Annotated in this window: 107 protein-coding genes and 1 tRNA gene; 46 read left to right on the forward strand and 62 right to left on the reverse strand. The window is 48.9% G+C overall.

Annotation, left to right across the window (positions count from 1 at the left end; genetic code table 11):
- Positions 1-362 precede the first annotated feature (362 nt).
- The 5 genes from AC5FXQ_RS16175 to rpmH form a co-directional block, all read right to left on the reverse strand.
- Positions 363-875, reverse strand: coding sequence for a DUF2480 family protein (locus tag AC5FXQ_RS16175; RefSeq protein WP_493603460.1), 513 nt, complete (start codon positions 873-875; stop codon positions 363-365).
- Positions 876-884: 9 nt separating this feature from the next.
- A complete protein-coding gene (gene tsaB, locus AC5FXQ_RS16180; RefSeq protein WP_493603461.1) occupies positions 885-1,583 on the reverse strand; it encodes a tRNA (adenosine(37)-N6)-threonylcarbamoyltransferase complex dimerization subunit type 1 TsaB in 699 nt (232 codons plus the stop codon).
- A 106-nt stretch (positions 1,584-1,689) separates the two neighbouring features.
- Positions 1,690-3,339 carry a S41 family peptidase gene (locus AC5FXQ_RS16185; protein ID WP_493603462.1) on the reverse strand — a complete coding sequence of 550 codons (1,650 nt, stop codon included), beginning with the start codon at positions 3,337-3,339 and terminating at the stop codon, positions 1,690-1,692.
- Between the two features lie 28 nt (positions 3,340-3,367).
- Entirely contained in the window at positions 3,368-3,760 is a 393-nt protein-coding gene (gene rnpA / locus AC5FXQ_RS16190) for a ribonuclease P protein component (RefSeq protein WP_493603463.1), read from the reverse strand.
- Between the two features lie 57 nt (positions 3,761-3,817).
- On the reverse strand, positions 3,818-3,976 hold the full coding sequence (rpmH, locus tag AC5FXQ_RS16195) for a 50S ribosomal protein L34 (RefSeq protein ID WP_007659000.1): 159 nt from the start codon (positions 3,974-3,976) through the stop codon (positions 3,818-3,820).
- Positions 3,977-4,205: 229 nt separating this feature from the next.
- On the opposite strand from rpmH, the gene AC5FXQ_RS16200 reads away from it, so the two are divergent.
- On the forward strand, positions 4,206-5,930 hold the full coding sequence (locus tag AC5FXQ_RS16200) for a M61 family metallopeptidase (RefSeq protein ID WP_493603464.1): 1,725 nt from the start codon (positions 4,206-4,208) through the stop codon (positions 5,928-5,930).
- Here the strand turns inward: AC5FXQ_RS16200 and AC5FXQ_RS16205 are convergent.
- The 9 genes from AC5FXQ_RS16205 to AC5FXQ_RS16245 form a co-directional block, all read right to left on the reverse strand.
- On the reverse strand, positions 5,927-7,162 hold the full coding sequence (locus AC5FXQ_RS16205; protein WP_493603465.1) for an NAD(P)/FAD-dependent oxidoreductase: 1,236 nt from the start codon (positions 7,160-7,162) through the stop codon (positions 5,927-5,929). The genes AC5FXQ_RS16200 and AC5FXQ_RS16205 overlap by 4 nt on opposite strands.
- Positions 7,163-7,369: 207 nt before the next feature.
- Positions 7,370-7,588, reverse strand: a complete 219-nt coding sequence (locus AC5FXQ_RS16210) for a hypothetical protein (RefSeq protein ID WP_493603466.1) — start codon at positions 7,586-7,588, stop codon at positions 7,370-7,372.
- A 152-nt stretch (positions 7,589-7,740) separates the two neighbouring features.
- Entirely contained in the window at positions 7,741-8,664 is a 924-nt protein-coding gene (locus tag AC5FXQ_RS16215) for a PfkB family carbohydrate kinase (protein ID WP_493603467.1), read from the reverse strand.
- Between the two features lie 93 nt (positions 8,665-8,757).
- Positions 8,758-8,834, reverse strand: a tRNA-His gene (locus AC5FXQ_RS16220).
- A gap of 133 nt (positions 8,835-8,967) precedes the next feature.
- Positions 8,968-9,336 carry a DUF6980 family protein gene (locus tag AC5FXQ_RS16225; RefSeq protein ID WP_493603468.1) on the reverse strand — a complete coding sequence of 123 codons (369 nt, stop codon included), beginning with the start codon at positions 9,334-9,336 and terminating at the stop codon, positions 8,968-8,970.
- Between the two features lie 62 nt (positions 9,337-9,398).
- Positions 9,399-9,869, reverse strand: a complete 471-nt coding sequence (locus AC5FXQ_RS16230) for a DinB family protein (RefSeq protein ID WP_493603469.1) — start codon at positions 9,867-9,869, stop codon at positions 9,399-9,401.
- A gap of 29 nt (positions 9,870-9,898) precedes the next feature.
- The gene (locus tag AC5FXQ_RS16235) at positions 9,899-11,233 is read right to left on the reverse strand and encodes a dihydroorotase (protein WP_493603470.1); all 1,335 of its coding nucleotides are present in this window, start codon (positions 11,231-11,233) and stop codon (positions 9,899-9,901) included.
- 106 nt (positions 11,234-11,339) lie between these two features.
- Positions 11,340-12,569 (reverse strand): serpin family protein, encoded by a 1,230-nt coding sequence (locus AC5FXQ_RS16240; RefSeq protein WP_493603471.1) that lies wholly within the window; start codon positions 12,567-12,569, stop codon positions 11,340-11,342.
- Positions 12,570-12,657: 88 nt separating this feature from the next.
- A complete protein-coding gene (locus AC5FXQ_RS16245) occupies positions 12,658-13,272 on the reverse strand; it encodes a hypothetical protein (protein WP_493603472.1) in 615 nt (204 codons plus the stop codon).
- Between the two features lie 128 nt (positions 13,273-13,400).
- Between AC5FXQ_RS16245 and AC5FXQ_RS16250 the strand changes: the two genes are divergently transcribed.
- The gene (locus AC5FXQ_RS16250) at positions 13,401-14,741 is read left to right on the forward strand and encodes a DEAD/DEAH box helicase (RefSeq protein ID WP_493603473.1); all 1,341 of its coding nucleotides are present in this window, start codon (positions 13,401-13,403) and stop codon (positions 14,739-14,741) included.
- 37 nt (positions 14,742-14,778) lie between these two features.
- Here AC5FXQ_RS16250 and AC5FXQ_RS16255 read toward each other — a convergent pair whose 3' ends face one another.
- The 3 genes from AC5FXQ_RS16255 to upp are packed head-to-tail and all read right to left on the reverse strand — an operon-like array spanning position 14,779 to position 16,392.
- Positions 14,779-15,228, reverse strand: a complete 450-nt coding sequence (locus AC5FXQ_RS16255) for a small multi-drug export protein (RefSeq protein ID WP_493603474.1) — start codon at positions 15,226-15,228, stop codon at positions 14,779-14,781.
- Positions 15,229-15,270: 42 nt separating this feature from the next.
- Entirely contained in the window at positions 15,271-15,714 is a 444-nt protein-coding gene (locus tag AC5FXQ_RS16260; protein ID WP_493603475.1) for a GNAT family N-acetyltransferase, read from the reverse strand.
- A 15-nt stretch (positions 15,715-15,729) separates the two neighbouring features.
- Positions 15,730-16,392 (reverse strand): uracil phosphoribosyltransferase, encoded by a 663-nt coding sequence (upp, locus tag AC5FXQ_RS16265; RefSeq protein ID WP_493603476.1) that lies wholly within the window; start codon positions 16,390-16,392, stop codon positions 15,730-15,732.
- Positions 16,393-16,608: 216 nt separating this feature from the next.
- Between upp and AC5FXQ_RS16270 the strand changes: the two genes are divergently transcribed.
- From AC5FXQ_RS16270 to AC5FXQ_RS16305, 8 genes are all read left to right on the forward strand, one after another.
- Positions 16,609-18,288, forward strand: coding sequence for a hypothetical protein (locus tag AC5FXQ_RS16270; protein WP_493603477.1), 1,680 nt, complete (start codon positions 16,609-16,611; stop codon positions 18,286-18,288).
- A 258-nt stretch (positions 18,289-18,546) separates the two neighbouring features.
- Positions 18,547-20,385, forward strand: coding sequence for an ABC transporter ATP-binding protein (locus tag AC5FXQ_RS16275; protein ID WP_493603478.1), 1,839 nt, complete (start codon positions 18,547-18,549; stop codon positions 20,383-20,385).
- 128 nt (positions 20,386-20,513) lie between these two features.
- Complete coding sequence (locus AC5FXQ_RS16280) at positions 20,514-20,855, forward strand: hypothetical protein (RefSeq protein WP_493603479.1); 342 nt, start codon at positions 20,514-20,516, stop codon at positions 20,853-20,855.
- Between the two features lie 8 nt (positions 20,856-20,863).
- Entirely contained in the window at positions 20,864-21,439 is a 576-nt protein-coding gene (lpcA, locus tag AC5FXQ_RS16285) for a D-sedoheptulose 7-phosphate isomerase (RefSeq protein WP_493603480.1), read from the forward strand.
- Positions 21,440-21,787: 348 nt separating this feature from the next.
- On the forward strand, positions 21,788-23,326 hold the full coding sequence (locus AC5FXQ_RS16290; RefSeq protein ID WP_493603481.1) for a YifB family Mg chelatase-like AAA ATPase: 1,539 nt from the start codon (positions 21,788-21,790) through the stop codon (positions 23,324-23,326).
- Positions 23,327-23,570: 244 nt separating this feature from the next.
- Positions 23,571-24,155 carry a porin family protein gene (locus AC5FXQ_RS16295; protein ID WP_493603482.1) on the forward strand — a complete coding sequence of 195 codons (585 nt, stop codon included), beginning with the start codon at positions 23,571-23,573 and terminating at the stop codon, positions 24,153-24,155.
- Between the two features lie 368 nt (positions 24,156-24,523).
- Positions 24,524-25,189 (forward strand): porin family protein, encoded by a 666-nt coding sequence (locus tag AC5FXQ_RS16300; protein WP_493603483.1) that lies wholly within the window; start codon positions 24,524-24,526, stop codon positions 25,187-25,189.
- Positions 25,190-25,346: 157 nt separating this feature from the next.
- Positions 25,347-26,006 (forward strand): porin family protein, encoded by a 660-nt coding sequence (locus AC5FXQ_RS16305; protein ID WP_493603484.1) that lies wholly within the window; start codon positions 25,347-25,349, stop codon positions 26,004-26,006.
- Between the two features lie 96 nt (positions 26,007-26,102).
- Here AC5FXQ_RS16305 and AC5FXQ_RS16310 read toward each other — a convergent pair whose 3' ends face one another.
- From AC5FXQ_RS16310 to uvrA, 7 genes are all read right to left on the reverse strand, one after another.
- Positions 26,103-27,464 carry a dipeptidase gene (locus tag AC5FXQ_RS16310; RefSeq protein WP_493603485.1) on the reverse strand — a complete coding sequence of 454 codons (1,362 nt, stop codon included), beginning with the start codon at positions 27,462-27,464 and terminating at the stop codon, positions 26,103-26,105.
- A 90-nt stretch (positions 27,465-27,554) separates the two neighbouring features.
- Complete coding sequence (gene plsY / locus AC5FXQ_RS16315; RefSeq protein WP_493603486.1) at positions 27,555-28,199, reverse strand: glycerol-3-phosphate 1-O-acyltransferase PlsY; 645 nt, start codon at positions 28,197-28,199, stop codon at positions 27,555-27,557.
- A gap of 162 nt (positions 28,200-28,361) precedes the next feature.
- Positions 28,362-33,152 (reverse strand): hypothetical protein, encoded by a 4,791-nt coding sequence (locus AC5FXQ_RS16320; protein WP_493603487.1) that lies wholly within the window; start codon positions 33,150-33,152, stop codon positions 28,362-28,364.
- 18 nt (positions 33,153-33,170) lie between these two features.
- Entirely contained in the window at positions 33,171-34,001 is an 831-nt protein-coding gene (prmA, locus tag AC5FXQ_RS16325) for a 50S ribosomal protein L11 methyltransferase (RefSeq protein ID WP_493603488.1), read from the reverse strand.
- A gap of 9 nt (positions 34,002-34,010) precedes the next feature.
- Positions 34,011-34,382, reverse strand: a complete 372-nt coding sequence (locus tag AC5FXQ_RS16330; RefSeq protein ID WP_493603489.1) for a 7(1) septoil knot domain-containing protein — start codon at positions 34,380-34,382, stop codon at positions 34,011-34,013.
- 91 nt (positions 34,383-34,473) lie between these two features.
- Complete coding sequence (gene tpiA / locus AC5FXQ_RS16335) at positions 34,474-35,235, reverse strand: triose-phosphate isomerase (RefSeq protein ID WP_493603490.1); 762 nt, start codon at positions 35,233-35,235, stop codon at positions 34,474-34,476.
- 137 nt (positions 35,236-35,372) lie between these two features.
- Positions 35,373-38,180, reverse strand: coding sequence for an excinuclease ABC subunit UvrA (uvrA, locus tag AC5FXQ_RS16340; RefSeq protein WP_493603491.1), 2,808 nt, complete (start codon positions 38,178-38,180; stop codon positions 35,373-35,375).
- A 347-nt stretch (positions 38,181-38,527) separates the two neighbouring features.
- Between uvrA and AC5FXQ_RS16345 the strand changes: the two genes are divergently transcribed.
- The 6 genes from AC5FXQ_RS16345 (at position 38,528) to nth (ending at position 41,831) form a co-directional block, all read left to right on the forward strand.
- A complete protein-coding gene (locus tag AC5FXQ_RS16345) occupies positions 38,528-38,650 on the forward strand; it encodes a 30S ribosomal protein THX (protein WP_493603492.1) in 123 nt (40 codons plus the stop codon).
- A 401-nt stretch (positions 38,651-39,051) separates the two neighbouring features.
- A complete protein-coding gene (locus AC5FXQ_RS16350) occupies positions 39,052-39,387 on the forward strand; it encodes a hypothetical protein (RefSeq protein ID WP_493603493.1) in 336 nt (111 codons plus the stop codon).
- 159 nt (positions 39,388-39,546) lie between these two features.
- Entirely contained in the window at positions 39,547-39,936 is a 390-nt protein-coding gene (locus AC5FXQ_RS16355; RefSeq protein WP_493603494.1) for a group III truncated hemoglobin, read from the forward strand.
- A 381-nt stretch (positions 39,937-40,317) separates the two neighbouring features.
- Positions 40,318-40,920 (forward strand): RNA polymerase sigma factor, encoded by a 603-nt coding sequence (locus AC5FXQ_RS16360; RefSeq protein WP_007655595.1) that lies wholly within the window; start codon positions 40,318-40,320, stop codon positions 40,918-40,920.
- Positions 40,895-41,125: a hypothetical protein gene (locus AC5FXQ_RS16365; protein ID WP_493603495.1), complete on the forward strand. Its 231-nt coding sequence runs from the start codon at positions 40,895-40,897 to the stop codon at positions 41,123-41,125. Before AC5FXQ_RS16360 ends, AC5FXQ_RS16365 begins: the two co-directional genes overlap by 26 nt.
- A 19-nt stretch (positions 41,126-41,144) precedes the next feature.
- A complete protein-coding gene (gene nth / locus AC5FXQ_RS16370) occupies positions 41,145-41,831 on the forward strand; it encodes an endonuclease III (protein WP_493603496.1) in 687 nt (228 codons plus the stop codon).
- Positions 41,832-41,895: 64 nt separating this feature from the next.
- Here the strand turns inward: nth and AC5FXQ_RS16375 are convergent, their stop codons facing one another.
- Positions 41,896-42,420, reverse strand: a complete 525-nt coding sequence (locus AC5FXQ_RS16375; RefSeq protein WP_493603497.1) for a DUF4890 domain-containing protein — start codon at positions 42,418-42,420, stop codon at positions 41,896-41,898.
- A gap of 306 nt (positions 42,421-42,726) precedes the next feature.
- On the opposite strand from AC5FXQ_RS16375, the gene AC5FXQ_RS16380 reads away from it, so the two are divergent.
- Positions 42,727-43,260 (forward strand): hypothetical protein, encoded by a 534-nt coding sequence (locus AC5FXQ_RS16380; protein ID WP_493603498.1) that lies wholly within the window; start codon positions 42,727-42,729, stop codon positions 43,258-43,260.
- A gap of 3 nt (positions 43,261-43,263) precedes the next feature.
- On the opposite strand, the gene AC5FXQ_RS16385 is transcribed toward AC5FXQ_RS16380, so the two are convergent.
- On the reverse strand, positions 43,264-44,466 hold the full coding sequence (locus tag AC5FXQ_RS16385) for a glycosyltransferase family 4 protein (RefSeq protein ID WP_493603499.1): 1,203 nt from the start codon (positions 44,464-44,466) through the stop codon (positions 43,264-43,266).
- Positions 44,467-44,495: 29 nt separating this feature from the next.
- Positions 44,496-45,491: a gliding motility lipoprotein GldB gene (gene gldB / locus AC5FXQ_RS16390; RefSeq protein ID WP_493603500.1), complete on the reverse strand. Its 996-nt coding sequence runs from the start codon at positions 45,489-45,491 to the stop codon at positions 44,496-44,498.
- Between the two features lie 67 nt (positions 45,492-45,558).
- On the opposite strand from gldB, the gene AC5FXQ_RS16395 reads away from it, so the two are divergent.
- Positions 45,559-46,236, forward strand: a complete 678-nt coding sequence (locus AC5FXQ_RS16395; RefSeq protein ID WP_493603501.1) for a porin family protein — start codon at positions 45,559-45,561, stop codon at positions 46,234-46,236.
- A gap of 84 nt (positions 46,237-46,320) precedes the next feature.
- Here AC5FXQ_RS16395 and AC5FXQ_RS16400 read toward each other — a convergent pair whose 3' ends face one another.
- From AC5FXQ_RS16400 to AC5FXQ_RS16410, 3 genes are all read right to left on the reverse strand, one after another.
- Positions 46,321-47,907: an Rne/Rng family ribonuclease gene (locus AC5FXQ_RS16400; RefSeq protein ID WP_076423293.1), complete on the reverse strand. Its 1,587-nt coding sequence runs from the start codon at positions 47,905-47,907 to the stop codon at positions 46,321-46,323.
- A 208-nt stretch (positions 47,908-48,115) separates the two neighbouring features.
- Positions 48,116-48,976 (reverse strand): tetratricopeptide repeat protein, encoded by an 861-nt coding sequence (locus tag AC5FXQ_RS16405; protein WP_493603502.1) that lies wholly within the window; start codon positions 48,974-48,976, stop codon positions 48,116-48,118.
- A gap of 73 nt (positions 48,977-49,049) precedes the next feature.
- On the reverse strand, positions 49,050-49,355 hold the full coding sequence (locus tag AC5FXQ_RS16410) for an HU family DNA-binding protein (protein WP_007655567.1): 306 nt from the start codon (positions 49,353-49,355) through the stop codon (positions 49,050-49,052).
- A gap of 354 nt (positions 49,356-49,709) precedes the next feature.
- Between AC5FXQ_RS16410 and mutY the strand changes: the two genes are divergently transcribed.
- The 8 genes from mutY (at position 49,710) to AC5FXQ_RS16450 (ending at position 58,507) form a co-directional block, all read left to right on the forward strand.
- Complete coding sequence (mutY, locus tag AC5FXQ_RS16415) at positions 49,710-50,801, forward strand: A/G-specific adenine glycosylase (protein ID WP_493603503.1); 1,092 nt, start codon at positions 49,710-49,712, stop codon at positions 50,799-50,801.
- Between the two features lie 110 nt (positions 50,802-50,911).
- Positions 50,912-51,391: a single-stranded DNA-binding protein gene (locus AC5FXQ_RS16420; protein ID WP_493603504.1), complete on the forward strand. Its 480-nt coding sequence runs from the start codon at positions 50,912-50,914 to the stop codon at positions 51,389-51,391.
- 143 nt (positions 51,392-51,534) lie between these two features.
- The gene (gene gldE / locus AC5FXQ_RS16425; RefSeq protein WP_493603505.1) at positions 51,535-52,788 is read left to right on the forward strand and encodes a gliding motility-associated protein GldE; all 1,254 of its coding nucleotides are present in this window, start codon (positions 51,535-51,537) and stop codon (positions 52,786-52,788) included.
- Positions 52,789-52,813: 25 nt separating this feature from the next.
- Complete coding sequence (gene gldD / locus AC5FXQ_RS16430; RefSeq protein WP_493603598.1) at positions 52,814-53,368, forward strand: gliding motility lipoprotein GldD; 555 nt, start codon at positions 52,814-52,816, stop codon at positions 53,366-53,368.
- Positions 53,369-53,555: 187 nt separating this feature from the next.
- Positions 53,556-54,101, forward strand: a complete 546-nt coding sequence (locus AC5FXQ_RS16435; protein ID WP_493603506.1) for a Riean_0653 family protein — start codon at positions 53,556-53,558, stop codon at positions 54,099-54,101.
- Between the two features lie 49 nt (positions 54,102-54,150).
- Positions 54,151-54,639 (forward strand): Riean_0653 family protein, encoded by a 489-nt coding sequence (locus AC5FXQ_RS16440; RefSeq protein ID WP_493603507.1) that lies wholly within the window; start codon positions 54,151-54,153, stop codon positions 54,637-54,639.
- Positions 54,640-54,768: 129 nt separating this feature from the next.
- Positions 54,769-56,865: an ATP-dependent DNA helicase RecG gene (recG, locus tag AC5FXQ_RS16445; protein WP_493603508.1), complete on the forward strand. Its 2,097-nt coding sequence runs from the start codon at positions 54,769-54,771 to the stop codon at positions 56,863-56,865.
- 181 nt (positions 56,866-57,046) lie between these two features.
- Positions 57,047-58,507: a hypothetical protein gene (locus AC5FXQ_RS16450; RefSeq protein WP_493603509.1), complete on the forward strand. Its 1,461-nt coding sequence runs from the start codon at positions 57,047-57,049 to the stop codon at positions 58,505-58,507.
- Here the strand turns inward: AC5FXQ_RS16450 and AC5FXQ_RS16455 are convergent, their stop codons facing one another.
- From AC5FXQ_RS16455 to AC5FXQ_RS16480, 6 genes are all read right to left on the reverse strand, one after another.
- Positions 58,508-59,239 (reverse strand): glycosyltransferase family 2 protein, encoded by a 732-nt coding sequence (locus AC5FXQ_RS16455; protein ID WP_493603510.1) that lies wholly within the window; start codon positions 59,237-59,239, stop codon positions 58,508-58,510. It abuts the gene before it with no gap.
- A gap of 143 nt (positions 59,240-59,382) precedes the next feature.
- Positions 59,383-61,179 carry an acyl-CoA dehydrogenase FadE gene (locus AC5FXQ_RS16460; protein WP_493603511.1) on the reverse strand — a complete coding sequence of 599 codons (1,797 nt, stop codon included), beginning with the start codon at positions 61,177-61,179 and terminating at the stop codon, positions 59,383-59,385.
- A 37-nt stretch (positions 61,180-61,216) separates the two neighbouring features.
- On the reverse strand, positions 61,217-62,395 hold the full coding sequence (locus tag AC5FXQ_RS16465) for a thiolase family protein (RefSeq protein WP_493603512.1): 1,179 nt from the start codon (positions 62,393-62,395) through the stop codon (positions 61,217-61,219).
- A gap of 98 nt (positions 62,396-62,493) precedes the next feature.
- Complete coding sequence (locus AC5FXQ_RS16470; protein ID WP_493603513.1) at positions 62,494-64,896, reverse strand: 3-hydroxyacyl-CoA dehydrogenase/enoyl-CoA hydratase family protein; 2,403 nt, start codon at positions 64,894-64,896, stop codon at positions 62,494-62,496.
- A gap of 26 nt (positions 64,897-64,922) precedes the next feature.
- A complete protein-coding gene (locus AC5FXQ_RS16475) occupies positions 64,923-65,357 on the reverse strand; it encodes a MarR family winged helix-turn-helix transcriptional regulator (RefSeq protein WP_493603514.1) in 435 nt (144 codons plus the stop codon).
- Positions 65,358-65,587: 230 nt separating this feature from the next.
- Positions 65,588-67,345 carry an AMP-dependent synthetase/ligase gene (locus AC5FXQ_RS16480; RefSeq protein WP_493603515.1) on the reverse strand — a complete coding sequence of 586 codons (1,758 nt, stop codon included), beginning with the start codon at positions 67,343-67,345 and terminating at the stop codon, positions 65,588-65,590.
- Positions 67,346-67,587: 242 nt separating this feature from the next.
- On the opposite strand from AC5FXQ_RS16480, the gene AC5FXQ_RS16485 reads away from it, so the two are divergent.
- The 4 genes from AC5FXQ_RS16485 (at position 67,588) to murQ (ending at position 70,894) form a co-directional block, all read left to right on the forward strand.
- Positions 67,588-68,739, forward strand: coding sequence for a formimidoylglutamase (locus tag AC5FXQ_RS16485; RefSeq protein ID WP_493603516.1), 1,152 nt, complete (start codon positions 67,588-67,590; stop codon positions 68,737-68,739).
- A gap of 109 nt (positions 68,740-68,848) precedes the next feature.
- A complete protein-coding gene (locus AC5FXQ_RS16490) occupies positions 68,849-69,106 on the forward strand; it encodes a cytochrome b5 domain-containing protein (RefSeq protein ID WP_493598823.1) in 258 nt (85 codons plus the stop codon).
- 61 nt (positions 69,107-69,167) lie between these two features.
- Positions 69,168-70,028, forward strand: coding sequence for a hypothetical protein (locus tag AC5FXQ_RS16495; RefSeq protein ID WP_493603517.1), 861 nt, complete (start codon positions 69,168-69,170; stop codon positions 70,026-70,028).
- Between the two features lie 47 nt (positions 70,029-70,075).
- Positions 70,076-70,894 (forward strand): N-acetylmuramic acid 6-phosphate etherase, encoded by an 819-nt coding sequence (gene murQ / locus AC5FXQ_RS16500; protein WP_493603518.1) that lies wholly within the window; start codon positions 70,076-70,078, stop codon positions 70,892-70,894.
- 93 nt (positions 70,895-70,987) lie between these two features.
- On the opposite strand, the gene AC5FXQ_RS16505 is transcribed toward murQ, so the two are convergent.
- Entirely contained in the window at positions 70,988-72,070 is a 1,083-nt protein-coding gene (locus AC5FXQ_RS16505) for a P-loop NTPase fold protein (RefSeq protein ID WP_493603519.1), read from the reverse strand.
- 223 nt (positions 72,071-72,293) lie between these two features.
- On the opposite strand from AC5FXQ_RS16505, the gene AC5FXQ_RS16510 reads away from it, so the two are divergent.
- A complete protein-coding gene (locus AC5FXQ_RS16510) occupies positions 72,294-72,863 on the forward strand; it encodes a hypothetical protein (protein ID WP_493603520.1) in 570 nt (189 codons plus the stop codon).
- Between the two features lie 74 nt (positions 72,864-72,937).
- On the opposite strand, the gene AC5FXQ_RS16515 is transcribed toward AC5FXQ_RS16510, so the two are convergent.
- From AC5FXQ_RS16515 to era, 4 genes are all read right to left on the reverse strand, one after another.
- Positions 72,938-73,099, reverse strand: a complete 162-nt coding sequence (locus tag AC5FXQ_RS16515; RefSeq protein ID WP_493603521.1) for a hypothetical protein — start codon at positions 73,097-73,099, stop codon at positions 72,938-72,940.
- A gap of 166 nt (positions 73,100-73,265) precedes the next feature.
- On the reverse strand, positions 73,266-73,451 hold the full coding sequence (locus AC5FXQ_RS16520; protein ID WP_493603522.1) for a hypothetical protein: 186 nt from the start codon (positions 73,449-73,451) through the stop codon (positions 73,266-73,268).
- Between the two features lie 72 nt (positions 73,452-73,523).
- The gene (der, locus tag AC5FXQ_RS16525) at positions 73,524-74,837 is read right to left on the reverse strand and encodes a ribosome biogenesis GTPase Der (protein WP_493603523.1); all 1,314 of its coding nucleotides are present in this window, start codon (positions 74,835-74,837) and stop codon (positions 73,524-73,526) included.
- A 63-nt stretch (positions 74,838-74,900) separates the two neighbouring features.
- Entirely contained in the window at positions 74,901-75,788 is an 888-nt protein-coding gene (gene era, locus AC5FXQ_RS16530; RefSeq protein ID WP_493603524.1) for a GTPase Era, read from the reverse strand.
- Positions 75,789-76,020: 232 nt separating this feature from the next.
- On the opposite strand from era, the gene hemH reads away from it, so the two are divergent.
- Complete coding sequence (gene hemH / locus AC5FXQ_RS16535; RefSeq protein ID WP_493603525.1) at positions 76,021-77,049, forward strand: ferrochelatase; 1,029 nt, start codon at positions 76,021-76,023, stop codon at positions 77,047-77,049.
- A 295-nt stretch (positions 77,050-77,344) separates the two neighbouring features.
- Here the strand turns inward: hemH and AC5FXQ_RS16540 are convergent, their stop codons facing one another.
- The 3 genes from AC5FXQ_RS16540 to glmM form a co-directional block, all read right to left on the reverse strand.
- Entirely contained in the window at positions 77,345-77,926 is a 582-nt protein-coding gene (locus tag AC5FXQ_RS16540) for an LOG family protein (protein ID WP_493603526.1), read from the reverse strand.
- 98 nt (positions 77,927-78,024) lie between these two features.
- Positions 78,025-79,167, reverse strand: coding sequence for a cysteine desulfurase family protein (locus AC5FXQ_RS16545; RefSeq protein ID WP_493603527.1), 1,143 nt, complete (start codon positions 79,165-79,167; stop codon positions 78,025-78,027).
- Positions 79,168-79,302: 135 nt separating this feature from the next.
- Complete coding sequence (gene glmM / locus AC5FXQ_RS16550) at positions 79,303-80,694, reverse strand: phosphoglucosamine mutase (protein WP_493603528.1); 1,392 nt, start codon at positions 80,692-80,694, stop codon at positions 79,303-79,305.
- 169 nt (positions 80,695-80,863) lie between these two features.
- On the opposite strand from glmM, the gene mazG reads away from it, so the two are divergent.
- The 9 genes from mazG to AC5FXQ_RS16595 all read left to right on the forward strand — a co-directional run bounded on the left by mazG (position 80,864) and on the right by AC5FXQ_RS16595 (position 89,128).
- Positions 80,864-81,676 (forward strand): nucleoside triphosphate pyrophosphohydrolase, encoded by an 813-nt coding sequence (gene mazG / locus AC5FXQ_RS16555; protein ID WP_493603529.1) that lies wholly within the window; start codon positions 80,864-80,866, stop codon positions 81,674-81,676.
- A 562-nt stretch (positions 81,677-82,238) separates the two neighbouring features.
- The gene (locus AC5FXQ_RS16560; RefSeq protein WP_076423275.1) at positions 82,239-83,114 is read left to right on the forward strand and encodes a MotA/TolQ/ExbB proton channel family protein; all 876 of its coding nucleotides are present in this window, start codon (positions 82,239-82,241) and stop codon (positions 83,112-83,114) included.
- Between the two features lie 18 nt (positions 83,115-83,132).
- Positions 83,133-83,738, forward strand: coding sequence for an ExbD/TolR family protein (locus tag AC5FXQ_RS16565; RefSeq protein ID WP_493603530.1), 606 nt, complete (start codon positions 83,133-83,135; stop codon positions 83,736-83,738).
- A gap of 77 nt (positions 83,739-83,815) precedes the next feature.
- Positions 83,816-84,283, forward strand: coding sequence for an ExbD/TolR family protein (locus tag AC5FXQ_RS16570; RefSeq protein ID WP_493603531.1), 468 nt, complete (start codon positions 83,816-83,818; stop codon positions 84,281-84,283).
- 3 nt (positions 84,284-84,286) lie between these two features.
- Positions 84,287-85,111, forward strand: coding sequence for an energy transducer TonB (locus AC5FXQ_RS16575; RefSeq protein ID WP_493603532.1), 825 nt, complete (start codon positions 84,287-84,289; stop codon positions 85,109-85,111).
- A gap of 197 nt (positions 85,112-85,308) precedes the next feature.
- On the forward strand, positions 85,309-86,151 hold the full coding sequence (locus tag AC5FXQ_RS16580; protein ID WP_493603533.1) for an energy transducer TonB: 843 nt from the start codon (positions 85,309-85,311) through the stop codon (positions 86,149-86,151).
- A gap of 112 nt (positions 86,152-86,263) precedes the next feature.
- Positions 86,264-86,518, forward strand: coding sequence for a hypothetical protein (locus AC5FXQ_RS16585; RefSeq protein WP_299991173.1), 255 nt, complete (start codon positions 86,264-86,266; stop codon positions 86,516-86,518).
- Between the two features lies 1 nt (position 86,519).
- Complete coding sequence (locus AC5FXQ_RS16590) at positions 86,520-87,482, forward strand: PstS family phosphate ABC transporter substrate-binding protein (RefSeq protein WP_493603534.1); 963 nt, start codon at positions 86,520-86,522, stop codon at positions 87,480-87,482.
- A 41-nt stretch (positions 87,483-87,523) separates the two neighbouring features.
- Positions 87,524-89,128, forward strand: a complete 1,605-nt coding sequence (locus AC5FXQ_RS16595; protein ID WP_493603535.1) for a tetratricopeptide repeat protein — start codon at positions 87,524-87,526, stop codon at positions 89,126-89,128.
- 94 nt (positions 89,129-89,222) lie between these two features.
- On the opposite strand, the gene AC5FXQ_RS16600 is transcribed toward AC5FXQ_RS16595, so the two are convergent.
- The 14 genes from AC5FXQ_RS16600 to AC5FXQ_RS16665 form a co-directional block, all read right to left on the reverse strand.
- Positions 89,223-90,308, reverse strand: coding sequence for an RluA family pseudouridine synthase (locus AC5FXQ_RS16600; RefSeq protein WP_493603599.1), 1,086 nt, complete (start codon positions 90,306-90,308; stop codon positions 89,223-89,225).
- 31 nt (positions 90,309-90,339) lie between these two features.
- Entirely contained in the window at positions 90,340-90,948 is a 609-nt protein-coding gene (locus AC5FXQ_RS16605) for an OmpH/Skp family outer membrane protein (protein ID WP_007657235.1), read from the reverse strand.
- A 31-nt stretch (positions 90,949-90,979) separates the two neighbouring features.
- Positions 90,980-91,642 carry an OmpH/Skp family outer membrane protein gene (locus AC5FXQ_RS16610; RefSeq protein WP_493603536.1) on the reverse strand — a complete coding sequence of 221 codons (663 nt, stop codon included), beginning with the start codon at positions 91,640-91,642 and terminating at the stop codon, positions 90,980-90,982.
- A gap of 9 nt (positions 91,643-91,651) precedes the next feature.
- Positions 91,652-94,129 carry an outer membrane protein assembly factor BamA gene (gene bamA, locus AC5FXQ_RS16615; protein WP_493603537.1) on the reverse strand — a complete coding sequence of 826 codons (2,478 nt, stop codon included), beginning with the start codon at positions 94,127-94,129 and terminating at the stop codon, positions 91,652-91,654.
- 8 nt (positions 94,130-94,137) lie between these two features.
- Positions 94,138-94,881, reverse strand: coding sequence for an undecaprenyl pyrophosphate synthase (uppS, locus tag AC5FXQ_RS16620; RefSeq protein WP_493603538.1), 744 nt, complete (start codon positions 94,879-94,881; stop codon positions 94,138-94,140).
- A gap of 60 nt (positions 94,882-94,941) precedes the next feature.
- Positions 94,942-95,748, reverse strand: a complete 807-nt coding sequence (gene porG / locus AC5FXQ_RS16625) for a type IX secretion system protein PorG (protein WP_493603539.1) — start codon at positions 95,746-95,748, stop codon at positions 94,942-94,944.
- A gap of 47 nt (positions 95,749-95,795) precedes the next feature.
- Positions 95,796-96,797 carry a DUF6089 family protein gene (locus AC5FXQ_RS16630; RefSeq protein ID WP_493603540.1) on the reverse strand — a complete coding sequence of 334 codons (1,002 nt, stop codon included), beginning with the start codon at positions 96,795-96,797 and terminating at the stop codon, positions 95,796-95,798.
- 122 nt (positions 96,798-96,919) lie between these two features.
- The gene (locus tag AC5FXQ_RS16635; protein WP_493603541.1) at positions 96,920-97,807 is read right to left on the reverse strand and encodes an NAD kinase; all 888 of its coding nucleotides are present in this window, start codon (positions 97,805-97,807) and stop codon (positions 96,920-96,922) included.
- 14 nt (positions 97,808-97,821) lie between these two features.
- Positions 97,822-99,210, reverse strand: a complete 1,389-nt coding sequence (locus AC5FXQ_RS16640; RefSeq protein ID WP_493603542.1) for a POTRA domain-containing protein — start codon at positions 99,208-99,210, stop codon at positions 97,822-97,824.
- 14 nt (positions 99,211-99,224) lie between these two features.
- Positions 99,225-99,890: a CBS domain-containing protein gene (locus AC5FXQ_RS16645; protein WP_493603543.1), complete on the reverse strand. Its 666-nt coding sequence runs from the start codon at positions 99,888-99,890 to the stop codon at positions 99,225-99,227.
- Positions 99,887-100,663, reverse strand: a complete 777-nt coding sequence (locus tag AC5FXQ_RS16650) for an alpha/beta fold hydrolase (RefSeq protein ID WP_493603544.1) — start codon at positions 100,661-100,663, stop codon at positions 99,887-99,889. Before AC5FXQ_RS16650 ends, AC5FXQ_RS16645 begins: the two co-directional genes overlap by 4 nt.
- A gap of 43 nt (positions 100,664-100,706) precedes the next feature.
- Positions 100,707-101,279 carry an anthranilate synthase component II gene (locus AC5FXQ_RS16655; protein WP_493603545.1) on the reverse strand — a complete coding sequence of 191 codons (573 nt, stop codon included), beginning with the start codon at positions 101,277-101,279 and terminating at the stop codon, positions 100,707-100,709.
- A 5-nt stretch (positions 101,280-101,284) separates the two neighbouring features.
- A complete protein-coding gene (locus tag AC5FXQ_RS16660; RefSeq protein ID WP_493603546.1) occupies positions 101,285-101,803 on the reverse strand; it encodes a CvpA family protein in 519 nt (172 codons plus the stop codon).
- Positions 101,804-101,909: 106 nt separating this feature from the next.
- A complete protein-coding gene (locus AC5FXQ_RS16665; RefSeq protein ID WP_493603547.1) occupies positions 101,910-102,371 on the reverse strand; it encodes a GatB/YqeY domain-containing protein in 462 nt (153 codons plus the stop codon).
- A gap of 166 nt (positions 102,372-102,537) precedes the next feature.
- Between AC5FXQ_RS16665 and AC5FXQ_RS16670 the strand changes: the two genes are divergently transcribed.
- From AC5FXQ_RS16670 to AC5FXQ_RS16690, 5 genes are all read left to right on the forward strand, one after another.
- The gene (locus tag AC5FXQ_RS16670; protein WP_493603548.1) at positions 102,538-103,251 is read left to right on the forward strand and encodes a pyridoxine 5'-phosphate synthase; all 714 of its coding nucleotides are present in this window, start codon (positions 102,538-102,540) and stop codon (positions 103,249-103,251) included.
- Between the two features lie 2 nt (positions 103,252-103,253).
- Positions 103,254-104,282, forward strand: coding sequence for a tRNA 2-selenouridine(34) synthase MnmH (mnmH, locus tag AC5FXQ_RS16675; protein ID WP_493603549.1), 1,029 nt, complete (start codon positions 103,254-103,256; stop codon positions 104,280-104,282).
- Positions 104,283-104,286: 4 nt separating this feature from the next.
- Complete coding sequence (selD, locus tag AC5FXQ_RS16680) at positions 104,287-105,342, forward strand: selenide, water dikinase SelD (protein WP_493603550.1); 1,056 nt, start codon at positions 104,287-104,289, stop codon at positions 105,340-105,342.
- Positions 105,343-105,399: 57 nt separating this feature from the next.
- Positions 105,400-106,170 (forward strand): alpha/beta fold hydrolase, encoded by a 771-nt coding sequence (locus AC5FXQ_RS16685; RefSeq protein ID WP_493603551.1) that lies wholly within the window; start codon positions 105,400-105,402, stop codon positions 106,168-106,170.
- Between the two features lie 131 nt (positions 106,171-106,301).
- The gene (locus AC5FXQ_RS16690; protein ID WP_493603552.1) at positions 106,302-107,018 is read left to right on the forward strand and encodes an SAM-dependent methyltransferase; all 717 of its coding nucleotides are present in this window, start codon (positions 106,302-106,304) and stop codon (positions 107,016-107,018) included.
- A gap of 69 nt (positions 107,019-107,087) precedes the next feature.
- Here AC5FXQ_RS16690 and AC5FXQ_RS16695 read toward each other — a convergent pair whose 3' ends face one another.
- The 4 genes from AC5FXQ_RS16695 to AC5FXQ_RS16710 form a co-directional block, all read right to left on the reverse strand.
- The gene (locus AC5FXQ_RS16695) at positions 107,088-108,119 is read right to left on the reverse strand and encodes a DUF4249 domain-containing protein (RefSeq protein WP_493603553.1); all 1,032 of its coding nucleotides are present in this window, start codon (positions 108,117-108,119) and stop codon (positions 107,088-107,090) included.
- A 5-nt stretch (positions 108,120-108,124) separates the two neighbouring features.
- Entirely contained in the window at positions 108,125-110,482 is a 2,358-nt protein-coding gene (locus tag AC5FXQ_RS16700; RefSeq protein WP_493603600.1) for a TonB-dependent receptor, read from the reverse strand.
- A 172-nt stretch (positions 110,483-110,654) separates the two neighbouring features.
- Positions 110,655-112,094: a SusD/RagB family nutrient-binding outer membrane lipoprotein gene (locus AC5FXQ_RS16705; protein ID WP_493603554.1), complete on the reverse strand. Its 1,440-nt coding sequence runs from the start codon at positions 112,092-112,094 to the stop codon at positions 110,655-110,657.
- An 11-nt stretch (positions 112,095-112,105) separates the two neighbouring features.
- On the reverse strand, positions 112,106-115,318 hold the full coding sequence (locus AC5FXQ_RS16710) for a SusC/RagA family TonB-linked outer membrane protein (protein ID WP_493603555.1): 3,213 nt from the start codon (positions 115,316-115,318) through the stop codon (positions 112,106-112,108).
- Positions 115,319-115,343 lie beyond the last annotated feature (25 nt).

Consider the following 115,343-nt stretch of genomic DNA (forward strand, 5'->3'; position numbering starts at 1 on the left):
TCTTAACAATACAGGCTGTTATTACCTGCATTGCTAAGAGTATGTTTGTTTTCAGAGCTCTTTATCACTCCAAAAAAATAGGTTGTTTAGTCGGTAACACATAAGAAGACTGCTTCTGCAATCTGTGGATATGCCCTATGCTACTTGCGTCAGTTCCCTGCGCGCTAGAGCGTAACAGCATTTGCCTTCCTTGAAGTTCCATACCTGATTATTTTTTCTCTTCGTTCTCTCTTTCACTTGCACTACGCTACACCCTAATTACTTTTTAGTCCTCTATTATCTACACTTTACCTACATCTATAAAACAGCAGGGCCCTTTCTTTTGGAAAGGGCCCTGCTGTTTGTCTTATGCTAAAATCAGTCTATGCTGTTTTTGGCTTCTTATATAATGGAACTGTGCTACATGGTTCGCCATACATCAGGCTACTTACCACTGGCAAGAGTTTTCGCATAATCTCTACATAAGCATAAGTTGGAACAGGTATACTGCCGCATCCTTTGATGACAACCTTGCCATTCCGATAGTCTTCCGGATCTATTTTGGCAATTGCTTCTTGCATCAGGGCTTGCTCCAATGCTTCCAGGTCTCCAAAAACATAATAGTTAGCATGCGCCTGAAGCTTTGTCGCGAGCAGCATATAGGCCCAGGTCGGCACGATGGCATCAACTGAGCAGATGATGGCCACGTTCTTTCCAGCATACATGGACCAGTCATGCTCTTTCACGAAGGCTCTGAAATCCTTCTCCCGAAGAATCAAACCCTGAAACAGGTTATCTTTAATATCATACACTACCCGCTCACCTGGATGAAGCAGCTCTTCCAGGTTTAGCGTCACGAGTGCGCTTTGTGCTACTTTGTTTATTATATCTGACATTGCTATAGCTTATTTAATCGTGTTCTTAGTAGGACTTGTTATATAAACATCCTTCAGATAGAAGGGTTCATAATAGGCCACGTCTTCGAATGCCTGTTGCTCGTACTTCGCCATCGCCAGCTGACCGATCGGTTTTGCAGATGGCTGTATACTATCAATGAACAGCGCATGCTTATTTCCCTCTACCAAGTTTTTGAACTTGCCTGCACCGTTTCCGAAGAAAATGATCGGTTGTCCGGCCAGCTGTTCCTCAAAGCTTTGCCCGTCCAAGACCACAGGTGTAACCGGCATCAGCTCCTCCAGGTTGGAGTTGAGCAGACAGGTATAGACTTCCATACGTCGTGCATCGATCATGGGACAAAACAAGTAGCCCTGTGCATTAGGTACGCTATCGATCGCCTGCTTTGCCAATCCATATAAAGTAGATATCTCCAGCAGGGGAATTTCCAGCGAGTAGCAAAGGCCTTTGGCAGTAGAGCTGCCTATACGCAAACCGGTATAAGACCCTGGTCCTCCTGAAACAGCCACAGCGCTTAGGTTGTGCAGGGTATAGCCACAGTTCTCGACAAGCTGCGAAATCATGACCGTAATATGGGAAGAGTGGGACTTTTCAATCTGCAGCTCAGATGCCCCAAGCAGGTCCGCTCCTTTATATAAGGCAACAGAACATACAGTAGAAGAGGTTTCGAGCGCAAGCAGTAGTGGCATAATTGAACTTATAATGAATGAGATGACAAAAGTACGGCCGAAAGACTAAGAAACAAAAAGGGTGACACCGGACCGGCATCACCCTTTTTGTTTATACCTTATCTTTTTACTTCACTTTCAGGTAAGATGCATATTCTTGCTGATCGCTGAGCACACGCTTTGCCATTAGTATATCCGGGTCGTCATCGAACGAGGACTCAATATAGCCTTTCTGCAGATAGTAGCGGGAAGCGATCTCAGCCTCCAGCATTTCCTGTATCTCGGCGCGGAAACGCATCAGGTCATTTGACTTGTTATGCGACACCTTTCTCTTGATGGCATCCAGCTCCAGCTTGATGTCATCAAGGTGCTTGCCATCCTTCGCCTGCTCTGTCAGGTCTTCCAGCTCACGTTCTATCTTAGTAGTGTAGTTCACGTCTTTGTCTTCCAGGAAAGCGATGAACTTCTGGTAATCGGCATCAGTCAGCTTAAACTGCTTGGCTGAAGGTATAGTCGGGTTCTCGGCTCTATACTTGTTGGCGTACTCAAAGAAGTAACCTTTGACTGCAATCGTTTTGGCAATTTCAGAGTAAGCCTTACGGGTAACTTCCACATCCGGGCTTACACCGCCGCCATCGTAGACGATACGTCCACCAGCTGTTTTATGAGCCACCTTAAGCGAATCCGGAATTTTGCCGGCGCTACCGTCTTCATTACGGTGCTTATAGTCAATCGCCTGAATGCTACGGCCGCTCGGGATGTAGTACTTGGCAGTTGTTACTTTTAGTTGCGAGTTATAGGAAAGCGGACGGGTAGCCTGCACCAAACCTTTACCGAATGTGCGCTCCCCTACCAGCACGGCACGGTCATAGTCCTGCATCACACCAGCCACAATCTCTGATGCCGAAGCACTTCGTGAGCTGGTCAGGATGACCATAGGCATGGTCTTATCAAGGGGTTCATCCAGCGCCTTGTAGGTTTTGTTCCACTCCTTTACTTTACCTTTGGTGCTAACGATATCCCGGCCTTTGTCAACAAACAGATTGGAGATGTTCACGGCTTCGTGCAGCAAACCACCCGGATTGTCACGCAAATCGAAAATAATCTTCTTTGCTCCCTGCTCTTTCAGTTTCTGCACGGCAGTCCTTACCTCCTTAGAGGCGTCCACTGTGAAGCCTGACAGCTGGAAGTAGCCGATCTCATTGTCGATCATGCCATAGTAAGGCACATTGTCAACCATGATATTGGCGCGGGTGAGCTCTACTGTCCGGGATTTGTTCTGACCGTAGCTGCGCACTTCGAGTTTTACAGTGGAGTTGGCCTGCCCCTTCAGTAGCTTACTCACTTCGGAAGTAGTCTTGCTCGAAACGTTTACGCCGTCGATCTTAACGATCTCGTCACCGATCACCAGCCCCGCTTTGTGAGCCGGGGAGTTTTCGTAGGGCATTTGCACCACAATTTTGTTGTTGCGGCTACCAATGAGCGCACCGATACCGCCATACTGCCCGGTGGTCATGGTTCTGAAATCTTCAATATCGTCTTCGGGAATGTAGTTGGTATAAGGGTCGAGCGACTTGAGCATCGCGTCTATACCTGTGCGCACCAGTTTGGAAGGCGGCACTTCGTCTACATAGTAGGTATTTACTTCTTTGAAAAGCGTGGCAAAAACGTCGAGGTTTTTGGCAATTTCGAAATAGCGCTCCGACTCTGTCTTAAAGGAGAAGAGGGTCAGCGCAAGGCAGCCAATGAGGAGGCCGGCTATAGACTTCTTATACATAATATTCCGGGTTTAGGGCGGGGTAAGACTATCTAGTCAAACAACGTTCCAAACCGGAAATTAGTTTTTTTTGGATTGTATCAAAGGATTTTTTTTCCTTGCCGATGTAAATAATGGCAAGGAGGCGGGGTGCCTGCCCTTGATGCTGGGTAAGAAGGTGCTTGTTAAGGCGGTAAGCCTCACGTATCTGGCGCTTCAGGCGGTTGCGGTCGACGGCACGCTTAAAGTGGCGCTTCGACACCGATATAACCAACTGTGTACTGTCAGAAAGAGCATCTTCAGGTGTGTGGTACACAAACCTGAGCGGATACAAATTAAAAGAAGAACCCTTGCTAAACAGCAGCGAGATAAGGCGCTTACTGCACAAGCGTTCTTCTTTCGAAAATGTATAGGAATTCGGTTGCGTAGCTTTATCGTTCATTCACGGGGTCCATTCAATAATAGAGCGGCTCCGGATTGAGCAAAGCACAACCGAAAATTAAGCCTTGTGTCTTCTTTCGTCAGAAACAGTCAGTTTCTTTCTGCCTTTAGCTCTTCTGCTAGCTAGCACTCTTCTTCCGTTAGCGGTTTCCATTCTTGATCTGAAACCGTGCTTGTTTCTTCTTTTTCTCTGCGAAGGCTGGAATGTTCTTTTCATCGTCTGCCAATGGTTTTATTATGGCCTGCAAAATTAGGGAAGCTTTTCTAAAATAGCAATCCCACCTCCTATATTATTTCAAAAAATACAGAAAAAAGGGCTTTCTGATCATTCTAAACCATTTAGAACGCGTAGCTATACCTTAATTTGAACGGCCTGGAAGCCCCGTATACCTGGGTTAAGCACAAATTACTTTAATTTTATACCGAACCCCATACCATCACCTGTTATGATCCGGCACCATATTTCCTACTCCAATCCGCTCACGCACTTTCTGTATATCACCATCTCCATACCTGATTACAGCCAACAGGAGCTATACCTGCAGCTACCTGCCTGGCGCCCGGGCCGCTACGAGCTGCAGCACTTTGCCCAGAAGTTGCGCGGTGTTACGGCCCATGCAAACGGCACGGCTATACCTGTGCGCAAGGTCACCAAGGACCGATGGCTGGTTGAGACAAATGGTGCAGAGCAGATCGAGATACGCTACAGCTTCTACGCCCGGCAGATGGACGGCGGTGGTTCCTGGCTCGACGAGGAGCAGCTATACCTGAACGGCATCAACTGCCTGATGGCGGTAGAAGGCCGCGAGCAAGAGCCGCAGCAATTGCAACTGGCTATACCTGCTAACTGGCAGATCGCCTGCGGACTACCCGAAACGGAACCGCATATCTTGCAGGCTGAGAATTACGACCAGCTGGTGGGCAGCCCGCTGATTGCAAGTCCCTCTCTTCAAAAAGAGACTTATACCGTGGCCGGTATACCTTTCCACATCTGGATACAGGGCGACTGCCGGCCGAACTGGGAGCGGATCAAAAAGGACTTCGATGCTTTCACCGAAGAGCAGCTGGAAGTGTTCGGCGATTTTCCGGTGGCGGATTATCACTATCTAAACGAAATCCTCCCCTACCGCTTCTATCACGGAGTGGAGCACATTAACTCTACGGTCATCACGCTGGGCCCCGGGGAACTGCTGATGACGCCTGCTCTATACAAGGAATTCTTAGGCGTGAGTTCACACGAGCTCTTCCACACGTGGAACGTCAAGCAGATCAGGCCTAAAGAAATGCTGCCTTATGATTTTACTGGGGAGAATTACTTCCGGACGGGCTATGTGGCTGAAGGTATAACAACGTACTATGGCGACTACATGCTGGCCCGCTCGGGCGTGTTTACAGCAGCGCAGTACTTCGATGAACTAAACACGACACTGCAGCGCTACTTCGCCGATTACAGTCGCCACCATATGTCTGTAGCCGACTCCTCTTTCGACCTCTGGCTGGACGGCTACAAACCCGGTATACCTGATCGCAAAGTATCCATCTACATCAAAGGCGCACTTACTGCTTTGCTGCTCGATCTGCAGTTGCGCCGTGCTACCGTCAATCAAGCTAGCCTGGACGCGGTGATGCGCCACCTTTGGAAGGAGTTCGGCAAACGTGGTATTGGCTATACCGAACAGGACTACGAACAGCTCGTGCTACGTGTCGGAGGCAAAGAGTTCGGGCATTATTTTGAACAGTATATCAACGGCACCGCGCCTATAGAAGATGCCTTAGACGAAGCCTTGCGCTATGTGGGCTGCACGCTTAAGGCAGAAGAAAACGCCATGATCGCGGAGCGGCTCTTCGGGTTTAAGACGGTTGCTGACACGCAAACAACCAAAGTAACAGCCATTGCACCTAACTCACCTGCCAGTACGGCATTAAGTTTAGAGGATGAGTTGATAGCAGTAAACGGACGGAAAATCGAGCAAAACCTGCAGCCTTTGCTGGCTGACATGGACCTCAACCAAGGTATAGAGCTGACGCTTTTCAGAAATAAACAGCTTCGCCAGGTAAGGTTGCAGCCAAGCCAGCAAACCTATTACACAAAGTATAGCGTTACCAAACGTCCAGACGCGACAGACGCCGAGAAGCAGAACTTTAAATTCTGGTTGAAACAGGAGTTTTAGTTAAAAAGCAGTTTGAGATAGAAAGACGGTTGCTTGAGTCGCTCCCGCAGGTCCAGGTCGGTGAACATGCAAGAGATGGTTTCGGCCAGTGCCTGGTTTTTGGATGCTTTGCTCGCTACCTGGTTGAAAAGCCACGGATAGTCCAGCAGGCGTTGCATGCGGCGACTCAGCTTGAGCTCCTTCCAGAGGCGGTTATACACTGCCTTGTCGTAGCTCTGCATAAAGTCGGCAGAGTAGTTTTGCTGTTGCAGGCACAGCTCAGCCTGCCCAGCCGCCCAGCGACCGCTGATCATGGCGTTGCTGATACCCTCGCCGGTAAAAGGGTCTATCAGGGAAGCGGCATCCCCCACCAGCATGTAGTTGTCGCCAGAAATCACCCGCTTCTTAGAACCCAGCGGCAGGCCATAGCCTTTGATATCGCCTATCAGTTCGGCATTGGCAAAGCGCTGCCTGAACTCGGGGTGGCTCTCTATCATGCGGAGCATTTCCTTTTTCAGGTTTACCTTCTTCTGGCTTACCGTCTCGCTCAGCATACCTACGCCGACATTGGCATGGCCACCCGGCAGCGGGAAAATCCAGAAATAGCCCGGCAGGAAATCTTTCAGAAAGTGCAGTTCGATGAAGTTATCCTTGTCCAGCCCCGCCACATTTTTGTAATAGGCCCGAAGGCCGGCGCAGTAATGCTCCGGCTCCTGCTTTATACCTGCCTCGTGCCGCGCAAAGGCCGAGTGTGCCCCATTGGCGGCAATCAGCAAGCGGGTATTCAGTTGGAGCTGTCCGCTCTTGTCTGTCAACGCAAAGCCCTGACTATTTCGCTCCACTTTAGCGATGTCTATACCTTCCAGCAGTGTTATCTCAGGCCGCTGCCTTACCTGCTCGATCAGGAAGTTGTCGAAATCTATCCTCTTGGAGATGTAACCTGAAGGTATATCCTGTGCGGAATCGTAGTTGTACTTGAAAGGCACGCTCAGTTTGTGTCCGGCTGGCGAGATAAAATGAATGCCCCAAGAAGGCAGCTGCTCTTTTTGTTCGCCCAACAAGGCAGGAAGGTTGGGATCGATACGCTTCAGTTCATTCACCACTTTGCCGCTCAGGGCGTCGCCGCATACTTTGTCCCTGGGGAATATAGCTTTGTCAAGTAGCACACAGGAGATGCCCTTGTTGGCCAGGTGCAGGGCTGCCGTAGCACCGCCCGGTCCGGCTCCCAGTATACAAATGTCGTATTGCTGCATAAATGGCTTCGTGGTGAAGGAATCTAAAAATAAACAGCAAACCTGAACCTAGCGCTATACCTGCTCAAAAAAGGACATAAAAAAAGGAAAGCCCTTGGGCCTTCCTCTCCTTTTTCATAGTCTTATTTTGTATTCCTGACGCACTTACTTATGGTAAGGGGTGTTGTTAGCACCTATCGCCAGGTTGGGTTTAGTCGCGTTGTTATTTTACTTCTTTTTATAAGGCATGTTGTTACCACCCTGTGCCAGATTACGGTTTGGGTTTTGCACTTTAGAATCATCGGTCTGCTGCAGCTTTTTAGCGGGGTCTATTGCAACGCGTTCGTTGTATCCTTCCTGCTGACGCTTGTTCTCAATTTTAGAGGTCGAGTTCTTTTCCCCCTGCTTTTGCAAGTTTCCCTTCTGGTTGTTTTTATCGCTATTCATAGTTGTCTTCATTAAGAGTTCTAGTATAGGTTTACCACCGCAAGCTTCACTTTGTTGCATTTTAATGCAATTTAGCTTACATCATATACCTGTCAGAAAACAAAAAAGGGAAGCCGAAGCTTCCCTTTTAAAAACATATAAATTACTTATATTTAAGACAATATGGTATCGAAAGCCACCAGATTAACGAACTGCTGTACGCGACTGTCAATCTCCTGCTGGTCCAATTTCTTCAGACGTTCAGTGCCGAATTTCTCTACGCAGAATGACGCCATAGCCGAACCGTGGATGATTGCGCGCTTCATATTATCGAAGCTGATGTCGCCTGTCGCGGCAATGTAGCCGATGAAGCCACCGGCAAATGTATCGCCAGCTCCGGTCGGGTCGAATACTTCCTCCAGCGGCAGGGCCGGCGCGAAGAATACTTTGTCGTCGTGGAACAACAGGGCGCCGTGCTCCCCTTTCTTGATGATCAGGAATTTTGGCCCCATCGCCATGATCTTACGGGCAGCCTTCACCAGCGAGTACTCACCACTCAGTTGTCGCGCTTCTTCATCGTTGATAGACAGCACGTCTACCATACCGATCGTTTTCTGAAGTTCTTCCATGGCAATGTCCATCCAGAAGTTCATGGTGTCCATCACGATCAGCTTCGGGCGGTTAGTCAGGCGCTCCAGCACGGTGCGCTGCACCTGCGGCGCCAGGTTGCCCAGCATCAGGTACTCACAGTTCTGGTAGCTTTCCGGGATGATCGGGTCGAAATCGCCCAGTACGTTCAGCTCCGTTACCAGTGTTTCGCGGCTGTTCATGTCGTTGAAATAGCGACCAGACCAGAAGAAAGACTTCTCGTTCTCCTTTACCTGCACACCTTCGGTGCTGATATTGCGCTGGTGCATCAGGCTAATGTGGTCCTGGTCGAAATCGCCCCCCACTACTGATACCACGTTCACAGGCTTCACAAAGTAAGAAGCCGACAGCGAAATGTATGTGGCGGCACCGCCTACGATCTTATCTGTTTTTCCGAAGGGAGTTTCCAGCGCATCAAACGCCATCGAACCGACTACTACTAAGCTCATATTTTTAATTTTGAATGAGTGATTTTTGAATGAGTGAATAGACACACATGCAATATAAATAAAAAAAGCCCCTGAAGGTTTGCTTCAAGGGCTTGGGGTGGAAGATGGGTCTCGAACCCACGACCCCCAGAATCACAATCTGGTGCTCTAACCAACTGAGCTACAACCACCGTGTCTCGTTTGAGAATGCAAATATACGTGTCGTTTTCTTATTTACAATACGCAGAACGCATTTTTTTGAATAAAATTCGTATCTCTCTGTTTTCTTTAGACTTACAAATTAGCCCTCGCAGGGTATAACATTTACTTATTTAGCTTCGTGCCACACCAGGGGCAGTAGTTTATGACCACCATGGTAGCACTGCCGTTGTGCACAGGTATACCGTACAGCCCTTCATCCCACTGATTGATCACTACCTCCGGATCGTCATACCTGATTTCCCCGTCGGCATCCAGGCTTTCGTATACCTTGTCGGCCATCATCAGGCAACAGTAATTTTGGTAGTCAAAGCCTTTGCTCTTCAGCTTCTCGGTAATAGCCCAGTTGTAGCAGGCCTCGTCTTCATGAATGGCTTCTTCATACGCCTCGTAGTCCTCCGACTGCAGCACCTCCTCTGGTAGCTCTTTTCCAAAAAAGCGGGCATGCAACTCCTTGAATTTATTTAACTCCATTTGCTTGTTCTCTATCTCCTGATACCTGAAATTTCCCATCGAAGGAAATCCCCTTCTTCAACCTAGCGTATGATATCCGTATCAACAGGCGTATAGCCCAGGTGCCTGCTCAGCGAAAGAACCTGCCCTTTGTGATGGTACTCGTGTGTGATGACATGAGTAAACAATTTGAGCGGGTTAGCTTTGGTGCTCGCATCGTTAATGTTGACCTTCAGATTAGCGAGATAACTTCGGCTGAAGTAAGCTATGAATTCACTCATCAGTTCATCAATAGCATCGAACAGCTGCCGCGCTTCTTCAATGTTTTCCACAGACTCGTGAGTGGTGAAAATCATCTCCTTTTGCAATGCCTGCTGCCCGATCCAGAATTCATAGGTATTGGCGATATGCACCAGCATGTTCCGGATGCTTCCTCTTCCGAAGGAGCTGTTTTCCTGGCAAAAGTCCACTGCTGAAATGGTTTCACAGTATTGCAGGAGGACTTCCCGCGATCCTCTTACCCAATCATACTGCAGTGACATAATACTTTCCATACCTATACCTTTCTGGTTAAATCCACAGCCTATCTGTCAAATAACAGCCGCTCCCCTTTTTTGCTCTCGTCGAACTTGCCGTTGGCAAAGGCCAGGTGACCGGAAACCAAGGTATGGGTGATGGTGCTGCTAAAGGTATGGCCTTCAAAAGGTGACCAGTTGCATTTATAGTAGGTATTGTCTTTGGAAACGGTGTAAGGCTTGTTCAGGTCTACCAGCACCAGGTCGGCCCAGTAGCCTTCGCGGATGTAGCCGCGTTCGCGCACGTTAAACAGGATGGCAGGCGCATGGCTCATTTTCTCTACTACTTTCTCGATCGTCAGCTTGCCCTGCTTCACAAACTCCAGCATCATCTGCACCGAGTGCTGCACCAACGGCACACCGCTCGGTGCCTGCTTGTACTTGCCCTGCTTCTCTTCCCAGGTATGTGGCGCATGATCAGTGGCGATCACATCGAGTTTGTCATCCAGCAGTCCTTGTAGAAGGCCTTCCTTGTGACGGTGCTCTTTTATAGCCGGGTTACACTTGATCTGTGTCCCAAACTTATCGTAGTCTTCTTTGTCGAACCAGAGGTGGTGCACGCATACCTCCGCGGTAATACGCTTTTGCTCCAGCGGAATATCATTGCGGAACAGCTTCAGTTCTTCTTCAGTGGAAATATGCAGGATGTGTAGACGGGTATTGTGCTTCTCAGCCAGCTTCACGGCCAGAAAAGATGATTTAAAGCAGGCCGCTTCGTTGCGAATCTCAGGGTGGCACTTCACCGGTATATCCTCGCCGTACTTCTCCTCATAAATGGCCATGTTGTCGCGGATGGTCTGCTCGTCCTCGCAATGCACGGCAATCGGCAGCTTGGCCTTGGCGAAGATCTGATCCAGTGTCTGCTCATTGTCCACGAGCATGTTCCCCGTGGAAGAACCCATGAAAATCTTAATACCGCAAACCGTGTTCGGATTAGTGAGCAACACCTCCGCCAGGTTGTCGTTGGTGGCTCCCATGTAGAAGGAGTAGTTCGCAAGTGAGGTCTCGGCGGCAATCTTATACTTGTCCTCGAGCAACTCCTGCGTTGTAGCGTTTGGCACCGTGTTCGGCATCTCCATAAACGACGTAGTACCGCCTGCCACAGCTGCTCTCGCCTCAGTCTCGATATTCGCCTTGTGGGTCAGGCCCGGCTCCCGGAAGTGCACCTGGTCGTCGATCGCACCGGGAATCAGGTGCAGGCCGGTGGCGTCGATCGTCTCGTCGGCTTCGGCTTCTATACCTTGCCCGATCTGTGCGATGCGACCTTCTTTTACCAATACATTGGCTGTGGTAATGCTTCCTTCGTTTACAAGCTGTGCGTTCTTTATCAGGATAGATTTCATGCTGCTAAGGTAAGTGCTAGACAAAGTTAACACACATTAGCAAAGTTTCCCGCACAAAAGCGCCCTGATTGCTATACCTGGAAGATAAAAACTATACCTCCCGCTATTAAGGCTGCATTAGCTTACCGATGAAGAGAATGGCACCCGAGGATTTCTCGCGGATCATGAACACGAAAGGACGGTCTACACGGTAACTGGCCGGCATAGAGGTTAACTCTATACCTACTGAGGTGACGGCTGCGGCCTCTGTACCCTCTTCGTTCACTTCTACGAAGGTCTTGTGCTTCACTTGTGAGATAGCCAGATTGTTATGCCCCTCTATCATGCGACTGAAGTTCGCCCCGCCCGAAAAAGCAACGCCCATACCCAGGTTGATCAGCATGGAGTTCAGCTCTTCTTCGTATTCCATCTTAAATTTAGGCATTTGCAACTCCCAACTTACACTGCGCCCCTCTGCAAGCCACTTCGACAGGTTGGCTGGGCTTAGCTGCGGGATAATGCTTTGCACGGTATTATCCCCGCTTGGCATCACAATCGTCATGCTGTACTGCTCATTTCCGTAAGGCAGGTCGATCATGTCTACGGTATTATCGCGGTAGTGCAGGTACTCGCCCTTCTTCATGGTCATGAAATCGTGGGTCATGCTGCTGCCGTTTTCGAGTTGGAACTGCCCCGGTTTTGTAAGGTTCTTATCAAAAGGATAGGTCCAGGTGCCCTTAAAGTAAATGGCGTTGATCAGAAACAGTACCTGATCACGCTGTATATCATCCAATATTTTGTCGATCTTGTTGTTGGTGCTGTTCTTCACCCAGTTGTTAATCTGCCCAACAGAGGCGGGCGAAGCAAAGTCAAGACCCTGCACGGTGGCGTTGAAGTACTCCTTGTTTGTCTGGATAAAAGGTGCCTGCAGCCGCACCAGGTTACTGTGCCATAGAGAATTGGCCGAGGTAAAGATCACCTTCTTGTCTATACCTTGCAGCAAAGCTACCAGGTCTTTAAAGGACTTGTTGATCTCCTCATCAGAGGCCGCCTCAAAGCCAAGCGTTTGCCCGATGGCTTGTTTTGTTTCGCCATCCGCTCCGTTGTAAGCCATGGTCAGGGCCATGCTGATGCTGAGCGGCGAGATGAAAATATTTTCACTCTCTTCAGCTTTGCTCAGCTCTGCAAAGGACCTAAAAGCGAAGTCGTTGGAGCTGGTTACCGTTTTCTGCTCCTGCACCGTCAGCGGGCGGATATTGGGTGTGTTGGGTCCTTCGTCTACCATCTCTTTCTGGCAACCAGAAAATAAGCTCATCGCCACAAGGGCTATACCTGACAATAATATGCTTTTGCTCATGGGGAACGTTGGGTTATGGTAAAGGTCTATACCTGAAAGACCCTAACGGGAGTGTGATGGTTGCATGGTATATTTAGCTTATCTTATTTCACCAAGGAAAACACTGTGGTCCAACTGCTCCTCCACCGTATTCTAGCACTACCCGATCCGTATACAATACATAAGTACAACCATCATTGTAATTCGCTCTCATGCTATCTGGTATAGGCTCATCGAACAGGTTATAAAAATACATACCCATACCACTTCGCTGAAAGCCGATGTTAAAAGGACTGCTGCTTGCTACCGAAATGCATCCGGCTTCATCCAATTTCGCTTTAAGGGTCTTTAGTGTTTCACGTGACCAGCCTAATGAAGATATCATAGAATCAACTCTAGTAGATTTAATCTCCAAATCCCAATTGTTATTACGCAGCGTTTTTCCTGTGGCTGTGTCTAAAGTGGCTATATGAAAAATGTTTAGCTCATTATTGTCTGTAAATTCGATTTTTACGGTGTGATGGGCAGGTACAATGGATTGGAAGTAAGACTTTAGCGCAAGCATTTCTGCTTGTTTGGAATCGTAATGCTCGATCAGCTCCTGTTTTGTGTAATCCTTGTCAAAGGCGCCAAAGGCAGACATGATCATCAGAAGAACACTTACAAAGCCAATGAAGGCTATACTTGCTAATATAAGCAGCCACTTAAGAACCTTTTTAAACATACCCTAAACGAAATACTACCACTAATATATAAGGTTCAAGATGCTACAAATCCTCCACAACGCACCTAGCTATATCCCCCTCCCATAAATTTCCCGTACCTTTGCATATCAACACGATTAGAAATACCATGGCAGAAGAAGCCGAAAAAGAAATAAGTACGTTTGAGGATTTTAAGCTGAACCGACAGCTGCTCAACGCTATTGAGGAGGCAGGCTACGAAAAACCTACTCCCATTCAGCTCAAAGCTATACCTGTGATAATGGGCGGGCACGATGTGATGGGCATCGCTCAGACAGGCACGGGCAAAACCGCAGCCTTCCTGCTGCCAATCCTGATGAAAGTGAAGTATGCGCAGGGCACCAACCCGCGTGCTGTCATTCTGGCGCCTACCCGCGAACTGGCCATGCAGATAGAGGAGAACATCACGCTGCTGGGCAAGTATACTGACCTGCGACACACCGTTATTTATGGTGGACTTGGACCCAAAACCCAGATCGAGACAATTAATAAAGGTATAGACATACTCGTTGCCACACCCAAACGCCTGATGGAGCTATACCTGAAAGGCGAGCTTATATTAAAGGAGATCAAAACGCTGGTGCTGGACGAAGCCGACAAGATGATGGACATGGGCTTTATGCCACAGATCCGCCAGCTGCTGGAAGTTCTGCCGCGCAAACGCCAGAACCTGCTCTTCTCGGCTACGATGCACCCCAAGGTGGTAGAGCTGTCAGAAGAGTTCCTGGAGTTCCCGACCCGCATTGAGGTGACACCGCAGGCCACGCCTGTGGAAACGGTAAGCCAGGTGCTGTACCAGGTGCCGAACCTGCGCACCAAAATCGCCATGTTGGAGCACCTCATTCAGGACAAAGACACTTTCAACCGGGTGATTATTTTTACCCGAAGCAAGAAAAACGCAGAGAACGTGGCCAAATTCTTAGAGCGGCGCGGGTACGGCGAAGTGCGTGCCATCCACGGCAACAAGGGGCAGAACACGCGCATTAACTCCATGGAGGCCTTCAAAGGAGGTGAAGTCCGCTTTCTGGTAGCCACCGATGTAGCCTCCAGAGGTATAGACGTGACGATGGTGAGCCATGTGATCAACTTTGACGTGCCTTTTGTATACGAAGACTACGTCCACCGCATCGGCCGTACCGGTCGTGCCGAGAATGTGGGCGCCGCCATTACCTTTGCGAACCCTGCGGAGATGTACCATATCCGGAAAATCGAGAAACTGATACGGATGCAGATACCAGAGGAGCCAATGCCTGCGGAAGTAAAAATTCACGATATCACTTTTGAAGAGCAGCAGGCCATCGCCCGTGACATTGACCACCAGAAGCGCAGCGAGAACCCAGACTTTAAGGGTGCCTTCCACGAGAAGAAAGCTATACCTAAAAAGCGCCCGGAGAGCAAGCGCGACCCCAGAGCCTCGTTCTGGCAAAAGACGAAAAAGAAGAAGAGATAAGATAAGCACCCTGCCCGATGTGGCGGGGTGTTTTTGTTTACAGATACTCCAGCGCTACTTCCTGAAAACGATACACCAGGCCTGTCAAAACAAAGCCCCACATGGTGCCGCTCCAGAGCATGTGCAGGAAGATTTGGCGACGTGGCACGCCAAACACTGCAGCTACCACAGTACCGAAAACAGGTGTAAGAAATAGCGGCGTGAAGAAGGCAACGCCCACAACGCCAAAGTTGCGCCAGATACGCACCACCCGGCGGCTCCTGCGGCTAAAAACTGGTCGGTTGTAGTTTCGCCGATACCGGGAATACCACCGGGCAGCTTCTCTCCCAACAAATGAAAACACCAGCACACTGGTCATCATGCCGGCTACGGTCAGGAGCACGGTTTCGAGGTAAGCCATACCCAGCGACATCCCTGCCAAAGGCCCGCCAATGAACTTGACCATGCTGATCAGGTATACCGACATGTATTTGAGAAGCTCCTCCAATCCCCTACTGAACGCTGATGCGAGTTTAATTATGTGCAGGCTCTAAGCGCCCAGATTCATTTTCATTTGATATAGGTCGATTCCCTTCGCCCAAAAGTCCTGCTCCACTTTCTCCAGCTCAAAGCCAAGCTTCTGGTAAAATGGATACACCAACTGACTTGTCCGTACCTGCAGCCATTGCATAGCGGGCTTTTCCTTCAACCTTGAGATGCGAAACAGCGTGAGCTCCCGCCCTATACCTTTGCCCTGAAATGCAGGGTGAATCAGGTCCCAGGATAGCCTGGCCCAGGTATAGCCATCGAAGTAATTGATGCCGCCGGCACCCACCAACTCTCCTCCCTTTTCTATCACAAAGTAGTCTTCCCTACGCTCCTGCAGGTATAGCACAAAGTCGGCTTCCTCTTCAGGCGCAAAGTAAGCTGGCGTGTTGAGTCGCAGTATTTGCAGAAGCGCTTCCCGGTCGGTTGGAGTATAGGGCCTGATCATAGCTGGTAGGTATACCTATACCTTCGGACCGAAAGCCAGATCGCCGGCATCGCCCAGACCAGGTACTATATAGAAGTTTTCGTTCAGGTGATCATCCATGGCACCAAGCCAGATATGCGCCTCCGGCACCTCCTGCTGCACATAAGCTATCCCTTCCGGTGAGGCTATGGCAGCCGCAATGTGCACTTGCACCGGCTTGCCGTGGCGCAGCATTCCTTTATAAGACTTTACCAGGGAGCGCCCCGTGGCCAGCATCGGGTCTGCCAGGATCAGGATCTTGTCGTGCAGGTCTGTCGAGGCCAGGTACTCCATGTTGATCTGCAACTCAGTGTTCTGCTCTTCTACCCGGTAAGCCCCAACAAACGTACTGTAGGCCTTATCGAAGTAGTTAAGCATGCCGTTGTACATAGGCAATCCGGCCCGCAAAATAGTGGCCAGCACCGGTTGAGCTGTCAGCAGCTGAGTTTGCGTCGTAGCCAGTGGCGTTACGATGTCGCGGGATTCGTAAGGCAGCGTTTTGGATATCTCGTAGGCCAGCAGCTCACCCAGTCGCTCCAGATTACGACGGAAGCGCAGGCTGTCGTGCTGCACCGATACGTCGCGTAGTTCGGCTACAAAATGGTTGGCAAGCGAAGGGGTTGCTGTGAGTATATGCAGGTTATCGTTTTGCATGGACATGGCTGTTTTTAATGACCTAAAGATAAGGTCTTTCGGGCGTACGACAATCTCCGGCCGCCAAAAACGTTAAACCCGGCAGATGCTATACCTGTATAAGGCTGACCTATACCTGCTTTCGGCAATCTGCATCATGCAATTTCATGTGTTTTTGTTAATATTGTGAATTCTAAATAAGTACCTTACAAATCGCTTTCCCCTGATTAGAACTTTCCTCTTATGAGAAATATATTTGCCGCTATGGCACTTAGTCTGCTGGCTATACCTACCGTGCAGGCGCAGGATGTGTACGTGCCTTACGACCGCGATACCTACCACCTGATCGACCGCTACCAGATCAAACTGGGTACAAAAGTACCGCAGCTGCACACCAACGTGCGCCCGATCGGCCGCAGAGAGGTCGCCGAACTAGCCGAAGCTGCCATAGGTGAGCCGCGCTCTAATGCCGATATGTTCAACATCCAGTACCTGCTCAACGACAACTGGAACTACACCACCCAGGCAAACGACAACATCAGCGAGCGCCCGATCTTCAACACTTTTTACCGCAATAAAACAGACCTTTACCATTACGATTCCGAGGACTTTACCCTCCGTGTGAACCCGGTGCTGCACCTGGAGCTGGGCAACGACAGCGAGAGCAGCGGCGTCCGCTACGTCAACACCAGGGGTGTACAGCTAGAGGGTAGCATTGACAACCGCTTCGGCTTCTATACCTTTATTGGAGAGAACCAGGCACGCTTTGCCGACTATGTGGTAGACCGCATTCGTCGTGATGGCGTGGTGCCGCATGAAGGACTTTGGAAAGATTTCAAAGGCGACGGCTACGACTTCCTGACAGCTCGCGGCTACATGAACTACTCCCTTTCGAAGCACGTGGAAATACAGCTGGGTCACGACCGCCACTTCATCGGCGACGGCTACCGCTCACTGGTATACTCCGACTACGCTCCGCCAGCTTTCTTCCTGAAACTGAACACCCGCGTATGGCGCCTGCACTATATGAACCTCTTCCAGGAGCTGACCGCAGACTACCGTCGCAGAGGGGGCGGCGACCGCCTGCTGCCTAAGAAGTACATGGCCTTGCACCGCCTGGGCATCAACATCACCGACAATTTCAACCTGGGCCTGTTTGAGCAGATCATCTTTGGTCGTGAGCGAGGCAAGTTTGAGTTGCAGTACCTCAACCCTGTGATTTTCTACCGTAGTGTAGAGCACAACCTGGGCAGCCAAGACAATGCCTTGCTTGGTCTTGATTTCCGTTGGAACCTCTTCAACACAGCCCAGCTTTATGGCCAACTGGTGCTCGACGAGTTTGTGCTAGACGAAGTAACAGGCGGCAACGGTTGGTGGGCCAACAAGCAAGCCGGTCAGATCGGAGCGAAGTACATCGATGCATTCGGTCTTTCTAATTTAGACTTGCAGGGTGAGGTGAATATCATCCGTCCCTATACCTATCAGCACCGCGACGGCAGCTCCAACTACCAGCACAACCGCCAGCCACTGGCCCACCCGATGGGCGCCAACCTGTATGAGTTTGTAGGTATAGCACGCTACCAGCCACTTCCACGCCTCCAGCTGGTGGGCAAGGCCATTGCTACCCGCTTTGGCCAGGACGAGATTACGCCAGAAGGCGACACCATCAACTGGGGTAACAACGTGAACCTGGACTATAACTTAAGACCCCGCCCCTATGGGCACGAGATCGCACAGGGCATCACCACCAACCAGCTGCACCTCGACCTGACGGCCACTTATCAGTTCAAGCACAACCTGTTCGTGGACCTGAAAGGCATCATTCGCCGCACCGAGGCTGATGTAAGCACATTGAGCAAAAACACTGTGTTTACCTCCGTGGCACTACGCTGGAACATTGCCCAACGCCTGCATGAATTTTAATCAGCAGGTATAGCTATAGCCTGAACGGGGAGTCTTTGGTAATAAAGGCTCCCCGTTTTCGTTTTAAAAGCTCGCTATACATACCTGTCCTAATTTAGCTATCTTTGCAGCGGCTTAGCATACCGCAGGTATAGCACAGCCTACAATATTGTAATTCATTAATACTTAAAAACTTCCGGCAAGCTTCCCGTGTGTGTTACGGGCGGCAATCGGAGCAGCCTCCTATACCTGCGACAGGTTGGGATGGCCTATATCAACATGAAGACTTATCTCCGGATACTGCAGTTCGCAAAGCCCTATAGCCGCTTTGTGCCGCTTTATACTATTTATACCATATTGGGCATCATTTTCGGCCTACTCAACTTTACGCTGCTCATTCCGCTACTCAACGTGCTTTTCGGCACAGTGGGCGCCGATGAAGCTGCGACCATGGTGACAACCAAGCCTGACTTTAGCCTCTCACTCGAGTATTTCAAAGACTTCTTTAACTTCCATTTCGGACAGGTAATCCTGGAGCAGGGACGGCAAGGTGCGTTGCTTTTTGTCTGTGTGATTGTGGTGATCTCGGTTTTCCTGGCTAACCTATTCAAGTACCTGGCTTTTAGGGTGGTAGGCGCTCTCCGGGCACATGTGGTGAAGAAAATTCGCCATGCCACTTACGAACGGGTGACGCAGCTGCACATGGGGTATTTCAGCAACGAACGCAAAGGCGACCTGATGACACGCCTGACCGTGGACATTCAGGAAGTAGAAAACTCTGTGGTGAACACGATGACGGTGGTTATCCGGGAGCCGATCTCTATTATCGCTTTCTTTGTTGTACTCTTTACCATGTCGGTGAAGCTCACGCTTTTCACACTGATTCTTCTTCCACTTTCAGGTATACTCATCGCAGGTATAGCCAAGCGCCTGAAGCGGGCCGCCCAGCAAGGCCAGGAGTCACTGAGCTTTATCCTGACTATTATTGATGAAACGCTGAGCGGCATCCGGGTGATCAAAGCCTTTAATGCTGAACCGTATATCCTCGACAAGTTCCATGACCAGAATAGTCGCTACGCTCGCTTACAACGCTCTATTGCCTACAAGCGTGATCTTGCTTCTCCGTTCTCGGAGTTTATGGGTGTGACGGTAGTTGCCTTGCTCCTATACTTTGGTGGCACCATGGTGCTGAATCAGGAGTCAGAACTGAGCGCAGCAGAGTTTATAACATACATTATCCTGTTCTCGCAGGTGCTCGTGCCGGCGAAGGCCATGTCTGCGGCATTCAGCAACATACAGCGTGGCCTGGTATCCGGCGACCGCATCCTGCAGGTGATCGACACAGAGCCACAGGTAAAGAACAAGCCCAATGCGAAGGTACTGCCGGAGTTCCGTCACGAGATCGAGTTCCGGGATGTGAGCTTCAGCTACGGCGATCATGCTGTGCTGCAGGACATCAACCTCAGCATTGAGAAAGGCAAGACCGTGGCACTGGTTGGTCCTTCCGGCGGGGGCAAATCAACCCTGGCCGACCTGATTCCGCGCTTCTACGACCCGACTGCAGGAGCTATCCTGATCGACGGGCACGACATACGTGACTATACCATGGAGTCTGTGCGCGACAAAATGGGCGTGGTGACGCAGGAGTCAATCCTCTTCAATGACAGTATTTTTAATAACATCGCCTTTAATAAAACTGACGCTACAGAAGAAGAAGTAATAGCGGCAGCTAAGATCGCCAATGCGCATGAATTTATAGTGAAGACGCCTGATGGTTACCAGACCATGATCGGTGACCGTGGCAGCCGCCTGTCCGGCGGACAGCGCCAGCGCCTGAGCATTGCAAGGGCTATTCTGCAGAACCCGCCGATCCTGATTCTGGACGAGGCAACCTCGGCGTTGGATACGGAATCGGAGAAACTGGTACAGGAAGCGCTGACCAACCTGATGAAGAACAGAACATCAATTGTAATCGCACATAGACTAAGCACCATACAGCACGCCGACGAGATTGTAGTATTACAACAGGGCCGCATTGTAGAGCGCGGCAGTCATGAGGAGCTGCTGCAACTCGGCGGATTGTACGCAAAACTTACACAAATGCAACTGGTGTCATAGTAGCATTTAGTGCTTTTGTGTTACCAACTATCGCTTTAAATTAAATTTTGGTCTTAACATTTCGGTATATTCATATTTTTTTATAGCTTAGCCCGAAACAGTTTTGCACCAAAATCCAACCTTAAAGCATGAAAGAACTTAAGACACTCTCTGACGTGGTCGTGTTTTGCTACGCTATGTTTATAGCACTTTTGCTAACAAACTTGCTGGACCATAAAGCCATATTTGAGATTGCGACTGAAGAACAGGCGCTCACCCTTTACAAAGCACTCGGAGCAGTAGGCGCCGGATTAATGCTGATAAAGTTGTTAATTGGAAAACTTTACATTACGTCGCTCAAATACGACAGACACATGGCTCAGGTGAAAATCAACGAGCTGAAAGCCGATCTGTATGAGCGCAAACAAGCATACAGAAGCAACAGCTACAAAGAATCTGTCCGGATGGAGATGGCTGTAGCGAGCAACTAATATAATACATGACCCAGATCGTACTTCAGGAGCTGCAGGAAGCGCAACAGACGCTCAACAACTTTATTGCTGACCCTAACAATATTGCCGCCATCGAAAAAGCGGCCAATGCCATGGCTGATGCGGTGGCAGCCGGTGGTAAGATCCTTTCGTGCGGCAACGGTGGCTCCATGTGCGACGCCATGCACTTTGCTGAAGAATTAACCGGCCGTTACCGCAACAACCGGCAGGCTATACCTGCCATCTCTATCTCCGACGTCAGTCATATGAGCTGCGTGGGCAATGACTATGGCTACGATCATGTTTTTTCGCGCTACATAGAAGCACTAGGCAACAAGGGTGACGTATTACTGGCCATCAGCACCAGCGGCAACTCTGCCAACGTACTCAAAGCTGCCGCAGCCGCTAAGGCTAAAGGCATGACTGTGGTTGGCCTCACCGGCAAAGACGGCGGCAAGCTGGCTGCCTTCTGCGACGTAGAAGTGCGCGTTCCACACCAGGGCTACGCCGACCGCGTACAAGAAATCCACATCAAAGTCATCCATATCCTGATCCTGCTGATTGAGAAGCGGATTTGCGGGTAGTGGTCTTGGAGGTATAGCCTGTCTGAATCTCTACATAGGGCCCCTACCCCAAGGATTCTCAGGATTCTTATGCACGATTGTCCTCCCCCTGCCCCCTTCAAAGGGTGACTTTTGCTACTACCAATTTCAAAGCATAATCGCTGTAGTAAAGGTCACAGACCGCTGGCAGGTGTAGTGAGTGCCCGCTGCACAGGCGAAGCTATACCTGCAATAGCAATACTACCCCTTGTAACCTGCATAACTATCTTTTCCATACTTTTACTTCCATTCCCCGGAATCAATTACCGCTAAGCGGTGTTGCGAATCTGAATTATCAAAATTGCATTTATAGATCAACATCTAACCCCTATGCTTATTAAGACGTTTGGCAGCGCTGTACAAGGCGTGAACGCCTATACCGTAACCGTGGAAGTGAGTGTAAGCGCCGGCGCTAAGTACTTCCTGGTTGGCCTACCCGATAATGCCATCAAAGAAGGCGAACAGCGTATCGAATCGGCATTAGGCCAGTACGGCTACAAGCTCAAACGCCAGAAGACGATCATCAACATGGCGCCTGCCGACATCCGGAAAGAAGGTGCAGCCTACGACCTCACCATCGCGATGGGTATGCTGGCTGCCGGGGGACAAATGGCGGCTGATAAGCTCTCACAATACATGATCATGGGGGAACTGTCTCTCGACGGTTCGCTTCGCTCAATAAAAGGCGTGCTTCCGATTGCCATTCAGGCTCGAAAAGAGGGCTTTAGAGGCATCATACTGCCTTCCCGTAATGCCCGTGAAGCGGCGATTGTGAATAATCTGGATGTGATCGGAGTAGAGAATATCAAAGAGGCTATCGACTTCCTGAATGATGAGCTAGACATTCAACCTGTAAAAGTAGACACCCGCGATGTGTTTCAGAACTCGGCAAACCAATACGCGGCCGATTTTTCGGATGTGCAGGGGCAGGAGAACATCAAGCGGGCGCTGGAGATCGCCGCCGCCGGTGGTCATAACGTCATTATGATCGGACCTCCGGGAGCGGGCAAAACCATGCTGGCCAAGCGACTACCTTCTATCCTCCCGCCACTGTCGATGCACGAGGCGCTGGAAACAACCAAAATACATTCAGTGGCAGGCAAGTTGGGCGAAGTTTCTTCGCTGCTTTCTACCCGACCATACCGGGCACCGCACCATACCATATCTGATGTGGCCCTGGTAGGCGGTGGCGGTATACCGCAGCCAGGTGAGATTTCCCTGGCTCACAACGGGGTACTTTTTCTAGACGAGCTGCCAGAGTTCAAGCGCACTGCACTGGAGGTGATGCGTCAGCCATTAGAAGAGCGCCGTGTCACTATATCCAGAGCCAAAACCACCTTGGATTTTCCGGCCAACTTTATGCTCATTGCCAGCATGAACCCCTGCCCGTGTGGATTTTACAACCACCCCGAGAAAGAGTGCGTGTGTGCCCCTGGCCTGGTGCAGCGCTATCTCAACAAGGTGAGCGGCCCACTGCTCGATCGAATAGACCTGCACGTAGAAGTAACGCCTGTAACTTTTGACGAAATGACCGCAACCCGGAAGTCAGAAGACAGTGAGACCATACGACAGCGCGTAGTACGGGCGAGAGAGATTCAGCGGGAGCGCTTCCATGAATTTGATTACATGCACTCCAACGCTATGATGCCCTCGCAGATGGTGAAAGAGATCTGCCAGATATCTGATGCCGGACGCACGCTACTGAAGACCGCCATGGAGCGTCTCGGGCTTTCGGCCCGCGCCTATGATCGCATCCTGAAAGTGAGCCGTACCATCGCCGATCTGGCTGATAGTGAAGAAATTAAAATTGAACATTTAGCAGAAGCTATTCAGTACCGCAGCTTAGACAGAGACGGCTGGGCAGGCTAACACACCTCAAAACGCAACTATCTATATATTAAATACTTACAAAGTTCAACATCCTAAAAGGGGGTTGAACTTTTCTTTTTAATACCGTTTTAATTTGCTTTCCCAATTGCACTGTATCCAAACCAAAATCTTAAACTTTTTTAGACTTTTCTTGGGAGGCTGCGTAATATGGGACGTCAGGAACTTAGACCGAAGAAGACAAGACCTGGCGGTAATACACTTAACCTACTAACCATTTACTACTATGAAGAAAAAAATTTTAATGCTCGTTTTAGCCATGACCACAGTGGTTGCGGCACATGCACAGGGCCCACGATTAGGTATCAGGGCGGGTGTGAATTATGCTGGCTTTGGCGGATCTGATGCCGATAACCTTGATCGCATCTGGGGTGGACACGCTGGTCTGACCGCTAACTTCCCACTATCGGTTGACAACTTTTTCTCGATACAGCCAGAGGTACTTTATTCCATGAAGGGTGCCGAAACCAGTGCAGATGATGTGAAGTGGAAAATCAACTACCTGGATGTGCCGGTGCTAGGCCGTGTGAATGCTGGTCCGCTTTATTTTGAAGCTGGCCCACAGGTGTCGTTCAGGATAGGCGGTGAAGTGGATTTGAATAACACGACTATTACCGAAGACTTAGATGACTACAAACGTACTAGTTTTGGATATGCTGCCGGTATTGGTTTGCAGGCTACTCCGCTAGGCTTAAGCATTGGCGTTCGTTACAATGGCGATATTTCTAAGCTTTATGACAACACAAACATAGGCAACTATCGTAATGACGTATTCATGCTGACGCTCGGCTACCTGTTTGGCGGCAGATAAAAGCGCTATTAGTACAAAATAAAACTATATTACTGAAGCCCCGGTTTTCGCCGGGGCTTCTTCTATAAGAGACATCCTTATACCTCCTGCTATATATCGGCTTCACCTCCTCTCTACTCACAGATTCACTACGCTCACCAATATCTTGGAACAAACCGACTGATCGGCTGTACTAGAGTATAGTGTATCTGTTCTACAGAAAGAGAAAGCAGAAGCAGCGAAAAAGAGTGCAATAACTAAAAAATTATCAAGCTGGTTTTCAAACAGATGAGTCATTATCCTCAAAAATACCCCCTCCACTTGCTCAATAATAATATTGTTCTGCACGTATATTGCTCAGATTATACCAAAATAACCAATTCCAAATTATGAAAAAGCTATTATTCATGTTCGTGTTTGCAGTAGCTACTGCATTTAGTGCCCAGGCACAAAACGCAAGCTTCGGTATACGAGGTGGTGCGAATATCTCTAACCTGTCAGGCGACCTGCGTGACGAAGACCGCTTCAACAACAAAGTCGGATTTCATGCCGGTATCATGGCCAACTTCGGCATTGTCGACAACTTCTTCTCGATACAGCCTGAGTTGCTATACTCTGTGAAGGGCTTTAAGAATGAGGATTCTGAATTCAGTCTTCTTGGTCAAACCAGAAGACGCGAAGGCAAGGTAAACTACAACTACCTGGATGTTCCTGTGTTAGCCAGAATTAAGGCTGGCCCGCTATACTTCGAAGCTGGTCCACAGGCCTCATACCTGCTGAGCGTGAACAATGAAACCAGAACGTATATAAACGGTACGCTGCAGTCGACTAACCGGGACGAGAAAAGCAAAGAAGGTCTTTCTGAGTTTGAGGTAGGCTACGCCGCTGGCATCGGCTTCACCTCCGCTAACAATGCCATCAGCTTTGGCGTACGCTACAACGGAGCCTTCAGTGATTTTGTGAAGGAAGACGTGAACTTCGAGGGAGACCTGACCAACGCCCGCCACTCGACCTTTATGGTGACAGTGGGATTTGCAATACCAACGAGCCGCTAATTATCTTTTCCAGTAATCAAAGCCGCCGGATGCTGAGCACCCGGCGGCTTTTTTTGTTTCCGGCTATACCTCCTATACCTGTTTCTTAACTAAATGCCGCCCTCAGGAGTACTATTAACAACAGCTCTATACCTAATTTTTTACTATACCCGAAACTATGAAAAAGATCATACTCCTGACGGCCTTGTTGCTAGTCACTTCACTTTCGGTGCAGGCTCAGTATTACCGCTACGGCGTAAAGGCTGGGGGCGGCTTCTCCAAAGCAGTTGGCTCCGATGCCCCCTCTGACCAAATCAACCACCTGGCAGGTATACATGGTGCTTTTGTGTTCGCCTACGAGTTTGCCTCCCGCTTATCAGTGCAGCCCGAACTACACTTCAGTCGCAAAGGTTTTACCTATGACAACTATACTTTAAACACAGCTACTGAGACTGCCCTCACCGGTGACCTTAGGCTTGATTATGTAGAACTTCCCCTCATGATCAAGTTGCAGAAAGCGGCTTTATTTGTAGAAGCCGGCCCTTACATGGGCTATCTGCTCAATGTCGGCAACAAGGTCAACATTGTCAGCACCGATCCCTCTATAGACCCTCCTGTAGTTCTTGGTCGCGAAGATTTCAGCCGGGATGACTTTAACAGCTTTGATGCCGGCTATGCTATAGGCGGTGGCTTGATGCTCGAGAGCGGTTTCTTTCTGAACGTACGTCACACAGCCAGTCTGCGTCCATTTCCTAAAGCAGACCTAAGCCAGCGCAACCTCGTGTGGCAACTCTCCATTGGCTTTATGTTACCTTCACGCCGGCCGGGTAACTGGTAAGGGCAGTCCGCTATAGCTTAAACCGCTATACCCAAAAACAAAGCAGCCCTGCTACTTCAGTTAAGTAACAGGGCTGTTATTCTTTTGCGAAGATGCTTACTTGCTCATCTCCGCATAGTATTTATAGAACTGCGGGATCGTCTCTATACCTTTCATAAAGTTGAATACACCGAAGTGCTCGTTTGGTGAGTGGATCGCATCTGTGTCCAAACCGAAGCCCATCAGCACCGAATCCAGACCAAGTTCAGATTTGAACATAGCCACAATCGGAATAGATCCACCGCTGCGTACCGGCACCGGCTTTACACCAAAAGTATCTTCATAGGCTCTTGCAGCGGCTTGGTAAGCTACCGAGTCGGTAGGCGTCACCACTGGCTCACCACCGTGGTGCGGACGAACTACCACTTTTACGCTTTTCGGCGCAATGCTTTCGAAGTGCTTCTTGAATTTCTCTGTGATCTCTTCAGATGTCTGGTTCGGTACGAGGCGCATCGAGATTTTAGCAAAGGCCTGCGAAGGAATAACCGTTTTGGCTCCTTCCCCGGTGTAGCCGCCCCAGATGCCGTTCACATCCAGTGTCGGACGGATGGAGTTGCGCTCCATGGTCGTGTAGCCTTCTTCACCGTGTACATCCGGCAGGTCGAGTGCCTGCTTATACTTATCCAGGCTGAAAGGGGCACGGGCCATCTCGGCACGTTCCTCCTGGCTTAGCTCCTGCACATTGTCATAGAAGCCAGGTATAGTGATGTGGTTGTTCTCGTCATGCATCGAGGCGATCATCTGGCACAAAATGTTGATCGGGTTCGCCACAGCACCACCGTATAGCCCAGAGTGCAGGTCACGATTCGGACCAGTCACCTCTACCTCCACGTAGCTCATACCACGCAGGCCAGTTGTAATAGAAGGCGTGTCATTGCCCAGCATACCAGTGTCAGATATCAGGATCACATCGGCGGCCAGCTTTTCTTTGTTGTTCTTCACGAACGTAGCCAGGTTGGCAGAGCCCACTTCTTCTTCACCCTCGATCATGAACTTCACGTTACAGGTCAGGGCGTTGTTCTGCATCATCACTTCAAATGCCTTCACGTGCATGTACATCTGGCCTTTGTCGTCACAGGCACCGCGGGCGTATATCTTGCCGTCTTTGATCACAGGCTCAAATGGAGGCGAGTGCCATAGTTCGTAAGGGTCAGCAGGCTGCACATCATAGTGACCGTATACCAGTACTGTAGGCAAAGAAGGGTCTACTACTTTCTCGCCATATACAATCGGGTAACCGCCGGTCTCACACAGTTCCACCTTGTCAGCACCAGCTTCGCGCAGCTTTTGGGCTACAAAATCAGCTGTGCGCAATACATCCTGCTTAAACTTAGGGTCGGCGCTTACGGAAGGTATGCGCAGCATGTCCAGCAGTTCGTTTATAAATCGGTCTTTGTTGTCAGTGATATATTGATTCATAGTCTAGATAAATGTCTTGCCCTAAAGGTACGAAAAAAGCCACCCTTGGGAAAGAGTGGCTTTTAGAATGCTTGTACCTATCTGCTATACCTATTTGCGGAGCCCCAGCTTAATGTTGGCTTTGCTTTCTTCGCCGTTTATCAGGCGGTTGATGTTCTTACGGTGCGTTAATACCACCACGGCAAATACCACAAATCCGAATATGATCAGAATCGGGTTGTCAGGATGGAAGCGCGGGAGTAATAAGAGTATCGGGAATGCAAGTGCAGCGATCATAGACCCGAGCGACACATACCTGGATGTAAAGAGGACGATCACAAAAATAACCATGCACATCAGTGCCACTTCCAAGTGTATGGCCAGCATCATACCTAGCAAAGTTGCCACTCCTTTTCCGCCCTTGAAGCGCTCGTATACCGGAAAGATATGACCTACCACTGCCAGTGCACCCATTGCCAATTGATAGATGATCAAATCCTCAGCCGGAATCGCATTGAATATCACCAATAAAGCTGCCAGCGAAGTAGCCACCCACCCCTTAAAAATGTCGATCAGCATCACGATAGTGCCCGGCTTTTTGCCCAACACCCGGAATGTATTTGTTGCTCCGGAGTTACCACTACCGTGCTGGCGAATGTCAATTCCGTAGTAAGCTTTGCCGATCCAGACGGCGGTAGAGATTGATCCGATCAGGTATGCTACTATAAATAAAGCGGCAATTAAAAGTATGTTCATGACGCGTGTGTCAGCTTTTTGTTTGCATTAACTATACTTAACAAAGTTAAGTGCAGTTTGCGTGTGATTTTTTAATCTAAAAGAACCCAAATATAGGGACTTGTTAATTTAATATCCAAAAGGGAGCTATCTTTCCCTATACGGCCGGAGTGCAGGTATCGGTTATTGCCAGCCTTCCTCCTCCTCCACATTTCCTTTTTTCTTCTTCTTTTTCTTCCTGGTATCCTCTACTTCGTCTTCGGCAACATTAAACCCTCCTTGCTCTGCTACTGGTGCCTGGGTTGCCATTCTAAATGCGTCTTTGCCGTCCAGGTAGTCATGTTTAAACTGATCCACAAAACGGTTCTTGTCGATGTTCTCGCCCATGTACATACCGAACTTGCGGCTGCGGCCACCACTGGCTTTGGAGCGGATGGTCTTGTTCAGATCAGCATCAGATGATACGATTACTAGGCCGTTTTCCAGATAGCTCATGAACACCCAGGTATACGGATCGGCCTGCAGGTATAGGTTCACCACTGGTTCACCGTTCAGGTCCTGCTTGATCTCCATAAAGCCGTCCATGTCAGCCCCTATTTCTTCTTTCAGCACATTAGACAGGCCTAGCTTTCCTACGCTGTACCAGGCATTGGTCTTGTTGGACCAGCGCAGGTCTACATTGTGGAACACCATGCTGCGCACCAACTTGTTCGAAAGCTTTGGCAAAGTGATCAGTCCGCCTTGCTCACGGTAGCGCTGCGCATCGCGGTTGCCGATAATATTACCCAGTTTGTAAAGCATCTCTTCAGCACTCGCCTGGTCACCGCCTCCGCGTATAGCAGTTTCGTTTAGCTTTTTGCCTAGCGCACTGATCACCTGCGAATGCATGTTCATGTCAAAGGCCATCAAGGCATCGACAGCGTAGTAGCCGCTGTCGGTTTTGGCTATACCTGTACCTGCCGACTCTATACCGAAGTCTTTGAGTGAGTTTACCAGGTTTAGCTTGCCTTCAAAGGTCACGGTTTTAGTGCCTTCGTTGTAACGCAGCTCGTTGCCTTCATAAGATCCGGCAACTGATCGGGCAGCATCGGTGATCTTAAACTCACTGTTCGCTTTATCATAAGACAAGTCGCCACTTACGGTAAAGATATCCAGGTCGTCATCGTACTGCTTTTTGGAAACAAAGGTGTTGTAAGGCTTGAACGTACCGCGCGACAGGTGCAGGCCCGTGTACAGCTGGTTTCCGTCCGGGGCCTTCTGTTTCATGATCGGGATGCGCACATTGTCCGGGTTCAGAGAGTCGCGCTTGAACGGGAACCAGTCTGAGTCTTCTTCGTTTCCGGTGAAGTTCAGCTTCAGGTCGCCGTCAAAATCCATGTGCGGCCGGTAAGCATACATCTTCACGTTACCTCTGTAGCGGATATGCGGGAAGATGTAGAAGTTATCGGTATCACGAACCAGCGCCTGCGCATAGGTCGTGTTGATGTTTGACTTCTTCTTCAGTTGGTGCTCCTTGTACACGAAATCTGCGAATTGCAGCTTGAACGAATCGGAAGCAGCATTTTGATAATCGTGCACCGCTGTACCACTGAAGGCGTTACGTGACAATACGTCAATGTTGCCGGCATACAGCTTGTGGAATTGCTGCAGGGAGTCAGCCATCACACGTGCATTGCGCAGCGTGGTAATGGTAGCACCTGCCGCTACGGCTACTTTGCCGCTGTCAGGTATAATGTGCACATCACCTACAGGTATATAAGGCACACCGCCAGCCAGAATAGAGTTTACTTTCAGGTCATACTCACCTGTAGCTGCGCTGAAGTAAAGGCCGTCCTGCTCCGGATGCAGCGAGTAAAAGTAGTTTTTCCCTCCTGCACCATCAGCTGCCAGGCTTACCTTTTGCTGCTTCATATCCCAGGTAGCGCGGCTCATCGAAGTCTTGTACTGCGCTTTCGGGAATTCTATACTGGCTACCCCCTTCTGCTCACTGCCAAACTCCACAAAGCGCTTGTCCAGGTCATAGGTGATTGCCATATCTGTCGCTTTCATGGCCGGCTTGCCTTCTACGTCCGACTTCACGATCATCTGCGCATTGTTGCCTGACAGGCTACGCCCTTTGATGGACAGCTTCTTCGACACGATGTTGGCATCGGCGTTGTCCACTTCACCGTCGCCATACAAGCCGCCCGGTGAGAGTTTGGCCGTACCCGTGAACTTGAACTCTTCTTTGTAAATCTTCATTGGGTCTTGGGCAGAGGCCATCACGTACATAGTGTCCTGCTTCGGCATCCAGATCATTTCATAGTGCCCCAGGCTTGCTACCGGGAAGTTAGCTTCGCCACCTCCTGCTTCCATCTTTGCACTGGCTCCTTTCTGAGTTACTATTTTGTCGAGGTAGTAGGTATACTCCGGCGCTTCAAAGGTTGAGGTCAGGTACTTGAGTGTGCCCCGGCTCTGTATACCTTCGGAGCTCATCATGATGGTGTCGTAGGCTATACCTTTACCACCGAAAGCCGGCAATCCGTTAGGGCCCGGCTGGTAGTAGAAACCTAGGGTCTCATCGGGCATCATGGTCAGCTTGGTCTTGATCGGCGGAAAGATGCTTCCCGAATGGAAGGTACCGCTGAACCCGATCATGCTTTTGCCCTTGCTCAAACTGTCGAGTTTATAAGAAGGGATGTCGAAATAGACAGTGCTGTCATAGGCTCCTCCCAGTACGTCTGGTCTGGCAAAGGCCACCTGTCCACCCATTGGAGAGTCAAATTTCGGATACTCCGGGTAGTGCTTGCGGCCCGACTTATTGTTTGGCTTGTTGATATACAGTTTACCGGACATGTTACCAGACCGGCTGGTCATCACCTGCTCCAGTTCTTTCTTCTTGCCTACCGTGCGGCGCTTCTTCGTTACAAAAGCAACCGTATCCAGCTTCTGCATATCGATCATGAACTCATTGTAATCGAACTTGAACTGGGAGCCTCTGAAATTAAGGCGGCCGGCGTAAAGTTTACCCCCGAACTCCATATTGCGGTTGTCAAGCAGGTGCACAATATTGCTATCAGGGACGGCGTATACCGAAGAGGAGTCGTTGTTGAATGCCATCTTCTCTACACCACGCACAGTCAGGCGGTTATTGCTCAGGTTGAGGGTAGCATTGCGGCCGGATGGCACCACCGACTTGATCACCAGGTGATCGTAGTCGCTCAGGTTCTGGGCAGAGCCCACATAATGCCAGGCTTTTGGCTTCAGGGATATAAAGTGTGACTGCCCATCGTAGGTCAGATAACCCTCGCGGGCCAAACTGATGGCAGCTTCCTGCACCGCTTTCTCGTTCAGTTTCGAAGCCTTCGCTACATCATAGGCATAGAAGTCATTGGTCTTGGCCTTGGCCGCATACGACACCAGCACCTGCAGCGGGTGGAAACTGGCCACCCCAACTAACTGCTGAAAGCGCATGTTGGAGAAGTACTGTGCCGACTCTAACTGTACCGGTATCAGGGTTTTGGTATTCAGGATCGAGAAGTTGACATGCGGCGTACCCAGGTTCCAGGCAAGGCGCTCGGCTGTGATCTCAAACTTGTGATAGCTGTCGTAGAATGGCGTCTTGCTATACACACCCTTGTCGCGGGTCAGCACCAGTTCGCGGGTTGGCTTGGAGTAGCGCAACTGCATGGCCGGATGCGTCAGCGAGTCCCGCCGCTGGTTTTGGTAAATAGCTACGTAGGCTCTGTTGGCGAATATGATAGAATCGTTTAAGTTGTAGTTGTGCGCCATAGACCGGAATTTCTTTTTCCCGTCTTCCAACACAGCCAGGGCCGATACACTGCCGTCAAGGGGTTTACTACCAATCAGGTCACCGGCCAGCGTGAAGCCACCGGTATAGACAATATCTTTGCCCAAGCTTTTTACTTTCGCATCATTCGTGAAAGATGCAAAGCGTGGGTATGATTTCTCGCCATTGTTGCCAGCTTTCGCGCTCCTGAACTCAAACACACCCTCTATTGGGGCATCAAGCACTGCATTGTAAGTGATGGTAGCATCAGGCACTTTGAAGGCTGCCGCTGTAATATCAAAATTGAAGGCTTTAAATGCGGCTGAAACAGGCTTGCCGTCTACTTCCCACGAGAATGACCCGCCCTCACCGACAAACAGGTTGTTGGCCAGCATCAGGTGTCCACTCGTTTTCATGATCGCGGTGGAGTCGTGGATGGTGGCAAAGCTGAGGTTCACATTTTCCAACTTCAGTACCGGTCCGCTTACCTTCGGCTGGGCAGGCACGAACATCTTTTTAAAGTCGTCGCGGCGCTTCTTCTCGGCCACCTTCGGATCTACTTTTTTGGCTGCGGGCTTGGGTGTTTCCCATGCATCGCCCCAGTCGTCGGCGGTAGCCTCGCTGCTTTCACCAGCTACCTCATCATCCCACGAAAAACTATCCCAGTCGCTCACCTCTGCTGACTTCTCCTTATCCTTCGGAGCGGCCTTGCCTTCGTAGGCAAAGCTTACGCTTCCTCCAACGGTGCGCAGGGTATACTGCTTGTTCTGGTATAGGATGCCGGAACTCAGGTAGCTGCTGCTGGTTTGAAAGAAACGGTCGAGGGCTGTACCTTCGTCCTGCTGCACAGCCTTAGCCACCACTTCCAGCATGTTGTCAATCTGGGCACCGCGCATGTTGTGATGGTTCACAGCCCCCACCAGCATCTCATAGAAATTTTCGTAATGCGGATTGACGCGCATCTTCTTACGGTACATCAGTTGCGAAATGTCGATCACCTGCTGCTTCTGCTTGTCAGAAAGGCGCTGGTTGCCCCATACGCTCTCCAAGGCAGCACCAAGTGCTTCGGCATTTTTGGCCTTCCCGGTCACCAGCATGTTCTTGGCATCCGTGATATACTGTGCCGGGTCAGTGGCTAGCTTGGTCTGGGCCTGTGCTGCAAACACAGCCAGAAAAAATAAAAAGGGTAGAAGTTTATATTTCATAGGTCGGAAGGATTTCGATTAGCTGTTCTTAAAAATAGCAGACACCCAGTTGTTCTTTGTTCGGTGGGATACATAGGTCAGGCCCAGTTCCTCCGCACGTTCCTGCAGTGCGGGAAGGTCTTCAGTATAGAAGCCACTCAACAGCAGCGTACCTTCTGGTTTCAGCACTGCTACATAAGCCGGCATGTCCTCGAGCAGCACGTTGCGATTGATGTTAGCCAGGATAATGTCGTAGGGTTGGTCTCCTTCAATTGTTTCAGCACCGCCTAGTCGCACGTCTATACCTGTGTAGCCGTTTAGCTCTGCATTCTCGCGGGCATTCTCAACTGTCCAGTCTTCTATTTCTACGGCAACGATTTCAGAAGCGCCCAATTCACCTGCCATGATAGCCAGTATACCAGTGCCACAGCCCATATCCAGCACACGCTTACCCTGGTGGTCCAGTGTTAGCTGGTTCTCGATCATCAGCGTGGTCGTCTCGTGGTGGCCTGTGCCAAAGGACATTTTCGGGTTGATCACGATGTCATACTTAGCCTCGGCTGGTTTTTCGTGGAACGATGCCCTTACCGACACCTGCCCCCCGATGAAGAGCGGCTCGAAATTGCGTTCCCACTCGGTGTTCCAATTCTGGCGCTCAATTTTCTGTACCTGGTACTCCGCTGTGACGTAGCCAGCATAGCGGGCCAGCATGTTATCCAGTTCGTGTTGATCAAACTTGTCTTCGTCAATGTAAGCGTTAAAGCCTTCGGCTGTGTCTTCGAAGGCATCAAAACCCAGTTCTCCCATTTCGGCAGTGAAGATGTCGGCAAAATCGGGGCTTACTTTCAGGGCTACTTCTATAAAATCCATGTGTGATAATTAAGGGCGGCACGCTGCGTAAGAGCGCACGTTGGTAAAATGTACAGTAAAATCAGCGAAATTTCGGTTATCAGTCACGTAAAGCACGTGGTCAGCGAAGGCTTTTTTATTGGTAATGTGCCAGATGCCTGTTCCGTCGGCAAATAGTTTGTTGCTCTCGCGGTATACTACCATAGAGGCAAAGGCTTCTTCATCGCCCAGGTATACCGTATAGGCGGCTGTATTTTTATACTTCGGGTCACGCTCCAGGTATACAGAGCCATAAATGCGGCAAATGTCGTTACCAGCCACCCTTACAGATGGCTCAGCTGCCGGCTGTGGCGCCGCTAAATACGAAAGCAGCGAAAGCCAAAAGGATATTATTAGAATCATAACAGATAATTTAGCCAAATATAACTATATCTGCAATAAAAAAGGCTGCCAACTATATAGCTGGCAGCCTTTTTTCCTGTGTTATCCGGTATTAGAACGATTTGATAATATCAGTAAAGTCTCTTGACTTAAGTGAGGCGCCCCCAATCAGGCCACCGTCCACGTCCGGCTGGGAAAACAATTCTTTTGCATTGCCTGGGTTGCAGCTGCCTCCGTACAGGATTGAGCAGTTGAAAGCCGCCTCAGCATCGAACATGCGTGAAAGCTGCTCCCGGATGTAAGCGTGCATTTCCTGTGCCTGCTGGCTGCTGGCGGTGCGACCGGTACCAATAGCCCAGATCGGCTCATAGGCAATCACCACTTTATCGAACTCCTCATTGCTCAGGTAGGAAAGGCTGTCGTGCAGCTGCTTGCCTACATAGTCAAAATGACGGTCGGCGTCGCGCTCCTCCAGTGGCTCACCGCAGCAGAAGATCGGTGTTATACCTTGCGCAATGGCTGCTTTCAGTTTTTTATAAAGCGCCTGGGCGTCTTCGTGGTGGTACATGCGGCGCTCACTGTGCCCGATGATCACATACTGCACCCCTACCGACTTCAGCATGGCTGCCGATACCTCACCGGTATAAGCGCCGCTGTCGTGCTCGCTCACGTTTTGCGCAGCCAGGTGCATCAGGTCATTGCCCTGCGTCAGCTTGCCCACGCTCTGCAGAAACGGAAACGGAGGCGCCACGATCACGGTCACATCGCCGTTTACCTCGTCTTTCACCATGTTATCAATCTCCGATACCAGCGAAAGCGCCTCCTCGTAGGTCTTATTCATTTTCCAGTTGCCTGCAACAATTCGTTTTCTCATGTTTTATAGTAGCTATTGATTTATCTTGATTTACACCCGTACGGCAAGTTAACAAATTAAGGTATACCTGCCTTAAGCTATACCTCAAAAACAAGAGCCGCGACAATTGCTTATGCCGCGGCTCTTATACTTTATACCTATAGTCTCTCCTTCAGGAACCTGGCTGTATGGTTATCTTCCAGCTTGGCCATCTCCTCCGGCGTACCTTCAAAGAGCAGGTGCCCTCCGTTTGTACCACCTTCCGGCCCCAGGTCAATGATCCAGTCAGCTGATTTGATGATGTCCATGTTGTGCTCGATGATGACAACAGTGTTGCCGTTCTCAATCAGTGCATTGATAGACTGCAGCAGTTTGTTGATGTCGTGGAAGTGCAGACCGGTGCTCGGCTCATCGAAAATAAAGAGAATATCCTCTTGGTGCGCCTGCACGCCTTTGGTCAGGAAGGACGCCAGTTTCACGCGCTGCGCCTCACCACCCGACAAAGTATTGCTCGACTGCCCCAGACGGATGTAGCCTAAGCCCACATCGTTCAGTGGCCTCAACTTTTCGATGATCTTCGGCTGGTCGGCAAAGAAGTCGATGCTGTCGGCGATGGTCATATCCAGCACTTCTGAGATGCTCTTCTCCTTATACTTGACATCGAGCACATCTTGCTTAAAGCGATGGCCGTTGCAGCTCTCGCAGGTCAGGTAAATGTCGGCCATGAACTGCATCTCGATCTTCACCTGTCCCTCGCCCTGGCATACCTCGCAGCGACCGCCCTCAATGTTGAACGAGAAGTGCGACGGCTTAAACCCGCGTGACTTAGCCAGCGGCTGGTCAGCGTATAGCGTACGAATGGCATCGTATGCTTTCACGTAGGTTACCGGGTTGGAGCGCGACGATTTGCCAATTGGGTTCTGGTCCACGAACTCGACGTGACGGATCTTGTTGTAGTCACCGGCCAGCTTATCAAACTTACCAGTAGCCTCGGCTGTGTTGCCATGCAGCTTCATCATGGCCGGTGCCAGTATCTTTTTGATCAGGGTTGACTTTCCGGAACCACTCACACCTGTCACCACGGTCATGACACCCAGCGGCACCTTTACATGCAGGTTTTTGAGGTTATTCTCGCGGGCTCCCTGAATCTCAATGGCATTGCGCCACTTGCGGCGCTGTGCCGGCACCGATACTTCCATCTCTCCGCTCAGGTACTTGGCAGTATAAGTATCGGCGGTGCGGGTCATTTCTTCCAGCGTACCCTGGAACATCAGGTTACCGCCACCAGAGCCAGCTTCCGGACCTATATCGATCAACTGGTCAGCGGCACGCATCATTTCCTCTTCGTGCTCCACCACAATTACGGTGTTGCCCAACTTCTGCAAAGAGCGCAACACACCTATCAACTGCTCAGAGTCTTTGGGGTGCAAACCGATGCTTGGTTCATCCAGGATATACATGGAGCCTACCAGCGCACTGCCCAGCGAAGTCGCCAGGTTGATACGCTGGCTTTCCCCGCCTGACAATGTGTTGGAAAGTCGATTAAGGGTCAGATAACCCAAGCCCACCCGCACCAGGTAACCCAGGCGGTTGGTCACTTCCGTTACCAATCGCTCGGCCACATTGCGCTCGTGCTCGGTCAGTTGCATGTTCTCAAAAAACGACAGCGACTGTGTTATCGGCATTAGCACGAGATCAGTGATGCTTTTATCATTGATCTTCACATAGCTGGCGTCTTTGCGCAGGCGGGAACCTTTGCAGTCAGGACAGGTGGTGCGGCCACGGTAGCGCGACAGCATCACGCGGTACTGTATTTTGTGCGTCTGCGCTTGCAGGTGCTTAAAGAAGTCGTTAAGTCCTTCGAAATATTTATTGCCGGTCCAGAGCAGCTCCTGCTCTTTTTCAGAGAGCTCGTTGAAAGGACGGTGGATCGGGAAGTCAAAGCGGATGCCGTTCTTCACGAGCGGCTGCAGCCACTCATTCATTTTTTCAGAACGCCAGGGCGCAATGGCTCCTTCGTATACCGTCAGGCTCTTGTCAGGTATAACCAGATCCGGGTCTATACCTAGCACGCTGCCGAAGCCCTCGCAGGTCTGGCAGGCACCGTAAGGGTTGTTAAAGCTGAAGAAGTTCACCGACGGCTCCTCGAAGACTATGCCATCAAGTTCAAAGCGGTCAGAAAACACGCGCTCTTCGCCATCGCCATACTTCACGCGGCACTCCCCGTGACCTTCGAAAAAGGCGGTTTGCACAGAGTCGGCGATGCGGAACTGCAGGTCTTCATCCGATTTATAGATCACAGCGCGGTCAACCAGGATGTACACTTCCTTGCCCAGCTTCGGCTTTTTCTCTTCGAGCAGCTCTTCGATAAAATATACCTGCCCGTCAGCGTAGATGCGCGAATACCCCTTCTGCAGCAACAGGTCCAGCTCTTTGGCCAGTGTGCGCTCCTTGTGTAACTGCAGCGGTGCCAGGATCATAACCCGGGCTTCGTCCTCCAGCGAGAAGATAAAATCCACCACATCCGCTACGCTGTCCTTCTGCACCACTTCTCCAGAAACTGGAGAGTAGGTTTTGCCTATGCGGGCATAGAGCAGCTTTAGGTAATCGTAGATCTCCGTGCTGGTACCCACGGTAGAACGGTTGTTCTTGATGCTCACCTTCTGCTCAATAGCAATGGCCGGGCTGATGCCTTTGATGTAGTCCACATCAGGCTTGTCCATACGGCCCAGAAACTGTCGGGCATATGAGCTCAGGCTTTCTACATACATGCGCTGCCCTTCGGCATACAGTGTGTCAAAAGCCAGCGATGACTTGCCGGAGCCGGAAAGGCCGGTCACTACAATGAATTTGTTGCGCGGCAAAGCCACACTGAGATTTTTGAGATTATGCACGCGGGCGCCTTTGATGATGATGTGCTGGCGCGGGTCGAGTGTTTCGAGGCTATTTTCGGATGTGTTTGCCATAGAGTATAGCGCAGGCAGGATAAAGCCCACGCATGACGAACTGATTTTTATACGATGTAAAGATACAAATACCCTGTCGCATTCAGAAGGCTTTTTAGCCTTTGGCGCTATACCTGACATTTAGCCATAGCATGCAACGTGGCATCCTTTTGAAACACCTGCAGCTGTAAAAAGGTTTAGCTTTCTGTTACTATTTACAGGTATAGCCACACACAGATTTATGTCTGCGCCGCACAGCCTACACCCACAGTTCCTGAAGATGATTTAACTTAAAAAAAAGCCTGAACTGCAGCTCTCCGCTTCCGTATGTATGGGTTGCTAGCTACAACCATTAAAACCAATACAACATGGGAAAAGGAGATAAAAAAACAAAGAAAGGTAAAATCGTAAAAGGCACCTACGGCAACAGCCGCCCAAGACAGGCCAACAAAAGGAAAGCCGACGAGAAGAAAGAGGCCACTGCCAGCTAAGGCTCAGCCAATACGAAACTTAAAGCATGGCTATACCTTGTTCGCCGCAGAGGCAACAGGTATAGCCATGCTTTTTATGCTTCTTGAACCCGGCTTCCGTGCCTTCTCAGAGTGACTATCGTAAATAATTAAATATTTTATTTTTTAGGCTTTTTACTGTAACACTCACCCCAGTATAGAAGTATAATTTTTTAGGGAGCGGTCACCCCCTCAGCCAACAGCCGCCCCCTGCATGCCAGCCATCGCCAACCTATGCCTATGCATGCTTCCGGTGCTGAAAGCGCCATATTATTCTTTTATTAACAATCCTTTTGTGGGTTAACGCAGCCAACTCAGGACCGTATCCTGAGCAGAGACCTGCCGACTCTATTGATAAGTAAAAATTTAAAAATATCAACACCATGGAACAACTGGACATCCGCAATTTATTGGAGAACATCGAGAAGAAGGTGTACCAGCAGGAAATTACTTCAAGTACTGACGTAACTAAACTGATTAACACCGAGATCGCAAAAGCAATTAACCTGAACAGCAAAGTAGCTGACGGGGAAGGCCTTCAATTTCAGAATATCTCCTGTACGACCATTGAGTGCTACCTGGAGCATCTGAAAGCAGTGGAGGCTAAATTGAAGCGCCCTGCCGAAATTACCGCACAGTGCAAACCTGTAGAGGAGCGTGACATTAACCGCCGCCTGCTCCTGATCCTGAACCGCCTGAAACGGTATAACCGCGAATAGGCAGCATTAGTGTATTTACAACCTTATCCTTCGTACAGATATTCAACTCTTACGAAGGATTTTTTTATGCCCCTTATATTCATATAGTGACGAATGTCATTTTTATCGCGCTCCTGTGCTGGTATTTTTGTAAACCTATAAGGTTTCAATTTGCAGCAAATGAAGGAAGATATAAGAGATGAACAGGATATAAAACTGCTGGTTGACTCGTTTTACGCCAAAGTAAACGAGGACGACCTGTTGGGGCCTGTATTCAATGGCTTTGCGAAAGTTAACTGGGAGCACCACCTCCCCATAATGTACAGCTTCTGGAGCTCGGTGCTGTTCGGCACCATGGCCTACAAGGGGCAGCCTTTCCCCAAGCATATGCGCCTGCCAGTAGACAGACAGCATTTCGCCCGCTGGGTGATGCTGTTTACCGAAACTGCAGATGAACTGTTTGAAGGAGATAAAACAAGGGAATTGAAGCAAAAAGCCACCAGCATTGCGCAGGTATTCCAGATGAAAATGGGCCTGATCGGTATTATAGGCAAGGAAGTGACGCTATAAGGTAGCCCTATTTAAAGCAGAGCGGCAGCTCTACCAGTATGAACGGTAAAACTGCCGCTCTGCTTTTAGCCGTACCTGATCAGCTCACTATATACCTCTTAATTCTCTCCTTATCAATACTATATATAGTGACACTATATGTTGAAAAATAAATTTAACTCAAAGCATATACGTTTATATTATCTTGCCGTATATTAGGGAACAGTAATTCTTAACTGGCACATAGCTTCTTTAATATTTTTTGTTAAGGGCACCCGGCTATAGTTGCACAGTCAAATTGCATTCCCTATATTTGATTTACACTTCAAAAAAATATTTGTTCTAACAGCCTAACGCAACAATATGGTATAAAGCTCTACGTTAAACTAATGTAGCTTTACGATGAATACAACTACCCAGCTGAGCGACTCTGCTTTAGTCTCGCTCTACATCGCAGGTAACGAAAATGCGTTTGAACAGCTAGTAAACAGACACAAGAACAAAGTATTCACTACGATCTTACTGATTGTTAAAGACACGTATACCGCTGAGGACCTCATGCAGGATGCTTTTATCAAGGCTATCCATACCATGAAAGGCGGCAGGTATAACGAAGAAGGCAAGTTCTCGTCCTGGATATGCCGCATTGCCCATAACCTGGCAATCGACTTTTTCCGTAAAGAGAAACGAAGCCCGATGATCACGCTGGAGGACGGTAGTAATGTGTTCAATGCCTTGTCTTTTGCTGAAGACTCCGCTGAGTCACAGCAGATCAAGGAGGACACCCATGCCAGACTACGCGAGCTGATCCAAACGCTGCCACAGGCGCAGCGGGAAGTACTCATGATGCGTCATTATGCCGATATGAGTTTCCAGGAGATAGCCGAAGCAACCGGTGTGAGCATCAACACAGCTTTAGGTCGTATGCGCTACGCATTGATCAACCTAAGAAAAAAGATGCTAAACAGCACGATTGCTTATGATAAAAACCTCTACTCAGAATGAGCTGATCCAGTACGTATACAATGAGTTGGCAGACCCTGCGCTCGAGCAACTGGAAACAGCATTGATGCACGACAACAAGCTAGCTGAAAGCTGCTCTGATCTCATGCTACTCCAGCGACTGCTAGACGGCGCGGCCAAAAGCCCAAGCCAGCGGTCTATCGACAACATTTTAAATTACTCAAAAAGCTTAAGTTTGCAGTCTTAACCGACTGCAAACTTTTTTTATGCGCAAACGAGAACGCTACAAGCTGCTGATCGAGCACTTTACCCAGAACTTTCCGGACCCGGAAACTGAACTGGCCTACTCCAACCCCTACGAACTGATACTGGCTGTTGTACTCAGCGCCCAGTGTACCGATAAACGTGTGAACATGGTAACGCCTGCCCTGTTCGAGGCATTCCCTACACCCGAGCACCTGGCTGCAGCGACTCCGGAAGAGATCTTCCCAATTATCAGGAGCATTTCCTACCCAAACAACAAAGCCAAGCACCTGGCTGGTTTAGGCAGAATGCTGGTGGAGCAGTTCAACGCAGAGGTGCCCAGCACGGTGGAGGAACTGGTGAAGCTGCCGGGTGTGGGACGTAAAACAGCCAATGTGATTGTTTCGGTGATCTGGAACCAGCCGGCCATGGCCGTGGATACGCATGTGTTCCGAGTGAGCAAACGCTTGGGCCTGGTGTCGAAAACAGCCAAAACTCCCCTCGAGGTGGAAAAGGAGCTGGTAGCCAACCTGCCGCAGGAGCTCATTGCCAAAGCACATCACTGGCTCATACTACATGGGCGTTATATCTGCATCGCCCGCCGGCCAAAGTGTGAGGAATGTCCGCTTACGCATTTCTGTGCCTTCTTCCAGAAGCACTATCCCAATATACCTGACGATCCTGAAAACAAAGTCGGAGGTATAGCCTAATAAAAAAGCGCGGGCAGACACTATGTGGTCCGCCCGCGCTTTAACTATGGGATCTTATAAGGGATTACTTTCCCTGCTGTTGCTTTTTGTACTCGCCTCTTTTTTTGTGATCGCCAGATTTCTTATGCTCACCTGATTTCTGGCCTTTTCTGCCATCTGCACGCTTCTGCTTCATCTGCTCACGATCGGCTTCGTATTTGGCATACTGCTCTGCTGATAAGATGCTCTTAAGCTCAGCCTGCCACTGATCGTGGTTTGCTTTTCTGGCCTCCTGCATCTGAGCTCTCTGCTCAGGCGATTTTTCTCCAGTTGCTTTATGGCTCTCGCGCATGGCTTTCATTTCCTGGGCCTGTCGCATGTTCAGTGCCTGTAACTGGCTTTTCTGAGCTGCATTCAGCTCTAGCCTCTGAGCCATTCTATCAGTTTTCATCTGGGCTATCTCTTCAGGGCTTTTCTGGGCTCTGTCTTTCATGGCTGCCCGCATTTCACTGCGTGGCTTTTGGTCTTGCGGTTTAGTTGAGGTTTGAGCAAAAGCGCTACCACCAGCAACTAACATACCTAACGAAAGGGCTGCTATTATCTTCTTCATCTTTCTTTCTCCTTCAATATTTTGTGGTTAGTTCGATTAGTAGCAAAGCCCAGGCCTGAAAATATGCTCTGCTATACTTGCATAATCAAAGGCTATGCCAAAAACCCACCCTCTCCTCACGACACGCCACAAGTACCTGTATTATAGATTTATAAACTAAAGCAACAGACAAGAGACTTCGACAACCAGGCTATACCTGAGTTGTTTTTATACCTGTCTTTGAGTTATTGAATCAGAAAAATAATTGCTCCAAAATAAATGCAACTTCCTATATTTAACTATTCATCATTATACCCTTATAAGCTTATGCAAACTTTTACTCCCGCTAAACTACTAGTCTTCTTTCTGCTGCTCCTGAGCAGTTACTCTGCCGCACATGCTCAAACGCAGTTTGCCGAGCGCAAAGGAGGTCACTCCTATTCAATGGAAATACCCAGCTACATGGTTAAAACTTATGAACTGAACGATGTTGCCAGTCTACAGTATTTCAATAAGAATAAAGAGGCTTATACTATTGTGATAGAGGATTCTAAAGAAGAGCTCGAACTGAGGGGCATGAAGTTCGAGAATGCAGCAGATTTTCTGGACAGCTTTGCCGCAGATTACAAAAAAGAAGAAAAAAGACGCAAACTGAGCAAGGCAAAAGTATTCGAATCAAATGGGAACCGTGTTGCTCAAAGCGAACTGAAGTGGACTGATGAAGATGGCGACTTCTTTATGCTTATCACAGCTGTAGAAACAAAAACACACTTCTACAAAGTGATTTGCTGGACGCTGGCCGCAAACGCGCCACAGCTTAAAGAAGACTTCAGACACCTGTCGGCGAGCATCAAAGATTAGAAGCTATACCTTGCCTGCCACCTGCAACAAAATCTGCTCTACCTGGGCAGCAAGTTGCTGGCGGTCGAACAGCTGCCGGGCGATGGCTTGCCCATTGGCTCCGGCCTGTCGCCGCTTTTCGCTATCAGACATGATCTCTTTTATTTTCTTAGCCAACAGTTCGGGCTGACTCGCAGGACTGTACCAGCCACAGTTATATTGCTCCACGAATGTCTTTGTCCAACCGGGATTAGTCACAAGCACCGGAACACCGCAGGCCAGGCTATCATACAGCTTGGCCGGAGAATTGGAGGCGAGTACAGGCAAATCGTTGAAGGTAATGAGCGCCAGATCTGCCAGTTTGAATAGGGTGAACACATCAGGGCGCGGCTGTGGCGGCATCAGTACCAGGTTAGGCAGGCGCAGCGACAGCTTTCGGAGTTCGTCATCATAATAGCCTCCTCCTGCCAGCACAAACACAATGTCCTGCTGGTTAGCCATTGCCTCAGCTGCCTGCATAATAGTAGGTATATCATTAGCACGCCCAAAGGTGCCCGCGTAGAGCACTACTTGCTTGCCCTGCAGCTGATATTGCTTTCGCAGTGTTGCTACTCTCTCAGGAGTCGCAGCATCGGCCATTTCCAGATCAGTGCCATTCAGGATAGTAGTGACTTTTTCACGCGCTATACCTTGGCTGACCACATACTCTTCCATATCAGGAGAAAGCGTGATGATGTGGCTGGCGTTCTGGTAGAGATTCTTCTCCAACCTGAACAGGCGTCGTTTTAGCCACTCCTTCTTTACCGCTCCCATCTCGATCGGGAAGCTTGGCCACAGGTCCTGTACCTCAAACACCCACGGAATACCGCGCATCTTCGCGACACGAGCTGCCATCCAGGGCGTAGAGAGCGGCGTTGACACCCCCCAAAACACATCAGGCTTAGGTATAGAGAGTCCTTTAGCCAGGCTGTAGGCCGCAAAGCCGCCATAGGAAACTAATCGCCTGCGCACGCCCATTTTGTTGCTGTAAGGCACCTCCTGTTCGTACAGCTCTACCCCCTCCGGCACCCACTTATACTTATCCGTAATGCGAAGCTGCTTCCAGGCGCTGCTCGTCACCAGACTCACCTTATGCCGCTTCGCCAGGTACTCCAGAAAGGTGTAGTGCCTGCAGGTAGAAGGACAGTCGGGGTTGTGATGATGCTGATTAAAAATAGCTATGTGCATGCGCGCAGGTATAGAGGCGAAGTATAGAACTATCGCTTCTCAGGCTTGTATTTCGATTCGTTGAATATTTTCTGGTGACCGTCTTCAGCCATCAGCTCCTGCAACGTGACCTTCGGGTTGCGCTCCATATACCTGCGCACAATCTGCCAGCCTACCCAGGTGCCGAGGCGGCCAGGGGAGGTCGGGTCGATTTCGGGTGTGTTAGGTCGCTCGCCGATGTACTTGTTCACGACGAATGGGCTTTTCTCGTAGAGCAATTTCTTTTCAACGAAGTGCGCCCAGATACGGCCCTCATTATGGTGCACATCGGCCAGTTGCTGCCCGCTATACCCAATGATAGTAGAGTCAGGCGTGCAAGGCATGATGGATTTCACAAAATAATAGGCTTTACCTGTATTCACCATTTCGGCGAGCAGGCTTCGTTCCAGAAAACTGGTTTTGTTAAATCGGTTAGACAGCAGCAGCATGGCGGCTGGCACCATATTCGGGCGCTCGTAGCGTTTCAGGATGTAATCATAGGTATCAGGTCGGTAGCTGGCGTCTTTGCCGATAAAGAAGTCGATCCCGAAAACCAGCAGGCTGTCTGATACCATCAAATCCTGGTTGAGACCAGAGACAAAAGTTTTTACCTGCGGCTCCTTAAACTCAGGATAGTAATATTTAATATGTTTGAAAGCAGTTTCGAGTTGCTGCTTTTCTGTGGACATGTCGCCGAAAGTCTGGTCCGCCTCCTGAGCCAACTTCTGAAGCTCAGGGTTATTCGCCAAGCCGTAGAGCGCATTAATTACAGCTGAGTCCGAAGGGTAGTTCCGGCGCTGGATGAACCGCTCCGCAAAGATGGGGTTGCTATCGAGGAAAGCAGCGATGTCCTGCTTTGAGCTTGCCGAAAAAAAAGGCTTCTCCAGTCGCTCTATCTCTACCGTTACAGGTATACGCTCAATTTCTTCAGGTATGTCGCAGCCCCCCTTCTTCTTACAGCTAAAAAGCAATAGGATGGTTGCGAGTAATAATAATCTGTGATACATTGCCGAATATTTAATACAAAAATACAGGGTTATCCCGTATTAGAATAAATTAACGCGACAAATTAACATGCAATTCAAAAAACTCGCATTCCTGCTGCTCTTTTTGGGCTTTACATCCACTGCCATGGCCCAAATGGAAATCGGCATTCAGTTCTCCCCTACCATTTCAGGCAATCGCTTTATAGCTGAGGACAGACACGGCTTTGAAAAAAGCAGCAACACACTGCGTGTTGGCGTAGGTGTGGTTGGTGATTATTTTTTCTCCAACAACTATGCCTTCAGCTCAGGTTTGATGTTCCGCAGCAAAGGCTCTAAAATCAAGTATGATTTTACTTCACAAGATCCGAACGGCCAGCCAACGACAGTGCCAGTAGAGGATGACCTGACTGTGCAGTATCTGGAAATACCGCTTACGCTTAAGTTGTTCACTAATGAGGTAGCACCTGATGTGATCCTTTACTTCCAGGTAGGTGGTGCTCTTGGTACTAAGGTGTCGGCCCAGGTAAACAACCAGAAAGTGATCAATGGTGAGAAGACAGCGAAGCGCTTCAATATTTTCGAAACCAGCGCCCTGTTGGGTACTGGCGCCGAATTGCAGCTCGGCCAGAGCACCAAACTGTTTGGCGGTGTTACTTACCTGCGTGGTCTGAGTAACATCGACAATTTCTATAGTGACCGACTAGGTGACAAAAATATTGCTATCAAGAACAACGGTGTGTCCCTTGATGTGGGCATCAAGTTCTAAGGTATTGTCCTATACAAATCAAAAAGGCCGCTCTGAATGTACAGAGCGGCCTTTTTGTTGCCATCGAATCTGATTAAAATTTTCTTATTCCTGCGTCCCGTTCACCTCCGTCAGGGCGGTGCGCAGCTCTATTTCTTCGCCTTTATCGTCCATTACCTTAAAGTCAGTAATGCCGAGCGAAGTGTCTTTTACAAATTTCACCCACTTGAAGTAGTGGAAGAACCACTTGATCTGCTTGGAGAACCATCCTTTTGTATAGTAAGCATACAGGAAAGGATGCACGTACAGTGTCAGACTTCTGTGGTTGTGTCGCGTGAGCAGGTCGTCTACCGCTACGTCTATTTCATCAGTAATCAGAATGCTGGCAGTTATTTTACCGGTACCATTACAGGTAGGGCATACCTCGCCGGTCACGATATTCTGCTCTGGCCTTACACGCTGTCGCGTGATCTGCATCAGGCCAAATTTAGAGATAGGCAGAACTGTCGACTTGGATCGGTCTCTCTTCAGTTCCTCTTTGACTACCTCGTATACTTTCTGGCGGTTTTCAGGCGACTTCATATCGATGAAGTCTATTACAATGATACCACCTATATCCCGGAGTCGCAGCTGACGGGCCACTTCTCTGGCAGCCATCATATTCACGTTCAGCGCGGTAGCCTCCTGATCGGTTTCGGTATTAGATTTGTTCCCACTGTTCACATCGACTACGTGCAGGGCTTCGGTGTGCTCTATCACCAGGTATCCGCCGCCTGGTATGGTCACTGTTTTACCGAATGCAGCCTTTAGTTGCCGCTCAATGTTAAAGTGTTCGAAGGTTTTTGTCTTACCGGTGTAATGCTTCAGAATTTTTACTTTATCTGGCGCAATGCTACCGATGTATGCTTTGATCTCGTCATAGAGCGACTCGTCGTCGACTACTATGTTGTCAAAGCTCTCGTTCATTAAGTCTCTCAGTATGGACGAAGAACGTCCCAATTCCCCAATGATTTTGTCATTGGGCTTGGCAATCTTCAGCGATTTAAAGCCTTCTTCCCAGCTCTCCACCATGTTGCGCAGGTCTCTGTCGAGCTCTGCCACCTCACGGCCTTCTGCCACTGTCCGGATGATCACGCCAAAGTTCTCAGGCTTGATCGAGTTGATCAGACGCTTAAGGCGTGTGCGTTCTTCCTTGCTAACGATCTTCTTGGATACACTTACCGTGTTTGAAAACGGCACGAGCACCAGGTATCGACCGGCGAGCGAAAGCTCACATGAAAGACGCGGTCCTTTGGTTGAAATCGGTTCTTTGACAATCTGCACCAATACCTGCTGTCCTTTTTTAAGAACATCAGCAATCTTGCCGAGTTTGTCAATTTCTGGCTCAAATTTAAGCTGGTTAAGCTTTGCAGAAGCGTTCTTCTGTGTCTGTGCCGCCTTCACATACTTGTTCAGGGTTTTGATATTGGCTCCCAGATCATGGTAATGCAGAAATGCATCCTTGTGGTAGCCAATATCAATAAAAGCGGCGTTTAGGCCTGGCATTACCTTTTTTACAGTTCCCAGGAAGATATCCCCTACAATGTAGTTCGTATCCTTTTTCTCGTGGTGAAACTCTACAAGTCTCTTGTCCTGTAATAGGGCGATGCGCTCTCCATCCTGAGTAGAATTGATAATAAGCTCGTTACTCAATTTCTCTCAAAGATTAGTTGGATGTATAGACCAAAGCCCACAATTGCAGAAGCAATGTGGGCCTCAATAAACGCAGAAGAAATTACTTCTTCTTATGTCTGTTTTTTCTTAGACGCTTCTTTCTTTTGTGAGTAGCAATCTTATGTCTTTTTCTTTTCTTTCCGCAAGGCATAGTCTTGAAATTTTTATTAAATGATTATTTCTTTTATTACAGTTTTGCCAGGTACTCGTCAACGGAAGTTGTCAGAGCAGGGTCGCTGCTCATGGTCTTCACTTTATTGAAAGTCCTGATCGCTTCTTCTTTCTTACCGGTTTCAGCCAGTGACACAGCCAAATAGAAAGTGCCTTCCACGTGCTCCGGGTTAACAGTTGTCAGCTCCTGGAAGCGCTCAACGGCTTTATCCCACTGCCCTGACTGAACTGACAGAATGCCGAGGTTAAACAGCGCCTTCTGGTTTTTCGGGTCTGCCGAAATCACCTCACGCAGCAGCGTAATACCCTGCATAGGATTTTCGCTGGCGATATAAGTCATGGCTACGTTTGTTTTCGCGTCCATGTCCGAAGGATTGTTCTTCAGCACCTGCTCGTACATTTTACGAGCTTTGCCACCCATTTCGCTGGCACGCTGCTGTGTAGCTGCGTAAGTAAAAGCCTCGAAGTACTGGTCACCTGCTTTACGGTAGCTCTTCTCACCCGGACGGGCTTCAGCGGCTAACTCGTAGTAGTAACCTGCACTGTCAAACTTACTTGCTGCGGCATAAGCAGCTGCCAGTTCACTGGCCAACAGGCCGCGTGTTTTGGCATCAGATGCTTTGTTGTAGCGTGCACGTACAGTAGCAAGCTCCATCATTTGCTCTGGCGTGGCCATTGAGTGCACTCCGTCAGCCGCAGCGGCTGGCGAAGGTCCATGGTCATGCCCATCATCTTCAGAGTGTCCCTCAGGTAAAGCTGCAGTCTGCCCGGCAGCTGCTGTGCTATCATCCTTCGTCACAACCACTTTTGGCAGAAAGAACATAGCCGCTGCCAAAGCAATTGCTGCTACAAGTATCAGTATTTGAGCGCGTGACATGTGTTTCTGTTTTTTGTAAATGACTGTTTTTTAAAGGATAACCAAACAGGCAACCGGCAAATATACGAAAGAATTAAGAATGAGCCAGTTCTTTGATCTTTTTGCTGTTCTTAATCTTAGCAATAAAGGTCTTAGATGGCTTGAAGCTTGGAATAAAGTGCTCATCAATAATGATGGAAGTGTTCTTCGAAATGTTACGAGCCACTTTCTTAGCGCGCTTTTTGTTTACAAAGCTTCCAAAACCTCTCACGTAGATGTTGTTGCCATCGGCCATAGAGTCTTTCACCACTTTGAAAAATGCCTCAATGGTAGATTGCACATCAGCCTTATCAATCCCTGTTTTATCAGCAATTTCTGATATTACTTCTGCTTTAGTCACTTTCTTAGATTTTTATAAATTAGTAATAAGTTAACTTTCTCTTTTTCAGGAGGTACAACAGCGCTGTCGTTCTCCATTTTTCGGGGCACAAAGGTATACCTACTTTTCGACAAGTAAAAGCTTTAGCACTAAATTATTACAGATTTAACCTTGTCGATCATGTGGCTTCTTTGCACCTTCTGGCTGATGCTTCTCTTGCAATACCCATGCCAGCTTGCCCCCTTCCTAACGCCCCGTATCTACTTATATTTTAATAAGATACAAAAACAGACACCAATACATTCCTTCTGCATTCAGAACAATGTCTTACATTTGTCTGTTCAAGCTGCCTGAGCTCAAGGGACCTCTTTTTTTATGAAAAACACTCCTAGCACATACTTTTCCAACACGCTGCTGGCGTGGTACCAGCGCCACAAAAGAGTTCTGCCCTGGCGCGACACCACCGATCCATACCTGATCTGGCTTTCTGAGGTGATCCTGCAACAGACGCGCGTAGCCCAGGGACTACCATACTTCCAACGCTTTGCCGAGGCCTACCCTACGGTACAGCACCTGGCGGCGGCCCCTGAGGATGAAGTGCTGCGCCTCTGGCAGGGGCTTGGTTACTATTCCAGGGCCCGCAACATGCACCACACTGCTAAACAGATCGTGCAGGACTATGGCGGCGTGTTCCCAAATAAGTATGAGGAGCTCCTGAAACTGCGGGGCGTGGGAAGTTACACGGCCGCCGCTATCGCCTCTTTCGCATTCAGAGAGAAGGTAGCTGTGCTGGATGGTAACGTGTTTAGGGTGCTGGCCCGGGTGTTTGGAATATCAGACGATATTGCGGCACCTGCTTCACGAAAGGTGTTTCAGCAACTGGCCAACGAACTCATACCTGCCGATGCGCCTGACACCTTCAATCAAGCTATCATGGAGTTCGGCGCTATCCAATGCACCCCCGTCATGCCCGATTGCCTGTTCTGCCCGCTGCAGCAGTCCTGCTTCGCCTTCACACATGGGCTTGTGCAAGAGCTTCCCGTTAAGTCAAAGGCAAAAGCTGCCCGTCCACGCTTTTTCCACTACATAGTGTTTGTACATGAGGGGCAGTATTACATGCGCAAGCGGCTTAGTGGCGACATTTGGGAGGGTTTGTATGATTTTCACCTGCACGAAAGCGACTCGAAAATACTGGACACCGCCAAGCTGCTGAAAGAACTCAATGACGCAGGTATAGCATTGCAGGAATCACATCTTTTGCCACCGCGCAAAGACTATAAACATGTGCTCAGTCATCAGAAAATTACGGCCCGGTTTTATCTCATCCAGCTCGATTTTCGTTTAAGTGAAGAGGTTTTGCAGGAGGCGCGACTGGCACCTTATTCATCTGAAAAAATAGAGGCGTTGCCGAAGCCAATTCTTATCGACAGCTATTTGAAAGATGAGAAGATTTTGCTAAATTTATAAACTGAAACTTTTCTGCATGAAAATGCATTCTAAAGGTTCAGTAGCCATAATTGCCTCCGGCTTGGTTGTCGGAGTAGCCCAAATCAATTTAATATTTAACAAAAAAAGACATGGCAAGTGTTAACAAAGTAATCCTTATCGGAAATCTTGGTAAGGACCCAGAAGTTCGCCACCTCGAAGGCGGCGTAGCTGTAGCGCGTTTCCCGATTGCTACTTCTGAAACATTCAAAGACAAAAACGGCGAGCGCCAGGAGCGCACCGAGTGGCACAACATCGTGCTATGGCGTGGTCTGGCTGAAGTAGCCGAAAAGTACCTGCGCAAAGGGCAGTCTGTCTTCATCGAAGGCAAGATTCGCACAAACAGCTACCAGGACAAAGAGGGCGTACAGCGTTACAGCACGGAGATCGTGGCTGATAACATGACGATGCTGAGTGCTCGTGAAGGTGGCAATGGCAGCTCAGGAGGCTTCCAGGGCGGCGCTTCATCACAATCATCGGGACAAGCCTCAGGTCAGGGCACTGCCGCCGCATCAGGCAAGGGCAATGCATCTGCCTTCCAGAACGACGAGCCAGACGACCTGCCGTTCTAACCTATGTTTAACCTAACTTTCTGATTTTGGACAGTTTAGATTCCGGAGACCCCCTAAGTTATAGCTTACTGCAACTTTTACAAAGCGCAACAGCTTTACTTAGAATTGAATATATCGCAGCCATCTCGGTTTGCTTTATCTTATTGCTGCTCTCTGCCCTCACTTCGGGGGCGGAGGCAGCTTTTTTCTCTCTCACCCCTCAGGAGATTGAAAAAGCCAGAACCAGCAGAGAAAAAAAGCTTCAACTGGTACACCACCTCCTGCAGAGCCCACGCCAACTACTGGCTTCGCTCCTGATCATCAACAATGCGATCAATGTTAGTATCATTACGCTCTGCGCCTACATTGCGTGGCAATTAGCTGGCTCTACTTCGCTGGCAACCTCCACGATGCTGGTCAGCGTGCTGGTGGTTACGTTCCTGATCGTTTTCTTCGGAGAGGTGCTGCCTAAGGTATATGCCCGCAAGCATGGTTCTGCCATTGCGCAGCACATGGCTCCGATACTGGATGCTTTGCGACCTGTGCTGCGACCGCTTGCCTGGTTGCTTACTGGTATCAGCACTTTTATTGACAAGCGCTACCGTGTTCGTGCTTACAGCCAGACGCTGGAAGAGTTACACCATAGCCTGGATGTGGCGCTCACAAATGAGGAAACGTCACCGGAAGAGCGTAAGATTCTGCGAGGCATCGTAAACTTCGGTTCAATCACGGTAAAGCAGATCATGCGTCCACGTATGGATATTGTGGCGTTTTCACAGAGCGCTTCACTGCCAGAGCTGCTCCCACAGATCATCAAGTGGGGTTATTCCCGCGTGCCTGTCTACACCGAAAGCACCGACAGTATCGACGGTATCCTGTATGTGAAAGACCTGCTGCCGCACCTCGACAAAGGAGCTGATTTTAAATGGCAGAACCTGATCAGAGCGCCCTTTTACGTGCCGGAAACCAAGCACATCTCCAACCTGCTGCAGGACTTCCGGGAGAAGCACGTGCACATGGCCATTGTGATAAACGAATACGGCACTACGGTAGGGCTGCTTACGATGGAAGATGTGATCGAAGAGATCGTGGGCGAAATAAATGATGAATACGATGACGGGGATGAGATCATATACTCTCAACTCGACGAAAATACCTTTATCTTTGACGGTAAAACATCGTTGCACGACTTTTGTAAGATCACGGAAGTTCCGTTCGATGCCTTTAACGAGGTAAAGAGCGAGCATGAAACAGTAGCAGGCCTGATGCTGGCACTCTTTGGCCGCATACCTTATGTAGGCGAGGAAGTGTCGTATGGTCGCTATTACTTTACAATAGAGTCGGCGGACAATAAGCGTGTAAAACGAATCAAGATTAATGTCGCAAGCAAAAAAGAGCACTATCATAAAGTCAGCTAAACTGCAGCTGGTCCTGTGGGCAGGTATGGCCCTGGCCATCGTTGGCTGCAACGCCGAGTACACCCCAAAGCCAAAAGGATACAACCGCATTGACCTGCCAGAGGCTGCTTATCAACAGCTGCAGGACGAGCATCCGTATACCTTCGAGTATTCGAAGCACGCCAAAATACGCCCTGACTCTTCGATGATTGCACAGCCGCACTGGATCAATGTCATCTATCCGAGTCTGGGAGCAAACGTGCAGCTGACTTATAAGGCCATCAACAATGATCCGAAGATGTTGAACAACCTGATCGAGGATGCGCGTAAACTGACTGGCAAACACCAGATAAAAGCGTACTCAATAGAGGAAACAGAGATCAGAACGCCACAAGGTGATATTGCCTCTGTGTTTGAGCTGGAAGGCGAGATTCCAAGCCAGTTCCAGTTCTATGTAACTGACACGACCAATCACTTCTTCCGGGGGGCACTCTACTTCAGAACGGCCACCCAAAATGATTCGCTGGCTCCGGTTATTGAATATGTGAAGAAGGATATTGTGCACATGTTGAACACGCTGGAGTTTAAGGACAGGAAGTAGCTTTTCAGACTATATAGATTTTGAGAAAAGACCGTGGGTATACCTGCGGTCTTTTTTGCGTTTCTACAATCTGAACATTTGTGTCTGACTTGGTTATCTCCCCTGGTGAAGCGAAAATGTAGCTTATAACACTATAGATACAGTAGATAATATTTGCTATATTGATTATGCAATATTCTACTCCGCTATGAAGCAAATTTCAAAACTTATCTTGCTGCCTCTGACTCTCCTCTTTGCTGGCTGTAAAAAAGACGAGTTGAAACTGCTGCCCGATGCTACTCAGACTGGAGCTGACACCATGGGGGCTATTGTTAACGGCAAAGCTTGGGTAGCTAACGGTGGCACAGGCTTTCTGGCCCCTAAGCCTGTGGAGGGTGGGTATCTAGCAACAAGATCCTTTGACGAAACCCGCAACAATGTGTTCATTAGTGCTTACAGGAAAAATAAAACCAGTTTACATATTTATTTGCGGAATGTGACTCAGCCGGGGGAGTATTTGCTAAACACAACCACAAAACCAATCGGAGGTGAGTTAATACAACCCCATAACCACGGAGCTTACCAAGTGCCTGGCAAGCTGCTCATAACCAACAGCAGGTATACGGGCAAGGTCATCATCACCCGGGCGGACACAGTTAACAAAATCGTGTCGGGCATCTTCGCTTTCAAGGCTGTGCACGGAAGTGATACAGTGACGGTGACTAACGGCCGTTTTGACGTTGGCAGACGTTGACCTATTATTTATCGTTTCTTTTATCTTCATTTTTTAACCTGCACATCTTATGAAACAACTAAATCTGCTTAGTATGCTGCTACTTGTCTTGCTCTTACCAGCATGCAATAAAGACAAGATATGCCAGGACGAAGCCTTCTGTGTAGAAGTAAATGGCAAGAAATGGTGGCCCAGCAGCGGCGGCGATTTCAAATCAAGCCCGCTCACAGCAAGGTTACTTTACGGTGATAGCGTGTTGGCAATACGAGCTTCATCTGCCTCAGATAGAATATATTTAAGTATTCGGGATGGGAATGTTATCTCCAACAAGAATTATGTACTATCGGACACTTTAAGTAGAGGGTACTATGATAAGAGTATTGCACCTGACGAGTTTGAAACAGATGCAGATCATACAGGTATGGTTTACATAAATGAAATCAATAAATCTAAAAAGACCTTAAATGGGACTTTTCATTTCAAAGCTCAAAATTCTAATACAGGTGAGGTAGTAGAAATTACCAACGGCTCATTTAATATTAACTATGTAGAGTATTAAGCAATTAAATAGACCTTTCTATTTTAACTGCTAACAAACTTTACAACTTACAAAGCCCCTCCAGCACTTACACCTGTCGGGCTTTTGCTTATTTTTGTAATCTACACCAGCTAATTTCACCCAAAGCCCTTGAACAACTTCTTCCATACCAAGATCGAATTTCTGAAAGGCGTGGGGCCGCAGCGGGCTGAGTTGATGCAGAAGGAGCTCAATATCTATACCTATGGCGACCTAATACAGCACTACCCTTTCCGGTACCTCGACCGCACCCAGTTCTACAAGATAGCCGAACTGGACGAGAGCATGCCCTACGTGCAGGTGCGCGGGCGTGTGCGGGGCAAGGAGTTGCTGGGTGAGGGCCGTAAACAACGCCTGGCCGCTACACTGGTGGACGAGGACGGTAGTGAAATGGAGCTGGTCTGGTTCAAAGGGGTTAAGTGGATGCAAAAGACGCTGAAGAACCACACCGACTATATCGTGTTTGGCAAACCTACCTCATTTAATGGTAAGTGGAACATGGCCCACCCGGAACTGGAGGAGCTGGTAGAGGAGAAACAGACCGCTGCTTTTCTGCAGCCGGTATACCATACCACCGAAAAGCTCAAAGCCCACCGCGTCGAGAGCAAAGTGATCGCCCGCATGATGGAGATGCTGCTGAAAGTGGCAGTGCCGAATATCAACGAGACGCTTTCCCCGGAGCTGATTGACCATTATCGCCTAATGAGCAAACGGGATGCGTTGATCAACATTCACTTCCCGCAGTCGGTGGAGAAGTATAATGCAGCCAAGTTCCGGCTCAAGTTTGAAGAGCTCTTTTACATTCAACTACGCCTGCTGCGCCAGAAAACGGTGCGCCGTGCCGACCTGGTCGGTCAGGTGTTCAGGCATGTTCCGACGGTAACGGAGTTCTACAAAAACCACATGACCTTCGACCTGACCAATGCGCAGAAGCGGGTTATCAAGGAAATACACAAAGACCTGACAGCCGGTAAGCAGATGAACCGCTTGTTGCAGGGCGATGTGGGCTCAGGCAAAACCATCGTAGCTTTTATTACCATGCTGATTGCCGCTGACAACGGGGCGCAGTCGGTGCTGATGGCTCCTACCGAGATTTTGGCGGACCAACATTATACCGGCCTCAAAGCTTTTGCTGACCGACTAGGTATAAACATTGGCAAACTTACCGGTTCTACCAAAACCAAAGACCGCAAGGTGCTGCATGAGCAGCTGCGCTCCGGTGAGATGAAAATGATAGTCGGTACGCACGCCTTGCTGGAGGACGTGGTGCAGTTCCATAACCTGGGCCTTTGCATTGTGGATGAACAGCACCGCTTCGGAGTAGAGCAGCGCTCTAGGCTGTGGCGCAAGAACCCGCGCATCATTCCGCATGTACTCGTCATGACGGCCACGCCTATACCCCGCACCCTGGCCATGACGCTCTACGGCGACCTGGATGTGTCCGTGATCGACGAAATGCCGGCCGGCCGTAAAGAGATTGTGACGGTGCACCGCTTCGACTCACACCGCCTGAAGGTGTTCCAATTTGTGCGCGATCAGATCAAGCTGGGCCGCCAGGTATACATCGTGTACCCGCTCATTGAGGAGTCGGAAGGGATGGACTACAAGGACCTGATGGACGGCTATGAAAGTATACGCCGGGCTTTCCCGGAGTACCAGGTGAGTATGGTGCACGGCAAACTCAAGGCACAGGACAAAGACTACGAAATGCAGCGCTTTGTGCGCAACGAGACGCAGATCATGGTGGCTACGACTGTAATTGAAGTGGGCGTGAACGTGCCGAATGCCTCCGTGATGATCATCGAGAGTGCTGAGCGATTCGGTCTGTCGCAGCTGCACCAGTTGCGTGGCAGGGTGGGCCGTGGCGCTGAGCAGAGCTACTGCATTCTGATGACCGGGTATAAGCTCAGCAAAGACAGCAAGACCAGACTGGAGACGATGGTGCGCACCAACAACGGCTTCGAGATCGCAGACATCGACCTGAAGTTGCGCGGTCCGGGTGACCTGATGGGTACGCAGCAGAGTGGTGTGCTGGACCTGCTCATCGCCGACCTGGCCAAAGACGCACCCATTTTGCAGGAAGCCCGTGCGGCTGCTCAACGTATCTTGAACGAAGACCCGCAATTGGAGCAGCCACAGAACCAGAATATTATGCGCCACATCAAATCGCTAAGCTTAAATACCATCAACTGGAGCCGCATAAGCTAGAAACTGCCCTGATCATGACAGGGGCCTGCGCACGAAGCTATTATATTTGAAAATGGGTTCCACGCGAAACAAGTTGTAGTTTCCTATATAGGCATTTGTAAAGTATAACCGTATACAGCAAATTTATGTGCTAATTACACTGCCATTGCATTGATTTCCTAAACCGCTATACCTTATACCCGTGAAAACACTTCACCTCCTCATATTCATCTTGCTGGGGCTTTGCTATACCGCCACAACTGCACAGGCACAAGGCCGCAAAGCCGCTATACCTTTCAGCTACATACCTGACAATACGGAAGACCAATATAACCAGAGCATCAGCAGCAAGACGCTTCCGCTGGGAACCGAGGGCTTCGTAATCCTCAGCCGCAGCAAACCTGGGGAATATACCATAGAGCGCTATAATACAGTCCTCAAAAAAGCCTGGTCGGCTGCTGTACCGCTGGCCGCTGAAGAAACGGTGGAGGCTTTTGTCAGGAATCAGGACGCTGTGCTGCTGGTCACACACCGCACAAACGAGCAGGGCAATCAGGTGCTGTATGCACATCGGGTAGACCTGCATAGCGGTCAGAAAGAGAAGCCCGTACTACTGCTCGAAGCTCCAGCGGATGCACGTAAAGCAGGTATAGCAATCTCGCCTGATGGCACCAAACTTTTAGCCTACCGCTACAGCGTTTCTGGCAATCAGGTACTGCAGTCCATCAGCGGCAGCCTGTATGATGGCAAACTTCAGAAAGTAAAAGACACAAAGTACAGCCTGACCGACCTGCGCGGCATTGTGTCGGCTGAGGTGATCGTGAATGATACTGGTGACCAGTTCATCAGCCTGATCTCTGAAAACATGGAGCGCCTGACTGTACGTCAGTATACCTTAAAGTCCCCGGAAGCTAAAGGCATGTCGGTGCTGGTTGGTGGTACTTTTGAGGGTAAGAAGGTATACATCATGGACAGCAAGTACGCCCTGCAGCCCAATGGCAACCTGTATGGTGTGGTGCTAACGGCCGACGAAAAAACGGGCGAATATTATAGCCTGAAAGCTGTGAAGTTTGATTTCGAGAATGAAGATATGGTGTTTGCAGAGGAGTTCAGGTTCACGCCTGAGTATCTAGCTAGTGTGAACAGCCTGGATAAAAGCGGCGGTGCAAAAGCAAGGCGCCTCGAAGACATTTACCTGACCGATCTCATCCTGACACCGGAAGAGAAACTAATCGTGATGGCAGAAAAAAAGTATATGGAGGGTGGTGAGAACTCTCCTTACTATGCCAAAGAAATTCACCTGTTTGCCTACGATCAGTTTATGGGCACTGCCTGGAGCTCTGTGCTGATGAAAAATCAGAAAGCACCTGCTGATGAAGCCTTCACAGGCATCTCGTATCGCTATCATTTGGCGGGTAACACATTGCACCTGCTTACCCTGGAAGAGTTGAACGGAAAGCATGACTTATACCTGCGCCGCATTGACACCAGCACCGGCAAAGCTGAAGCACCTAAGGCTGCTGGCCTGAATGTAGCCAAAGGCGAAGACACCGCCTACGTAAAAGACTTCACGGCCTGGCTGGGCGAAAAGGACCTGGTAGTGGTGGTGCGGCCATCCAAGAAAGCAAACAGTCTGCAACTACGTCGTCTGCAGATCAAGTAACTAGTCTAACCTTATACCTGACAAAAAGCGTGACCATTCTCTTGTCGCGCTTTTTTGTCTTTTAAGCTTGCGGGTAAAAGAGCTCAGCTGCACCAGCATGTGCACAAAACCTACATAATCCACTATCTCTACATACATCCGGAACTCTCTCCGAGAGCCCTCCAGTACCCCAAGTTTGTCTACCTTATAGGTATTCATGGCCGACCAGGGCATCCAGCGTACCCGTTTGCCACGTTTAATCATATAGCGGTTAATGGCCACTTCCAACTGATAGCGTGCCACTGGCTGGGCTAGCACCTGCTCTAAGTCGCTTCGCCGCAAAAGCCGCTCCCCTGACAGCAGTATATCACTTCGGTACCAGCGCACAAACCACGGCGATCGGATCCGCCGCAAGATCAGCATGTCAACATTTGTGGTGCCCTGGAAAGCAAAGACAGCTTTCTCAAGCTCAGTTCTGTTTAATTCCTGCAAATCAGCATCCATCAGCAGAATCAACTCATGCTGCACAAACTGAAGGCCATACTGTATAGCGGCGGCTTTCCCCCGGTTTTGACTGAGGCGAATGACTTGCACAGTGGGCCACTGCCGGCTTACCATCATGGCAGTGCCATCAGACGATCCGTCATCCACACAGATTACCTGCCGTATGCCCTTTACCTTTACCACGACATCCAGTACTGCCGCAATCCGCTCCCGTTCGTTATAGCAGGGAATTAAACATGTTACCCCCATACGTTCCTCTTTGTTAATGACACTTTGGTTTTCAGGTATGTTTACGCATGTCAGGCTATTAAGTCATTCGAGAGCAAGCCATTAAAACAAAAAGGCTACCCCCTACGGAGGCAGCCTTTCCTAAACTATAGATTTGTCAGAATCTAGTACACGAATTCATTCGCCTCGATCATAGCAGCAGCTATGCGTCGGCGTGCCTCTTTGGTATTGTAGAGGTCTTTTTTGGTGAAGCGCTTCAGGCCCATGAACAACAGACGCTGTTCGTCACCCTCCACCATAGCTGCGATTGCATCCTTACCAGCCAGGAAGGCAGTATCCACTGCATCGTTCACGGTCACGCGCACAATGTCGATCTGGTTAGCCACGGCATCCTCGCCTTTCATACCTACCAGCTTCTCCACACGCAGCAGTGTTGACTCTGCCACGTAGGTCTTGATAGCCATGTCGGCAATGTTCATCAGGATTTCCTGCTCTTTGGCCAGTGAGTTCATGTATTTCTGCACCGCTGTACCGGCTACCATCAGGATCGCTTTCTTGAGGTTGCGGATCGCCTTGTGCTCTGCGGCAAATAAACCTTCTTCTTCAGCACCGAAATCAGGTATAGCCATCAGCTCGTTTTGCACGTTTTGCGCAGGGCCCATCAGGTCCAGCTCACCGTTCATGGCTTTTTTGAGGATCATGTCCACGGTGAGCATGCGGTTGATCTCGTTGGTACCCTCGAAAATGCGGTTGATGCGGGAGTCTCGGTAGGCGCGGTCCATTGGGTAGTCGGCTGAGAAGCCGTAGCCACCGTAGATCTGCACGCCTTCATCCACCACATAGTCCAGCACTTCAGAACCTTCTACTTTCAGGATGGCACACTCCACAGCAAACTCGCGGGCAGCACCCAGCATGGCTTCGTTCTCGTCTTTGCCAGAAGCCAGCAGTTCCTGCTCTTTGCGATAAATGTCCATACCGCAACGGTATAGCGCTGACTCCACGGCATAGATGCGAATAGCCTGCTCAGCCAGTTTGTGGCGGATAGCACCGAATTTAGAGATCGGCAGTTTGAACTGCTGACGCTCGTTGGCATACTTGATCGACAGGTCCACCACTTTTTTAGAGGCACCCAGCGTCGCTGCGCAAAGCTTGATACGGCCGATGTTGAGGATGTTGAAAGCGATCAGATGGCCCTTACCAATATCACCCAGTACGTTCTCTTTCGGCACTTCGCAATCAGACAGGAACACCTGACGTGTGGAAGAACCTTTGATACCCATTTTGTGCTCTTCGTTACCAAGGCTCAAACCCGGATAGCCTTTCTCTACGATAAAGCCTGTGAACTTGTCGCCGTCCACCTGCGCGAACACGATGAATACATCGGCAAAGCCTGCATTGGTGATCCACATTTTTTGTCCGTTCAGGATGTAGTGCGTACCTGCTTCGTTCAGCACCGCTTTGGTTTTGGCAGCCAAGGCATCAGAACCAGATCCCGGCTCTGTGAGGCAGTAAGCCGCTGCCCATTCGCCAGAAGTCAGCTTTGGCAGGTACTTCTGCTTCTGCTCGTCTGTGCCGAAGTACAGGATTGGCAGCATGCCTATACCTGTGTGTGCCGCGAAAGCGACCGGGAAGGAGTGCCCGCCCCCTACTGACTCTGTTACCAGAAGCGAGGTGTTGAAGTCCATATTCAGGCCGCCGTATTGCTCCGGCATTGACACCGCAAACAGGCCCAGCTCACCTGCTTTCTTCATCAGGCCTTCCATCAGGCCTTCCTCGTGGTTATCGAGGCGGTCAAGAAGCGGGTTCACTTCTTCACGCACGAAGTCCAGACAGGTCTGCGCCATCATGCGCTGCTCCTCGCTGAACTCGGCAGGTATAAATACGTCCTGCGGATCAGTTTCTTTGATCAGAAATTCACCACCGCGAACAGTGGCTTTATTTTTATCTGTTACATTTTCCATGGCAGATTATGATTAGTGTTTTAGGTACAGATTTTTTTTACTTCAATAATTCGTAGATGCCGGCAACGCCCTGCCCGCCGCCTACGCAGGCGGTCACCATGCCGTACTTTTTACCGAGTCGGCGCAGTTCATGAAACTGCTGCACGCTTAGTTTGGCACCGGAGCAACCCAGTGGGTGACCTAAAGCAATAGCACCACCACTGATATTAAGCTTAGCAGGATCAAAGTCCAGGTGACGCATCACGGCGATAGATTGAGCCGCGAAAGCTTCGTTCATCTCGATCAGGTCGATATCGTTGAGTGTCATACCTGCCATTTTAAGTGCTTTTGGCACGGCTGCGATCGGCCCCATACCCATGATGCGAGGGTCTACGCCACCAGTTCCGTAGCTCACCATGCGGGCGATCGGCTCCAGGTTCAGTTCCTTCACCATGCGCTCGCTCATCACAATCACAAAGGCTGCACCGTCAGATGTTTGCGAAGAATTACCGGCCGTTACTGAGCCGCCAGCTGCAAACACCGGCTTTAGGCGGGCTAGAGCCTCCAGGGAAGTATCGGCACGGGGGCCTTCGTCGGTGTCTACTACATAAGAGCGGGTTTTCTTTTTGCCGTTATCGTCGATGTAGGTTTCCTCTACCGTAATCGGCACGATCTGCTCTTTGAAGTAGCCATTCTTGATGGCGTTGATGGCCTTCTGGTGTGAATTATAGGCAAATTCATCCTGGTCTTCACGGGTCACATTGTAGTCTTTGGCCACTGCTTCCGCTGTAAGGCCCATGCTCAGGTACCAGTCTGGGTTCTTTTTGGCGATATTGTAGTTTGGTACTGTCTTCCAGCCAACAGTCGGCACCATCGACATAGATTCTGTACCACCCGCAATGATACAGTCTGCCATACCTGCCGCAATGCGGTTACAGGCAATGGCAATGGTCTCCACGCCCGAGCCGCAGTAGCGGTTCACAGTCATACCCGACACAGACATCGGCAGTGACAGAAGAGCGATCATGCGACCTATCTGCAGGCCTTGCTCTGCTTCCGGCACGGCATTGCCCACGATCAGGTCGTCTACGCGCTCCGGGTCAAGGGCAGGTACAGAAGCCAAAAGATGTTTGATGACGTCAGCGGCCAGGTCATCGGGTCTGGTGAACCGGAAGCCCCCGCGCCCGGCTTTGCCTACTGCGCTACGAAATCCGGCTACGATATATGCGTTGTTCATATTTCTGATTGCTAAATTGTTAAATGGTTGATTGTTGATCCCTCAGAATTGTTTCCAAAGAGCACAATCATGATTTATTACCCATTATTCATTAGACATTAATTTCTCAGCGGCTTGCCTGTAGTCAGGATGCTCTGGATACGCTCCAAGGTTTTGCGCTCACCGGTCAGTGACAGGAAGGCTTCGCGCTCGAGATCCAGGAGGTACTGCTCGCTCACATCTGTCGGGGCAGAGAGGTCGCCGCCGCACATTACATAGGCCAACTTCTCCGAGATTTTCTTGTCGTGCTCCGAGATGTAGCCGCCTGTTACCATAGCACTGGCTCCCGTCAGGAACATGCCTAAAGCGCCTCTGCCCTGCACTTTTATCTTAGTTTTTTTGGCTGGCTGTGTATACCCTGCTTCGGCCAGACGAATAGCCTGTGCTTTCGCGTCGGCAATCAGTCGGTTGTTGTTGAGGGTAATGGCGTCGCCTTGGCGCATAAAGCCCAGGTCAAATGCCTCTTTGGCGGAGGTAGACACTTTGGCCATACCGATGTTCAGGTAGATGTTCTTGAGCGTGTTATACTCAATGTCGCCCTCTTCGTACATCTCAGCTGCGCGAAGCGTCATTTCTTTCGTGCCGCCACCGCCAGGTATAAGGCCTACGCCAAACTCCACCAGACCCATGTAGGTCTCGGCAGCTGCCTGCACATGGTCGCAATGCAGGTTCAGTTCGCAGCCACCGCCCAGTGTGAGACCGTGCGGCGCACCTACCACAGGTATAGCCGAATAGCGCATGCGCATCATCGTGTCCTGGAACTGCTTGATCATGAAGTTGATCTCGTCATACTCCTGCTCCAGGGCATACATATAAATAAGGCCCACGTTGGCACCGGCAGAGAAGTTCGCTGCCTGACTGCCCACTACCATACCTCTGAATTCTTTCTCGGCTATTTCAATGCCTTTATTCAAACCCTGCACCACATCACCACCGATGGTATTCATCTTCGTGTGGAACTCTACGTTCAGGATGCCGTCACCAAGGTCAATCAATGTAGCGCCGGTATTTTTCCACACCACTTTGTTGCTGCGCAGGTTGTCGAGGATGATGAAGTTCTCTACACCCGGTATAGCCTTGTATTCTTTGCTTTGTATGTCGTAGTAGCGACGGTTGCCGTTCTCCACGATGTAGAAGGATTCTTTGCCTTGGTTGAGCATCTCCTCTACCCAAGCCGCAGGCTGATAGCCAGCTTCAATCATGCGCTGAACACCTTCACGCGCACCGATCACGTCCCAATACTCGAACGGCCCCAGTTCCCAGCCGAAGCCGGCACGCATGGCATCGTCGATGCGGTACAGCTCGTCAGAAATCTCAGGTATGCGGTTGCTCACGTACTGGAACAGACCGTAAAGCGACTCATTGAAAAACTGCGCGGCCTTGTCCTCCTGCTTCGAGAAGGTCTTCACACGTTTCTTCAGGTCCTCGATCGGCTTGAGCACTTCGAGGCTCTGGAACTTCGGACGCTGCTTTGGTCCGTACTCCAGTGTGTTCAGGTCAAGCGTAAGTATCTCGGTTTTGCCTTTAGCGTCTTTGGTTTTCTTGTAGAAGCCCTGACCGGTCTTGTCGCCCAACCATTTGTTCTCTACCATTTTCTGCAGGTAGTCCGGCAGCTTAAACAGCTCACGCGACTCGTCCTGCTCGCCTGTCTGATACAAGCCATTGGCTACATTCGCCAGCGTATCGAGACCGACTACGTCCAGCGTGCGGAAAGTGGCTGACTTCGGACGGCCGATGATAGGCCCCGTAATACGGTCCACCTCGTCCACGTTCAGACCGAGTTTGTTCATCACCTGCAAGCCCTGCATAATGGCGTAAATACCGACACGGTTTGCAATGAAAGCAGGTGTGTCTTTGGCCAGTACGGTAGTCTTGCCAAGGTATAAGTCGCCGTAGTGCATCAGGAAGTCCACAACATCCTGATCGGTTTCTGGCGTAGGTATAATTTCCAGTAATTTGAGGTAGCGCGGCGGGTTGAAGAAGTGCGTACCGCAGAAGTGCTTTTTGAAATCATCGGAGCGGCCCTCCAGCATCATGTGGATCGGGATACCCGAGGTATTGGAAGTGATCAGCGTGCCCGGCTTGCGGTACTGCTCCACCTGATCGAATACCGACTTCTTGATCTTCAGGTTCTCCACTACTACCTCAATGGTCCAGTCGGCAGTGGCGATGTCCTTCATGTTGTCTTCAAAGTTACCCGTCTGGATCAGGCGGGCATCGGACTTACGGTAGATAGGCGAAGGATTAGACTTGATGGCAGCTTCCAGCGCAGTGTTCACAATGCGGTTGCGGACATGCTTGCTCTCCAGCGTCAGCCCTTTTTTCTCTTCGTCAGGAGTCAGCTCACGCGGCACGATGTCGAGCAACAGCACCTGCACACCAATATTGGCAAAATGGCAGGCAATGCGGGAGCCCATGACACCGGAGCCCAGCACGGCTACTTTCTTAATTAATCTCTTCATAGAAAAAGCTTGATGGTCTACTATGGTTAGAAAATCTCTTTGTTTTCGATCATGTTGATGATGCGCTCAGACACCCGAAAAAAGGTATTCAACTCCTCCTGCGGAATAGCCTCCTGCACCTTTCGGTTAAAGTGGAGTACCGTGCGGCGAGACACTTCTTTTTTCTCCAGCCCTTTTTCGGTCAGGAATATCCGAACCAGCCGCTTGTCCCTGTCGTCCGACACCTTATAGATAAGGCCTTTCTCCTCCATACTTTTCAGAATGCGGGTCAGGCTGCGCGCCTCCAGACCAAGCAGGGGAGCAATCTTAGTGGCGGGGGTACCTGTCTCCTGATTGATGTTTAGAAGAACAAATCCTATGGAAGTGGTAATGTCATTTTTGGCAGCCTCTGTATTATACATACGCGAGATAGCATGCCAACAAACCTTCACATTATAATCTACGGTCTCTTCCGGCTTCATGCATCATGTTGTTTATACCAAATATAAAGAAAAATGTTATGCAAGCATACTAATTTGACGAAAAATTTATTCCTCTCCCGCCCTCACAGGTTAAAGCGGATTTCGTGCTATAGTACCTCCCGCTATAGTTTATGTATAATCCATAGAATGGTTACAAACAAAAAACCCTTTCCAGACCGGAAAGGGTTTTTTGTTACCTGAAAGGCTTTAATCCTTAAATTCACTTCATATTAATACATGCTGTCAATCTCTTTCTGGTAATTGGCTGTGATGTTTTTACGCTTCACCTTCAGAGTCGGCGTCAGCTCACCGCTTTCCACCGTCCACATGTTCGGGATCAGTGTGAACTTCTTGATTGTTTCGAATTGCGCCAGCCCTTCGTTGGCTTTGTCCACCTCACGCTTATACTTGTCAATGATCTCCGGCTTGGTGATCATCTCGGCATCAGAGGTATACGGTATACCTTTGTGCGCACACCAGTCCTGCAGCCCCAGGAACGAAGGTACTATCAGAGCAGCGGCGTACTTCTGCCCGGCTCCTACCACCATGGCCTGCTCGATCACCACTGACTCCTTCAGCTTGTTCTCAATTGGCTGAGGTGCCACATACTTGCCACCCGACGTCTTGAACATCTCCTTCTTGCGGTCTGTGATCTTGAGGAACTTGCCCTCTACCATTTCTCCGATGTCACCAGTATGGAACCACCCTTCGGCATCGATCACTTCGGCAGTCAGATCAGGTTTCTTGTAGTAGCCTTTCATCACGTGTGGTCCACGGGTCAGAATCTCGCCATCCTCAGCGATTTTGATCTCTACCCCATCAATGGCCATACCTACGGTGCCAATCACGTTGTTCTCCGGCTCGTAGCGGTTCACAGCTATCACCGGTGACGTCTCCGTCAGGCCATAGCCTTCCATCACGCGGATGTTAGCCGACCAGAACACACGGGCCAGACGCGGCTGCAGGGCCGCTCCACCCGATACGATAGCAATTACGTTGCCACCCAGGGCCTCACGCCATTTGCTAAAGATAAGTTTATTAGCCAGCTCCAGCTGTTTGTTATACCACCAGCCTTTGTCTTCGCGGGTGTCATACTGCAGACCGAGCTCCAAAGCCCAGAAGAAAAGTCTGCGCTTCACGCCGGTCAGTTCCATACCTTTGGCCACGATCTTGTCATATACCTTCTCGAGCAGACGCGGCACCGTGGTAAACACATGCGGCTGCACCTCTTTGAGGTTATCAGCTACTTTTTCGATGCTCTCGGCGTAGTAGATCGACACGCCAATGCGCATGTATAAATAAAGGAGCATGCGCTCGAAAATGTGGCAAAGCGGCAGGAAGCTTAGGGCCCGGTGATGCTGGTTTACCGGCACATAAGGCAACGTACCAGTCACGTTGCTGATGATGTTGTTATTTGTCAGCATTACCCCTTTTGGGTTGCCAGTTGTACCAGAGGTATAGATAATGGTGAGGACATCATCCGGCCCAACACCAGACTTCATAGGTTCTAACTGAGCTACATCTTCCCCTTCTCCCAGCTTGATGACTTCCTTCCAGTGCTTGGCACCGTGTATATCATCAAAGGTATAGATCTCCTTGATGCTCTCCATCCCTTCAGTAGCAGCCACTACTTTGTTGTAAAGTTCGGCATCAGAAACAAACACAGCTTTCACCTCTGCATCATTGAAAATGTACCGGTAATCCTCCACGGTAATAGTCGGATACATCGGCACGCTAATAGCACCTATCTGCTGTATACCAAAGTCAGCAAACACCCACTCCGGTCGGTTCAGGGAGATAATAGCCACTTTGTCGCCCTTCCCTATACCTAGTTTCAGCAGACCAAGGCTCACCTGATTGGCAGTGTCCTGCACCTCTTGTGTGCTGTATTTAATCCATTGTCCGTTAACTTTTGTCGCCAGACAGTCCGGCTGAGGCGAGTTCTGCAGCTGAAAAGGCAGCAGATCAAGGGTGCGGGTTACGTTCATTGTGTTTGCTAAGGTTAGTGTCAGTCTATTTTAGGACATCCCGAACGATGGCACAACATGGGCCACACGTTCGTTAGTATGTGCATTTTAATTATTTTTTTCTGAAATTTCTATACCTGCCAGTACAAATATTTGCCATTCATTATATTGATAGCACTTTTTACGATAAAAACTTATACTTAATTAAAAGCCACTCACAAAAGCAGCAGTTTTGCTATATTTGAACTTCCTGATACTGATTTATGAACCTTTCCATCTTCTTCGAACCTCTAAATGAGGACATTTTTGCGCTGCTTGACAAACCGCGCACACTTGGTGCCTATATCGGCCGCTTTACTGGCAAATTCCCTGACTGGCGCTCAGCTGATATCGCCCTGATCGGGATAAACGAGACCCGGGGACAAGGAGAGGAAACAGTAGCAGAGGTCATTCCGGCCCGTGCTGTACGCAAAAAACTGTACAGCCTTCACAAAGGAGCCGGTCGCTGCAACATAGTCGACCTGGGCAATCTGCGGCCGGGTATAACACTCGACGACACTTACCTGCGGCTGAAAGAAATCGTTGAAATCCTCATATCCCATAACACCATCCCCATTATTATTGGCGGCACGCATGACCTGGAATATGGACAGTACATGGGCTATGAGCACCTGGAGCGTGCCGTGAACATGGTAACCGTGGACAGCAGCGTGGACATGAGCGAGGACAATGACGTGCCTGCCAACAGAAAGCAGCTCCGCCAGATTCTGATGCACGAACCGAACTACCTCTTCAGCCTGGGCCAGATCGGCTACCAGTCTTACCTGGTGGACCCAGAAGTGATGGCCACGTTCGAAAAGCTGCACTTTGAGGCTTACCGTGTAGGCGAAGTGCATCGCAGTGTGCAGGAAATGGAGCCGGTTGTGCGCCAGGCTGACCTGCTTACATTCGACATTTCGGCTATCCGCCACCAGGATGCGCCGGGCTATACGCCTGCCAACCCGTTTGGGCTTACGGGCGAGGAGGCTTGCCAGCTGTGCTGGTATGCAGGTCTGAGTGACCAGATGACATCATTGGGTATTTATGAGTATGATCCGGCACAGGACAGACAGGAATTGACAGCCATGACCATCGCCACCATGATCTGGTACTTCATCGAGGGCTTCTACCACCGCAAGAACGAAACAGAATTCAGCTCCAGCAAGTTTACCAAATACGCCGTGGCCTTTAACGACAACCCGGAGCGCATGACTTTCTACAAAAGCAAAGTCAGTGAAAAGTGGTGGATGGAGGTAGAGCCCCTTTCAGATGAAAAGAGCCCGCGCATTGTACCCTGCAGTTACGAAGACTATCTGCAGGCCATCAAAGGCGAGGTGCCTAACCGCTGGATCGTGACGCAGGCACGCATCGGCTAACACTTTAGGAAGCGAACAAAGAAACAAACCCGATTCTGTTTCGTTTGCCCCAATCACTAGGGCAGTATTATTATATTTGCAATCCGGGCTCAGTGAGGCCTGCAATCGAATGGAAGAAAATCTCCCGGAGTACACCCTGCAACAGCTTGCCCTGCGCAATGGCCAGGACCGTGACGAAGTATGGGTGGCTTACAAAGGGCTGATTTATGACGTAAAAAAATCACGTCTGTGGCGGAGCGGCAACCACTACGAACACTGGGCAGGCCAAGACCTGACCGAGGAACTGAAGGACGCGCCGCATACCGAATATGTATTTGACAAATTTGAGGTGATCGGACAAGTCAAAAACTCAGTATACCGAAAATAAAACACAGGGAGTACGCTACTGTAACAGGTAGGCTCCTGATCAACTATAAATTACCAACACTATGATTCTGATAGCTGACAGCGGCTCTACCAAAACAGACTGGCGTGTAATCGATGCCAACAATGAGTATGAACAGGTCAACACAACTGGCATCAACCCACAGTACCTCGATACTGACAAGATCTACAGCATTTTTGAGACCGAGCTGCTGCCTCAGCTGAAAGAAAAAAATATTAGCGCCATTTACTACTATGGTGCTGGCTGTAGCTCTCCAGAGCGTAACAGACGCGTAGAAGACGCCCTTAGCCGCGCCTTCCCAAACGTACCAAACTATGTGGACCATGACCTGCTGGCTGCGGCCCGTGCCCTGTGCGGTCACAAGCCAGGTATAGCCTGTATTCTGGGTACCGGCTCTAACTCCTGCCTTTATGATGGCAAGAACATTATAGACAATGTGACTTCGCTAGGTTTCCTGATGGGTGACGAGGGCAGTGGCGCCTATCTGGGCAAGCTGTTGATTAAGGCCTACATGTACCGCGAGTTGCCAGAAGAACTGGCCACTTCACTCAAGAACAGGTATAATCTGACTAAGGACGGTATACTTGACGCTGTGTACGGCTCTGACATACCGAGTCAGTACCTGGCTACTTTTGCCAAGTTCATGTATGAAAAACGCAAGAGCCCGGTGATCAAAGAGATGATTTATGAGAACTTCGAGGAGTTCTTTGAACGCCATGTCAGCAAATATGAGGGTTTTGGCGAGCTTCCTGTAAACTTTGTAGGTTCTATCGCGTTTCATTTCTCGGACACGCTCAAGCTGGTAGCCAAGAAATATGGCTGCCATATCGGAGTAATCATCTCCAGCCCAAGCGAGGGCCTGATCAAATACCACCAGGAGCTGCTGAAAATGCAGAATGCCTAACTAGAAACACGCTTTTTTACTGAATTCAAATTTGACCGATTAGCACAGTGTCCACTACCGAATCCGACTCACTTTACGATAGATTAGAGCAAATGCCTGTGCACGAGTTGCTCACCTGCATCAACCAGGAAGACAAAAGTGTGCCACTGGCTGTTGAGCGTGTGATACCTCAGATCGAGACGCTGGTAAATGTCACAGTGGAGCGCCTCCGTAAGGGAGGCAGACTCTTTTACATTGGGGCAGGCACCAGTGGGCGGCTAGGCATAGTAGATGCATCGGAGTGCCCTCCTACGTATGGGGTGCCCCATGGCTTGGTAATCGGCATTATAGCAGGTGGTGATGGAGCTATCCGGAAGGCAGTGGAGTTTGCCGAAGACGACACGAAGCAAGCCTGGAAGGACCTGCAGAAGCATAATATCACTGCCAAAGACATCGTGGTAGGTATAGCCGCTTCGGGCAGCACGCCATATGTAATAGGCGGATTGGAAGACTGCCGTCGCCAGGGGATAGCCACGGGCTGTATTGTGTGCAATGCCAACAGTGCCATAGCCGCCGCTGCTGACTATCCGGTAGAAGTAATCACAGGGCCGGAGTTTGTAACAGGCAGCACCCGCATGAAGGCCGGTACTGCTCAAAAGCTGGTGCTCAACATGCTCACCACTGCCACCATGATCCAGCTTGGCCACGTGAGGGGCAACAAGATGGTGGACATGCAGCTATCGAACACCAAGCTGGTAGAGCGCGGCACACGCATGCTGATGGAAGAGCTACAGTTGGCAAAACCAGAGGCTGCTGCTCTGCTCAAGAAGTATGGCAGCGTTCGTGCCGCCATTGAGGCCTATCGCAATGGCAATGGCATTTCTTAAGAAGGCTTATTTCTGATAAAAACAGCTCGGCCTGCCAGTAAACTTTAATACTGGCAGGCCGAGCTGTTTTATAGCTTTTTCGATAAAGAGCTGCTAGTCCAGGATGGCCATACTTTCTACAAGCACTTTTGCGGCTTCTTTGCTTGGAACTTTGTAATTGGTCACCGCCCAGTCATACCCTAGCTTAAAGCGGTCATCTTTCATGGCGTAACGCATTTTCTCGCGGTAATCGGCTACAGGTTCAAGACCAAGCGCCTGCCGAAGCTCGTTCGCCTGCGCCTCTTCCTCCTCGCTCATGCGCTGGATCAGGTAGCGACTCGACAGGTCTCCGAACTCTTCGTCGTCTTTGCAGTCTTCCGGTTTGTTGCAGATCACACGCGCCAGCACTTTAGACCGATACAGATTCTTGCCCTGCTGCTGGTCCATCAGGTAAGCCGCCGCATGCGGGTCGAGCTTGCCCTCCTGCACTGCCTGGGTAAGCACAGGCGTGAAGTCGAAGCCATTACGGGCAGAAGTCTGGCGTTGAATCACAATACTGAAGCGTGGCAGCGTCTCCAGCGTATCGGGCACTCCTATCAGTTCCTCCCCCGGATAACCGTGCTTGCTGATCCAGGCCAGCAGCCTTTTCACATTATCAGCTTCTATCTTTCTGATCGTATCGGCATGCACGCGCAGGCCTCCCTTCGCCTGCCGGAAGAACTGGTCACGGGCCCACAGCTCGTCCAGGTCGGCACGCAAGTCTATATTCATATTCTCACGAAAGGCTTTGCGGCGCTTCGGATACTTTTTGGCAAACTTTTTCCAGCCTTTGTGGGCTCGCAGCAGTTCAAACACCTCCTGCTGCTCCAGGTACTCCAGGGTCACTCCTTTTTGTACCAGTTTCTCAAGGTAGTCTATACCTTGTTTTTCGTTGCCAGTGAGGGTTGCACATACTGCGGCATTGTAATAGTCGCGGGCAAAGCCCTTGGGTACAGCTGAAAAGGCTTGCTGGTAAGTTTCCAGTGCCCCTTCGTAGTCCTTTGCCATCACCAGCCTTTCAGCTTTGTTGATTCGAGGATGGTACTCTTTAATATAATTTGCTTTCGCAAGCGCCTGACTGCCGTAACTCAGCACTACAAGCAGGAGAAGTAAAGAGATGGTCTGTCTTAAAAAATTGAAGCTGAATGTGAACTGCATAGAAAATGAGTGGTGTTTTCAGTTGGAACGTGCTATGTTATAACGTACTCGGGGCAGCCTTAGCATATCTTGCGGCCATTTTGTACCTGCTTATACCTGCATCAGCACGCAGGAGTTGACTAATCAGGCGATTTCTTCCTTAAATATAGCCAACTTTGTCCAAAATCTTAGAGTAGACAGACAAATGCCTGCCAGTGGCATAGGCGGCAAAATGAATTGATATATGCACACGATCGAACCCTTTTACAACTGGCTGGAGCTCTATTCAGCTTCCGACGATCCTCGCTCTCCACTGTATGGAGCCGAGAACAGCCTGACACACTACACCCATACCATCTACGGCTACTACATACACCCGCAGTGGGACGACATAGATTCCGAAACGCTCTTCCTGAAAATATTATATACCGACTACGACCTGGGATTTGCCGTAATCGAGTTTATCGGGGAGTGGAACGATGCGCTGAACAATGACATAATGAAGCTCAAGCGTAACATCATTGACCCACTCGTGCAGGAAGGAATCAAACATTTCATACTGATAGGCGAGAATGTGTTCAACTTCCACGGCTCCGAAGACGATTATTACGAAGAGTGGTTTGAGGATGTGGAGGAAGGCTGGATCGCTGCCATCAGCTTCCGTGACTTTGTGCTCAGCGAAATGCGCAGCTACAACATAGACTCGTACATCAACTCAGGTGGCACTCTGGACGAGCTACACTGGCGCACCTATACGCCAAAACGGCTCTTTGCGCTGGTCAACAGTATGATCCAGAAACGGCTTGGTCCGTGATCATATACCTGATTGCAGACATAAAAAACGGCACACCCTTCAAAGGGCCTGCCGTTTTTTATGTTGTAGATATTTTATTGTACAGCTTCTTCTGTTTCGTCTTCTACTTCTTCAGCGGCATCTTCCACGTCGTCGCCTACATCTTCTGCGGTGTCTTCCATTCTTTCTTGCGAATTTTCTTCACGCGTTTCGCATGATGTGAAAGAGAAAGTGAGCAAACCTGCCACAAGCATCATTAAAATTGGCTTTTTCATATTAAGTTGGTTAAGGTGAGAAATAAGCTTCTTGCAATACGCGGTCAGTATGTATAGGTTTTGGCATATATAAAAAAAAGCACTCCATGGAGTGCTTTTTTCTTTTGCCTGACCACATGGTCAGGTGGTAGTACTGGTACTAGTGTGATTACTGAACAGTAGTTGTGTCTTCCATTACAGATGTAGTGTCCATCTCCATGTCAGTCTCAACGTCAACTGTCTCCACAGTTTCAGTTTCAGTAGCTTCAACATCAGTTGCAGTTTCTTCTGCGTTATTGCATGATGCAAATGTGAAAAGACCTGCAACGAATAGTAAACCGAATACTTTTTTCATAATGTTTTGTGATTGGTTAAAGATGAAGCATCAAATATAACAGTATATCTGAATATATTGATATAGAAGCTCTTATTTTTTCTTAAACAACACTTTGATCGGCACACCCTCGAAGCCAAAATGCTTGCGGATGCTGTTCTCCAGGTAGCGTGTGTAAGGCTCCTTCACGTACTGCGGCAGGTTGCAGAAGAACGCAAACGTTGGGTTGTGCGTCGGCAGCTGCGTCACATACTTGATCTTGATGAACTTTCCTTTCACGGATGGTGGCGGGTAACGCTCGATATCCGGCAGAATCTTGTCGTTCAGCTTCGAAGTAGAGATTTTACGTGTTTTCTGCTCGTATACCTCCATCGCTGTTTCAACGGCCTTGTGCACACGCTGCTTTGTCACAACAGAAGTAAAGATGATCGGCACGTACTTGATCGGCGCAATTGCCTCCAGTATCTTCTCTTCAAACTCCTTGGTCGTATTCGTCTCTTTCTCTACCAGATCCCATTTGTTCACCAGAATCACGATGCCTTTGCGGTTTTTCTCGGCCAGCGAGATAATATTCACATCCTGCGACTCTATCCCTCTGGTAGCATCCAGCATCACAATACACACATCGGCATCTTCCAAAGCACGCACGGAGCGCATCACGGAGTAAAACTCAATGTCTTCGCTCACTTTGCTCTTGCGGCGCAGACCAGCTGTGTCGACAATGATGAACTCTTTGCCAAAGGCATTGTAGCGCGAGTCGATGGCATCGCGGGTAGTACCGGCTATGTCGGTTACGATGTTTCGCTCCACGCCCAGTAGCATATTCACGAAGGAAGACTTGCCCACGTTCGGGCGACCCAGTACGGCAAGCCTGGGTATACCTGCATCCGGATCCTCTATACCTTCAGTTTTAAAGTGTTTCACCACCTCGTCCAGCAACTCACCTGTACCGGAACCACTCTGGGATGAGATCGGGAAGATGTCTATACCTAGACCCAGTGCATAAAACTCGCCCATTTGATGAGCACGCGCATTGGTATCGGCTTTGTTGGCCACTACATAGATAGGCTTGTCGGTGCGGCGTAGTACGTTGGCGAACTCTTCGTCCAACCCAGTCAGGCCGGCCTCCACGTCTACCATGAACAGGATCACATCGGCTTCTTTGATCGCCAGCTCTACCTGCTTGTTGATTTCTCCTTCAAAAATATCGTCGGATCCATGCACATAACCACCTGTGTCAATCACGGTGAAATATTTGCCGATCCAGTCGCCGTGCCCGTAGCTACGGTCGCGGGTTACGCCGCTTTCGTTATCCATGATGGCTTGGCGGCGCCCTACAAGGCGATTAAAAAGTGTAGACTTGCCCACGTTAGGGCGGCCTACGATTGCAATGATGTTGGTTGACATCTAATAAAAATAAAATAGTTAAAGTGCCCCCGGAGCACCTTGCCCCGAAGCTTTAATGGTGCGCTACTCGCTGTAGCCGAATCGGCGTAGCAGCTTCTGGTCGGTTCGCCAGTTCTCGTTCACGCGCACGTATAAATCAAGAAATATCTTTTTCTGGAAAAACTGTTCCATATCCAGGCGGGCCTGCGTGCCTACTTTCTTCAGCGCTTCGCCTTTATGGCCAATCACAATACCTTTCTGGCTCTTGCGCTCCACACTGATTTCGGCACGGATACGGATGATGTCTTCTTCCTCTTTAAACTCCTCTACCACCACTTCGGTGCTGTAGGGAATTTCTTTTTTGTAGTTGAGGAAGATCTTCTCGCGGATCATCTCAGACACAAAGAAACGCTCGGGCTTGTCAGTCAGTTCATCTTTCGGATAAAAAGCCGGGTGCTCGGGCAGCAAAGCCATCAAACGACTGAACAATTGCTCTACGCCAAAGTTGTGTAAGGCTGAAATCGGATGGATCTCGGTCGGGTTCATCTTCTCCTGCCAGTAAGCCACTTTCTCGTTCACCTCTTCCTCTGTGGCCTGGTCAATCTTGTTGATCAGCAGCAGGATTGGCACCTCAGCATTTTGCAAACGTTTAATCACATCATCCTCGTCGTGCTTCTCGTAGATATCGGTCACAAACAGGATAATATCGGCGTCCTCCAGCGAAGTGCGCACAAAACTCATCATGGACTCGTGCAAAGCGTACTGCGGCTTGATGATGCCGGGAGTGTCAGAGTACACGATCTGGAAATCATCGCCATTCAGGATACCCATGATACGATGACGGGTGGTCTGGGCTTTGGACGTGATAATAGACAGCTTCTCCCCTACCAGGGCGTTCATGAGCGTGGATTTCCCCACATTTGGCTTACCTACTATACTTACAAAACCGGCTTTGTGCGGAGCTTGTGACATAATTAAAATTTGAGGATGCAAAATTACTTCTTTTTTACGAAACCCCGTGAAAATGTGTGGATTTAGAAGTTTCGAATGAGTGGTGAAGTAAACGAGTGCGTAAAGATTTAAACATTTCCTTCCGCTTTTGTCTTTACTCCATACCTTCCTCTATCAGGGTATAGAAACTATCGATCATAACTAACTCGTTATACTTCGTATCTTTGTATAGCAAAAAGCACTATTGATTTAGATGAGCAAGAAAAAAACAGGCAAGATTGGGGTTTTACTGGTGAACCTAGGTACACCGGATACGCCCAGCACTCCTGATGTTAGAAAGTACCTGCGTGAGTTCCTGCTGGACCCGCGCGTGATTGATATAAACCCTGTGGGACGTTATGCACTGGTGAATGGCGTGATCGCTCCTTTTCGTGCACCGAAGTCTGCCAAGGTATACCAGCAGCTCTGGACTGACCGCGGCTCTCCGCTGATGTACCATGGCCGCGACCTGCAGGCCAAACTGCAGACTAGCCTAGGCGACGATTATCATGTGGCCTTCGGTATGCGCTACCAAAGTCCAAGCATTAAAAGCGCCTTGGACGAACTCCGCGATAAGAGTGTGTCCCGCATCATCGTGGTACCGCTTTTCCCGCAGTACGCCTCCGCTACCACCGGTTCGGTGCAGGACAAGATCATGGAGATCGTGAAGGACTGGTGGATCATTCCGAGCATCAACTTCATCTCGACTTACTGCGACGATCCGGGCTTCATTAACGCCTTTGCTGAGTTGGGCAAGAAGTATATGGCCGAAGACAACTACGACCATGTGGTGTTCAGCTACCACGGTGTGCCGGAGCGGCAGATTCTGAAAGGCAGCGATAAAGGTTATTGCAAACTAGGTTCCTGCTGCAACAGTTACAACAAGCGTAACCGCTACTGCTACCGTGCTTCCTGCTTTGAAACTTCCCGCTTGCTAGCTGCTGAATTAGGCCTGAAAGAAGACCAGTATACCGTCGCTTTCCAGTCGCGACTGGGCAAAGATCCGTGGCTGCAGCCTTACACTGACGAAGTATTGAAGACCATGCCCGCCAAAGGCATCAAAAAGGTACTCGCCTTCAGTCCTGCTTTTGTAGCTGACTGCCTCGAAACGACCATAGAGGTTGGTGAGGAGTTTAGAGAAGAGTTCGAGCACGCCGGCGGCGAGAAGTGGGTGCTGGTAGAAAGCCTTAACTCCAACGACACGTGGGTGGAGGCGCTGAAGAACATGGTCCTGGAGAATTAGACGGATCTGAAAATTTGAGGATGTGGAGGCTGAGAATTTGAAAATGTATCTGCAGGTATAGCTCCTCCTTAGCAGGTATAAAAACAGAAGAGCCGCTGCAAATATTTGCAGCGGCTCTTCTGTTTCACATCGTTGACGGGTGCCAAAGAGAGGTCAGTTCGTCCTTAATCCATACAAACAGCATAGCTGTAACTGCGCAAAATTTGAACAGGTCGCTACCTGTCCCTACAAGCATTGCTGGTCATCAAGCGGCGAGGGCACAGCAATTAACAATCAGCAACTAACAATCAACAACTTATATCCTCTTAAAATCAACCCAGTAGTCAGATGTGGCGTCGGCGTAAGCCCTTATTCTCTCTAGCAGCACCTCAGCTTCACTTTCCACAATCAGGTTTTCGCGCTGGTCACCTTTCACAAAGCCTTCACTTACGGTATGATCAATCATCTCGAAAAATTTATCCCAATAGCCGTTTATATTATAGAAGGCCACCGGCTTTTTGATGATGCCTAGCTGATTCCAGGTGATGATTTCGCAGATCTCGTCGAATGTACCGAAGCCGCCGGGCATAGCGATAAATGCATCGGAACGAGCCGCCATGATGGCTTTCCGCTCGTGCATTGTCTCCACAACAACCAGTTCCTGCAGTCCTCGGTGAGCTACTTCCCTGTCAACCAGGCTTTGCGGAATAACGCCTATACCTATACCGCCACTAGCTAGCACGGCATCTGCAATCACACCCATCAGCCCCACGTTGCCGCCGCCGTATACCAGCTTTATACCTTGTGCCGCCATCAGTTCACCTAGTCGTGCTGCAGACTCACTGTACATTGGGTTTACACCTGCATTGGCTCCACAAAAAACGCCTATACTTCTCATTGCTATACCTTGTTCTCCTATAAATTTTTGTTCCACAAAGAAAGGCTCCAGCATTACTGCTGAAGCCTTTTAATATTTTGAAAGACGCCTGGCTATACCTAGGCCAGCTCCTTTTTATACATCTTGGCAAGTGTTTCGGCTACATAGTCGATCTCAGCCTCTGTGTTATACTTGCTGAAAGAGAAGCGAACAGAACCTCGAGCCTGATCTACGCCCAAAGCACGAAGCACATGCGAACCGGCATTGGCGCCGCTGCTGCAGGCACTTCCACCCGAAGCCGAAATCTTGGCGATGTCCAGGCTGAATAACAGCATTTCGTTGATATCAGAAGCAGGCAGACTCACGTTGAGCACGGTATACAAACTCTTGTCAGCAAACTCTGACATCCCGTTGAAGCTCACATCCTCCATCTGCTGACGTAGCTTGTAGATCATGCGGTCCTTCAGCCCCTGTATGCGCTTCTGGTGCTCCTCCATATCACGGTAGGCAATCTCAAGCGCCTTGGCCAGACCGATAATACCATACACGTTCTCAGTGCCGCCACGCATGTTTCGCTCCTGCGCACCACCCTGAATCAGCGGTTGAATTTTGGTGGCCGCATCACAGTACAGGAAGCCCACACCTTTTGGCCCATGAAATTTGTGCGCAGAACCGATCAGAAAGTTCGCCCCGATCTGCTGCACATCATGCTTGTAGTGGCCCATGGTCTGCACGGTGTCGGAGTGGAAAATAGCGTCGTACTTTCTGCAGATCTCCCCGATCTTTTCAATATCATTCAAAGTACCAATCTCATTATTGGCATGCATGATGGAAACGATCGTGCGTGGCTGATTAGCCAGCAGTTCCTCCAGGTGCTCCAGGTCCAGGTTGCCGCGTTCATCATGGCGCAGGTAGCTCAGCTGCACCTCTCCGTTCTTTTCCAGCATCTCCATAGTATGCAGCACGGCATGATGCTCCAGCTTCGTTGTGATGGCGTGCTTTATACCCAGCGAACGGCAGCTACAGACAATAGCAGCGTTATCAGCCTCAGTACCGCCGGAAGTGAAGAACACCTCCGCAGGCGACGTGTTAATCAAAGTAGCTACCGTGCGACGGGCCTTTTCGATAGCAGACCTCACCTCACGCCCATGTGAATGGATGGAAGAAGGGTTGCCAAAGTGCTCGAGCATAAAAGGTGCCATGGCATCAAAAACCTCTTTGTCCAGAGGGGTGGTAGCTGCATTATCTAAATAAACACGCATGATATTTTGTATTGGATTCTCTTAAACGAACTACTAAAGTATAAAAAAAAGTTGCGCCAATGGAGAAAAAGCTTGATTTCTCCTTTGGCGCAACCTCTGATTGCTAGTTAATTAATATGCTACAGCAACAACACATTACGCTTTTGTCGAAATGATCTCTTTGATGTCAGCAATGATCTTGTTGGCCAGGTGCTCGGCCGTAGCGTTGCTCTCCGATTCAGCATAAATGCGAATGATCGGCTCGGTGTTGGACTTACGAAGGTGCACCCACTCCTTGTCAAACTCAATCTTCACACCGTCAATCGTGTTGATCGGCTGCTTGGCATAGCGCTCCTGCATCTGGATTAGCACTTGGTCTACATCCACTTCAGGAGTCAGCTCTATTTTATTTTTGGAGATGTAGTAGTTCGGGTAGCTGGCACGCAGGCGCGTCATGCTCATACCTGACTTAGCCAGGTGTGTCAGGAACAAAGCTATACCTACCAGCGCATCACGACCATAGTGCAGTTCAGGGTAGATTATACCTCCATTACCTTCGCCACCTATGATAGCATTTTCCGCCTTCATCATATTCACCACATTTACCTCACCCACAGCAGCGGCAAAATAATTGCCTCCAGCCTTCTCAGTCACGTCACGCAATGCTCTTGTTGAGGAGAGGTTGGAAACAGTGTTACCCACCTGATTCTTCAGCACATAATCAGCCACAGCCACTAAGGTATACTCTTCACCGAACATGCTGCCATCTTCATTGATCAGGGCCAGGCGATCCACATCCGGGTCCACTACTATACCTAGGTCAAACTTGCCTTTTTCGATCACGCGGGAAATCTCGCGCAGGTTCTCTGGCAGCGGCTCCGGGTTGTGCGGAAAATTTCCGTCCGGCTCGCAAAACAGCTTCTCCACCTTATTTACTCCCAAAGCTTCCAGCAGCATCGGTATCGCTATACCTCCGGAAGAGTTGACACAGTCGATAGCTACGCTGAAGTCTTTTTCTTTGATAGCATTTACATCTACTAGCGGCAGTGCCAGAATAGCATCGATGTGCTTTTGCAAGGCTTCGTCATCACGCTGGTATTTACCCAGGTCGTTTACCTGCGCAAATTCAAAGGCTTCCTTGTCTGCCAGTTCCAGCACCAGTTTGCCTTCAGCATCAGAGATAAACTCGCCTTTCTGGTTGAGCAGCTTGAGCGCATTCCACTGCTTTGGGTTGTGGCTTGCTGTCAGGATGATACCGCCGCCAGCTTTATAGTCAGGCACGGCCATCTCCACAGTAGGCGTCGTTGACAGCCCCAGATCGACCACATTTATACCCAAGCCCTGCAGGGTCGCGCAAACCAGTTTGTTCACCATGTCACCAGAAAGGCGTGCATCGCGTCCTACAATGATGGTATTGTTGCCAGTAGTCTGCAACACCCAGGTACCGAAAGCGGCGGCAAACTTTACCACGTCCACGGGAGTGAGCGCCTCTCCGGCCTGCCCCCCAATCGTACCTCTGATTCCTGAAATTGATTTTATTAAAGCCACTACGAGAATATTTTTTTCAGCTGCAAAAGTAATAATTTAGTTTTAAGGTTTAGCAGTTTATGGAATTTAGCTGCTTACTGCATCTTATATTTAAAGAGTATCTTAGCACTAGCGCTGCAACGCTCTGCAGTACAACTTCGCCACAGATGATTTTACTATCTTTGTAATTATGAATGACACGCAAAAATTTGAAGATAGCCCACGAGGACGTCAATTACAGGCATTTGACCGCCTGCTGGACGTGATGGATGAACTACGCGAGAAATGCCCCTGGGACAGGAAGCAGACCATAGAAAGCCTGCGTCACCTGACTATTGAGGAAACTTATGAACTATCCGACGCCATTATCAGGCAGGATATGCAGGAGATAAAAAAAGAAATAGGAGACATAATGCTCCATATGGTTTTTTATGCTAAAATAGCCTCTGAGCAAAAGGCCTTTGACATAGCGGACGTCCTGAACTCACTTTGCGAGAAGCTTATTTTCAGACATCCGCACATCTACGGGGATGCTACAGCCAATACAGAAGAAGAAGTAAAGCAGAACTGGGAGCGCCTGAAGCTGAAAGAAGGCAACAAATCGGTGCTGGGTGGCGTACCAGCCTCATTGCCTGCGCTTGTAAAAGCCATGCGCATACAGGAGAAGGCCCGTGGAGCAGGTTTCGATTGGGATGACAAGTCTGAGGTATGGAAAAAGGTACAGGAGGAATTGAATGAATTTGAATCTGAGTTTAATACAGAAGACCTCCAGTCCATCGACCATCTAAAAGCAACCAGTGAATTTGGGGACCTGCTCTTTTCACTCATTAACTTTGCCCGCTTTATTGACATTAACCCAGAAGAAGCACTCGAAAAAACCAATCTGAAATTCATAGATAGGTTCCAGTACATGGAAGAGGAAGCCTCTAAAGATGGCAAACGACTACAGGACTTGTCCTTAAATGAAATGGACATTTACTGGAATCAGGCAAAAAAAAGATAGGCATGCATACATTTAAGTCAAACATGCATTATATTTATGATTCCATTTGTTCTCAGGCACGACTCAAGCAAACTTAGTTTCATTTATTTTTATTACAACCAAATAGTTTGAACGCTTTGCACTTCTCTAAATAACGCGCACCTGTTTTATTACTATTACAGGAACCCCACTTATTGCATGCATTATTGCCACGTTACAATCAGAGTTTATCGCTCCCCATTATGGTGCACAAACCTCTGTTTGACAGGCAATAAGAGGTATGGCAGGCTAAAAAGAGCAAGCTGTATGAAGTTTAAACTTTGGATAAGAATTTAAAATAAAATATATTTGTAAAGGCGCAATATTCGCCTTAGGCTAAAACAGAGAAAAATTTGTTTTAGACAGACTTTACGGTATTAAGTCGTGATTTTTCAAAATTTAAAGCTTGAAATCGTTTGAAAATTGCGGAAAAAGCAGAAATTGCAAAACCAATAAAGAACTAAATCCAAAACAATTACATTCTTATATTACACAATCGATTTAATTACAACACAAACAGCTAAACTTTAAACTTTTAAACAAAATGGAAAAAAAGACTGCAGTAGTGAGCAAAGATGCTAATGTAGAACAAAAGAGCGGTACAACTTCCTCTCTATTTGCCACTATCGTAATTCCGGTTGCATTTATTGCATGTGTACTTATCTATATGTTCGTATTCGGTAATCCTGCCAACTTTGAAGGCGGTGACAATGCGAACCATCCACTTCCAGACAACTACCTGGGTATTGTTTATAAAGGTGGTTGGGTAGTACCTATCCTTTTGACGCTTAACCTTCTGGTTTTCATCTTTGCGATCGAGCGTTCGCTTACAATCAGCAAAGCAAAAGGAACTAAGAACGTTGCCGGATTCGTACGTACAATCTCTCAGAAATTGAACCAGCGTGACATCAACGGTGCTATTGCTGCCTGCGACGCTCAGAAAGGTTCTGTTGGTAACGTAGTAAAAGCTGGTCTGCTTAAGTACAAAGAAATGCAGAACGAGCCAGAACTGCTTAAAGCTGAAAAAGTAGCCGCTATTCAGAAAGAAATTGAAGAGTCTACGTCACTGGAGCTTCCAATGCTGGAGAAAAACCTGGTGATTATCTCTACTATCGCTTCGGTTTCTACACTTACAGGTTTGATCGGTACGGTACTAGGTATGGTGAAGGCGTTCTCGGCTCTTGCAACAGCAGGTTCTCCGGACGCAGTAGCTCTTGCAAACGGTATCTCTGAGGCCCTTATCAACACGGCTCTTGGTGTAACTGGTTCTGCTATCGCGATCATTGCTTATAACTTCTTTACCAGCAAGATTGACGAATTAACTTACAGCATTGACGAAGCTGGCTTCAGCATCATCTCTACGTTCGCTTCGCAGCACGAAACTGCAGCAAACACTGTAAGACCTCATTCAACTATCTAATCGCTATAACCCAATAAAATGCCTAAAGTAAAAGTAAAAAGAACCAAACCGTCGTTGGATATGACGCCGATGGTGGACTTGGCCTTCTTGCTGGTTACTTTCTTTATGTTGACAACAAAGTTTGCTCCTGAAGAGGCAGTGGTTGTAGATACACCATCCTCTGTATCAGAGATCAAACTTCCTGACACCAACATCATCACCATCACGGTAGACAAAGAGGACAGAGTGTTCTTTGGTGTTGATGGGCAGGGAACTAAAGAAGCGTTGCTTGACAAGATGGGCTCCAAGTACGGCGTTAGCTTTACAGAAGAAGAGCGTAAGACCTTCTCTCTGTTGACCAACTTCGGTGTACCGGTGAACCAACTCAAGTCGTATCTGGCCATGGAGCCTGCTGATCGCAAAAACGTGAATCAGCCAGGTATACCAGTTGACTCAGCCAGAAATGAACTAGGTGACTGGGTACACCAGACCCGCTTAACAAACCCTAAAGTTGTGATCGCAATAAAAGGGGATGTGGATGTAAGCTATCCTACCGTAAAAAGAGTAATGGATACGCTGCAGGAACGTAAGATCAACAGGTTCAACCTGATTACGGACATGGAAAATAGACCTACTAACCTCTAATAAAAAGGAGCTAAAAAATGGCAGAAATACAAGAAAAAGCCGACTCCGGTAAAGGTGGTAAGAAAAGGGCCAAAAAAATGTCTGTCCATCTGGACATGACACCCATGGTAGACCTTGCATTCCTTCTGTTGACTTTCTTCATGCTTACTACTACGTTCAGCAAGCCACAGACCATGGAAATCAACATGCCTGTGAAGCCGGACACCGAAGATGAGCAAATTGCTCTGAAAGCGAGTAACGCAATGACGATTGTCTTAGGGGAGAATGACAGAGTATACTACTACTTTGGTCTCGGTGATCCAGCCGAAAATCCGGAAGTTCAAACAACCGACTACTCGGCCAACGGTATCAGAAAAGTATTGATTTCGCCTCAAGTGCGCGGAAATCAGAAAATGACGGTACTCGTTAAACCAATGGAGGGGTCTCGCTACAAGAACGTAGTAGATATTTTAGATGAATTGAAAATCACTGACACCAACCGCTTTGCTATTGTTGAGATCAACGACAATGACAAGCAGTTGATTCAGGACATAACTGGACAGTAACACATGGAAACTAGTAAGTTAGAAAAAGCATCGCTCGACGACATCGTCTTTGCCGGACGAAACAGAGCGTATGGCGCCTACCTACTACGTCGACTGTACAATAAGCATGTTACTACCGCAGCCATTATGGCTATCTCAATCTTTGCGCTTCTGATCAGTATTCCACTGATTGCTAAGTTATTTGAAGAAGAGGAAGTCGTGGTACCAGTAGAACGTATTGTAACAGAGGTAGAGTTAGCACCACCACCACCAATTGATGAAGCGACGCCGCCACCGCCACCGCCGCCACCAGATCTTCCACCGCCGCCGCCACCAGTGCGTGCACAGGTGAAGTTTACGCCTCCAGTAGTGAAGCGTGACGCTGAAGTTGTGGAAGAGGAACAAGTGCCAGATCAGAAGGAATTGGAAGACATCGACATTGGTACTAAAAACGTTGAAGGTGTTAAAGGTGCTCCACTTGATTTGGGAGACATCGACGGTACCAGCGATGTAGTTGCTGAAGTAGTAGAAGAAAAGCCATATACTTACGTGGAGCAGATGCCTGAATTCCCAGGTGGCGAAACCGAAATGATGAGGTATCTTGGCAAGAACATCCGCTACCCAGCTGCTGCACAACGTGCCGGTGTAGAAGGCCTGGTAGTACTTTCGTTCGTAGTAAGCCGCACAGGCGAAATCTCAGAAATTGAGGTTGTGAAGAGCCTGGGCTCTGGTACTGACGAAGAAGCTGTACGCGTTGTGAAAACAATGCCAAAGTGGTCTCCAGGTAAGCAGAACGGGCGATCAGTACCTGTTCGCTATACATTGCCAGTACGATTTGCTATCAAGTAAATCTGATTCCATAACAATAAAAAAAGGCCCTCCTAGGAGGGCCTTTTTTTATATGCGCTAGTTCACAAAGGGCCATGCATTATCTCAAAGAATGTATTGTATGAAAAAATAATAAGACGGCTTGTGGAAAAATAGCTAGTGGTGCATCTAATAAGAAAATGCAGGTAATACTGCTTCACTTCTAAAACTTATGCGCCATGAAAGAAAACTATTTATTCGACATGACCTTTAATAATGTAGTGTTTGCGGCAAGAAATAAAGCTTATGGAGCTTACGTACTCAGAAAGGATTACAGCAAGCACATTTTAACAGCGGCATTATTAGCAACAAGCATCTTTACTACTGGGCTTGGCTGGCCACTTATTATTGGTAAACATGAAATAACACATACAACGAAGCATGATTCTGAAAAGGATAAAAGGGTAATTATAATAGATCAACCGTTATTACCACCACCGCCAAAAGAGAATCCAGAACCAGTACAGCAAGCAGTAGTTCCTGTACAGGAAAAACAAATCAAAACTGTCAGAAATCCTACCCCTACTGTTGTACCAGATTCGCATCCTGGTCCGGATGAAGTCCCTCCTACTCAACAACAGATGGAAGGAGCCATCATCGGAACTCAAAATACCGATGGTGAATTATTAAGCAGTATAGATCTGGAAGGTATAGAAACAGACGTTAACACCGGCACAACAGGTCCTGCAGGCGGAGAAGGAAATAGTGTATTTGACTTTGCCGAGGAGATGCCTTCATTTGAGGGAGGGGAAGCAGCCCTTATGCGCTACATAGGTAAAAAAATACGCTACCCGCGTCAGGCAATCACGGAACAAATAGAAGGCATAGTTATTGTAAGCTTTGTAGTAAACCGAAACGGTAAAGTAACCAATGCAACTGTATTGAAAGGATTGGGCTTCGGAACCGATGAAGAGGCACTGCGAGTTATTGAAAGCTTGCCTGACTGGACACCAGGCAGACAAAATGGAAAACCTGTTGCAGTACGTTATACTCTACCAATACGATTCAACTTGCAACGATAAATCATAATATAAAGTATAAAGCAGAAGCTAATCTACACATAGCATGGCTTCTGCTTTAGTTTTTAAAGTATAAACCTTAAATTTAGGCCTACATATATAGGCAAACCTGAACATGCTACGACCAAGGCGAGAAGACGAAAAACCGTCTGTTACATTTTTCAACAAATTTGCACGCTATTTTGGCATGCTGATGACATTGGTATATGTAGCGCTGGGACTATTTATCATCTTCATGGATGAGGAGCAGTATAACCTGGACATGTCGCAAACGGCACGTACCATCTTTGGTGGAACGCTTATACTGTATGGCCTCATACGATTTGTGAGAGCATATCAGGTTAATTCCAAATCAAGGAGAGACAGATAAGATGATTAAAGCAGCCAAAGTGGTTTTGGGGCTCGGACTGGTTGCACTTGCAGCTTGTGGAGACAACCTTGAAACAAAACGCGACACCTCAACGACTGGTACCATCGGCATAAGCGTAGATGAGACCTTCCAACCAATCATAGAAAGCCAGGTAAGCACATTTGAGGGTATCTATAAATACGCCAATATAAATGCGCAGTACAAGGCAGAGGGCAAGGTATTTGAGGACCTGATCAATGACAGCACGCGAATCGCAATTGTATCGCGCAAGATGACAGATCAGGAAAAAGAGATTTTTGATCAGCGAAAGCTGACGCCCAGGTATACCAAAATTGCCATTGATGCCGTTGCTCTTATTGTTAACAACAAAAATCAGGATACTCTCCTGACTATGAACGAACTACGGGACATCTTTACAGGAAAGATTACCAGCTGGAAGCAGTTGAACCCTGAGAGCAGTTTGCGAGACATTGCCATCGTGTTTGACAACAACAACTCCAGTACAGCAAGATACATGCGTGATACGTTGATGGCAGGTCAACCATTGCCTCCTACAGCCTCCGCTAGTAACTCCCACCCTGCACTGATAGACTATGTTGCAAAAAACGAGAATGCAATTGGGGTGATTGGTGTGAACTGGATAAGCGACCGCGATGATACAACTTCGCTCAATTTTTTAAGCCAGGTGAAGGTAGTAGGAGTAAGTGCTGAAGATAATCCCGTAACAACAGATAGTTATTTTCAGCCGTACCAGGCTTACATTGCGCAGGGAGAATACCCGCTCAGAAGGTTCTGGTATATCATTAGTACTGAGGGCCGTGCGGGTCTTGGCACAGGTTTTGCATCCTATGTAGCAAGTGACCGTGGACAACGTATTATATTAAAGTCAGGGCTTGTGCCTGCCACTATGCCAGTACGTATAGTGGGCTTTAATAATAGAGCGAGTAAATTCAGACAGGATTAACCAATACAAACAATAATAACACAACCTAAATTAAACTAACAATGACAAATAACTGGAAATATGCTTTGCTGGTAGCTGCCATGTTCCCTACAGCAGCGGCATTTGCGCAGTCTGGCGATCAGGGCCGTAAAGCGGTTGACCTGGGGCGCTATCAGGAGGCTAAGTCTATTTATAAATCTCAGTTGAACAACAAGAACGCTGACAATGCTTATTTTGGACTGGGTGATGTATACCTCCGTTCTGAGAACATTGACTCAGCAGCCTACTACTTTAACCAAGGCTTGGCTAAGAACTCCAAGTCAGCCATCAACATGGTAGGACTTGGTAAAGTAGAAATGGCCAAAGGCAATCGTGCCGGCGCAGAGAAGCACTTTGCTGATGCTATGAAGCGTGGCAAAAAGGACTCTCACGTACTTGCTAGTATTGGTGAAGCTTATCTAATGGCTCCTGAGGCAACAGAGCAGGACTATAACAAAGCAATTGAGTACCTGAAGCAGGCAGTTGAGCGTGATAAGAATAATGCTGAGGCATATCTCTTGATGGGTGATGCTTATCTGAAGCTGGGCAATGGTGGTCAGGCTATGACAAGCTATGACAATGCCATCCGCATCAACGACAAGTCGCCAAAGGCTCACCTGAGAAGAGGCCAGCTTTACACTAGCTCACGTAACTATAATGAAGCAGAAGAAGCTTATAAGAAGGCAATCGAACTAGATCCAAACTATGCCCCTGCGTACAGTGACCTTGGTGAGCTTTACTACTTTGCCGGTCAGTATGACAGAGCCCTGTCTACATTCAAGCAGTTTGTAGACATGTCTGAAAACACGCCTGCAACTCGTGCTAAGTATGCCTCTTTCCTTTTCTTGACAAAAGATTATGAAGGTACGCTGCGTGAAGTACAGGAAGTGCTAAAATCGGAGCCTAACAACAAGACAATGAACCGTCTTTTGGCTTACTCATACCTTGAGCTTGGCAAACCAGAAGAAGCTCTTAAGGCAATGGAAAACTACCTGAGCAAGGTAGACCAGAATAGCCTGATTGCAAGCGACTACGAGTACTATGGCAGAATCCTGGCTAGAAACAACCAGCCTGCAAAAGCTGTAGAGAACCTGGAGAAAGCTATTGCATTAGAACCTACTAAACCAGAGCTTTACTATGACCTGGCTAATATGTATGCCCGTGAGAAGCAGTTTGACAAAGCTGTAGAGGTTTACAACAGAAAGCAGGAGAAACTGGGAGCTTCTAATACCGACTACTTCCACCTGGGTAACGCTTACATGATGGCTGAGCAGTACGAGAAGGCTGACGAGACTTATAAGAAGATCACGGACGCCAACCCTACTTATGCTTACGCACACCTGTGGAGAGCCCGTGCACAGTCTAACCTGGACCCTGAAACTGAGCAAGGTTTGGCGAAGCCTCACTACGAAGAGTTTATCAAGCTTACAAACGGTGAGAAAGAAAAATATAAGAAGGAGTTAATCGAAGCCAATACTTACCTGGGCTATTATTACTATTTGAAAGGTGAGCGTGACAACGCTATCAAACACTGGACAGAGGTAAAAACACTAGACCCAACTAATACACAGGCTGAAACGGCCCTGGCTGAGATCAACAAGACTCCCTCTCAAAAAAAGAGACGTTAATCTTAACCTGTAAATCAAGCATACAAAAAGCCCGCTCCTAATGGAGCGGGCTTTTTGTATGGCTATACCTAATCAAAAAAGTGATTCTAAGTTATTACTGATTTTCGTACAGTGACCACTTTTCGAGTGCCGCCTGAAAGTCATCCGGCAATTCAGAGTTGAATTGTATAAACTCCTTTGTAGTCGGATGAATAAAGCCTAGTGACTTGGCATGCAGCGCCTGCCGGGGCATTAACTTAAAAGCGTTCTCAACAAATGTCTTATAAGAACCTGTTGGCATACCCTGCAATATCTTATCTCCTCCGTAGGTGGCGTCTGAGAATAAGGGGTGCCCCAGGTACTTCATATGGGCTCTTATCTGGTGTGTCCGACCAGTCTCCAGGTTGCACTGCACCAGCGACACGTACTTAAACTTTTGCAGCACCTTGTAATGGGTTACGGCATGCTTCCCAAACTCTCCGTTCGGGTATACGGTCATTACTCTTCTATCCTTTGCACTACGTCCTACATGACCTACTATGGTGCCTTCATCCTGCTTTGGCACACCCCAAACTAATGCATAGTAGGTGCGCTCGATTGTGTGCTTAAAGAACTGCTTTGCCAGAAAAGCCATGCTGTACTCAGTCTTCGCAATCACAAGCAAGCCTGAGGTGTCTTTATCAATGCGATGTACAAGGCCAGGGCGCCCCTCTCCGTTGCGGGTAATCGGAAGTTGCTGCAGGTGATAGGTAAGTGCATTTACCAATGTCCCTGACCAGTTGTTAAATCCTGGATGTACCACCATACCTGGCTCTTTGTTAATGATGAGCAGCTCCTCATCTTCATACATGATATTAATCGGGATATCCTCCGGAATGATCTCAGTATCACGAGGAGGTGTAGCCAACGTAATGGTGATTACATCCAGCGGCTTCACCTTATAGCTTACCTTCACAGGCTTTTGGTTCACCTGTACTGATTCGGAGCGTATAGCGCCTTGTAACTTATTACGGGTCACATTAGGCAGCCGATCCATCAGGAACTTATCGATGCGCAGCAGCGCCTGGCCTTTATCCACCACAATACGGTGGTGCTCATACAATTCGTCTGAATCCTCTATACTGTCCTGCTCTTCTTCTTCAAAGTCAATCACGGTACTAGCTTTAGGTATAAACAAAAAGAAAGCCGAAGTATAGAACATCGGCTTTCCTGAACTCACAAAGGAGTACTACTTATTTTTTCTTCTTAGCTGGAGTTGTAGTTGCTGGCTTAGCGGCAGCTGGCTGCTGCTGTGGCTGTGCCTGCTGAGCTGCTGCTGGCTGCTTGTTAGGGTCCACGCCCAGTTTCTTGAATACCAGGTTATTGATGTTGCCGCTGTCAGGACCTTCCAAAATTGCCTGCTCACTCAGGATATAAAGGTAACCGTTCTCCTTCGCTACTTCTTTGATGGCATTCTCGATCTTTACAAGTACGGGCTGAATCAGTGACTGCTCTTTCTCACGAATAGACATCTGGGCATCGTACTGGAACTTCTGAATTGACTGCTCCAGGTTCACCAGCTCACGCTCTTTGTCTTCGCGCACTACTTTATCCATAGTGGAGGCGCCTTTCTGATAAGCCTGCAGTTTGTTGTTATACTCAGTCTCCTTAGTTGCAAACTGCTCCTGTAGTTTCTGTCCGTAAGTTTCCAACTCTTTCTGCATGGCTGTTCTTTCCGGCATCTTGCTCAGAATCTCTTCTACGTTAGCATATCCTATCTTAGTTGCCTGCTCGTTTGTCTGCGCAAAAGATGCGAAGCTGATAAAGAAAAACGCTACTACTAAAAATTTGATTTTGTTCATGATTGGATGGTTAATTTGTTATTCTTGTTGTTTAGTTGTTTGACTTCTTTTTTGTTGGAGGCGTCTTTTGCTTAGTCTGCTGCGTCTGATTCTCCTCGTTTTCTATACCTGTTTCAGGTAAACTGTTTGGATCGTCTACCAGTGCATCTTTCGGCTGCTTGCCTGGCACATTCTGCTTATCGGTAGCAAGTCCCAGCTCTTCCAGCACATACTCTGTATAATCATGCACCGGATTGGTATAGATCATGATCAGATCTCCTGATTTATCAAATACCGTTTGCAGGCCTCTTGCCTTAGCGACTTTCTCAACTGCAGTGAAGACTTCGTCCTGAATAGGTCTGATCAAATCCTGACGTCGCTTAAACATCATACCTTCAAAACCGAATACCTTGCGCTGATACTCCCGCACTTCATTTTCTTTGCGTGATATCTCAGCCTGGCGCTTCTTCTTCATTTCTTCGGTCAGAAGCACCTCCTCGGCCTTAAAGTCTTCCTTCATCTTCTCAACCGCCTGGTACATCCCCTCTATCTCCTTCTGCCAGGCCGCACTTTGCTTGTCTAGCTCCACCTGTGCTTTGGCGTATGCCGGCATCTTGCTCAGGATGAAGTTAGAATCAATATAGCCAAACTTCTGCGCCTGTGAAACAGTCGATAGGAAAAACCCGGCTAAAAAGATGAACAAAAACTTTTTCATACTAATTCATTATCGTATCTGCTGCCCGATCATGAAGTGGAACTGTCCACGCTTCATCTCCGGACGTCCTGGCACATCATCAAATCTCCAGCCGTAGTCAAAGCCCAACAGACCGAAGGCTGCCATGAAGATACGCACACCCACACCACCTGAGCGATACAGCTTAAATGGATTGTATCGGTCGTAAGATCCAAAGCTATTACCTGCTTCCAGGAATGTCAAACCATAGATCGTAGCTGCCGGGTTAGGAGAGATCAGATACCTCGCCTCCATTACAAACTTATTGTAAGCAACACCTCCTGTGTTGACCAAGGTTGGATCCGGGTTATTGATTACAGACTCGTCATCATAACCACGCAGACCAATATAGTCGGTGCCTACAAAAATGTTGGCGCCACCTAAACCGTTACCTCCTAATCTAAAACGCTCAAACGGACCAATACTTGTCTTCGAGTTGTAGTTGTTCAGGAAGCCAAAGTGGGCTCGTGTGTTCAATACCAAATTCCCTGCCAAATTCATGAAGAACGATGCATCGAGCATCCATTTATTGAATTCAACATACTCATAGTTGTTGCGCTGTTCAGAAAACAGCGAATAGGGTGGCGTCAGGTTCACACTAAGTGCAATATTAGAACCTCTGCGAGGGAATGTTGGGTTATCTATACTTACACGTGCCAGTGTGTTGTTCAGTGATATACTGTTCGATACACCATTGTTGAAACCACCAAACAGGTTGAAGTTTTTCAGGGTATAGCGGTTATAGCTCAGAGAGTGACTTAACTGGAAGAAGTTGTCTGGCCAGTTTAAGGTACGGCCTAAGCTAAGCGCGGCACCGTCTACGTTTAGGCGGCTATCCACATCAGCTCTTGGGTCACGGCGGATGGTTTTGAATACACTTGCCGTAAGTGAGTTTCGCTTACGACCACCTAACCACGGTTCTGTAAATGAGAAGGAGTAGGACTGGTAGAAGCGGCCGTTGGCCTGCACGTTCAGGTTCAGACGCTGACCATCGCCACTTGGAAGCGGTCTCCACTCCGACAGCTTAAACAACTTACGTGTAGAGAAGTTGTTCAGGGTAAGACCTACTGTACCTACCGCTCCGATCGGGCCACCCCAACCTCCTGAAAGGCTGATCTGGTCATTCGGACGCTCTGACACGGTATAGTTAATATCTACTGTTCCTTCTTCCGGGTTCGGCATTGGGTTCAGTCCAATTGTTTCAGGGTCGAAGTAACCTAAATTTGCCAGTTCATTTCGAGAGCGGATCAAATCTTCGCGGCTGTACTTCTGACCGGGCAAGGTACGGATCTCACGAAGCACCACATGGTCACTGGTTTTTGTATTGCCTGTCACCGTTACTTTGCTGATTGTCGCCTGCGGACCTTCTGACACACGCATCTCGATGTCGATTGAATCACCTTCCACAGTCACCTCTACCGGATCAATATTAAAGAACAAGTAGCCGTCATTTTGGTATAGCGCAGATACGTCTACACCCGCAGGATTATAGTTCAGGCGTTTGTCGAGTTCCTGCTTGTTGTATACATCACCCTTATTTATACCTAGTACACGGGTCAGGTATTCATCCTCGTACAGGTAGTTTCCGTTCCAGGTAATATTACGGTAGTAGTAGCGGTTGCCTTCATCAAGCGTGATTCGGATACCCAGACGATCTTCACTTGTATTATATACTGTGTCTGACACGATAATTGCATCACGATAGCCTTCTGAATTGTAGAAGTCTAGCAGAAGCTGCTTATCATTCTCGTATTCTGAGCGTTGGAATTTGGACGAAGTAAAAATCTTATAGAAGCGCTTTTCTTTGGTCTTCTTAAGTTGGCGGCGCAGTTTCTTGTCGGCAAATGCCTCATTGCCTTCGAAGATGATCTCAGAGATTTTTACTTTATCACCTCTGTCAATGTTAATGTTCAGCACCACACTGTTTGGCAGCAGCGAGTCAGGTCGCTGCACAATATTGATCTTGGCGTTGAGGTAACTCTTTTCAGCGTAATATTTGCGTATGACGTTACGCGTTTGGTTGAGCACAGCATCTGTTACCACTTTCCCCCTGATCAGGTTGATCTTCTCTCGAAGGGCATCCTGCTGCGATTTGTTGATGCCGTTGAATTCGAAACGAGACAGACGCGGGCGCTCTTTCAGGTCAAAGTTCAGGAAGATCTGGTTACCTTCGATGCGGGTTACGTACACGTCTACATCACCCAAGAGGCCCTGGTCCCACAACTTTTGAATGGCACGGCTTATGTCTTCGCCTGGTACCGTGATCTCGTCGCCAATCTTAAGACCAGTAATACCAGTAAGCGCAGTAGGATCCAGGAATTTGATTCCAGTAAACTCAATGCCCCCAATGCGGTACTGTTGGGGCTGACCGTAGTCAATCGTATTGCTCTGTGCTTGATTATTCAGAACTTGTGAAGAAGCTGTGCCTGTCATTAGCAGAAACACAAGCACCCAGATGCATCTTGTCATTAATATGTTCACTTTGTTAGTTGTTCACTTGTCTTGCCAAAGCGGCGTTCTCTTCTCTGGAAGGCACATATAGCTTCGTAGAGGTGCTCTTTGCGGAAATCAGGCCAGAGTAGCTCCGTAATATAGAGCTCCGTGTAGGCCAGCTGCCAAAGCAGGAAATTGCTGATACGCTGCTCCCCACTCGTACGAATCAGCAATTCAGGATCAGGTATACCCGCCGTAGAGAGATACTGCGCAATGGTGGCTTCACTTATATCAGTTGGTGCTATAGTACCATGACCCACTTCAACGGCAATTCGTTGCATGGCTTGTGCAATGTCCCAGCGACCACTGTAGCTTAGGGCCAGTACCAGGGTCATGCGGTTGTTATCCTTTGTTATCTCGATTGCTTCAAGCAATTCTTTCTGACAGGCTTTCGGCAGGCTTTCTGTATTTCCGATCGTCTGCAGCCGGATATTGTTCTTGTTCAGAGTCGCGGTTTCTTTTCTGATAGTAGATACCAGTAGTTGCATCAATGCGGAAACCTCTGTTGCCGGCCTCGACCAGTTTTCGGTAGAGAAGGCGTACAGGGTTAGATATTCGACTCCCATCTCCGCTGCGGCTTCCACAGTTTCACGAACAGCCGTGATAGCACTCTGATGACCGAAAATTCGCAGGCCGCCACGTTTCTTTGCCCATCGTCCATTCCCGTCCATGATAACGGCAATGTGTCTTGGCAAATTGTCTAAATCTACTTGTTCCCTTAAATTCATTAAACCACAATTTCCTTGCAAGTTACAAAAAGCAAGATAATTTAATGAAATTTTAGCGGGTTAATCTAGTATTCCGGCTTTGCGTTTGTAAACAGGCGGGCAGTTAAGTCGATATAGTGTGTAAGAAAGGCTTATACCGTTATAGAAGTACATATCTTTATCGAAGGGATTAGCATACGCCTTCGAGTTGCTCGCCCCCAGTTCTGTGGCTAGCAATCCAGATCCATTCTCTTGCAGATAGTCCAGATTATCTGTAAACATAAAGCGAGGACCGAACTCCAGGCCCAGATTCCAATGCTTGCTGAGCGCATACTTCACACCCACTCCAAAAGGAATAGTAACGGCGAATTTGTTGTCGAATGGTTCCATCACATCGCCCTGGCGGGAAAGCTGATGGTTATAGTTGAGCAATGCGGCTCCTATGAAGAAGTAGGGCGACACGCGGTGTGGCTTACGAACATCTTCGTAGTAATCGAGAAAGTTGTACTCTATACCTAGCGAAAATTCCAGCATACTCAGTTTCAATTCTGTGTCACGCCAATCGTGGTGGGGCAGATTTTGAGACTCATCTTTGAATGCCTTGTCGTTAAATATGCGATGACTGCCCATAAAGGCTGCCTTGAGCGTTATGGGCGCTGAAATATCATGACGATAGAAGATCGTCATGGCAGGCTGGTTGCTCAGAAAACGATAATTGGGTGATATTTCACCAACATAATTGGCTCCGCCTATGCCGACACCAATCTCACTGGTGGTTACTGGCTTGATCTGCTGCAGCTGAGCCGTAGCAGTATTGCATAAAAAGACGCTCCCAATTTGCAGTAGTACACAAATAAGGAGCGTCTGTCTGAATGTATTCAAAATCATGTATTTTTTACGGAGTTTAGGAAAACAACGCACTATACTCCGTTATATTATCTGAATTTAGGTCTTCTTACACGTGGGTTCAGAATATAGTTCAGGCCCAGGCTTGTCTGGATGTACCAGTCATTGTCAGAACTGTTACCTCGTGTGCGGTTGTTGCTGGTGCCATATGGACGCAGGCGGCTAAAACCATTAGGCTCTGTGATCAAGTCATTTGTAAAGCCTGACTCAGCACTTCTGTCAGAGAAAATAACAGAGGCATTGCGATTATCTACGTTGTTACCTTCGCTTAGCAACACATTTTTGTCTACGTGAGCAGTACTTACGTCATCCAGGTAGTCGGTGAAAGTGGCTCTCCAACCTACCTCGAAGCTAAAGTCCCAGTTACGATCCAGCTTGTATCGTACGCCAAGGCCAAACGGAATGGCAACCTGCACACGGCTGTATGGGCTGCTTACAGTACCTGGATGATCTACGAACTGACCTTCTGTACCAAGTGGCTGCAAGGCATACCAACCAGAAGGTATATCCTGATCAGCTGACAAGCCTGGATGAGAACCGTTTTCATAATACGCTTTCGGGTTATGGTGCATCACTGCCACACCAATGAAACCATAAGGCACGAAGTCTGGACGACGACGGTAGTAGTTACGGTTTTCGAAAAGGTCAATGATTGCTACAGCGCTCAGTTCTTTGATGTCGTTGCGGAAAGACAGGTTACGTCTGTATCGGCCTAAGTTCTCCCCTTCATCAGGTCCCGCTGCCAGGGCGTCATCACCCGCAATGCGGTTCCAGTTGAAAGCCACACGCGATGAAATACGCGGGAAGTGACGGTGCGTATAGTTAATACCCACACTCGGGCGAGTAGACTTGATGCGCATACTCGTAAAGTTTGGCTGAGGCACCAGGTCGCCGAAGTAGTTAGACGCACCGAGCTGGATACCCACTGTGGAGTACTCCTTTCGCTTAGTAAAACGCTGTGCTTCAGCCTCTATGGCCACAGTGGTAAGCACAACAGTAAGTAATAAAAACAGCGTAGTAAATCTCTTCATAGCGAACCAATTTCTTTTAAGCGTATTCCGCAGGCTTATAATTCATCCAAATTAAACCATTGTGACAAAAATAGAAATAATTTTCTGGTATAAAAATTTGTATATTAAATATTGAATATAATTTACCTAAAAATATTTGTTCTTTTATCAAGGCCCCAATTTAACTTACCACGTAGCGTGGTCAGGAAATTTACGTGATGCAGTTTGACAAGTCGTGCCACAAAATTCTCTCGTCGCACCGCTATCTGAACTGACATGTCTACTGGAACGGATCTTGAGTCGAGCGAGGCCAGGTATGTGCTGCTGCGCCCTTCTACTTCAAAAGAGATAACGCTCCGGTCTGACACGATCATGGGCCGCACATTCAGGTTGTGAGGGCATACGGGTGATATAACGAAATTGTTGGTCTGTGGCAATACCAGCGGACCGCCGCAGCTAAGCGAATAGCCCGTCGATCCGGTTGGGGTAGCCACCACCAGCCCGTCAGCCCAGTAAGTGTTCAGATACTCCCCATCTATATACGCATGTACAGCTATCATGGACGAGGAATCACGCTTGAGCAAACTGAACTCATTCAGCCCGAAATTAATGCCATCAAAGATTTCCAGGTCAGAATCTACCCGGATCAGCGCCCGGTCATCGAAGGTATAGTGGCCTTTGAACAGGGCATCGAGTGCAAGGTTGATGCTGTCGTGGGCAATCGTGGCCAGGAAGCCGAGGCGACCCGTGTTGATACCCAGGATTGGAATCTGGAGCGCCCCCACGTAGGTGACAGTGTCCAGCAAGGTGCCGTCACCGCCCAGGCTCAGTACAAAGTCTACGCCATCCAGGCTATCGCCACGGGTGAAAGTAGGTATACCCTCGGGCAGGTTGATGCGATTCTGCAGAAACAGACTAAAGTGCTCCACCACCAGAATATCGGCTTTACGGCGCTGCAGTTCGTCAAAAAGATTCTGAATAAACGGACCGTACTCTTCGTCAAAGGGTTTTCCCAGTATAGCTATCTTCATATATCTTCTTTTCGTTAAAAGGGGAAACGGCCACTAAAGTATAAGCCGCCATTACCTTCGCGATTCAGGGTATACTCTGCCCGAAACACAAAGTCATAAAAGGTGACCAGGTGCAGTCCCGCTCCCGCTCCTGCCAGCAGCCGGTTGGCCAGTGGGTTGCCTTTATCAAATACATCGTCGGCTACGTAACCGGCGTCAGTAAAGACGTTGGCATACAGAGCTAATGGCACCTTGTTGAACTTGGGACTCCGAATAAACTTCAGGTGCACCCCCTCATGCTGAAAGAGCTCCCGGGTTAGTCCCTGCTTAAACAATCCGAAGTGCTGCCCGCCAACCACCTGCAGCTCATACCCCCGCACCAGCGACCGAAAACCAAGCGCTACATTATCAGCGTAAGCATAGCGGCGTGATAACCGGGTTTGCGCTTCGCCACCCACAAAATAATAATATTTACCTGATAAATGGCGATAATCCACATACTTTGCGCGCAGAGTTGTGATAGGCGTTCCATTTCCGTTCATAAAAAACGTCTGAGCGGCTATAGCTTCAAAATAACTACCAGTGAGCGGGTAAATAAAGGAGTTGCGCATGTTCACCACTTTCGACAGCTCCACTCGCAGATACTGCCGGTGACGACCATCGTCACTGTAATATACCGGATTAAGCACCAGCACAGTATCGGCCACCTGTTCCTGCACATAAGTTAGCCGTAGCCCTTCCTGCCGCTGAACACTCTGCCTGTGTGTGAGACCAGTCGTGAGCAGGGTGCGCTGAATTGGCACACCGCTCTCCTGCACAAAGAACCGCTGCCGATTATTCACTGTGCGGTAATCAATGGCACGGCTCCTGTAGTCAGCCACCCCAAAGTCCATACCCAGCTTATGGGCACGGCTGACGTAAGGCACCCGATAGATGAACTCCAGCCGTTTATTGAAGCCCTGCTGCAGCCTGACACGCACCTCTTCATTGCGCCCTCTGAAATTGCGCCTGATCAGGTTGATTCCATAGTCGACACGCCCCCAGTCGCGGCGCTCAAGCCAGGCGTTGAAGTTGCGGTCAGCCAGGTCGAAGATAGGAATCGGGTATAGGTACCAGCGCTCCTGCATGGTATAGGTCACCGTCACCCGCCCTTCGAGGCAGGTATAGGTATAGCCTACTTCGTGAAAAAGCCGCAGGTTAAACAGTCTTCTGCGATTCTCCTCCAGCCTGTCCTCCAATTCAGCTGTAGCCAGGGTATCGCCCGGAGCGATATTGAGCTCAAAGAGGAGCATACGGCTTTTGCTGACCTCGTTGCCCTTAAAGCCGATGCTGTCGATCACAATAGATTCGGTCAGGCAGGACTGCGCTGCTAAGGTATAGCAAAGCAGACTAAAGCACAGCAGCAAGAAAGTGCGAAGGATCACGGACTGGGACAGGGCTATATGTCCAGGTACTTGAACAACATATCCAGGCGGTCACGGCCAACGTCATATTTGGACCCGTCCTGGAATTGCGCCGTCACCCGGTATTCGAATCGCTCGAGTGTGGCGATAATGCGCGTAAGATCGGTTGTATTGAGTTTGAGCGTCAGCTTGATATTGTAAGGGTCCACCTCGTCAGGCGATACATAGGCGCTCAGTATCTTGACATTCTCCTCCTCTATCAGGCGGCTGATCTGCCCAAGAGAGTAGTCCCGCTCCTGCATGGTGAGCACCAGTATACTACCCTGCCCTTGCAAGGCGGACATCTGTCCGAAGGCAGCCAGGGTATCGTTGATGGTGATAATGCCCATGTAATCCTGCTCTTCGTCGAGCACGGGCACGACCTGAATCTTGTTTTTGATGGCGGCCTCCATCACATCATAGAAATGCTGATGGTGCATCACAAACACATCCTGGTAATCAAGTTTAACCTGCTCCAGTGTCTGGCTGCGGTCTGGGAGCTCGATCAGATTGGTTTCGGTGGCAAGCCCCATGTACTTGCGGTTGCGGGACACGGGCAGTTCGTTTACGCGGAACTCATCCATCCATCGCAAGGCTTTGTCGACGGTGTCGTAAAGCTTAAGCGGCGGTATCATTTGGTTGATGAGTTCTTCTGCGATCATGTGGCTGTTTCCCTTGCTTCTGTTTTGGCCAAAAATTTATCTAAGATACTGTTAAACCGCTCCGGATGTTCCATCATAGGTGCATGTCCGCACTTATCTATGAAGTAAAGCTCCGAGCCCGGCATCAGCCTGTTGAACTCGTGCGCAACAAGCGGAGGAGTGATCGTATCATTCAATCCCCATATCAACAACGTAGGCACCTTTATGTTTGTGATATCCTTCGCCATATTATGCCGCTGTGCCGACTTGGCTATAGCGATAATACGCAAACACTTGGCATTGCTGTTGGTAATATCGAATACTTCGCCTACAAGTTCTTTCGTAGCTGTTTCCGGGCTGTAGAAGGTATACTCCACACGCTCCTTTACATATTCGTAGTTGCCGCGCTTCGGGAACGATCCGCCCATCGAGTCCTCGAAAAGGCCCGAGCTACCGGTCAGCACCAGGCGTTTCACTGTAGTGGGGTTTTTCAAGGTATAGACCAGCGCCACGTGCCCGCCCAGCGAGTTGCCCAGTAGTGTGAGGTCGCTCAGGTTCTTAAATTTAACAAAATCCTCGATAAAAGAAACTAAGCCAGGCACACCCGCTTTATGAAGTGCCATTTCGTAGATAGGCATCAGCGGAATAACCACACGGTAATTTTTAGAAAAGTGATCCACTACGCCGTTCCAGTTGCTGAGGGCTCCGAACAAGCCGTGCAGCAATAGCAGCACCTCTCCTTCTCCTTCGTCTATGTACTGAAATTCGTCTTCGTGTTTGATCTGTAGATCCATTCCTGAAATTCGTAAAAGTAATGTGTTTTATAAAATCCGGCTGCTACCGACCTGCAATATTAGCAATACTAAGCCAATTTCGCAGCATATCGAGCCCATAAGTCGTGAGGGCCGCCTCCGGATGAAACTGCAGCGCATGCAGCGGCAGTGTACTGTGCCTGAAGGCCATCAGCTCCCTTTCGGCTGTATACGCAAGCGGCACAATACTGTCAGGCCAATGTTTCAAAACAAGCGAATGGTAGCGCACAACGGGCATTTTGGAGGGCAGACCGGCGAACAGCGGATCAGCCTCGCAACTGATCTCCGAGACTTTACCGTGCATCGGTTTTATACCTTTGTCAAGCCGGGCTCCGAAAAACTCACCGAGCGCCTGATGCCCCAGGCAGATTCCCAGCATGGGCACTTTGTCATGGTAATGCCGGATCACGTCCATCATCACACCCGCCTGCTGCGGCTCTCCCGGCCCCGGCGATAACACGATACCCTCAATCGGAAGCGCCTGTACATCCTCCAGTTTCACATCATTGCGCAACACATGCACCTCCACTCCTAACTGACCAAAGTAGTCAACGAGGTTGTAGGTAAAAGAGTCAAAATTATCGAGCAGGAGAAGCATACTGCTTAGAAATGCTCCTTCAGCGAAAGTAGCAGCGATTTCACAAAGGGCAGCACGTAGCTCATAACGCTAAGGGCATAGGGAGTCGTCTTGACCACAAAGGGATATACTGTAGAACTGGCAGCTGTTTCGGGCGTGATGGCTATACCTGCCATCTCCGATACGTATAGCAACAGACTCAGTGCCAGCGTCCATTTCAAGGCGCCAAGCAACCCGCCCAGTATGTTGTCAAACAAACCAAAAGGAGTAAAGTCAATCACTTTTTTGAGCAGGATGCCCAGCACCCGAACCCCCAGAATAATAGCCACAAAGATAACCAGGAAGGTAACGAAAGGCAGCAGGCCACCGGCGTCGCCGATGTACTCTTTCATGATGGGCAGGCCGGAATCAAGCAACTTGAGGCCGAGCAGAATGCCCAGCACAAGCGCAAAAAGCGAGATCAGTTCGAGCAAAAGACCTTTGCGGAAGCCCATGAAGGCGCCGAACAAAATAGGTATAGCCAGAAAAATATCGAAGGTACTCACGGGATAGAAAAATTAAAGGCAGAAGCGAACACCTGTCGCCCCTGCCTTCAAATATAATGCAATTGCAGCAGTCGCCCTAGTATGGGGCCCGCAAAAAATCCAGCTGCTAGAAATCGGTGTTGTTAAGCAAATCGCCTACAGCCTTCGAAATAGCGCGTCCGTCAGCCTGCCCGGCCAGTTCGCGGGAAGCAACACCCATTACTTTGCCGAGGTCAGACGGGCCGGTTGCGCCCACTCGCTGTATGATGTCCAGCAGGCGAATGCGCAGGTCACCCTCGTCGAGCTGCTTTGGCAGGTATTCTTCTATCACGGCCAGTTCAGCCAGCTCTACCTGCTCCAGGTCGGGGCGCTGCTGCTGGGCGTATACCTCCGCTGACTCGCGACGCTGCTTGGCGGCTTTGGTGAGCAGCTTCATCTCTGTGTCTTCGCTTATACCTTCGGTACCGCCTTTTTCGGTCTCGGCCAGCAGGATCAGGGATTTGATGCTGCGGAGCGCCTGTAAGCGGGCTTTGTCTTTGGCCAACATCGCCTGCTTGATATCGGCTTCAATGCGTTGTTTTAAACTCATAGTTTTATGGTTGATTGATTGTTTACAGCAAGTGATGCACCTCCTGCCTATACTTTATACACTACTACGGCCAAAGCCATAGGTTATCATCTTAAGCAAATTTCCACTAATTTAGTCTTTCCGTAAGCATACGTATCACCAGCCTGCGGGCTACAACACACATACCATGACCAAACTCAGTGTAAATATAAACAAAATAGCCACACTGCGGAACGCCCGCGGTGGCGACAGACCCAATGTAGTACAGGCGGCTAAGGACTGCGAGCGATTCGGCGCCGAAGGTATAACCGTGCACCCACGCCCTGACGAGCGCCACATCCGCTACCGCGACGTGTATGATCTGAAAGAGGTAGTGACCACCGAGTTTAATATTGAAGGCAACCCGACCCCTGATTTTCTGAAACTGGTAAAGGACGTGCGCCCTGCACAGGCGACACTCGTGCCGGATGCACCTGACGCCATCACCTCCAACGCCGGCTGGGATACGCTGGAGCACAAGGACTTCCTGACAGATGTGATCGGTGAGCTGAAGGAGCTAGGTATACGCACTTCTATTTTCGTGGACCCGGATGTACGCATGATCGAAGGCGCCTCTTTAGTAGGCACAGACCGGGTTGAGTTATACACTGAGGCCTATGCCAAAGGGTACCCGACTAGCCCTGAAGAAGCGATACGGCCATACCTGGTAGCGGCCCAGAGAGCGCAGGAATTCGGCATCGGCCTCAACGCCGGCCACGACCTTGATCTTGATAACCTGAAGTACCTGAAGGACACACTGCCTGGCCTGCTGGAGGTAAGCATCGGGCATGCACTCATCTGTGACGCGCTGTACTTCGGGCTGGAGAACACCATCCAGCTATACCTGCGTCAACTCAAATAGCCGTGATCAACAGCATCACCATAGAAGAGTTTCTGCAGAAAGCGAAGCAGTTGCCCGTGCTGGATGCCCGCGCACCCAAAGAGTTTGCGATTGGGCGTATACCACATGCATTGAGCTTCCCTATTTTTTCGGATGAAGAGCGGGCTAAAGTAGGTACTGCTTACAAACAGCAGGGGCATGATCCGGCTGTGCTGATCGGACTCGACCTGTTCGGCCCCAAGATGTCAAAGCTTGTGAGGGAGGCTGAAAAGATCGCTCCAAGCAGAGGACTCCTGGTGCACTGCTGGCGCGGCGGTATGCGCAGCGGAGCCATGGCCTGGCTACTCGACTTTGCCGGGTTTCAGGTATACCTGTTGCAGGGAGGCTACAAGGCTTACCGCCACTACATGCACGAGCAGTTTGAGCGTGAGCGGCCACTGCTTGTTATCAGCGGCAACACCGGCAGCGGCAAAACCGACCTCCTCCCATACCTGCGACAGCACGGTCAGCAAACGATCGATCTTGAGGGACTGGCTAGTCACAAAGGTTCTTCTTTTGGAAGCATCGGTATGGCGCCGCAACCCAGCACCGAGCACTTTGAGAACCTGCTGGGTATGGCCATGCTCGAGCTGGATGATCAGCAACCGCTTTGGCTGGAAGACGAAAGCATCAGCATCGGCAAGGTACAGATGCCCAAGCCACTTTTCGATCGTATGCAGCAGTCGCCCACCATTGTGCTGAAAGTGCCCAAGACGCTGCGTATACAAAAACTGGCCGAAGAGTACTGCCGCACTGATCCTGCCCTGTTGGAGTCCGCGATTCTGAGAATAAAAAAACGATTGGGAGGATTGGCCACGAAAGAGGCCCTCGAATCCATCTCGGCTGGTGACATGGAGAAAATGGTTGATATTGCCCTCACCTATTACGACAAAGCCTATACCTACGAACTAGCCAAAAAGCAGGAGGTGCTACGGCTGCCTTTGGAAACTTTGAACCCGGAAGAGAACGCCCAGCGCCTGATTGAATTTGCAAAACAGCATCAGCTGATCTAATACCATGGAAGAAACCAACGTACAAGACATAAAACTCACCCAGTACAGCCACGGTGCTGGCTGTGGCTGCAAGATATCCCCTAAAGTGCTCGACAAGATCCTGCACACCAACATCCACTACCCGGAAAACGGCAAACTTCTGGTAGGCAACAGCTCCCGAGACGATGCCGCCGTTTACGACATTGGCAATGGCCGCGCCGTGATCAGCACCACCGACTTTTTTATGCCCATCGTGGATGATGCTTATGACTTTGGCCGCATCGCCTCCGCTAACGCCATTTCGGATGTATACGCCATGGGTGGCACGCCTACTATGGCCATTGCCGTGCTGGGCTGGCCCATCGACAAACTGGCGCCCGAGGTAGCCAAGCGCGTGATCGAAGGCAGCCGCAGCATCTGCCACGAAGCAGGTATACCTTTGGCCGGCGGTCACAGCATCGACAGCCCCGAGCCGATCTTTGGTCTGGCCGTAACCGGTATGCTCGACATCCCGAACCTGAAGCGAAACGACACTGCTACGGCCGGCTGTGAGCTATACCTGACCAAGCCGCTTGGTGTAGGCATTCTGACCACTGCTCAAAAGAAAGCCATCCTGAAACCAGAGCACGCGCACCTGGCCCCGCAGCAGATGATGCAGCTTAACAAGATCGGCGCAGACCTGGGACAACTCCAACAAGTAAAAGCCATGACCGACGTGACAGGCTTCGGTCTGCTGGGTCACCTCTCCGAAATGTGTGAAGGCAGTAACCTGACAGCTGAGGTGTACTTCGACAAGGTACCCGTTATAGCGGAGGCTTTGGATTACTTAGCCCAAAAAGCTATACCTGGTGGTACGCACCGCAACTTCGACAGCTACGGTCACAAAATAGCCGAACTCACCCCAGACCAAAAGCACCTGCTCTGTGACCCACAAACCAGCGGAGGACTATTAGTTGCTGTAACCCCAGGCGGACGCGAAGAAGTACTGCAGGTATTTGAGAAGTATGGCTTACAACTTCAGCCGCTCGGTATGCTGAAAGAGCGCGGAAGCGAAGAGAAGCTGATTCGGGTGGTATCATAATCTATTCCCTCCTTCCACCGTAAGCTAAAAACTGACATTGACTGATAACTGAGAAAAATGAAACTACACTACAAGGAAATGGGCCATGGGCAGCCGCTGCTGATTCTGCACGGACTGTTTGGCACATTGGATAACTGGGCAACCCTTGCCAAGCGACTGGCTGAGCATTACAATGTGTTTATGGTAGATCTGCGCAACCACGGTCGTTCTCCGCATAGCGAACAACACGACTACGATGCCATGGCCGAAGATGTGCTGCGCCTGGTGGACGACCTGCAAATACCTACTCCGGCAATCATGGGGCACTCCATGGGCGGTAAGGTAGCCATGAACTATGCGCTCAAATACCCAACCCGCCTCACCAAACTGATCGTGGTGGATATTGCGCCCAAGGCATACCCGCCGCACCACGACGAGATCATCGATGCACTACAGTCTGTAGACCTAAGCACCGTGACCAGTCGTGGCGATGTAGACAAGCAGCTGTCCAAAACGATTTCGCAGGAGGAGGTCCGCCTGTTCCTGATGAAGAACCTCTACCGCAAGGAAGACAACACCTTCGGCTGGCGCATGAACCTTGACGCTATCGAGAAAAATTACGATAAGATAGCGGCTCCTATCACATCAGATATTCCCTTTAAGAAGCACACACTCTTCATCAAAGGCGGACGCTCGCGCTACATTCTACCCGAAGATATTTATGGCAGCATCGAGCACCTGTTTACGCTCGTAGAGGTGGAGACTATCCCGAATGCCGGCCACTGGGTGCACGCTGAAGCACCGGATGAAGTATACGATTTAGTAACAAGATTTCTGGATACGGACTAAGCATTAGGATCTTCAGGATTGATAGCAAAGCCGCAGCCTACTACTGCGGCTTTGCTATTCAGGAATAAGCTAGCACCAAGTGCAGCTTCTAACAACTCAGCAATACAACAATTTAACCTTACCTTTGCCTCATGAAGAAGACCGGTACACTATACCTGATCCCGACTATACTCGCAGACGACACAGCCGACCAGGTGATATCGCCGCAGGTGAAAGATACGGTACGCAGACTGAACTACTTCATCGTGGAGAACCTCCGTACCGCCCGTCGCTTTGTCAAGAACGTTTGCCCGGAGCTGGTGATCGAGCAACTCAACTTTGTGCAGGTGGATAAGGATGCCACCCCAGCACAGGTACAGGCCTCTTTAAAGCCACTGCTGGAGCAAGGTATAGACGCAGGTATCATCTCAGAAGCAGGCTGCCCAGGTATAGCCGACCCCGGAGCCGAAGTGGCCAAGTATGCGCATCAGAAAGGGATACGGGTAGTGCCTTTTGCCGGACCGTCGGCTATACTGCTCAGCCTAATGGCCAGCGGCTTCAACGGCCAGCGCTTCGCCTTCCATGGCTACCTGCCCATCGAGAAGGGTCCACGACTGCAGGCGCTGCGAAACCTCGAGAAGGAGATGCTACAGCGGGACCAGACGCAGATCTTCATGGAAACGCCCTACCGCAACAACAAGCTGCTCGAGGACCTGGTGCAGACGCTCAGCGGCGGCACACGCCTGTGCATTGCGGCCAATATCACCTCACCTGAGTATGAGCTTATCCAAACCAAAACCATCGCCGAGTGGAAGGGTAAGCTGCCGGATATACATAAGCAGCCGGCTGTGTTTTTGATTTATAAGTGATTAACAGAAAGCACTTTTCAGCAAGAGTTGCCTTTAGGTTAACTTATACCTGAAGTACGACATCAGCAGCTACCAGCCTTCAGGTATACCCAGGGTTGCATTTTTCATTACCTGACAATCGTCGGGGAAGCGGAACGGGGCGATGGGGTAGTCAATATCATTACGTAAAATGGTTACTTGCTTTGAACTTACGCCTGATACATCAAAAAAACCGATTACCTGCTCATTAGTATTGTTAACACTGCTTATGTTTCCTTTTACTTCAGCAGGCGGAGGATCAAACACGGTACCTGTGGCCAGTTTTTGTTGCTCCAGAATACGAAAAAAATTATAAGCTTCTTCGCTAATAGCATGCTGATACAGCGTCAGCTTGTTCTTTACCCCCAAATATTTCTCAAAAGGCATAAAGAGGACATTCTGACGAAGCACCTTCTTTCCATTGGTCAGGCGATCGTCTATCACTTTAAGTTGCTCCAGCTTTTCTTCCAGAAAGCATTGTACGCAACAATCTTTGGGAGCGGGCAACCCGGTGAAGGGATGAATGTAATCCTGGGGTTGAGTTCTTACCTCGTATTGGGTAGCGAAAGTCCAACGCAAGAAATTCTTCTCTTCTGCCGGATCGGTGTAATCTACAAGTACATTATACCCCGGAAGTAATTGCTTTTCACGTTCTCCAGGAAAGGCGAACGTCTGCTCAGCTATCTCAAACTGGACAGAGTCTATCGCGATCGGTTCTCTCATGACCACTGGCTTCGACTGGTAAAGTTGGTCACCTACCGTGATGTTGAGTGTATAGGTATGCCCGGGAACTCCTATCGCTTCGCCAGTACCAGATGGGTAATAATACCCCGCTTTATCATACGAAAACACGTGCCATTCCCCTTCATCACTTGTTACTGTTACAATTGCCTTTTCTTCAAACTCATTATATGGGGAGGAGTGTGGCTGAGAATAACTCAGCCGTACGTAATTCAAACTGGCTTCATTTGTAAAGTAGCCTTCTACTACCAAGTGCTTTCTTTGGGTGTTCAGGTCCGTATCAACTGGGTCGATGCAGCCTATGAGAAGCAGCAGAAAAAATGGCAACAACCTCCTTAGCATACGTATTAAAATTTAACATTAAAATTGAGGGAAGGTATAGGAGCACCTATCACTGCCAGTTTATATGCCCCCGGCGCCTCTCCATAGTAGTGCTGATACAGCATAGAATATGCGTTCTTTCTGCCATAAAGATTGTAAATAGAGAAGCTGCCACTGTATTCTACCTTACCTCGTTTGAAAATTTCACGATTCAGTGACACATCCAGGCGATGATAGTCGGGCATCCGTTGCTGATTTCGGCCAGAGTAGTTGGCAAAGATCTGCCCTTGGTACCAATACCAGGAATCCGCTGCAGTAACAGGTCTACCGGTTGTATAAGTAAAGTTTGCCGTCACTTTCCATTTGGGCCAGAGATGATAATCGGTAAAAATGTTTAGGTTGATCGGTTTGTCGTAATTGGATGGATAAGCTTTCCCTCCATTGATGGTTTCTGCTTCGGTTTTGCCCACGATCGTTCTAAAAGACCTTGAGTAAGTCAGGCTGACCCATCCTGTAAGTCGTCCCTGATTCTTTTTCAACATCCATTCAGAGCCGTAGGCATTCCCATCTCCGAATAACAGATCGGATTCGAGCGTGGGGTTAAGTAGCAGGGTTGCCCCATCTTTATAATCTATCTGATTGTAAAGCTTTTTATAATACACCTCCCAACTGAAGTCATACCAGTCCTCCGAATCTGTGTAGAAGTACCCTAAAGCCACTTGGTCTGCTACCTGAGGCTCTATGTAAGTGTTTGAAAGTTTCCAGACGTCCACCGGAGTGATTGCGGCAGTATTTGAGATAATCTGAATGTACTGTCTGGTTCTACTATAGCCTGCCTTAAAAGATGCTTTGTCAGTTAAAGAGTACTTGAAAGATGCACGGGGCTCAAGCCCAAAGTAAGTTTGCACCACCTCCCCCGAACTATACGAAAGCGTATCAATAATATTCACATCACCTCTAGGCAATCCTTCTGCATAAACATAGGTGTCAGAAGGCCCTATTTTAGCAAACTGAGAGAAACGCAAGCCCACTGACATCGATAGCCTATCCGTAAGTGTCACTTCATCATTTATATAGACGGATGATTCGTATCCTTTATCGCTTTCCAGTTGGCGCGGATTAAGGCTAGAGCTGCCGTACGGCACTAAGTCACCTGGTTGAATGACGTAGACAGATGCATCGCCCCCAAAGTCAAGTTGATGTTTATTAAGTCCGAAATAACCAAAATCAAGCTTCAGCTGTGTCAGGTCTATACCTGAGTTAAGCGCAAACTCTTCCCCAACAGCAATGCCTTCAACTTTATTTGTATAGTGGCTTTTAACTACTGTGGCTATAACTGTAAAGTTATTGTTGAAAAGGTGGCTCCACTTAAGCGTTCCCAGCGTGTTTTTCCATTGGTAAGTCGTATCATTTGGAAACTTGAAGCCGTCGGCACTGTGGTAACCAGAGAAACTGATGGTGTTCTTTGCGTTCAGCTTGTACTTAAATTTCAGATTGCCGTCATAGAAATGCCCGGAGCTGTTCTTGATATTCCTATTGGGGAAGAGCTTCATGATGTAGCCTGGGAACGCTCCTCTAACAGCAGCCAGGAACGTGAGTTTATCTGACAGCGGCCCATCCATACTAAACTTACCAGAGATAGGAGACACTCCGATCTCGTATTTCATTTTTTCCTCGTTCCCATCCCGCAGGCTCACGTCTAAAATAGACGAAATTCTACCTCCATACCTGGCAGATATACCGCTGCGATGCAACTCATAGCTCTTGAGGATGTCAGGATTATAGACAGAATAGAAGCCAAACAAATGGTTGGCATTAAACAGCGGGGCACCGTCCATCAGCACAAGGTTTTGGTCAGCACTGCCGCCACGCACAAAAAAGCCCGATGTTCCTTCGCCAGCATTCACGACCCCGGGCAATGCTGAAACACTCCGCAACACATCAGCCTCTCCCAATAGCTTCGGCATGCGTGTCAGCATCTTCTGATCGATGAACGAGCTGCCCATATGCGTGCTATTCACATCTGTAACAGGCCTGCTCGTAATTTCTACCTCTTTTAGTTTGAAGTTGGCTCGTGTCAGCGTTAACTCAATCTCTTTATCATCGGCTATTGTAACTGTTTCCTGGAGCGGTGCCATCCCGATATACTGACAGGAAAGTTCATAACTACCTTTCTCCAACCGTACGGAAAAGCGTCCCTGTTTATCAGTGACTACTCCTTTGCCTCCTGGTGTAATAACTAAAAAAGCTCCCTCTAATCTTTCTCCCCAGGTTCCCTTCACTGTACCTGATAGCTTGTACTGCCTGGGATTTGCAGATTGGGCCCATGCATCAAAAGTGAAGACCATCAGTAAGAGGAGAATTACAACTGATTTCCGGGGCATATGGAGCGAAATATTGTTCAATTACTTTTTTAAATATACAAAGTTTAGACATTCAAATACCACTAGCTCTGAAAGCTTTTACAAAAAGAAAAGGTCTCCGGATTCCGAAGACCTTTGCTAATGAAGAAGACTACTACCTAGTATTCTTAAAACTCAAATTAATAAATCATTCCTACTGAACATCCCAGAACAGGCGGGTTGAACTTGCATCACCACCTATCGCTGACGCAGCTGCAGCATTGTTACCTGGGTTAAGCGTTTGCTCATTAACAGGGTAAATCAATCTTGTAGGTACGGTCAGGCCTTCCACTGGAGGAAGGAGCGTTGGAGCATCTAATCTTCTCCAGGTTACCCACGCGTCGTATCCTCGGTTATAAAGCGCGATCCACGCCTGAGTTCCTATCTTCTGCTTCCAGTCGCCAGGAGCAGTCATGTAGTTCACACTTGGCTGCGCCAGGTATGCTGCAGCCTGAGCTGCAGTGCCACCCCAGTAAGTAATTGAGGCTGTAACTCCTGCATTGTAATGCTCCATAGCAGTACCACCTACATTAAAACCTCTTTCTACTGCTTCTGCTAAAAGGAACTCTACTTCAGCGTAATCAAGCAACAAGGCTTCGAACGTTGGGTCAGCAACCTTAGCACTTACAGTCGAGAAATCGGTGAAGGTATTAGGGAAGCCATACTCGCCACCTACAAACTGACCATTAACCTGAGAGAAGTAAAATTCTCTTCTTGGGTCATTACGCTCGTTCATGGCGTCTACTAAAGTATTTGCAGCAACGTAATCTTCACGAGTTGAAAGTGGACCTTTAACGTTAGAAGAAATCGGGTTGTTGTTTGGTGGTGCAGACAGGTACTCAAATGCCGCGTTTTCGGCATTACTGGATATCACACCTCCTGCATCTGCTGCAGTTGCTGATTCGACTAACGACCTTGCTCTAGCATTGTCAACATCAGCTATTACCATACCTAGCTTCAACTTAAGAGAGTTACCAAACTTAAGCCATCTCTCCATGTTGCCCCCGTAAAGGATATCACCGCTTCCACCAAACCCAGCAGCTGCAGGATCAAGCTGTGCTACTGCAGCTTCAAGACGAGTTAAAATGTCATTATAAACAGTCTGTGCATCGTCATAAACAGGCAGTGCGTTCTGTGGGTTAAGGGCCTCAGTGTAGGGAACATCACCAAAGGTATTTACCAGTACAGACCAGGTATACACTTCCATGATCTCTATTTGAGCCAGCTGGTTTTGCTTAACGCCAGCAGCAAGCGTCTGGTCCTCGTTCACTATCCTTTTGGCTTCATTCAGATCCACCAACACATCACGATATAAGGCTGTCCACATGTTCTGAGGAATCAGACGGGAGGTCATGTTATATCTTGGCTCATCCAAATACTGGGTGGAGGTCCAGTGCTGTACGTAAAAACGGTAGTTGTTTGTGTTAACATTTGGTGTTGTTAGCACATCCGACAGGTTCTTGGTTGCACCTGTAAACAGGGTAACAGCCGGAACATTGGTCGCTCGCTTCTGGTCAATATTAAAATCATCCAGATCATCTACGCATGATGCCAAGAACACCAGCGAGAATAAGCATATAATAAGTTTCTTCATTTTCTGAGATTTTAGAAATTTAATTTAACGTTGAAGCCGTAAGTCCTAGCAGCTGGGTAAGCACCAGACTGGTATCCTCTGCCAGCGTTACCTGAGCTTAGACCTTCTTCAGGATCCGAGTACTCCATGTTCTTGTGAATAATCCATAAGTTACGGCCGATCAACTGAAGATCAACACCCTTAATGAAGCCCAAGTTCCCGATAACTGTTTCAGGTAAAGCATAAGAAAGAGCTACTTCTCTTAACTTAACGAAGCTACCATCAAACACATACATTGCGCGTGGAGCACCAACATAGTTATCAGCTGCATAGCCGTAAGGAGTCATACCGTCACCATCCTGGTTCTCAGCATAGATGTCGTTAGGAGTACCGTCTTCTTTAACACCTGGCAGCAATACACCACCACCTTCTGCAACTGGATCACGAGTAGGGTTGCCCTTATCGTTCAAGCCTGCAGTGTGGGCATACAAACCAGTTGCTTCACCATACCACTGGTCAAGAGAGAACACATCTCCACCCTTGCGAACGTCGATTAGGAACCCTAATGACAAGCCTTTAAACGTTACAGTGTTGTTGAAACCACCAGTCCAGTCAGGATTCGGATTACCAATGATAAGGTCTGCTCTGTCTGACAACAAGTAGTATCCATTTGCTCCAACTGTTTTCTGACCATTCGTATAAACAAAGTCGTTACCACGAATAACACCATATGGCTGACCAATAGCAGCATTCAGAGAAACACCACCCTGGAAGGAAGCAAGTGTCAAGTTCTCCACATCTTCGTACAGGCTCAGAACTTTGTTTCTGTTACGCGCGAAGTTGAAGTTCATAGTCCAGGTGAAGTCTCCTGTCTGAATCGGAGTTACAAAAGCAGCAACCTCAAAACCTTTGTTTTCTACCTCACCAGCATTAACATAACGGTTTGTAAAACCTGACGCAGCAGTCTGGCTAACTGGCATAATTTGGTCAATTTGGTTCTCCTTGTACACGGTTAAGTCGAAACCGAACAGGTTATTGAAGAATTCAGCCTCTATACCACCTTCAAAGCTTTTCTTTCTTTCAGGTTTCAAATCAGGGTTGTTCTTCGTGCTTGGAAGCGAGAAGATCGGAGTTGATCCAAAACCGGTTGGCTTGTCGTACACATCAAAGATACTCAAAGGAGGGGCATCGTTACCCACTTCTGCATAGTTAACTCTTACCTTACCATGTGATAACCAAGAAGTCTGCACTAGGTTAGAGAACAGTACGTTAACACCAGCAGCTGGATAAAAGTAAGAGTTATCACCTTCTGGAAGTGTGGTAGATTTATCCTGACGTGCTGAAAGCTCTACAAAATAAGTGTCTCTGAAACCAAAGTTCGCGTTAGCGAAAATACCGTCAACACCTCTGCGACTGAAGGTCTCAGTTGGAGGGTTTACCGGGCTCGCTGAGTTGGAGATAGAGTACAGCCTTGGAACAACCAGACCACCGTTTGTTGCTGCAAAGATAGAGCTCGAACGGTCTCTGCGAAGGTTAGTACCTAACAAACCAGTAAAACTCAACTCTTCAGAGATATCTTTATTGAAATTCAACATCAGATCGAAGTTAGTTTCATTAAAGTCTCTATTGAATCTAGAGTAGCTACTCAGGCCGGCACTACCAACAGCTACGCGCTCTTCCTGGAAGTCAGTAGTTGTGTTGAAAGCTGCTCTACCCAATGCACTCATCCAATCGGTGATTTTATAATTAATAGTTGCATAACCATAGAAGTTATCTCTGGAATCGTTTGAGTAGTTCTCGTATTGGGTCCAGTATGGGTTGTCAGAGTAGATCGGGCCTGTATTCGAGCTGTTCCAGTTCCAGGTAATGTTCTGTCTGTTTCTGAAGTAAGCATCTTTTTGCTCTTCCAAATCCACGTTTGTTTGCCACCACTGGCGGAACTGCTGGTTAGGGTTGTTACCGCTATAACCAGTACCATATCTACCCATGCCCACTGTGCGAGTATAGTTACCTGAAGCAGAGACCGTTAATCTATCAGTTGCTTCGTAAGAAGCATTGAAGTTTAACATGTCCTTGTCTATAGTGGAGTTAGGCAGGTTACCTTTGATATCGTTACGGGTGTAACCTAAGTTAAAGGTTGTCTTATCGCCGCCGCCACTAACTACTACACTCTGGTTAGAGTTAACTCCGGTTTCGAAAAATGAAGTTGGGTCGTTTTCAGCAGCTACCCAAGGTCTTGTTCTCCCAAAGTTTGGATGGAGCGGATCGATCGCATCCCACTGGTAAACCTGTAAGTTTGGATCAAATCTGGGGCCGTAGGAAGCATCATCCTGGAATCTTACTACCGGTGCTACACCACTACCTAAATCCCGAGCTGTACGAAAGCCCTGAAAATAACCGCCACCGTACTCTTTCTGGTATTTCACATAGGTGCTTTTATCGATAGTACTCCATGTAACACCACTGTTAACGGCTATATTAAGGCTGTTCTTCGCGCCTTTTTTGGTAGTAATCATGATAACCCCGTTTGCTGCGCGCGAGCCATAAAGTGCTGTTGCTGCCGCACCTTTCAGTACGTTAACAGACTCGATGTTATCAGGGTTAAGGTCAGCTGCTGCATTACCATAGTCAGCACCGCCACGACCGGTAGCCTGGTTGGAGCCATTGTTATTGGCATTACTTACAGGAACACCATCAATCACGAAAAGCGCCTGGTTGTTACCAGTAAGTGAAGAATAACCACGGATAATAACATTTGTAGAACCACCCATTGTGTTGTTAGTTCTGATATCCAGACCAGCAACTTTACCCGAAAGAGAGTTTACTACGTTTTCATTTCTTGCACGGGTGATTTGGTCGCCGCTAACTTCCTGAGCTGAATAGGCAAGCTCGTTTCTGTTACGCTCGATGCCGAGGGCTGTTACCACTACCTCACCTAACTGGCGAGTATCCGTTCCTAAGGACACGTTTATGGTAGCTTCGTTACCAATTGGACGCTCAACGGTTTGATAACCGATAAAACGGAATATGAGTGTGTTGCTACCTTCCGGCACATTTACAGTGTAGGTACCGTCTGACCCTGTGGCAGTACCCACTGTGGTTCCTTTCACCAAGACTGTAACTCCTGGCAGCGGTTGATTAGTAGAAGCGTCTGTCACCGTACCGGTGATCGCCCTGACTTGTGCCATGGCCTCGTGGATCAAGGCTGACATAAGTAACAGGCATAGCATTAAAATTTTTTTCATTGCGCTGTTTGTTTAGGTAAGTATT

This window comes from Pontibacter sp. LHS1 (assembly GCF_058932855.1).

What these genes read in the sequence shown, in the direction of transcription:
- AC5FXQ_RS16175 (WP_493603460.1), bottom strand. Translation starts at nt 875, where the DNA reads ATGTCAGATATAATAAACAAAGTAGCACAAAGCGCACTCGTGACGCTA.
- tsaB (WP_493603461.1), bottom strand. Translation starts at nt 1,583, where the DNA reads ATGCCACTACTGCTTGCGCTCGAAACCTCTTCTACTGTATGTTCTGTT.
- AC5FXQ_RS16185 (WP_493603462.1), bottom strand. Translation starts at nt 3,339, where the DNA reads ATGTATAAGAAGTCTATAGCCGGCCTCCTCATTGGCTGCCTTGCGCTG.
- rnpA (WP_493603463.1), bottom strand. Translation starts at nt 3,760, where the DNA reads ATGAACGATAAAGCTACGCAACCGAATTCCTATACATTTTCGAAAGAA.
- rpmH (WP_007659000.1), bottom strand. Translation starts at nt 3,976, where the DNA reads ATGAAAAGAACATTCCAGCCTTCGCAGAGAAAAAGAAGAAACAAGCAC.
- AC5FXQ_RS16200 (WP_493603464.1), top strand. Translation starts at nt 4,206, where the DNA reads ATGATCCGGCACCATATTTCCTACTCCAATCCGCTCACGCACTTTCTG.
- AC5FXQ_RS16205 (WP_493603465.1), bottom strand. Translation starts at nt 7,162, where the DNA reads ATGCAGCAATACGACATTTGTATACTGGGAGCCGGACCGGGCGGTGCT.
- AC5FXQ_RS16210 (WP_493603466.1), bottom strand. Translation starts at nt 7,588, where the DNA reads ATGAATAGCGATAAAAACAACCAGAAGGGAAACTTGCAAAAGCAGGGG.
- AC5FXQ_RS16215 (WP_493603467.1), bottom strand. Translation starts at nt 8,664, where the DNA reads ATGAGCTTAGTAGTAGTCGGTTCGATGGCGTTTGATGCGCTGGAAACT.
- AC5FXQ_RS16225 (WP_493603468.1), bottom strand. Translation starts at nt 9,336, where the DNA reads ATGGAGTTAAATAAATTCAAGGAGTTGCATGCCCGCTTTTTTGGAAAA.
- AC5FXQ_RS16230 (WP_493603469.1), bottom strand. Translation starts at nt 9,869, where the DNA reads ATGGAAAGTATTATGTCACTGCAGTATGATTGGGTAAGAGGATCGCGG.
- AC5FXQ_RS16235 (WP_493603470.1), bottom strand. Translation starts at nt 11,233, where the DNA reads ATGAAATCTATCCTGATAAAGAACGCACAGCTTGTAAACGAAGGAAGC.
- AC5FXQ_RS16240 (WP_493603471.1), bottom strand. Translation starts at nt 12,569, where the DNA reads ATGAGCAAAAGCATATTATTGTCAGGTATAGCCCTTGTGGCGATGAGC.
- AC5FXQ_RS16245 (WP_493603472.1), bottom strand. Translation starts at nt 13,272, where the DNA reads ATGTTTAAAAAGGTTCTTAAGTGGCTGCTTATATTAGCAAGTATAGCC.
- AC5FXQ_RS16250 (WP_493603473.1), top strand. Translation starts at nt 13,401, where the DNA reads ATGGCAGAAGAAGCCGAAAAAGAAATAAGTACGTTTGAGGATTTTAAG.
- AC5FXQ_RS16260 (WP_493603475.1), bottom strand. Translation starts at nt 15,714, where the DNA reads ATGATCAGGCCCTATACTCCAACCGACCGGGAAGCGCTTCTGCAAATA.
- upp (WP_493603476.1), bottom strand. Translation starts at nt 16,392, where the DNA reads ATGTCCATGCAAAACGATAACCTGCATATACTCACAGCAACCCCTTCG.
- AC5FXQ_RS16270 (WP_493603477.1), top strand. Translation starts at nt 16,609, where the DNA reads ATGAGAAATATATTTGCCGCTATGGCACTTAGTCTGCTGGCTATACCT.
- AC5FXQ_RS16275 (WP_493603478.1), top strand. Translation starts at nt 18,547, where the DNA reads ATGAAGACTTATCTCCGGATACTGCAGTTCGCAAAGCCCTATAGCCGC.
- AC5FXQ_RS16280 (WP_493603479.1), top strand. Translation starts at nt 20,514, where the DNA reads ATGAAAGAACTTAAGACACTCTCTGACGTGGTCGTGTTTTGCTACGCT.
- lpcA (WP_493603480.1), top strand. Translation starts at nt 20,864, where the DNA reads ATGACCCAGATCGTACTTCAGGAGCTGCAGGAAGCGCAACAGACGCTC.
- AC5FXQ_RS16290 (WP_493603481.1), top strand. Translation starts at nt 21,788, where the DNA reads ATGCTTATTAAGACGTTTGGCAGCGCTGTACAAGGCGTGAACGCCTAT.
- AC5FXQ_RS16295 (WP_493603482.1), top strand. Translation starts at nt 23,571, where the DNA reads ATGAAGAAAAAAATTTTAATGCTCGTTTTAGCCATGACCACAGTGGTT.
- AC5FXQ_RS16300 (WP_493603483.1), top strand. Translation starts at nt 24,524, where the DNA reads ATGAAAAAGCTATTATTCATGTTCGTGTTTGCAGTAGCTACTGCATTT.
- AC5FXQ_RS16305 (WP_493603484.1), top strand. Translation starts at nt 25,347, where the DNA reads ATGAAAAAGATCATACTCCTGACGGCCTTGTTGCTAGTCACTTCACTT.
- AC5FXQ_RS16310 (WP_493603485.1), bottom strand. Translation starts at nt 27,464, where the DNA reads ATGAATCAATATATCACTGACAACAAAGACCGATTTATAAACGAACTG.
- plsY (WP_493603486.1), bottom strand. Translation starts at nt 28,199, where the DNA reads ATGAACATACTTTTAATTGCCGCTTTATTTATAGTAGCATACCTGATC.
- AC5FXQ_RS16320 (WP_493603487.1), bottom strand. Translation starts at nt 33,152, where the DNA reads ATGAAATATAAACTTCTACCCTTTTTATTTTTTCTGGCTGTGTTTGCA.
- prmA (WP_493603488.1), bottom strand. Translation starts at nt 34,001, where the DNA reads ATGGATTTTATAGAAGTAGCCCTGAAAGTAAGCCCCGATTTTGCCGAC.
- AC5FXQ_RS16330 (WP_493603489.1), bottom strand. Translation starts at nt 34,382, where the DNA reads ATGATTCTAATAATATCCTTTTGGCTTTCGCTGCTTTCGTATTTAGCG.
- tpiA (WP_493603490.1), bottom strand. Translation starts at nt 35,235, where the DNA reads ATGAGAAAACGAATTGTTGCAGGCAACTGGAAAATGAATAAGACCTAC.
- uvrA (WP_493603491.1), bottom strand. Translation starts at nt 38,180, where the DNA reads ATGGCAAACACATCCGAAAATAGCCTCGAAACACTCGACCCGCGCCAG.
- AC5FXQ_RS16345 (WP_493603492.1), top strand. Translation starts at nt 38,528, where the DNA reads ATGGGAAAAGGAGATAAAAAAACAAAGAAAGGTAAAATCGTAAAAGGC.
- AC5FXQ_RS16350 (WP_493603493.1), top strand. Translation starts at nt 39,052, where the DNA reads ATGGAACAACTGGACATCCGCAATTTATTGGAGAACATCGAGAAGAAG.
- AC5FXQ_RS16355 (WP_493603494.1), top strand. Translation starts at nt 39,547, where the DNA reads ATGAAGGAAGATATAAGAGATGAACAGGATATAAAACTGCTGGTTGAC.
- AC5FXQ_RS16360 (WP_007655595.1), top strand. Translation starts at nt 40,318, where the DNA reads ATGAATACAACTACCCAGCTGAGCGACTCTGCTTTAGTCTCGCTCTAC.
- AC5FXQ_RS16365 (WP_493603495.1), top strand. Translation starts at nt 40,895, where the DNA reads ATGATAAAAACCTCTACTCAGAATGAGCTGATCCAGTACGTATACAAT.
- nth (WP_493603496.1), top strand. Translation starts at nt 41,145, where the DNA reads ATGCGCAAACGAGAACGCTACAAGCTGCTGATCGAGCACTTTACCCAG.
- AC5FXQ_RS16375 (WP_493603497.1), bottom strand. Translation starts at nt 42,420, where the DNA reads ATGAAGAAGATAATAGCAGCCCTTTCGTTAGGTATGTTAGTTGCTGGT.
- AC5FXQ_RS16380 (WP_493603498.1), top strand. Translation starts at nt 42,727, where the DNA reads ATGCAAACTTTTACTCCCGCTAAACTACTAGTCTTCTTTCTGCTGCTC.
- AC5FXQ_RS16385 (WP_493603499.1), bottom strand. Translation starts at nt 44,466, where the DNA reads ATGCACATAGCTATTTTTAATCAGCATCATCACAACCCCGACTGTCCT.
- gldB (WP_493603500.1), bottom strand. Translation starts at nt 45,491, where the DNA reads ATGTATCACAGATTATTATTACTCGCAACCATCCTATTGCTTTTTAGC.
- AC5FXQ_RS16395 (WP_493603501.1), top strand. Translation starts at nt 45,559, where the DNA reads ATGCAATTCAAAAAACTCGCATTCCTGCTGCTCTTTTTGGGCTTTACA.
- AC5FXQ_RS16405 (WP_493603502.1), bottom strand. Translation starts at nt 48,976, where the DNA reads ATGTCACGCGCTCAAATACTGATACTTGTAGCAGCAATTGCTTTGGCA.
- mutY (WP_493603503.1), top strand. Translation starts at nt 49,710, where the DNA reads ATGAAAAACACTCCTAGCACATACTTTTCCAACACGCTGCTGGCGTGG.
- AC5FXQ_RS16420 (WP_493603504.1), top strand. Translation starts at nt 50,912, where the DNA reads ATGGCAAGTGTTAACAAAGTAATCCTTATCGGAAATCTTGGTAAGGAC.
- gldD (WP_493603598.1), top strand. Translation starts at nt 52,814, where the DNA reads ATGGCCCTGGCCATCGTTGGCTGCAACGCCGAGTACACCCCAAAGCCA.
- AC5FXQ_RS16435 (WP_493603506.1), top strand. Translation starts at nt 53,556, where the DNA reads ATGAAGCAAATTTCAAAACTTATCTTGCTGCCTCTGACTCTCCTCTTT.
- AC5FXQ_RS16440 (WP_493603507.1), top strand. Translation starts at nt 54,151, where the DNA reads ATGAAACAACTAAATCTGCTTAGTATGCTGCTACTTGTCTTGCTCTTA.
- AC5FXQ_RS16455 (WP_493603510.1), bottom strand. Translation starts at nt 59,239, where the DNA reads ATGGGGGTAACATGTTTAATTCCCTGCTATAACGAACGGGAGCGGATT.
- AC5FXQ_RS16460 (WP_493603511.1), bottom strand. Translation starts at nt 61,179, where the DNA reads ATGGAAAATGTAACAGATAAAAATAAAGCCACTGTTCGCGGTGGTGAA.
- AC5FXQ_RS16465 (WP_493603512.1), bottom strand. Translation starts at nt 62,395, where the DNA reads ATGAACAACGCATATATCGTAGCCGGATTTCGTAGCGCAGTAGGCAAA.
- AC5FXQ_RS16470 (WP_493603513.1), bottom strand. Translation starts at nt 64,896, where the DNA reads ATGAAGAGATTAATTAAGAAAGTAGCCGTGCTGGGCTCCGGTGTCATG.
- AC5FXQ_RS16475 (WP_493603514.1), bottom strand. Translation starts at nt 65,357, where the DNA reads ATGAAGCCGGAAGAGACCGTAGATTATAATGTGAAGGTTTGTTGGCAT.
- AC5FXQ_RS16480 (WP_493603515.1), bottom strand. Translation starts at nt 67,345, where the DNA reads ATGAACGTAACCCGCACCCTTGATCTGCTGCCTTTTCAGCTGCAGAAC.
- AC5FXQ_RS16485 (WP_493603516.1), top strand. Translation starts at nt 67,588, where the DNA reads ATGAACCTTTCCATCTTCTTCGAACCTCTAAATGAGGACATTTTTGCG.
- AC5FXQ_RS16490 (WP_493598823.1), top strand. Translation starts at nt 68,849, where the DNA reads ATGGAAGAAAATCTCCCGGAGTACACCCTGCAACAGCTTGCCCTGCGC.
- AC5FXQ_RS16495 (WP_493603517.1), top strand. Translation starts at nt 69,168, where the DNA reads ATGATTCTGATAGCTGACAGCGGCTCTACCAAAACAGACTGGCGTGTA.
- AC5FXQ_RS16505 (WP_493603519.1), bottom strand. Translation starts at nt 72,070, where the DNA reads ATGCAGTTCACATTCAGCTTCAATTTTTTAAGACAGACCATCTCTTTA.
- AC5FXQ_RS16510 (WP_493603520.1), top strand. Translation starts at nt 72,294, where the DNA reads ATGCACACGATCGAACCCTTTTACAACTGGCTGGAGCTCTATTCAGCT.
- AC5FXQ_RS16515 (WP_493603521.1), bottom strand. Translation starts at nt 73,099, where the DNA reads ATGATGCTTGTGGCAGGTTTGCTCACTTTCTCTTTCACATCATGCGAA.
- AC5FXQ_RS16520 (WP_493603522.1), bottom strand. Translation starts at nt 73,451, where the DNA reads ATGAAAAAAGTATTCGGTTTACTATTCGTTGCAGGTCTTTTCACATTT.
- der (WP_493603523.1), bottom strand. Translation starts at nt 74,837, where the DNA reads ATGTCAACCAACATCATTGCAATCGTAGGCCGCCCTAACGTGGGCAAG.
- era (WP_493603524.1), bottom strand. Translation starts at nt 75,788, where the DNA reads ATGTCACAAGCTCCGCACAAAGCCGGTTTTGTAAGTATAGTAGGTAAG.
- hemH (WP_493603525.1), top strand. Translation starts at nt 76,021, where the DNA reads ATGAGCAAGAAAAAAACAGGCAAGATTGGGGTTTTACTGGTGAACCTA.
- AC5FXQ_RS16540 (WP_493603526.1), bottom strand. Translation starts at nt 77,926, where the DNA reads ATGAGAAGTATAGGCGTTTTTTGTGGAGCCAATGCAGGTGTAAACCCA.
- AC5FXQ_RS16545 (WP_493603527.1), bottom strand. Translation starts at nt 79,167, where the DNA reads ATGCGTGTTTATTTAGATAATGCAGCTACCACCCCTCTGGACAAAGAG.
- mazG (WP_493603529.1), top strand. Translation starts at nt 80,864, where the DNA reads ATGAATGACACGCAAAAATTTGAAGATAGCCCACGAGGACGTCAATTA.
- AC5FXQ_RS16560 (WP_076423275.1), top strand. Translation starts at nt 82,239, where the DNA reads ATGGAAAAAAAGACTGCAGTAGTGAGCAAAGATGCTAATGTAGAACAA.
- AC5FXQ_RS16565 (WP_493603530.1), top strand. Translation starts at nt 83,133, where the DNA reads ATGCCTAAAGTAAAAGTAAAAAGAACCAAACCGTCGTTGGATATGACG.
- AC5FXQ_RS16570 (WP_493603531.1), top strand. Translation starts at nt 83,816, where the DNA reads ATGTCTGTCCATCTGGACATGACACCCATGGTAGACCTTGCATTCCTT.
- AC5FXQ_RS16575 (WP_493603532.1), top strand. Translation starts at nt 84,287, where the DNA reads ATGGAAACTAGTAAGTTAGAAAAAGCATCGCTCGACGACATCGTCTTT.
- AC5FXQ_RS16580 (WP_493603533.1), top strand. Translation starts at nt 85,309, where the DNA reads ATGAAAGAAAACTATTTATTCGACATGACCTTTAATAATGTAGTGTTT.
- AC5FXQ_RS16585 (WP_299991173.1), top strand. Translation starts at nt 86,264, where the DNA reads ATGCTACGACCAAGGCGAGAAGACGAAAAACCGTCTGTTACATTTTTC.
- AC5FXQ_RS16590 (WP_493603534.1), top strand. Translation starts at nt 86,520, where the DNA reads ATGATTAAAGCAGCCAAAGTGGTTTTGGGGCTCGGACTGGTTGCACTT.
- AC5FXQ_RS16595 (WP_493603535.1), top strand. Translation starts at nt 87,524, where the DNA reads ATGACAAATAACTGGAAATATGCTTTGCTGGTAGCTGCCATGTTCCCT.
- AC5FXQ_RS16600 (WP_493603599.1), bottom strand. Translation starts at nt 90,308, where the DNA reads ATGTTCTATACTTCGGCTTTCTTTTTGTTTATACCTAAAGCTAGTACC.
- AC5FXQ_RS16605 (WP_007657235.1), bottom strand. Translation starts at nt 90,948, where the DNA reads ATGAACAAAATCAAATTTTTAGTAGTAGCGTTTTTCTTTATCAGCTTC.
- AC5FXQ_RS16610 (WP_493603536.1), bottom strand. Translation starts at nt 91,642, where the DNA reads ATGAAAAAGTTTTTGTTCATCTTTTTAGCCGGGTTTTTCCTATCGACT.
- bamA (WP_493603537.1), bottom strand. Translation starts at nt 94,129, where the DNA reads ATGACAAGATGCATCTGGGTGCTTGTGTTTCTGCTAATGACAGGCACA.
- uppS (WP_493603538.1), bottom strand. Translation starts at nt 94,881, where the DNA reads ATGAATTTAAGGGAACAAGTAGATTTAGACAATTTGCCAAGACACATT.
- porG (WP_493603539.1), bottom strand. Translation starts at nt 95,748, where the DNA reads ATGATTTTGAATACATTCAGACAGACGCTCCTTATTTGTGTACTACTG.
- AC5FXQ_RS16630 (WP_493603540.1), bottom strand. Translation starts at nt 96,797, where the DNA reads ATGAAGAGATTTACTACGCTGTTTTTATTACTTACTGTTGTGCTTACC.
- AC5FXQ_RS16635 (WP_493603541.1), bottom strand. Translation starts at nt 97,807, where the DNA reads ATGAAGATAGCTATACTGGGAAAACCCTTTGACGAAGAGTACGGTCCG.
- AC5FXQ_RS16645 (WP_493603543.1), bottom strand. Translation starts at nt 99,890, where the DNA reads ATGATCGCAGAAGAACTCATCAACCAAATGATACCGCCGCTTAAGCTT.
- AC5FXQ_RS16650 (WP_493603544.1), bottom strand. Translation starts at nt 100,663, where the DNA reads ATGGATCTACAGATCAAACACGAAGACGAATTTCAGTACATAGACGAA.
- AC5FXQ_RS16655 (WP_493603545.1), bottom strand. Translation starts at nt 101,279, where the DNA reads ATGCTTCTCCTGCTCGATAATTTTGACTCTTTTACCTACAACCTCGTT.
- AC5FXQ_RS16665 (WP_493603547.1), bottom strand. Translation starts at nt 102,371, where the DNA reads ATGAGTTTAAAACAACGCATTGAAGCCGATATCAAGCAGGCGATGTTG.
- AC5FXQ_RS16670 (WP_493603548.1), top strand. Translation starts at nt 102,538, where the DNA reads ATGACCAAACTCAGTGTAAATATAAACAAAATAGCCACACTGCGGAAC.
- selD (WP_493603550.1), top strand. Translation starts at nt 104,287, where the DNA reads ATGGAAGAAACCAACGTACAAGACATAAAACTCACCCAGTACAGCCAC.
- AC5FXQ_RS16685 (WP_493603551.1), top strand. Translation starts at nt 105,400, where the DNA reads ATGAAACTACACTACAAGGAAATGGGCCATGGGCAGCCGCTGCTGATT.
- AC5FXQ_RS16690 (WP_493603552.1), top strand. Translation starts at nt 106,302, where the DNA reads ATGAAGAAGACCGGTACACTATACCTGATCCCGACTATACTCGCAGAC.
- AC5FXQ_RS16695 (WP_493603553.1), bottom strand. Translation starts at nt 108,119, where the DNA reads ATGCTAAGGAGGTTGTTGCCATTTTTTCTGCTGCTTCTCATAGGCTGC.
- AC5FXQ_RS16700 (WP_493603600.1), bottom strand. Translation starts at nt 110,482, where the DNA reads ATGCCCCGGAAATCAGTTGTAATTCTCCTCTTACTGATGGTCTTCACT.
- AC5FXQ_RS16705 (WP_493603554.1), bottom strand. Translation starts at nt 112,094, where the DNA reads ATGAAGAAACTTATTATATGCTTATTCTCGCTGGTGTTCTTGGCATCA.
- AC5FXQ_RS16710 (WP_493603555.1), bottom strand. Translation starts at nt 115,318, where the DNA reads ATGAAAAAAATTTTAATGCTATGCCTGTTACTTATGTCAGCCTTGATC.